The 115,047-nt window shown below is 66.7% G+C and carries 104 protein-coding genes and 1 pseudogene (1 of these 105 cut by a window edge); 59 read left to right on the plus strand and 46 right to left on the minus strand.

From position 1 onward, the window contains the following. Positions 1-227: 227 nt before the first annotated feature. Positions 228-563, plus strand: coding sequence for a helix-turn-helix domain-containing protein (locus MZV50_RS22410; RefSeq protein WP_252631543.1), 336 nt, complete (start codon positions 228-230; stop codon positions 561-563). A 92-nt stretch (positions 564-655) separates the two neighbouring features. Here the strand turns inward: MZV50_RS22410 and MZV50_RS22415 are convergent, their stop codons facing one another. Further along, a complete protein-coding gene (locus tag MZV50_RS22415; RefSeq protein WP_252631544.1) occupies positions 656-1,129 on the minus strand; it encodes a MarR family winged helix-turn-helix transcriptional regulator in 474 nt (157 codons plus the stop codon). 324 nt (positions 1,130-1,453) lie between these two features. Between MZV50_RS22415 and MZV50_RS22420 the strand changes: the two genes are divergently transcribed. The 11 genes from MZV50_RS22420 (at position 1,454) to MZV50_RS22470 (ending at position 10,843) form a co-directional block, all read left to right on the plus strand. Then, entirely contained in the window at positions 1,454-1,780 is a 327-nt protein-coding gene (locus tag MZV50_RS22420) for an STAS domain-containing protein (RefSeq protein ID WP_252631545.1), read from the plus strand. A 2-nt stretch (positions 1,781-1,782) separates the two neighbouring features. Further along, on the plus strand, positions 1,783-2,148 hold the full coding sequence (locus tag MZV50_RS22425; RefSeq protein WP_252631546.1) for a response regulator: 366 nt from the start codon (positions 1,783-1,785) through the stop codon (positions 2,146-2,148). Then, a complete protein-coding gene (locus tag MZV50_RS22430; RefSeq protein ID WP_252631547.1) occupies positions 2,145-4,139 on the plus strand; it encodes a chemotaxis protein CheA in 1,995 nt (664 codons plus the stop codon). The genes MZV50_RS22425 and MZV50_RS22430 overlap by 4 nt, the downstream gene beginning before the upstream one ends. 14 nt (positions 4,140-4,153) lie before the next feature. Then, positions 4,154-4,648 (plus strand): chemotaxis protein CheW, encoded by a 495-nt coding sequence (locus tag MZV50_RS22435; RefSeq protein WP_252631548.1) that lies wholly within the window; start codon positions 4,154-4,156, stop codon positions 4,646-4,648. 26 nt (positions 4,649-4,674) lie between these two features. Beyond that, the gene (locus MZV50_RS22440) at positions 4,675-6,720 is read left to right on the plus strand and encodes a HAMP domain-containing methyl-accepting chemotaxis protein (protein WP_252631549.1); all 2,046 of its coding nucleotides are present in this window, start codon (positions 4,675-4,677) and stop codon (positions 6,718-6,720) included. Between the two features lie 48 nt (positions 6,721-6,768). Next, complete coding sequence (locus MZV50_RS22445) at positions 6,769-6,966, plus strand: hypothetical protein (protein WP_252631550.1); 198 nt, start codon at positions 6,769-6,771, stop codon at positions 6,964-6,966. Continuing rightward, positions 6,966-7,454 carry a chemotaxis protein CheW gene (locus MZV50_RS22450; RefSeq protein ID WP_252631551.1) on the plus strand — a complete coding sequence of 163 codons (489 nt, stop codon included), beginning with the start codon at positions 6,966-6,968 and terminating at the stop codon, positions 7,452-7,454. Before MZV50_RS22445 ends, MZV50_RS22450 begins: the two co-directional genes overlap by 1 nt. 53 nt (positions 7,455-7,507) lie before the next feature. After that, positions 7,508-8,368 (plus strand): CheR family methyltransferase, encoded by an 861-nt coding sequence (locus MZV50_RS22455; protein WP_252631552.1) that lies wholly within the window; start codon positions 7,508-7,510, stop codon positions 8,366-8,368. Between the two features lie 8 nt (positions 8,369-8,376). After that, positions 8,377-9,477 carry a protein-glutamate methylesterase/protein-glutamine glutaminase gene (locus MZV50_RS22460; protein ID WP_252631553.1) on the plus strand — a complete coding sequence of 367 codons (1,101 nt, stop codon included), beginning with the start codon at positions 8,377-8,379 and terminating at the stop codon, positions 9,475-9,477. A gap of 478 nt (positions 9,478-9,955) precedes the next feature. Next, positions 9,956-10,219, plus strand: coding sequence for a tyrosine-type recombinase/integrase (locus tag MZV50_RS22465; RefSeq protein ID WP_252631554.1), 264 nt, complete (start codon positions 9,956-9,958; stop codon positions 10,217-10,219). 243 nt (positions 10,220-10,462) lie between these two features. Further along, the gene (locus MZV50_RS22470; protein ID WP_252631555.1) at positions 10,463-10,843 is read left to right on the plus strand and encodes a helix-turn-helix domain-containing protein; all 381 of its coding nucleotides are present in this window, start codon (positions 10,463-10,465) and stop codon (positions 10,841-10,843) included. Between the two features lie 64 nt (positions 10,844-10,907). Here the strand turns inward: MZV50_RS22470 and MZV50_RS22475 are convergent, their stop codons facing one another. Then, complete coding sequence (locus MZV50_RS22475) at positions 10,908-11,351, minus strand: helix-turn-helix domain-containing protein (RefSeq protein ID WP_252631556.1); 444 nt, start codon at positions 11,349-11,351, stop codon at positions 10,908-10,910. A gap of 302 nt (positions 11,352-11,653) precedes the next feature. On the opposite strand from MZV50_RS22475, the gene MZV50_RS22480 reads away from it, so the two are divergent. The 12 genes from MZV50_RS22480 to MZV50_RS22535 all read left to right on the plus strand — a co-directional run bounded on the left by MZV50_RS22480 (position 11,654) and on the right by MZV50_RS22535 (position 25,543). After that, on the plus strand, positions 11,654-12,052 hold the full coding sequence (locus MZV50_RS22480; protein ID WP_252631557.1) for a helix-turn-helix domain-containing protein: 399 nt from the start codon (positions 11,654-11,656) through the stop codon (positions 12,050-12,052). 79 nt (positions 12,053-12,131) lie between these two features. After that, on the plus strand, positions 12,132-12,959 hold the full coding sequence (locus MZV50_RS22485) for a phosphodiesterase (protein ID WP_252631558.1): 828 nt from the start codon (positions 12,132-12,134) through the stop codon (positions 12,957-12,959). Then, positions 12,956-13,738 carry an HAD-IIA family hydrolase gene (locus MZV50_RS22490; protein ID WP_252631559.1) on the plus strand — a complete coding sequence of 261 codons (783 nt, stop codon included), beginning with the start codon at positions 12,956-12,958 and terminating at the stop codon, positions 13,736-13,738. The genes MZV50_RS22485 and MZV50_RS22490 overlap by 4 nt, the downstream gene beginning before the upstream one ends. After that, positions 13,738-15,213, plus strand: a complete 1,476-nt coding sequence (locus tag MZV50_RS22495) for an alanine/glycine:cation symporter family protein (protein ID WP_252631560.1) — start codon at positions 13,738-13,740, stop codon at positions 15,211-15,213. The genes MZV50_RS22490 and MZV50_RS22495 overlap by 1 nt, the downstream gene beginning before the upstream one ends. A 306-nt stretch (positions 15,214-15,519) precedes the next feature. Next, positions 15,520-16,101: an adenylyl-sulfate kinase gene (locus MZV50_RS22500; protein ID WP_252631561.1), complete on the plus strand. Its 582-nt coding sequence runs from the start codon at positions 15,520-15,522 to the stop codon at positions 16,099-16,101. Continuing rightward, positions 16,101-16,844 (plus strand): class I SAM-dependent methyltransferase, encoded by a 744-nt coding sequence (locus tag MZV50_RS22505; protein WP_252631562.1) that lies wholly within the window; start codon positions 16,101-16,103, stop codon positions 16,842-16,844. Before MZV50_RS22500 ends, MZV50_RS22505 begins: the two co-directional genes overlap by 1 nt. 4 nt (positions 16,845-16,848) lie before the next feature. Beyond that, a complete protein-coding gene (locus tag MZV50_RS22510; protein WP_252631563.1) occupies positions 16,849-19,284 on the plus strand; it encodes a PEP/pyruvate-binding domain-containing protein in 2,436 nt (811 codons plus the stop codon). After that, the gene (locus MZV50_RS22515; protein WP_252631564.1) at positions 19,278-19,916 is read left to right on the plus strand and encodes a gamma-glutamyl-gamma-aminobutyrate hydrolase family protein; all 639 of its coding nucleotides are present in this window, start codon (positions 19,278-19,280) and stop codon (positions 19,914-19,916) included. Before MZV50_RS22510 ends, MZV50_RS22515 begins: the two co-directional genes overlap by 7 nt. Positions 19,917-19,980: 64 nt before the next feature. Then, complete coding sequence (locus MZV50_RS22520) at positions 19,981-22,416, plus strand: NTP transferase domain-containing protein (protein WP_252631565.1); 2,436 nt, start codon at positions 19,981-19,983, stop codon at positions 22,414-22,416. A 465-nt stretch (positions 22,417-22,881) separates the two neighbouring features. Beyond that, complete coding sequence (locus MZV50_RS22525; RefSeq protein ID WP_252631566.1) at positions 22,882-23,076, plus strand: hypothetical protein; 195 nt, start codon at positions 22,882-22,884, stop codon at positions 23,074-23,076. An 8-nt stretch (positions 23,077-23,084) separates the two neighbouring features. Next, positions 23,085-23,741, plus strand: coding sequence for a lasso peptide biosynthesis B2 protein (locus MZV50_RS22530; RefSeq protein WP_252631567.1), 657 nt, complete (start codon positions 23,085-23,087; stop codon positions 23,739-23,741). Next, a complete protein-coding gene (locus tag MZV50_RS22535) occupies positions 23,738-25,543 on the plus strand; it encodes an asparagine synthase-related protein (protein ID WP_252631568.1) in 1,806 nt (601 codons plus the stop codon). Before MZV50_RS22530 ends, MZV50_RS22535 begins: the two co-directional genes overlap by 4 nt. Here MZV50_RS22535 and MZV50_RS22540 read toward each other — a convergent pair. From MZV50_RS22540 to MZV50_RS22555, 4 genes are all read right to left on the minus strand, one after another. Next, positions 25,515-27,638: an Atxe2 family lasso peptide isopeptidase gene (locus MZV50_RS22540; RefSeq protein WP_252631569.1), complete on the minus strand. Its 2,124-nt coding sequence runs from the start codon at positions 27,636-27,638 to the stop codon at positions 25,515-25,517. The two genes, MZV50_RS22535 and MZV50_RS22540, sit on opposite strands and share 29 nt — an antisense overlap. A gap of 8 nt (positions 27,639-27,646) precedes the next feature. After that, positions 27,647-29,995, minus strand: coding sequence for a TonB-dependent receptor plug domain-containing protein (locus tag MZV50_RS22545; protein WP_252631570.1), 2,349 nt, complete (start codon positions 29,993-29,995; stop codon positions 27,647-27,649). 313 nt (positions 29,996-30,308) lie between these two features. Beyond that, positions 30,309-31,238, minus strand: a complete 930-nt coding sequence (locus tag MZV50_RS22550; RefSeq protein WP_252631571.1) for a MurR/RpiR family transcriptional regulator — start codon at positions 31,236-31,238, stop codon at positions 30,309-30,311. A gap of 45 nt (positions 31,239-31,283) precedes the next feature. After that, positions 31,284-32,030 (minus strand): aspartate/glutamate racemase family protein, encoded by a 747-nt coding sequence (locus MZV50_RS22555; RefSeq protein ID WP_252631572.1) that lies wholly within the window; start codon positions 32,028-32,030, stop codon positions 31,284-31,286. A gap of 150 nt (positions 32,031-32,180) precedes the next feature. Between MZV50_RS22555 and MZV50_RS22560 the strand changes: the two genes are divergently transcribed. Beyond that, entirely contained in the window at positions 32,181-34,013 is a 1,833-nt protein-coding gene (locus tag MZV50_RS22560; RefSeq protein ID WP_252631573.1) for an ATP-binding cassette domain-containing protein, read from the plus strand. A gap of 4 nt (positions 34,014-34,017) precedes the next feature. Here the strand turns inward: MZV50_RS22560 and MZV50_RS22565 are convergent, their stop codons facing one another. From MZV50_RS22565 to MZV50_RS22580, 4 genes are all read right to left on the minus strand, one after another. Further along, positions 34,018-34,746 carry a GntR family transcriptional regulator gene (locus tag MZV50_RS22565; protein WP_252631574.1) on the minus strand — a complete coding sequence of 243 codons (729 nt, stop codon included), beginning with the start codon at positions 34,744-34,746 and terminating at the stop codon, positions 34,018-34,020. Between the two features lie 272 nt (positions 34,747-35,018). Continuing rightward, positions 35,019-35,372, minus strand: a complete 354-nt coding sequence (locus MZV50_RS22570) for a hypothetical protein (protein WP_252631575.1) — start codon at positions 35,370-35,372, stop codon at positions 35,019-35,021. A gap of 67 nt (positions 35,373-35,439) precedes the next feature. Further along, the gene (locus MZV50_RS22575; RefSeq protein ID WP_252631576.1) at positions 35,440-36,117 is read right to left on the minus strand and encodes a helix-turn-helix domain-containing protein; all 678 of its coding nucleotides are present in this window, start codon (positions 36,115-36,117) and stop codon (positions 35,440-35,442) included. A gap of 123 nt (positions 36,118-36,240) precedes the next feature. Next, positions 36,241-36,504, minus strand: coding sequence for a hypothetical protein (locus MZV50_RS22580; RefSeq protein ID WP_252631577.1), 264 nt, complete (start codon positions 36,502-36,504; stop codon positions 36,241-36,243). Positions 36,505-36,754: 250 nt separating this feature from the next. On the opposite strand from MZV50_RS22580, the gene MZV50_RS22585 reads away from it, so the two are divergent. Beyond that, positions 36,755-37,192 carry a hypothetical protein gene (locus MZV50_RS22585; RefSeq protein WP_252631578.1) on the plus strand — a complete coding sequence of 146 codons (438 nt, stop codon included), beginning with the start codon at positions 36,755-36,757 and terminating at the stop codon, positions 37,190-37,192. Here MZV50_RS22585 and MZV50_RS22590 read toward each other — a convergent pair. From MZV50_RS22590 to MZV50_RS22605, 4 genes are all read right to left on the minus strand, one after another. Continuing rightward, the gene (locus MZV50_RS22590) at positions 37,168-37,656 is read right to left on the minus strand and encodes a helix-turn-helix domain-containing protein (RefSeq protein WP_252631579.1); all 489 of its coding nucleotides are present in this window, start codon (positions 37,654-37,656) and stop codon (positions 37,168-37,170) included. The genes MZV50_RS22585 and MZV50_RS22590 overlap by 25 nt on opposite strands. An 87-nt stretch (positions 37,657-37,743) precedes the next feature. Beyond that, on the minus strand, positions 37,744-38,739 hold the full coding sequence (locus MZV50_RS22595) for a HEPN domain-containing protein (protein WP_252631580.1): 996 nt from the start codon (positions 38,737-38,739) through the stop codon (positions 37,744-37,746). A 336-nt stretch (positions 38,740-39,075) separates the two neighbouring features. Beyond that, a complete protein-coding gene (locus MZV50_RS22600) occupies positions 39,076-40,449 on the minus strand; it encodes a hypothetical protein (RefSeq protein WP_252631581.1) in 1,374 nt (457 codons plus the stop codon). A 17-nt stretch (positions 40,450-40,466) separates the two neighbouring features. Then, positions 40,467-42,932: an N-6 DNA methylase gene (locus MZV50_RS22605; protein ID WP_252631582.1), complete on the minus strand. Its 2,466-nt coding sequence runs from the start codon at positions 42,930-42,932 to the stop codon at positions 40,467-40,469. Positions 42,933-43,411: 479 nt separating this feature from the next. On the opposite strand from MZV50_RS22605, the gene MZV50_RS22610 reads away from it, so the two are divergent. Next, positions 43,412-44,668 carry a hypothetical protein gene (locus MZV50_RS22610; RefSeq protein ID WP_252631583.1) on the plus strand — a complete coding sequence of 419 codons (1,257 nt, stop codon included), beginning with the start codon at positions 43,412-43,414 and terminating at the stop codon, positions 44,666-44,668. On the opposite strand, the pseudogene MZV50_RS26625 reads toward MZV50_RS22610, so the two are convergent. The 3 genes and pseudogenes from MZV50_RS26625 to MZV50_RS22630 form a co-directional block, all read right to left on the minus strand. Continuing rightward, positions 44,665-45,626, minus strand: a pseudogene (locus MZV50_RS26625) (glucokinase). The gene MZV50_RS22610 and the pseudogene MZV50_RS26625 sit on opposite strands and share 4 nt — an antisense overlap. A 363-nt stretch (positions 45,627-45,989) precedes the next feature. Further along, the gene (locus MZV50_RS22625; protein WP_252631586.1) at positions 45,990-48,320 is read right to left on the minus strand and encodes an acetamidase/formamidase family protein; all 2,331 of its coding nucleotides are present in this window, start codon (positions 48,318-48,320) and stop codon (positions 45,990-45,992) included. Continuing rightward, entirely contained in the window at positions 48,304-48,519 is a 216-nt protein-coding gene (locus tag MZV50_RS22630) for a hypothetical protein (RefSeq protein ID WP_252631587.1), read from the minus strand. The genes MZV50_RS22625 and MZV50_RS22630 overlap by 17 nt, the downstream gene beginning before the upstream one ends. A 263-nt stretch (positions 48,520-48,782) precedes the next feature. Here MZV50_RS22630 and MZV50_RS22635 point away from each other — a divergent pair, with 263 nt between their 5' ends. Beyond that, positions 48,783-51,131, plus strand: a complete 2,349-nt coding sequence (locus MZV50_RS22635) for a TonB-dependent receptor (protein WP_252631588.1) — start codon at positions 48,783-48,785, stop codon at positions 51,129-51,131. Positions 51,132-51,468: 337 nt separating this feature from the next. Continuing rightward, the gene (locus tag MZV50_RS22640; protein ID WP_252631589.1) at positions 51,469-52,737 is read left to right on the plus strand and encodes an MFS transporter; all 1,269 of its coding nucleotides are present in this window, start codon (positions 51,469-51,471) and stop codon (positions 52,735-52,737) included. A gap of 358 nt (positions 52,738-53,095) precedes the next feature. On the opposite strand, the gene MZV50_RS22645 is transcribed toward MZV50_RS22640, so the two are convergent. Both MZV50_RS22645 and MZV50_RS22650 read right to left on the minus strand, forming a co-directional pair. Beyond that, positions 53,096-55,042 (minus strand): hybrid sensor histidine kinase/response regulator, encoded by a 1,947-nt coding sequence (locus tag MZV50_RS22645; RefSeq protein ID WP_252631590.1) that lies wholly within the window; start codon positions 55,040-55,042, stop codon positions 53,096-53,098. Between the two features lie 503 nt (positions 55,043-55,545). Further along, positions 55,546-56,358 carry an AraC family transcriptional regulator gene (locus tag MZV50_RS22650; RefSeq protein ID WP_252631591.1) on the minus strand — a complete coding sequence of 271 codons (813 nt, stop codon included), beginning with the start codon at positions 56,356-56,358 and terminating at the stop codon, positions 55,546-55,548. 147 nt (positions 56,359-56,505) lie between these two features. Here MZV50_RS22650 and MZV50_RS22655 point away from each other — a divergent pair, with 147 nt between their 5' ends. Both MZV50_RS22655 and MZV50_RS22660 read left to right on the plus strand, forming a co-directional pair. Next, positions 56,506-57,201 carry an O-methyltransferase gene (locus MZV50_RS22655; RefSeq protein WP_252631592.1) on the plus strand — a complete coding sequence of 232 codons (696 nt, stop codon included), beginning with the start codon at positions 56,506-56,508 and terminating at the stop codon, positions 57,199-57,201. Beyond that, positions 57,201-57,947 (plus strand): siderophore-interacting protein, encoded by a 747-nt coding sequence (locus tag MZV50_RS22660; protein WP_252631593.1) that lies wholly within the window; start codon positions 57,201-57,203, stop codon positions 57,945-57,947. Before MZV50_RS22655 ends, MZV50_RS22660 begins: the two co-directional genes overlap by 1 nt. A gap of 315 nt (positions 57,948-58,262) precedes the next feature. Here the strand turns inward: MZV50_RS22660 and MZV50_RS22665 are convergent, their stop codons facing one another. Beyond that, positions 58,263-58,676: a winged helix-turn-helix transcriptional regulator gene (locus MZV50_RS22665; protein WP_252631594.1), complete on the minus strand. Its 414-nt coding sequence runs from the start codon at positions 58,674-58,676 to the stop codon at positions 58,263-58,265. Between the two features lie 83 nt (positions 58,677-58,759). Here MZV50_RS22665 and MZV50_RS22670 point away from each other — a divergent pair, with 83 nt between their 5' ends. After that, positions 58,760-59,494 (plus strand): SDR family NAD(P)-dependent oxidoreductase, encoded by a 735-nt coding sequence (locus MZV50_RS22670; protein ID WP_252631595.1) that lies wholly within the window; start codon positions 58,760-58,762, stop codon positions 59,492-59,494. 93 nt (positions 59,495-59,587) lie between these two features. Here the strand turns inward: MZV50_RS22670 and MZV50_RS22675 are convergent, their stop codons facing one another. Both MZV50_RS22675 and MZV50_RS22680 read right to left on the minus strand, forming a co-directional pair. Further along, positions 59,588-60,520: an NADP-dependent oxidoreductase gene (locus MZV50_RS22675; RefSeq protein ID WP_252631596.1), complete on the minus strand. Its 933-nt coding sequence runs from the start codon at positions 60,518-60,520 to the stop codon at positions 59,588-59,590. A gap of 51 nt (positions 60,521-60,571) precedes the next feature. Next, positions 60,572-61,027, minus strand: a complete 456-nt coding sequence (locus MZV50_RS22680; protein WP_252631597.1) for a DUF6640 family protein — start codon at positions 61,025-61,027, stop codon at positions 60,572-60,574. A 123-nt stretch (positions 61,028-61,150) separates the two neighbouring features. Here MZV50_RS22680 and MZV50_RS22685 point away from each other — a divergent pair, with 123 nt between their 5' ends. Further along, positions 61,151-62,056: an AraC family transcriptional regulator gene (locus MZV50_RS22685; protein ID WP_252631598.1), complete on the plus strand. Its 906-nt coding sequence runs from the start codon at positions 61,151-61,153 to the stop codon at positions 62,054-62,056. A gap of 30 nt (positions 62,057-62,086) precedes the next feature. On the opposite strand, the gene MZV50_RS22690 is transcribed toward MZV50_RS22685, so the two are convergent. After that, positions 62,087-62,656: a TetR/AcrR family transcriptional regulator gene (locus tag MZV50_RS22690; protein ID WP_252631599.1), complete on the minus strand. Its 570-nt coding sequence runs from the start codon at positions 62,654-62,656 to the stop codon at positions 62,087-62,089. Between the two features lie 94 nt (positions 62,657-62,750). On the opposite strand from MZV50_RS22690, the gene MZV50_RS22695 reads away from it, so the two are divergent. After that, complete coding sequence (locus MZV50_RS22695) at positions 62,751-63,131, plus strand: DUF4267 domain-containing protein (protein ID WP_252631600.1); 381 nt, start codon at positions 62,751-62,753, stop codon at positions 63,129-63,131. A 69-nt stretch (positions 63,132-63,200) separates the two neighbouring features. On the opposite strand, the gene MZV50_RS26535 is transcribed toward MZV50_RS22695, so the two are convergent. After that, complete coding sequence (locus MZV50_RS26535) at positions 63,201-63,332, minus strand: hypothetical protein (RefSeq protein ID WP_289781888.1); 132 nt, start codon at positions 63,330-63,332, stop codon at positions 63,201-63,203. A gap of 467 nt (positions 63,333-63,799) precedes the next feature. Here MZV50_RS26535 and MZV50_RS22700 point away from each other — a divergent pair, with 467 nt between their 5' ends. Continuing rightward, complete coding sequence (locus tag MZV50_RS22700; RefSeq protein ID WP_252631601.1) at positions 63,800-63,982, plus strand: hypothetical protein; 183 nt, start codon at positions 63,800-63,802, stop codon at positions 63,980-63,982. Between the two features lie 32 nt (positions 63,983-64,014). Here the strand turns inward: MZV50_RS22700 and MZV50_RS22705 are convergent, their stop codons facing one another. From MZV50_RS22705 to MZV50_RS22720, 4 genes are read right to left on the minus strand one after another with little or no spacing between them, the layout of a single operon-like run. Then, complete coding sequence (locus MZV50_RS22705) at positions 64,015-64,170, minus strand: hypothetical protein (protein ID WP_252631602.1); 156 nt, start codon at positions 64,168-64,170, stop codon at positions 64,015-64,017. Continuing rightward, positions 64,170-64,316 carry a hypothetical protein gene (locus MZV50_RS22710; protein ID WP_252631603.1) on the minus strand — a complete coding sequence of 49 codons (147 nt, stop codon included), beginning with the start codon at positions 64,314-64,316 and terminating at the stop codon, positions 64,170-64,172. The genes MZV50_RS22705 and MZV50_RS22710 overlap by 1 nt, the downstream gene beginning before the upstream one ends. Next, the gene (locus MZV50_RS22715; RefSeq protein WP_252631604.1) at positions 64,313-65,503 is read right to left on the minus strand and encodes a zinc-dependent alcohol dehydrogenase; all 1,191 of its coding nucleotides are present in this window, start codon (positions 65,501-65,503) and stop codon (positions 64,313-64,315) included. Before MZV50_RS22715 ends, MZV50_RS22710 begins: the two co-directional genes overlap by 4 nt. 28 nt (positions 65,504-65,531) lie before the next feature. Next, entirely contained in the window at positions 65,532-66,119 is a 588-nt protein-coding gene (locus tag MZV50_RS22720; protein ID WP_252631605.1) for an SRPBCC family protein, read from the minus strand. Positions 66,120-66,429: 310 nt separating this feature from the next. Between MZV50_RS22720 and MZV50_RS22725 the strand changes: the two genes are divergently transcribed. From MZV50_RS22725 to MZV50_RS22750, 6 genes are read left to right on the plus strand one after another with little or no spacing between them, the layout of a single operon-like run. Further along, complete coding sequence (locus MZV50_RS22725; protein ID WP_252631606.1) at positions 66,430-67,362, plus strand: iron-containing redox enzyme family protein; 933 nt, start codon at positions 66,430-66,432, stop codon at positions 67,360-67,362. 19 nt (positions 67,363-67,381) lie between these two features. Further along, entirely contained in the window at positions 67,382-67,618 is a 237-nt protein-coding gene (locus MZV50_RS22730) for a hypothetical protein (protein ID WP_252631607.1), read from the plus strand. Continuing rightward, the gene (locus MZV50_RS22735) at positions 67,615-67,884 is read left to right on the plus strand and encodes a hypothetical protein (RefSeq protein ID WP_252631608.1); all 270 of its coding nucleotides are present in this window, start codon (positions 67,615-67,617) and stop codon (positions 67,882-67,884) included. The genes MZV50_RS22730 and MZV50_RS22735 overlap by 4 nt, the downstream gene beginning before the upstream one ends. Before the next feature lie 3 nt (positions 67,885-67,887). Further along, entirely contained in the window at positions 67,888-70,626 is a 2,739-nt protein-coding gene (cphA, locus tag MZV50_RS22740; protein ID WP_252631609.1) for a cyanophycin synthetase, read from the plus strand. Beyond that, the gene (locus tag MZV50_RS22745) at positions 70,619-71,488 is read left to right on the plus strand and encodes an isoaspartyl peptidase/L-asparaginase family protein (RefSeq protein WP_252631610.1); all 870 of its coding nucleotides are present in this window, start codon (positions 70,619-70,621) and stop codon (positions 71,486-71,488) included. Before cphA ends, MZV50_RS22745 begins: the two co-directional genes overlap by 8 nt. Then, entirely contained in the window at positions 71,485-72,300 is an 816-nt protein-coding gene (locus MZV50_RS22750; protein WP_252631611.1) for a cyanophycinase, read from the plus strand. The genes MZV50_RS22745 and MZV50_RS22750 overlap by 4 nt, the downstream gene beginning before the upstream one ends. Here the strand turns inward: MZV50_RS22750 and MZV50_RS22755 are convergent. The 8 genes from MZV50_RS22755 to MZV50_RS22790 form a co-directional block, all read right to left on the minus strand. After that, positions 72,297-73,259, minus strand: a complete 963-nt coding sequence (locus tag MZV50_RS22755) for a methyltransferase (protein WP_252631612.1) — start codon at positions 73,257-73,259, stop codon at positions 72,297-72,299. The genes MZV50_RS22750 and MZV50_RS22755 overlap by 4 nt on opposite strands. A gap of 475 nt (positions 73,260-73,734) precedes the next feature. Continuing rightward, positions 73,735-75,261: an amidase gene (locus MZV50_RS22760; protein WP_252631613.1), complete on the minus strand. Its 1,527-nt coding sequence runs from the start codon at positions 75,259-75,261 to the stop codon at positions 73,735-73,737. Positions 75,262-75,281: 20 nt separating this feature from the next. Next, complete coding sequence (locus MZV50_RS22765; protein ID WP_252631614.1) at positions 75,282-77,249, minus strand: alpha/beta hydrolase family protein; 1,968 nt, start codon at positions 77,247-77,249, stop codon at positions 75,282-75,284. 68 nt (positions 77,250-77,317) lie between these two features. Continuing rightward, on the minus strand, positions 77,318-79,417 hold the full coding sequence (locus MZV50_RS22770) for a TonB-dependent receptor (RefSeq protein ID WP_354668953.1): 2,100 nt from the start codon (positions 79,415-79,417) through the stop codon (positions 77,318-77,320). Beyond that, positions 79,389-79,769 (minus strand): STN domain-containing protein, encoded by a 381-nt coding sequence (locus MZV50_RS22775; protein WP_252631615.1) that lies wholly within the window; start codon positions 79,767-79,769, stop codon positions 79,389-79,391. The genes MZV50_RS22770 and MZV50_RS22775 overlap by 29 nt, the downstream gene beginning before the upstream one ends. A 106-nt stretch (positions 79,770-79,875) precedes the next feature. Then, positions 79,876-80,931, minus strand: a complete 1,056-nt coding sequence (locus tag MZV50_RS22780; protein ID WP_252631616.1) for a FecR family protein — start codon at positions 80,929-80,931, stop codon at positions 79,876-79,878. Beyond that, the gene (locus MZV50_RS22785; RefSeq protein ID WP_252631617.1) at positions 80,924-81,451 is read right to left on the minus strand and encodes an RNA polymerase sigma factor; all 528 of its coding nucleotides are present in this window, start codon (positions 81,449-81,451) and stop codon (positions 80,924-80,926) included. Before MZV50_RS22785 ends, MZV50_RS22780 begins: the two co-directional genes overlap by 8 nt. A 249-nt stretch (positions 81,452-81,700) precedes the next feature. Further along, positions 81,701-82,732, minus strand: coding sequence for an ornithine cyclodeaminase (locus MZV50_RS22790; RefSeq protein WP_252635299.1), 1,032 nt, complete (start codon positions 82,730-82,732; stop codon positions 81,701-81,703). Positions 82,733-82,869: 137 nt separating this feature from the next. Between MZV50_RS22790 and MZV50_RS22795 the strand changes: the two genes are divergently transcribed. The 8 genes from MZV50_RS22795 (at position 82,870) to atzF (ending at position 92,232) form a co-directional block, all read left to right on the plus strand. Then, positions 82,870-83,295: an Lrp/AsnC family transcriptional regulator gene (locus MZV50_RS22795; protein WP_252631618.1), complete on the plus strand. Its 426-nt coding sequence runs from the start codon at positions 82,870-82,872 to the stop codon at positions 83,293-83,295. A 371-nt stretch (positions 83,296-83,666) separates the two neighbouring features. After that, positions 83,667-83,993 carry a PAS domain-containing protein gene (locus tag MZV50_RS22800; protein ID WP_252631619.1) on the plus strand — a complete coding sequence of 109 codons (327 nt, stop codon included), beginning with the start codon at positions 83,667-83,669 and terminating at the stop codon, positions 83,991-83,993. After that, entirely contained in the window at positions 83,978-84,526 is a 549-nt protein-coding gene (locus MZV50_RS22805) for a sensor histidine kinase (protein WP_252631620.1), read from the plus strand. Before MZV50_RS22800 ends, MZV50_RS22805 begins: the two co-directional genes overlap by 16 nt. Positions 84,527-84,870: 344 nt before the next feature. Beyond that, on the plus strand, positions 84,871-85,353 hold the full coding sequence (locus MZV50_RS22810) for a CopG family ribbon-helix-helix protein (protein ID WP_252631621.1): 483 nt from the start codon (positions 84,871-84,873) through the stop codon (positions 85,351-85,353). Beyond that, entirely contained in the window at positions 85,346-86,170 is an 825-nt protein-coding gene (locus MZV50_RS22815; RefSeq protein WP_436792189.1) for an urea amidolyase associated protein UAAP1, read from the plus strand. The genes MZV50_RS22810 and MZV50_RS22815 overlap by 8 nt, the downstream gene beginning before the upstream one ends. A gap of 9 nt (positions 86,171-86,179) precedes the next feature. Next, positions 86,180-86,806, plus strand: a complete 627-nt coding sequence (locus MZV50_RS22820; RefSeq protein ID WP_252631622.1) for an urea amidolyase associated protein UAAP2 — start codon at positions 86,180-86,182, stop codon at positions 86,804-86,806. Positions 86,807-86,815: 9 nt separating this feature from the next. Beyond that, entirely contained in the window at positions 86,816-90,439 is a 3,624-nt protein-coding gene (gene uca, locus MZV50_RS22825) for an urea carboxylase (RefSeq protein ID WP_252631623.1), read from the plus strand. Beyond that, positions 90,436-92,232, plus strand: a complete 1,797-nt coding sequence (gene atzF / locus MZV50_RS22830; protein ID WP_252631624.1) for an allophanate hydrolase — start codon at positions 90,436-90,438, stop codon at positions 92,230-92,232. Before uca ends, atzF begins: the two co-directional genes overlap by 4 nt. 252 nt (positions 92,233-92,484) lie before the next feature. Here atzF and MZV50_RS22835 read toward each other — a convergent pair whose 3' ends face one another. The 3 genes from MZV50_RS22835 to MZV50_RS22845 are packed head-to-tail and all read right to left on the minus strand — an operon-like array spanning position 92,485 to position 95,179. After that, on the minus strand, positions 92,485-93,249 hold the full coding sequence (locus MZV50_RS22835; protein WP_252631625.1) for an ABC transporter ATP-binding protein: 765 nt from the start codon (positions 93,247-93,249) through the stop codon (positions 92,485-92,487). Further along, complete coding sequence (locus tag MZV50_RS22840) at positions 93,249-94,064, minus strand: ABC transporter permease (RefSeq protein ID WP_252631626.1); 816 nt, start codon at positions 94,062-94,064, stop codon at positions 93,249-93,251. The genes MZV50_RS22835 and MZV50_RS22840 overlap by 1 nt, the downstream gene beginning before the upstream one ends. 5 nt (positions 94,065-94,069) lie before the next feature. Then, entirely contained in the window at positions 94,070-95,179 is a 1,110-nt protein-coding gene (locus MZV50_RS22845; protein ID WP_252631627.1) for a putative urea ABC transporter substrate-binding protein, read from the minus strand. 446 nt (positions 95,180-95,625) lie between these two features. Between MZV50_RS22845 and MZV50_RS22850 the strand changes: the two genes are divergently transcribed. Further along, positions 95,626-96,261: a cysteine hydrolase family protein gene (locus MZV50_RS22850; RefSeq protein WP_252631628.1), complete on the plus strand. Its 636-nt coding sequence runs from the start codon at positions 95,626-95,628 to the stop codon at positions 96,259-96,261. Between the two features lie 58 nt (positions 96,262-96,319). Here the strand turns inward: MZV50_RS22850 and MZV50_RS22855 are convergent, their stop codons facing one another. Further along, positions 96,320-97,576 (minus strand): alpha/beta hydrolase, encoded by a 1,257-nt coding sequence (locus tag MZV50_RS22855; RefSeq protein WP_252631629.1) that lies wholly within the window; start codon positions 97,574-97,576, stop codon positions 96,320-96,322. A gap of 335 nt (positions 97,577-97,911) precedes the next feature. On the opposite strand from MZV50_RS22855, the gene MZV50_RS22860 reads away from it, so the two are divergent. Next, the gene (locus MZV50_RS22860; protein ID WP_252631630.1) at positions 97,912-98,847 is read left to right on the plus strand and encodes a LysR family transcriptional regulator; all 936 of its coding nucleotides are present in this window, start codon (positions 97,912-97,914) and stop codon (positions 98,845-98,847) included. 42 nt (positions 98,848-98,889) lie between these two features. Here MZV50_RS22860 and MZV50_RS22865 read toward each other — a convergent pair whose 3' ends face one another. Next, positions 98,890-101,193, minus strand: a complete 2,304-nt coding sequence (locus MZV50_RS22865) for a TonB-dependent receptor (RefSeq protein WP_252631631.1) — start codon at positions 101,191-101,193, stop codon at positions 98,890-98,892. A 408-nt stretch (positions 101,194-101,601) separates the two neighbouring features. On the opposite strand from MZV50_RS22865, the gene MZV50_RS22870 reads away from it, so the two are divergent. Beyond that, complete coding sequence (locus MZV50_RS22870) at positions 101,602-102,825, plus strand: spinster family MFS transporter (RefSeq protein ID WP_252635301.1); 1,224 nt, start codon at positions 101,602-101,604, stop codon at positions 102,823-102,825. 116 nt (positions 102,826-102,941) lie between these two features. On the opposite strand, the gene MZV50_RS22875 is transcribed toward MZV50_RS22870, so the two are convergent. The 3 genes from MZV50_RS22875 to MZV50_RS22885 form a co-directional block, all read right to left on the minus strand. Continuing rightward, positions 102,942-103,547, minus strand: a complete 606-nt coding sequence (locus tag MZV50_RS22875; RefSeq protein ID WP_252631632.1) for an isochorismatase family cysteine hydrolase — start codon at positions 103,545-103,547, stop codon at positions 102,942-102,944. A gap of 69 nt (positions 103,548-103,616) precedes the next feature. Then, entirely contained in the window at positions 103,617-104,342 is a 726-nt protein-coding gene (locus MZV50_RS22880; RefSeq protein ID WP_252631633.1) for a glutathione S-transferase family protein, read from the minus strand. A gap of 2 nt (positions 104,343-104,344) precedes the next feature. Next, entirely contained in the window at positions 104,345-105,103 is a 759-nt protein-coding gene (locus MZV50_RS22885; protein ID WP_252631634.1) for an SDR family NAD(P)-dependent oxidoreductase, read from the minus strand. A 164-nt stretch (positions 105,104-105,267) separates the two neighbouring features. Here MZV50_RS22885 and MZV50_RS22890 point away from each other — a divergent pair, with 164 nt between their 5' ends. Further along, entirely contained in the window at positions 105,268-106,167 is a 900-nt protein-coding gene (locus MZV50_RS22890) for an AraC family transcriptional regulator (protein ID WP_252631635.1), read from the plus strand. 132 nt (positions 106,168-106,299) lie between these two features. Here the strand turns inward: MZV50_RS22890 and MZV50_RS22895 are convergent, their stop codons facing one another. Both MZV50_RS22895 and MZV50_RS22900 read right to left on the minus strand, forming a co-directional pair. Next, positions 106,300-107,202, minus strand: a complete 903-nt coding sequence (locus MZV50_RS22895) for an alpha/beta hydrolase (RefSeq protein ID WP_252631636.1) — start codon at positions 107,200-107,202, stop codon at positions 106,300-106,302. An 86-nt stretch (positions 107,203-107,288) separates the two neighbouring features. Then, positions 107,289-107,693, minus strand: a complete 405-nt coding sequence (locus MZV50_RS22900; protein ID WP_252631637.1) for a hypothetical protein — start codon at positions 107,691-107,693, stop codon at positions 107,289-107,291. Positions 107,694-107,848: 155 nt separating this feature from the next. Here MZV50_RS22900 and MZV50_RS22905 point away from each other — a divergent pair, with 155 nt between their 5' ends. The 6 genes from MZV50_RS22905 to tal all read left to right on the plus strand — a co-directional run. Next, entirely contained in the window at positions 107,849-108,568 is a 720-nt protein-coding gene (locus MZV50_RS22905) for a response regulator (RefSeq protein ID WP_252631638.1), read from the plus strand. Between the two features lie 13 nt (positions 108,569-108,581). Beyond that, a complete protein-coding gene (locus tag MZV50_RS22910) occupies positions 108,582-109,013 on the plus strand; it encodes a hypothetical protein (protein ID WP_252631639.1) in 432 nt (143 codons plus the stop codon). Beyond that, entirely contained in the window at positions 108,974-109,921 is a 948-nt protein-coding gene (locus tag MZV50_RS22915) for an ATP-binding protein (RefSeq protein WP_252631640.1), read from the plus strand. The genes MZV50_RS22910 and MZV50_RS22915 overlap by 40 nt, the downstream gene beginning before the upstream one ends. A gap of 412 nt (positions 109,922-110,333) precedes the next feature. After that, positions 110,334-112,145, plus strand: coding sequence for a glycoside hydrolase family 15 protein (locus MZV50_RS22920; RefSeq protein WP_252631641.1), 1,812 nt, complete (start codon positions 110,334-110,336; stop codon positions 112,143-112,145). Between the two features lie 114 nt (positions 112,146-112,259). After that, a complete protein-coding gene (tkt, locus tag MZV50_RS22925; RefSeq protein WP_252631642.1) occupies positions 112,260-114,347 on the plus strand; it encodes a transketolase in 2,088 nt (695 codons plus the stop codon). Then, on the plus strand, positions 114,344-115,047 hold the 5' portion of the coding sequence (gene tal, locus MZV50_RS22930; protein WP_252631643.1) for a transaldolase. It continues 421 nt past the right edge of the window; the window shows 704 of its 1,125 coding nt (coding positions 1-704); it begins with the start codon at positions 114,344-114,346; its stop codon lies off the right edge, out of view. Before tkt ends, tal begins: the two co-directional genes overlap by 4 nt.

The following is a 115,047-nucleotide window of genomic DNA, read 5'->3' on the forward strand; positions in this document are numbered from 1 at the left end:
ACGTGACGACGATCGGCCCTATCGAAATTCAAACCTGCTTGTCCGACGACCGAGCAGTCGGAAGCGGTGTTTATCCAATGCAAAGCATCCCGATGTCTGACGACAAGGACCCGTTCGCCGTTTCCCGGCCCTAGCGACCATCGGCGCGGCAGTCCCGGACGCGGCCATTGCCCGCTGCGCCGAAAAGACCGACGTGGAGATCGACAAGGAGCTAGAGGCCAAGGTGATTGTGGAGACCTGTCATAAGCAAGCGCAAGTTTAAGAGCGACACCTTCGAGGCGATCCATGACAACGTCGCCGGGATGTACCGGGCCGGCACGATAGACAAGGCCACGATGCGCGACTTCGACGCCGCATGCCTGACCGTGCCGCCGATGATCGAGCCCGCGCAGATCAAGCAGCTCCGCGAGAGCAATCACGTCAGCCAACCGATCTTTGCCCGCTATCTCAACACCAGCGAGAGCGCCGTGGAGAAGTGGGAGGCCGGCGCCAAGAAACCGAGCGGTGCCGCGCTCAAATTACTGGCGATTGCGCAGAAGCATGGGCTTCAGATCCTGATTTAAGGGGGGGGGGGGGGGCTTCCGGGACATGCTCTGCTTTTTAGGAACGTTCTATAATATTTATGTTCAAGGAAATGATTACTGTTCGCGCTGTATTATGGGGCGTGTTCAAGTCTAACGCGCGCCAAAAGCCCCTTCAACAGGCTGACTTCCTCACGAGAGAGCTTTCCCGTAAGCGCCTTGTCGTGTTCTTCGGCCCGAGCGATCAAGTCGGGAAGCGCGCGGCGTCCTGCTGCAGAGAGTTCCAACGCGAAGGCGCGCCCATCGGGTGAAGGCGCACGTTCAATCAAATGCTGCTCCTCCAGGGCGCTGATGATCGAGGTGGCGCCCGAGCGAGCGATGCCCATGGCCTTGGCGATGTCGATCTGCTTGAGGCCCGGATTCTCAGCGATGAGCACTAGGGCGGTGAACCGTTGCGTTGTGAGCCCCGTGCCGATCATCGCCTCCGCAAAGGCATCTCGGACCCTAAACTTGGCTTGTCGAATGGCGTGGCCGAGCAGGCGGTCGAGCACGCCCCCACTAAGGAGTGCGCCCTCGGGATCGGAGCGCGGTGGATTGCGAGCTTTCATCAGAGTTCCCATTGGCCGTTTGGCGCGGCTCTTAAGCGACTGCGACACCAGGTCGCAACTGCGCGTGGCGCAAACGCTCAAGGTCAAGATTTGAATGTGATGCCTTTCGGAAGACTAGAATCTTCCGAGATGCGTCAGATTTAAAAAAATACGCAATAATAACAAAATCTTATAATGTATATCCCCCGCTGAAGATAGAGAAAATGCGCTTCTGGTATGTGAAACATTGTCGCAACCAAGCTTAATATTGGATTCATTCCCGCATCGCATGATGCCAAAATGTAACGCAGCATAACAAAATTTTTGCGCGGGGCGGAGGGTTGTATGCGCACTCATCATGAGGGTGTTGATCTTGTCACTTGGGCTCCTCGCGGAGAGCTCACCCTGCCGTTCGTCGCCGCACAACATAGCGAACTTCGAGCGCTGCTCGCTTCGAGTTCAGGGGTCGAAATCGATCTCGAAGCGATCGACGACGTCGATCTCGCTGGTGTGCAGATTTTGCTGTCGGCACGCCTCAGCGCGGCTGCGCAAGGCAAATCTTTGGCCCTAACCAAGGCTCCAACCGCAGCATTTTCGGCCGTGCTTGAGCGAGGCGGCCTGCTGGAGTCTGGCGATCTTCGGAGCTTTTGGCGTTTGGGCAGGGAGGGCTGAGCATGGTCAGCATTCTCACGGTGGACGATTCCGCGAGCATCCGTCAGGCGATCAAGATCGCGCTGAGCGGCGAAGGCTACACCGTCACCGAGGCCGTCGATGGCCAGGACGGCCTGGACAAGGGCGCGGCGGGCGGCTTCGACCTGATCGTCACCGACCTGAACATGCCTGTCATGAATGGGCTGCAGATGATCCGCGAGCTGCGCAAGCGCCCGGCCGGCGCCGGCGTGCCGATCCTGTTCCTGACCACCGAATCCGACGCCGAGATCAAGGCGCAGGCCAAGGCGGCCGGGGCCACCGGCTGGCTGACCAAGCCCTTCGATCCCGAGCAACTAGTCCGGGTCGTCAAGAAGGTCCTCGCCAAGTGAGCGGTCAGGATCCCGTCGAGATCTTTCGCCAGGAAGCCCAGGAGCTGTTCGAGGTGATCGAGCAGGGCCTGCTGGACCTGGCGCACCGTCCGGGCGACCGGGATCTGGTCGATGCGGTGTTCCGCGGGCTCCACACCCTGAAGGGCTCGGGCGCGATGTTCGGCTTCGACGCCCTGGCCGCCTTCACCCATCACTGCGAAACCGCCTTCGACCGCGTCCGCAAGGGCGAGGTCGCCGCGACCTCCGAACTGGTCGGCGCCGTCCTGGCTTGTCAGGACCACATGCGCGCCCTGGCCGAGGGCCGTTCCGCCGAGCAGGCCGAGGGTGACGCCTTGCTGGCCGAGCTGCACCGCGTGGTCGCCAGCGCCGGTGGAGCGGAGGCTGCGCTTGCCGCCGCTCCCGCCGCTGCTTCTCCCATTTCTCCGGACCTCAACACCTGGCGCGTGAAGTTTAGCCTGCCAGCCGACGCCCTGGTCAACGGCGCCCGCCCCCTGCCGCTGCTGGACGAACTGCGCGAGCTGGGCGACTGCACGGTCGCGGCCATCACCGACAAGATCCCCGATCTGGACGCCCTGGTCGCGACCGAGTGCCACTTGGCCTGGGACGTGACCCTGGTCACCAAGCACGGCCGTGACGCGATCGAGGATGTCTTCATCTTCGTCATCGACGACATGACCCTGGAGATCCAGGATCTGACCGCCGCACCGGTGGAAGCGGTCGCCGAAGTGGTCGTCGAAGCCGCGCCGGTTGCTCAGACCACGCAAGCCGCGGCGCCCGTCGAGGCCGCCAACGAAGGCCGCGCCGCCAAGACCAGCGGCGACACCGTCCGCGTCCCGGCCGAGCGCCTGGACGAGATGATGGACCGCGTGGGCGAGCTGGTGATCGCCCAGTCGCGCCTCAAGCAACTGGCCGCCAGCAGCAGCGACATCGCGCTGCGCGCCGTCGCCGAGGAAATCGAGCGCCTGGCCGCGGAAATGCGCGACACGATGATGGTCGTGCGCATGGTGCCGATCGCTCAGCTGTTCGGCCGCTTCCGCCGCCTGATCCACGACCTGGCGCGCGACACCGGCAAGTCGATCACGCTCTCGACCGAGGGCGAGGCGACCGAGCTGGACAAGACCGTCATCGAACGCCTCGCCGACCCGCTGATCCATCTGATCCGCAACTCGGCCGACCACGGCCTTGAGACGCCCGAACAACGCCGCGCCGCCGGCAAGTCCGAGACCGGCCACATCGTCCTGGCGGCGCGCCAGTCGGGCGCCGAGGTGGTGATCACCATCACCGACGACGGCCGTGGCGTCGATCGCGCCCGGGTCCGCGCCAAGGCCGAGGAAAACGGCCTGATCCAGCCGGGTCAGGTGCTCAGCGACAACGAACTGCTGCAGCTGATCTTCGCCCCCGGCTTCTCGACGGCGGCGGCGATCACCAACCTGTCCGGTCGCGGCGTCGGCATGGACGTCGTCAAGAAGACCATCGAGGGCCTGCGGGGCGCGATCGAAATCACCAGCACCCCGGGCCACGGCTCGGTCGTCTCGCTGCGCATCCCGCTGACCCTGGCCATCATCGATGGCCTGCTGGTTCGCGTCGGAAGCGGCCGCTACGTCATCCCGCTGTCCTCGGTCGAGGAGTGCGTGGAGCTGTCGGTCGAGCAGGACGTACGCTCGGCGGGCCGCAGCCTGATCACCCTGCGCGACCAACTGGTGCCGTTCATCCGCCTGCGGCAGATGTTCAAGACCGGCCTGGCGCCCGATCCGCACCAGAAGATCGTCGTGGTCTCCACGGGCGGACATGAGCGCGTCGGGCTGGTCGTCGACCAGATCCTCGGCGACCACCAGACCGTCATCAAGCCGCTATCGTCGTTCCATGCCGACGTCGGCGCCTTCTCGGGCGCGACGATCCTGGGGGATGGCGGCGTGGCCCTGATCCTCGACATCGGCAGCCTGGTGGCCGCCGGTCAACGCCACGACGCGCAGATGCGCGCCGCCAGCTGAGAAGGGGCCCGGACATGACCACCGAACTTCCGACCGGCCCGATCGAGGCCCTGACCTTCGACCTGCGCGGCGAGACCTTCGCCCTCGAGGCCGGCCTCGTGCGCGAGGTGCTGGACCTGCTGCCCGAGACCGACGTGCCGGGCGCGCCGCCGTTCGTCGGCGCCGTGATTAATTTCCGCGGCCGGGTGATTCCGCTGGTCGACCTGCGCGTCGCCTTCGACATGGAGACCGCCGAGCCGACGATCGACAGCCGCATCGTCGTCATCGAACACGACCTGGACGGCGAGCCGACCCTGATCGGTCTGCGGGCCGACAAGGTCCACGAAGTCACTTCCATCGCCCACGACATCACCGAGGACGCGCCGCGCGTCGGCCTGAAATGGCGCGCGGACTTCATTCGCCTGCTCGCGCGCCGGGACGGCGACGTGATCGTCATCCCCGACCTCGACCAGATCTTCGCTACCCGGGGCCAGTCCTCGGCGTCCGTCACATCAATTTCTTCGCTCTAATGCTGAGCTGAAGTGGGAGCTTCGTCATGCGTGTCACGATAAAGATGAAACTGGGCGCGACCTTCGCCGTGCTCATCTTGATGATGCTGACAGTCGTCTTTGTCGGCGTCAGCCGTATGGGCGCGTTGAACACCGCCATAACCGACGTGATCAGCGGTCCCGCCAAGCGCCTTGCCATAGCCCAATCGATTGACGGGGAAATGGGGCGCAATCTTCGGTGGGAAAAGAACATGGCGCTGACCACTGACGAGGTCTTGACCAAGAAGTTCGATGCCTCGGCGACGGATAGCCGCGCCAAGATCGAACAGCTGATCGCCGAGGGCAACGCCAAGGCCAGCGAACAAGGCAAACCGCTGTGGGCGCAATTGCAACGGCAGTGGGAGGCTTACAAGCCGATCAGCGATCAACTGCGTCAGTTCGCCCTGGCCAACCGCAATGCCGAGGCGGCTGAGATCTCGCTGGGTAAGGCGCGCCTGGCGGCCAATGAGATGACGGCGACGATCGGGCAGCTTGTCGACGTGCAGACCGCCCAGATGAAGGCGGCTGATGAATCCACGAACCAGACCTATGCCACGGCCCGGACAACCCTGCTGGTGGTTGCCGGCTTGGCCGTCCTGATCGCTGCGGTCGGCGCGATCTGGATCTCGATGATGATCGGTGCGGGCCTGAAGAAGGTCGCCGCGGCCGTCGATGCGGTGTCGATTGGTGACCTGCACCAAAACGTGGCGGTCAGCACCAACGACGAAATCAAGGACTTGGTTGAAACGGTCAACCGTATGACCGAGAACCTGCGAGCCACCGCCGCCGTCGCCGATCAGGTCGCGGCCGGCGACCTGAGCGTCGACGTCAAGCCGTTGTCCGACAAGGACAGCCTCAGCCATTCGCTGCGTGACATGGTCGCCAATCTGCGCGCCACGGCGCGCATGGCCGATCAGGTCGCGGCGGGCGATCTCGCCGTCGAGGTCAAACCCCGCTCGGACAAGGATACGCTGAGCCTGTCGCTTCGTGACATGGTCACCAACCTGCGCGCGACCGCGGCTGTCGCCGACAAGGTGGCGGACGGCGACCTGACCGTCGAAGCCAAGCCACTGTCGGACAAAGACACGCTGGGCATCGCCCTGCAGCGCATGGTCGAGCGTCTGCGCGGCGTCGTCGCCGACGCGCTCTCGGCCTCGGATAATGTCTCGGCGGGCAGCCAAGAGCTCTCGGCGGCCTCCGAACAGGTCAGCCAAGGCGCCACCGAACAGGCCTCCTCGGCTGAAGAGGCCTCGGCCTCGATGGAAGAAATGGCCTCAAACATCAAGCAAAACGCCGACAACGCCGCCCAGACCGAGAAGATCGCTCGCCAGTCGGCGTCGGACGCTGAGGTTTCGGGCCAGGCCGTGACCAAAGCCGTCGAGGCGATGCAGACGATCGCCGAGAAGATCTCGATCGTGCAGGAAATCGCCCGCCAGACCGACCTGCTGGCCCTGAACGCCGCCGTCGAGGCCGCCCGCGCCGGCGAGCACGGCCGTGGCTTCGCCGTCGTCGCCTCGGAAGTGCGCAAGCTGGCCGAGCGCTCGCAGACCGCGGCCACCGAAATCAGCGCGGTCTCGTCGGAGACCGTCAAGGCCGCCCAATCGGCCGGCGACATGCTGTCCAGCCTGGTGCCAAATATTCGCAAGACCGCCGAGCTGGTCTCCGAGATCAGCGCCGCCTGCCGCGAGCAGGACATCGGCGCCAGCCAGATCAACGAGGCCATCCAACAGCTGGACAAGGTCACCCAACAGAACGCTTCGGCGTCCGAGCAGATGTCGGCCACCTCGGAAGAGCTCGCCGCTCAGGCCGAGGAGCTGCAGACCTCCATCGCCTATTTCCGCATCGAAGGCGGCCAGGCTCGCAGGCCGACGGCCGCCGCTGCTCCGGTGGCGCGCATGCCCGCTCACGCCGCCAAGCCGGCCGCGCCTAAGGCCGCCGGACGCAGGGCGACGCCGCGCGCGGTCGCCGTCCAGCAGGCCCGCGCCCAAGGTTTCGCCTTGGATCTCAGCCAGGGCGGTCCGGACGCAGATGACCGCGAATTCACCGAGTACTGAGCTCCCACGGGCGCCCCTAATCTCACGCGCACCTAAAGGACGCAGACCATGGACTTCACGATCAAACTAGGGCGCGATTTGGCCCATGGCCTGATCATGGCCCTTCTGCCGACAGCGCCGCTGGTCGGCGTCAGCAGAAGGGCCCCGGCCCACGACCACGCCGCAGCGGTCGCGGCCTCTATGGGATCGGGCGACAAGGCCGAAAAGCTTCGGACATTAATCGCCGACTTCCGCGAGTACGCCTGATGGCCGGCGCCGCTGATCAGCAGTTCGTCACCCTGGGCCTCGGCGCCGAGGTCTTCGCGGTTTCGGTCGCCCATGTCCGCGAGATCCTCGACTACCAGGCGCCGTTCGCGATCCCGGAAGGGCCTAGCTACCTGATGGGCCTGACCGACGTGCGCGGCCGGGGCACGCCGACCATCGACCTGCGCCTGAAGTTGGGCCTGCCAGCCATTCCGCCGACCGGCGCGACCCGCATCCTGGTGCTGGACGTGCCGCTGGAGGATCGCGTGTTGTCTCTGGGCCTGATCGCCGACCGCGTGATCGAGGTCGTGGCCTTCTCGGAAGATCAGGTCGAGGCCGCGCCGGACATCGGCGTGCCGTGGCGGTCGGAATACATCAGAGGCGTGGTGCGTCGTGACTCGGCCGCTGGGAAGGGGGGCTTCGTGGTCATCTTCGACCTCGCCCGCCTGCTGACCAGCCAGGACGCCGCCGCCCTCAGCCAAGCGGCCTAGAACAGGCCGTCGAAGAGACAACGGCGCGACAGACGCCGCGAACGGAGAAGCCCGTGTCGAGACATGCCGCCGTCGCCCTGCAGGCGCCCGAAGCCGAACAACTCAGCGCCCGCAATTTCCAGCGCCTGGCGACGTTCATCCAGGATTACAGCGGCATCAAGATGCCGGCCAACAAGCGCACCATGCTGGAAGGCCGTCTGCGCCGCCGCATGCGGGCCACGCGGATCCCCGACGTCAACGCGTACTGCCACTTCCTGTTCGAGGAAGACGGCCTGGCCGCCGAGACCATCCACCTGATCGACGCGGTCACCACCAACAAGACCGAGTTCTTCCGCGAGCCGGCCCATTTCGACTTTCTGGTCGCCAAGGGGCTGCCGGCCCTGGCGGCCAAGGGCAAGCGCGAGATCAAGATCTGGAGCTCGGCCTGTTCGACGGGCGCCGAGCCCTACACGATCGCCATGATCATGGACGAGTTCTGCGAGAAGCAGCGCGGTCTCGACTATTCGATCCTGTGCACCGACATCTGCACCGAGGTGCTGGACCAGGCGATCGCCGGCCGCTTCTCGGAACAGATGATCGAGCCGGTCTCGATGGCCCGCCGCCAGCGCTATCTGATGCGGGCCCGCGACGCCTCGCGCGCCGAGATCCGGATCAAGCCGGAACTGCGCGGCAAGCTGTCGTTCGCCCGCCTGAACCTGATGGATGACGCCTATCCGATCGAGACCGATCTCGACGTCGTCTTCTGCCGCAACATCCTGATCTATTTCGACAAGGTGACCCAGGCCAAGGTGCTCAAGCGCCTATGCAACCATCTGGCGCCTGGCGGGTATCTGTTCCTGGGACACTCGGAGTCGATCGTCGGCATCGACCTGCCGGTCGCGCAGATCGCCAACACCGTGTTCCAGAAGCGGTAGGGAACGCCATGATCGCGGGCAGGAAGATCCGTGTTCTGATCATCGACGACTCCGCCACCGTGCGGCAGACCCTGGCCTCGATCCTGTCGGAGGACCCGCAGATCGAGGTGCTGGGCGTCGCCTCCGACCCGTTCGTGGCCGCCAAGCGCATCGCGGAGGAGATACCCGACGTCATCACCCTGGACGTCGAGATGCCGCGCATGGACGGCATCACCTTCCTGCGCAAGCTGATGGCGCAGAAGCCGATCCCCGTGGTGATGTGCTCGTCCCTGACCGAGGCGGGGTCCGAGACCCTGCTGCAGGCGCTGGAGGCCGGCGCGGTCGACATCATCCTCAAGCCCAAGATGGGCGTCGCCGACCACCTGCTGGAATCGAAGATCCGTATCTGCGATGCGGTGAAGGCCGCGGCCGGTGCCCGGATTCCCGGCTCCAAGCGTCCGGTCCCGCAGTTCGTCCGTCCCGACCATGCGCCGGAGAAGAAACTCACCGCCGACGCCATGCTGCCGCCCCCGGGCGCGGCCAAGGCGATGGCCCGCACGACAGAATCGATCATCTGCATCGGCGCCTCGACGGGCGGGACCGAGGCCCTGCGCGTGCTGCTGGAAGCCCTGCCGCCGGACTCACCCGGCGTCGTCATCGTCCAGCACATGCCCGAGAAGTTCACCGCCTCGTTCGCCAAGCGGCTGGACAGCCTGTGCGCGGTGGAGGTGAAGGAAGCCGAGGACGGCGATACCGTGCGCCGTGGCCGGGTGCTGATCGCGCCGGGCAACAAGCACACCCTGCTGGAGCGCAGCGGCGCCCGCTATTACGTCTCGGTCAAGGACGGGCCGCTGGTTTCGCGCCACCGGCCCTCCGTGGATGTCCTTTTCCGCTCGGCGACCCGTTCGGCGGGTTCGAACGCGGTGGGCGTGATCATGACCGGCATGGGCGACGACGGCGCGCGGGGCATGGCCGAGATGAAGCAGGCGGGCGCCTTCACCCTGGCCCAGGACGAGGCCACTTCGGTGGTGTTCGGCATGCCCAAGGAAGCCATCGCGCGCGGATGTGTGGATCGCGTGGTCCCGCTGCAAACCCTGACAATGGAAGTGCTTAGCGCGGCGAACAGATAGGATCGGAGGGAAAGGACCGTGATCGATCTGGGCAGCGGATGAGTGCTCCGGTGTCTAATTGTCGCGCCCAGTCAGAACTTGCGTCTGACGAGATTGGAAATTTATTACGCGAAGTGCCTCTGGCGCCGTCGTGGCTTTGGTCCCGAACTTTCTTCGAAAAATGCCGACCTTGGACGGCGAGGTACCAAATGAGTGGGCGCGGTCGGTGAATGCCAAAGCCACTAGCCCGGCGTCAGCAAAGCCCACTCTAAACGTGGGGCGCTCAACAGCGAGCCTGGATGTATCGCTATAAAAACAACACCTTAGATAAGGTCTTTGGTGGAGCCGAGGGCTAGATAATTCCTGATTATGGGTCCGTTTCGACCGCGCGAGCGTCTGCATCTGGTTGCTCCGCTGTTCGACTGGATCCTCGAATTCCTGAAGCTCGTGCTGCTTCCGATCGCGATCCTCAGCCTCGGCCACCCTCTCCCATGCCGCGATGGGCGGTTGGACCACCCAATCCTATCGCCAGCGGTTGGCCACCTTCGCCAGAGGTTCGGGCGTCACCCAGCGCGTCACCCCGCACATGCTGCGCCACACCTGCGCGACGCCGCTGCTCGAGGACGGGGTGGATCTCCTCTTCCTGCAGCGTCTGCTGGATCACGAGAACATCGCCACGACCGCCATCGACGCCCACGTCGGCGACGCAAGCCTCAACCGCGCGCTCGAGCGCGCACGCCTGCTCGCGGCGTTGGCCGCGTGACCCTTCCGCGCCAGAAGCTGACTTTGGTTCGGCTCCGTGAAATCGACCTTGAGCGCCGCCACGCGTCCTTCCGTCAGTCTGAGGACCTGACCACCCTGGCGCGGTTCACGGTCGAGCCGGGACGTCCAAGGCTGCTGACCTAGGGGCCATCACGGTCCGCGACCTCGCGCGACACAGAAGGCGGCGCTTGCCCTGTTACACGCTAGAAATTGCATCCCGCGGCAGGCTCGTTAAGGTCGCCTCATGAGCGCCCCCGACTTAAATGCACCCGACCCGATCGACATTCACGTCGGCAGGCTGGTTCGCGCCCGACGGCTGGCCCTGGGTGTTTCGCAGCAGGATCTCGCCGAGGCGCTGGGCGTCAGTTTTCAGCAGGTCCAGAAGTACGAAAGCGGCACCAATCGCATCTCGGCCTCGAAACTCTACAAAGCCGCCCGAGCCCTGAACGCCTCGCCGAGCGCCTTCTTCGAGGGTCTGGAAACCGCTGGCGACGCCAGCGTCTTGACCCCGTTCGCCGACTTCATGGCCGCGCCGAGCTCCAACCGCCTGGCGGTGGTCTATCCTCAGCTGACGCCTGTCCAGCAACGTATCCTGACGGACCTGGCCGAAACCCTGGCTTCGTAACCACCTCGCCGGTGGCGATGCTCAAGCGCCAGAGCTTCTCTTTTGGCGCGGAAGCGACGCAGCGTCACCGACGCTCCGACAGCCGCGCCAAGTTGTCGACCAGCCCCAACACGCCAGCCTGAACCTCCGGCGAAAGCGACAAGTAGGCCACAACCAAACTGGTCGCGCCCTGATCAAGTCCGGCGTCCAGGCTCCGGGCCGAGGGCGCGCCGTCGTCCACCATCGGATCGAGCCCGGCGTAGAAATCCGCGATCCCGCACCCAAGCGCCCTGGCCAGGATAAAAAGCGTGGCTGCGCCAATGGCGTTCTGACCGTGTTCGTAGAAATGGATCTGCGAGGGCGTGACGCCGATGCTCTTGGCCAAGCGCGCTTGGCTCAGCCCGGCGCGATGGCGCAGGACCCGCAGACGACCGGCCAAATGAGCGCGCACGGCGTCCTGATCGGATCGCGCGCTCGGGCTGGCGCCGTCGTCGCCATCGACGTGCGCCTTATCCTTCACATCCAGCATGCGCTGCTCCGCCGCCCCTCGTTACGCCAGCGTCCCCGCGCGCGCCCTCTTCCATCGTCACAAGTTGGGCGGCCCATCCGGCCGACGCAACGCTCTCAAGGTTGCCCAGATCCCCTGCTACGAGAATCTCGCCACTTTTCCGCGAAAAGCGCCCTGCGATCAGGCGCCGGCTGCCGCGCCGAGACGGTTGGCTGGCCCTGGCGCGCGGCGTTCAGGCCCGCCCCTGGCGTCCGGCGCGCGGCCATGCGACGACAGGGCCGCGGCGTTCAAAGCCGCGAAGGCGACGCGACGAGGGCGGATCCTTGAGCAACGACAATCTTGATCCCGAGGCGCGGATCACCGCCCACGTGGCGCTCCGGCTTCGCATCCGCCGCCGCATGCAGGGCCTGACCCTCGATCAGCTGGCCGAAAAGGCTAGCGTCACACCTCAACAGATTCAGAAATACGAGCGCGGCCTCAACCGCGTCTCAGCCTCCAAGCTCCTTCAGCTGGCGCGAGCCCTCAACGCGCCAGTGAACTATTTCTATGATGGCCTACAGAACGGGGGCCAGATGTCCGCGGACGTCGAAGATGGGCTCGCTGACTTTCTACGCGCCGACGACGCGCCGGCCCTGGTCTCGGCCATCAACCGCATCCAGGTGCGATCGACCCGCCGACGGCTGCTGCAGCTGGTGCAGGCGATCGCCGACGAACAACCCTGACGCTTGAACGCTTCGCCATTCATATAAAAACACATACGAAAAATAGACAAATCTATTAGACTATTTTATATCGATCGTCGTGGCTTGGGCGGCGTCGATGGATATTGTTCAGATCTCGGACTTTCATTGCGTCGCCGACGGCGAGCGCGCCTATGGCCGCGTCGACACCCAGGCCATGCTTGGTCGCGCGGTCGCGGTTCTCAACGGCCTGACGCCGCGGCCGGACCTTGTCATCGCCACCGGAGACCTCGTCCAGGCCGGACGCGCCGACGAATACGCCGCCCTGCGATCCATCCTGGCGGCGCTGGAAATCCCGCTTCTGCCGTGCCTGGGCAATCACGACGCGCGCGGCCCGTTCAAGGCCGCTTTCGCTGACCTTGGCCTGTCGTTCGGGCCCGAACCCTTCGCGCAATACGCCGTCGACTTTCCGGCCTTGCGCATCGTAGTGCTCGACACGGTCACGGAAGGCTCGGACGCGGCGAGCTTTTGCGCCGCGCGGGCATCTTGGCTTGAGACCGCGCTCGCCCAAGACGACCGGCCGACGCTGATCGTCACCCACCATCCGCCGTTTTTGACCGGCGTGCCGTGGATGGACCCCGACACGCTGGATTGGACGGGCGGACTTGAACAGGCCCTGGCCGGGCGCGGAAGCCAGATCATCGGCGTGATCAGCGGCCACATCCATCGCGCGATCCACACCCGGTTCGCGCAGATTCCCGCTTCGAGCTGTCCTTCGACCGCGCATCAGGTGGCGTTCGATCTCACGGCCCGGCGCCCTGTCCTGTCGCTGGAGCCGCCCGGCTTTCAGCTGCATCGCTGGACAGGCGGCCAGCTCCTTACCCACACGGTCAGTTTCGATGGCCTGCAGACGACGTTCTCGCCGCCCGGCGCCGAGCCCCACCGATGATGGATCTTGGCGACGGCGCCGCGCGGCTGGCCAGGTCCAGGGCGGTGCTCTTTGACTGGGACGGGTGCCTTTCCAACGGCGGACGCCTGCTGCCCGGCGCGCGGGAACTGCTTCAGGCGCTCGGCGCGCGGGCCTTTATCCTGTCCAACAACTCCACCAGCCAGCCGCGCGACCTGGTGCGGTTGCTGGCCGACCAGCATGTTCGATTCGACATCGACCGCGTCTTCCTGGCGGGTCATCAGACACTTTGTCGCCAGGCGATCACGGCGATGGGACAGAGCATCCATCTGGTCGCCTCGCCGGCCATGACCGCCTTCGCCGCGGCGATGGGCATCGGCCTGAGCGGTGAGCCCAGGACGGTGGTCCTGCTGCGCGACACCAGCTTCACCTTCGACAAGCTCGAGGCCGCGGCCAACGCCCTGCGGCGCTGCGGCAAACTGGTGGTGGCCAATCCGGACCTCACCCATCCCGGCGTCGACGGGGCGGTGGTGCCCGAGACCGGGGCCTTGCAGGCGGCCATCGCCGCCTGCCTGGACGGCGCCCCGGTCGATATCGAGGTCATCGGCAAGCCGGGTCCCTTCCTCTTTGAAACCGCGCTCGCCCGCGCCGGGGTCGCGCCGCATGAGGCCGTCATGCTGGGCGACAACCCGACCACCGACGGCCTGGGCGCCCGCGCCGTGGGCGTGCCGTTCATCCAGATCGAGCCGGGCGGCGCGGTCGACATGGCCGGCTTGGCCGCGCGCCTTCTTGATCCCCCCATTCGATCTGGAACCGTATGATGACCCTCTCCCTCGCCGGCCTCGAGGCGGCGCTTAACCGGGTGCTCGGCCCGGCGGCCGACCTCGCCAACGCCGTGGTCTTCGCCGCCGCACCGATCGGCGGCTTCAAGCTGCCGGTGGTGGTCATCTGGCTGGTCGCCGTGTCTGTGGTGATGAGCCTCTACTTCGGCCTGATCAATATCCGGGGTCTGCCTCAGGCCGTCCGCTTGGCGCGCGGCGACTTCGCCAAGCCGGGCGATCGCGGCGAGGTCAGTCAGTTTGGCGCCTTGAGCGCGGCCTTGGCCGGCACGCTGGGCGTGGGCAGCGTGGCGGGTGTGGCCCTGGCCATCAGCATCGGCGGGGCTGGCGCGATGGTCTGGATGACCATCACGGGCTTTCTGGGCATGGCGCTGAAGTTCGCCGAATGCGCCCTAGCGGTGAAGTATCGCAAGATCGGCGCGGACGGCGTCGTCAACGGCGGCCCCATGCACTATCTGCCGATCGCCTTCGCCAAGATCGGCGCACGGCCAGTCGGCCAGGCGATCGCCGCGTTCTTCTGCGTGGCGACCATGCTGGCGGCGACCTCGGTGTTCCAGGTCAACCAGGCCTTCGTGCAGATCAAGGCGGTGACCGGCTTTGCCAGCCCGCTGCTCTTTGGCCTCGTCTTCGCTGTGCTCGTGGGCCTGGTCATCATAGGCGGCGTCAAGAGCATCGCGCGGCTGTGCACCCGGCTCGTCCCGGGCTTGGTGCTGGCCTATTTCGTCGCCGCGGCGATCATCCTGGTGGCGCGGGCGCCGGCCCTGCCCGGGGTGCTGGCCTCAGCTTTGCGCGGCGCGTTCGATCTCCACGCCGCGGCCGGCGGCGCGTTGGGGGCGCTCGTGGTCGGTGTTCAGCGGGCGGTCTATGCCGGCGAATCCGGCCTCGGCTCGGCGGCGATCGCCCATGCCGCGGCCAAGACCGACGAGCCGGTCTCCGAAGGCCTGGTGGCCCTGCTGGAGCCCTTCGTCACGGTTGTGGTGGTCTGCAATCTGACCGCCCTGGTCATTCTGGCCGCCGGCGCCCCGCTCACGGTCGGCGCGGTCGGCGGGGTGGAGATCGCCTCGGCCGCCTTCGAGCGCGTGCTGCCCTGGTTCGCGCCCGTGCTGGCGATCCTGGTGGCGCTCCTGGCCTACAAGACGGTGATCGGCTGGGCCTACTATGGCGAGCGGGCCTTTGGCTGGCTGTTTGGCGAAGGCCCACGCCGCCGGGCCGGCTTTCGCCTGGTTTTTCTCGGCGCCGTGACGCTCGCGCCGGTCCTTACCGCCGGTGAGGCGATCCGGTTTCTCGACGCCATGGTCTTCGCCATGGCGGCGCCCAACACCATCGCGCTTTGCCTCCTGGCCGGCGATCTGCGGCGTGACCTCGCCGACTACTATCGTCGCCTGTCAGGCCAGCAGGTCACCGCCGCGCTCACCCCGCTTTCGTCCCGACGAGACCCCGCGCCCGAGCATCCATGACCGATCTTGACGCTTTGATGAAAAGCTCGCATAGGATGTATATATAAAAATACCCGCACTTGCTGGGGCGGGTCGCTATGGGCGCGACCTCAAATCCAACTTCAGACAAATCCAAGCCATTTACAAACACTCGCGGAGACGCGCGCACGCCCCTGTCGACTTCTCGACAAGCAGCCAGAATGTATAAAATAATATATTCTAGGCAATATCTGACATTATATCATTTTACACGCCGATCGTGGCGGCGCTTCCTGCTCGACATCGGGCGCGACGGTCCGTCGCCCCGCCTTGTCCTGGCGGTTTTCAATGTCGCATCACGGCGTCCACGCGTCTCTTCGCGCCCCCGATTTTCGCGCCTGCGACCCCGGCGTCGCCTACTGGGTCACCGGCCTGCCCGGCGCGGGCAAGACCACCCTGGCCGCGGCGCTGGCCCAGCACCTGGAGGCGCGCGGTCGCCACGTCGTGCGGCTCGACGGCGATCGCATGCGCGCCCTCTTGGGCTCGGCGGAGCGATACGGCCGCGCCGACCGGATGGCCCTGGCCCAGACCTACGCCAACTTCTGCCTGGAGTTCTCGACCCAGGGCTTCGACGTCGTCTGCGCCACGGTCTCGATGTTCGAGACCGTGCGCGGCTGGAACCGCATCAACATCCCCCGCTATGTCGAGATCTATCTGCGCGTGCCGATCCCGGTGCTGGCCCAGCGCCACCCCAAGGGGCTCTACGCCCGGGCGCGCGCCGGCCACATCCGCAACGTGGTCGGCGTCGACCAGAGCTTCGAGGAACCGCAGGCGCCTGACCTCGTCATCACCGATGACGGTGACAAAACCCCTGGCGACGTCGCCCAGGCGCTGATCGCCTTTCTCGACGGGCGCAAGGAGGCGGCGTGATGCAGCAAGGCGATTTCACCCAACTGGCCCGGGCCTATGTCCATCGCCCCGCCTATTCGGCGCCGCTGATTGACGCCCTCGTCGCCCTGACGGGCGATGAGGTCGCCGATATCGGAGCCGGCACCGGCAAGCTAACCCAGATGCTGGCCGCGCGCGGGCGCCATGGCCATGCGGTCGAGCCCAACGCGGCCATGCGCGCCGAAGGCCAGGCGCTAAACCTCGAGCGCTTTGCCTGGCGCGCGGGCTCGGCCGAGGAGACGAGCCTGGCCGAGGCGAGCGTCGACTGGGTGACCATGGCCTCGGCCTTTCACTGGGCGGACGCCCCTCGGGCGCTGGCTGAGTTTCACCGCATCCTGAGGCCCTCGGGTCGCCTGACCCTGCTGTGGAACCCCCGCGATCTGGCGCGCGACACGCTGCAGGCCGACATCGAGCGCGACATCGCGACGATCGCGCCCGGCCTCAAGCGCCGCTCCTCCGGAGCGCCGGCCTATACCGAGGGCCTGGAGGACATACTGCTCGGCTCGGGCCTCTTCACCGATCTCGTCTTTCTCGAAGCGCCGCATGTCGAGCCGATGAGCGTCGAGCGGCACCTGGGGGCCTGGCGCTCGGTGAACGACATCCAGGCCCAGGCGGGACCACAAGCCTGGGCGAAGATTCTGGCGGCGATCGAACAGCGCCTGGAAGGCCTTGGCGAGATCGAGGTGCGCTACCGCACGCGCGCCTGGACGGTGCGGAAGGCCTGACACCATGAACGCGCCAGCCTTCTTCCGCGACAAGGCCTCTACTCTGGCCGAGCTCGAGGGACAGCTGCGGACCGCGCGAGTCCTGCCGCAGGTCACCCTGGCGCACGGCGACTGGCGGGCCGCCCCCGAGCACGCCCTGGCCGCGATCCTAGCCCGCTCCTGGGCGCGGACACGGCCAGGCGCAACAGGGCAAGAGCGCCCGGCGCTGATCGTGCGGTCGAGCGCGGCGGGCGAGGACGGCGCGACCTGGTCGCTGGCCGGACACTATGTCAGCGTTCCGGACGTGGTGGGTGAAGACGCCCTGGCCGTGGCGATCGACACGGTCTTCGCCTCCTACGCCGCGCCTATCGCCGACGATCAGAAGGTCCTCATCCAGCCCATGCTGCAGGACGTCGTGGCCAGCGGCGTGGCCACCAGCCGCGAGGTCGGGTCGGGGCGTCCCTACATCGTGGTCAACACCAGCCTCAGCCCCGACACCAGCGCCGTGACGGCCGGCCGCTCCAACGACACCGAGGTCTGCTACCACTTCCGTGGGGCGCTCACCGAACCGGCGGGGCGATGCGGCGCGATCGTGCGATTGCTGCGCGAGATCGAGGATCTCACCGGCCTGACGCGGATCGACATCGAGTTCGCCTTCGTCGCCGGCCAGCACGAGCCGGTGCTGCTGCAGGCGCGCCCTCTGGTCAACTCTCCGCCCACCGCTCTGCCGCGCGACCGCCACTGCCGAGACCTGAAGCTGGCCGAGGACAAGATCGGCGCCCTCTTGGGCGAGCGGTCGATGGCGCGCGGTCATCGCTCGGCGCTCGGCGTCATGCCCGACTGGAACCCAGCCGAGATGATCGGCGTGCGCCCCCGCCCCCTGGCCCTGTCGCTCTATCGCGATCTGGTCACCGACGACGTCTGGGCCCGTCAGCGCAACGCCTATGGCTACCGCGACCTACGCGGCACACCGCTGCTGATCGACCTTCTGGGCATCCCGTTCATCGACGTGCGCGCCTCGTTCGAGAGCTTCGTCCCCGCCGCGCTCGACGATGACGCGGCCGAACGGCTGGTCGACCACTACATGGCGCGGTTGCTGGCCGCGCCGAACCTGCACGACAAGATCGAGTTCGAGATCGTGCTGTCGTGCTACGCCTTCGACACCGACGCCAAGCTCGCCCAGCTGGCCCAGGCCGGGTTCGCGGCCGGCGAGATCGAACGCCTCGGCCGCGCGCTTCACACCTTGACCCGGCAGGTGATGGATCCACGGACCAGCCCGCGCCTGCTCGATCGCGGCAGTCTGGAGCGGCTGCAAGCGCGCCGCCGTCAGCTGGCGGCCGAACCCTCGCCGCTGGTCCGCGCCTACTGGCTGCTCGAGGATTGCCGACGGTTTGGCACCCGTCCGTTCGCGGGCCTGGCGCGGGTGGGGTTCATCGCCGTCCAACTGCTCAACTCGCTGGTCAGCGTCGGGGCGATCAGCGACGAGGATCGCCAGGCGTTCATGATGAGCGTGTCGACGGTCGCCAGCGAAATGCAGCGCGATCTGGCGCGGCTCTCCAGGAACGACTTCCTCGAGCGCTACGGGCACCTGCGCCCCGGCGCCTACGACATCCTCTCGCCCCGCTACGACGAGACCCCGGACTTCTACTTCGGCAAGGTTTGGACGCGCCGTCCCGATATTAATCCGCAATCGGACGATATCCCCCTGGAGGCCCGCAGCTTCGCCGCCGACACCTCGATCGACGAGCGCCACACCCGGGCCCGCGTCCGCCTGGAAGCCGCCGCCGCCCCTCTTTTGGCCGCGCATGGGTTCGAGCTTAGCGCGGGCGCCTTCTTCGACTTCCTGGCCGAAGGCGTGCGCGAGCGCGAGCACGCCAAGTTCCTGTTCACTCGCAACCTCTCCGATGCGTTGGTGGCCTTGGGCGAGTGGGGAGAGAGCGTCGGCCTCGACCGCGAGGCCCTGTCGTTCGCCGACATCGGCGCGATCCGGGTCGCACACGGCTCGGCCCGCGATCCGCTGACCTTGTTCTCCGAGACCATCCGTCAAGGGCGCGAGCGTCATCAGGTGACCCAGGCCACCTGCCTGCCGCCGCTGATCGTGGCCCCGCAGGACGTGTGGAATTTTCACCTGCCGATGGCCACCCCCAACTTCGTCACCGCCCGCGCCGCGCAAGGCCGCGTGGTGCGCGAGCTAGACGAAACGGACCTGACCGACGCCATCGTGTTGATCCCCAACGCCGATCCGGGATACGACTGGATCTTCAGCCGCCGGATCGCCGGGCTGATCACCGCCTATGGCGGGGCCAATTCGCACATGGCCATTCGCTCGGCCGAGCTTGATCTTCCCGCCGTCATCGGCGCGGGGGAGCATCTCTTCTCCGAATGGGCGCAGGCCGGCGGCTTGCGCATCGACTGCGCGGGCCGCCGCGTCGAAATCCTGCCGATGGGCGCGTCATGCTGAAGGTCGCCGTCAGCCAGCGCGTCGATGTCGTCACCCGACCTCACGGCCCGCCAGAGCGGCGCGACGCCCTCGACCAGACGTGGGTCCGCTTCCTGGCGGCTGCAGGCCTCTCACCGGTGCTGATGCCCAATCACGCGCCGACGGCTCTGACCCTATTCGACGACTTGCCGGTTCAGGGTCTCATTTTGACCGGCGGCAACGACCTCTTCGACCACGGCGGCGACGCGCCCGAACGCGACGTCACCGAAACCGCCCTGCTGGCCGCCGCCCGCAGCCTTGGCCTGCCGGTGATCGGCGTTTGCCGCGGCATGCAGGTGCTGCAGCGCGCGTTCGGCGTGGCCCTGGCGCCGGTCGAGGGGCACGTCGCCCCGCGTCAGACCATCACGGTCGGCGATCAGCCGCGCGTCGCCAACGCCTTCCACACCTGGGGCGCGCGCCAAACCGCGCCCGACCTCACCGTCTGGGCCCTGGCCCAGGATGGCGTGGTCAAGGCCGTGCGCCATGCCCGCGAGCCGCTGGTGGGGCTGATGTGGCATCCCGAGCGCCTCGATCCGTTCGACCCCGGGGACGTGGCGCTGTTTCGCCAGATGTTCTTCGGTCCGCGCGGGGCGCCGCGCGAGGCCGCGCCATGAACGCGCCATTCACGCCCCCCGCGCCGAGACCAGCCCCCTGCTGGGACCGCTGGCGGCTCGGCGCGTGGTCAAGAAGGCGGTGATCCTGGCGGCCGGCCGCGGCCGGCGCATGGGCAAGCTGACCAAGGACCGGCCCAAGGCCGCCCTTGTGGTTGGGGATCACGCCCTGATCGACTGGCAGATCGCCGCCCTGCAAGCGGCCGGCGTCGAGGAGATCGCCGTGGTCACGGGGCATGGCGCTCAGGCCCTAGCCGCCCGCGGCGTCAGCTACATCCACAATCCCGACTGGGACAAAGGCACCCAGGTCGAGACCCTGCTGCGGGCCGCGGACTGGATCGGCGACGAGCCGGCGGTCGTCTCCTATGGCGACATCCTCTATCACCCCTGCGCGGCTCTGGCCCTGCTCGAGCGCCCCGGCGACATCGTCGTGGGCTATGACGCCGACCATCGCTGGCTCTGGAAAGAGCGGTTCGGCAATTGGCTGAAGGACAGCGAAACCTTCAAGCTGGGCCCGGGCCAAGTACTCACCGAGATCGGCGGCAAGCCCACCGATATCGAAGAGCTCGACGGCCAGTTCATGGGGCTGATGCTGCTGACGCCCGAAGGCCTGACGAAGCTTGCCGAGCGCTACCGCGCCGCGCCCGCGCCGGAGCGCCAGCGCCTCGACTTCACCCGTCTGCTTTCGACGCTGATCGCCGAAGGCGCGCGCATTGACACGGCCGCCAACCTTCTGCCGTGGATGGAAGTAGACAGGGCCAAGGATCTGGCGGTCGCTCGGAAGATGGTCGAGCGCGATGATCTTCCAAGCGTCGCGCCTCGTCTGGTCTATGCTGGCCAAGCTGCAGCCGCCTGCGTCCAGTCCAGCACCGACGAATCCGAACTGGTCGACGAAAGCGAAATTACTAGCCGCGCCGATGATCCAGCGCTGCGAGATGACCACAGCCCGTCCCCTGAAGCCTACGCGCAGGTGGGCGAGCACCGGATTGTCGACGTCTTCGCAGTGCAGAACTGGGGCCGGTCAGGCTCGACCTTTCTGCAGAGCCTGTTGGATGACCATCCCCAGGTCTTGTCGACGCCCAACTTCTATTCGCGCCGCTACTATCTAGCTTGGGCGCGCAGCATCGCGCGCGTTCCCGACGGTCAGAAGATCGATGCTTTCCTGAAGATCTTTCGACAATGGTGGGACCCAGGACTGGTGGACGCGACCGCCGGTCTGCACCGTCTCGGTCCGCATCGAAACGCGCTTGCCGGCGTGTCTCGGCAAACCCTGGAGGGCTATCTGCGGGCCGCCTTCGCCACAGGGCGTTCGATCACCCGGCGCAGCCTCTTCGAAGCCGGGCATCTGGCCTATGCCCTGGCCCGGGGTCAGTCATTGGCGCCGGGCGATCTGCAGATCATGTTTCCCGTGCATGGCGAGCCACGCTCGGTCGCCGCCGCCTTGCTCGAGGACTTTCCCCACGCGCGCTTCATTCACACCATTCGGGAGCCGACCGCGAACGTCGCTTCGTCGATCGAGCATCTGTGCTTCAACGGCCTGGACGTCCGGGCCGATGCCTTGGAAAGCGTGCTTGCGTCGCTCTTTGATCGTCGATCTCGACGTTACGGACCGCCCCACACAAGCTTCGAGAGCGAGGCCTATTTTCCCTATCTCGCCGCCAACGGGCAGGCCAGACTTCTGCGGCTAGAGGACCTACATGGCGACGGCGCGGGCGTCCTGGCCAGCCTGTGCGCCTGGCTAAACTTGCAGCAAGCCTCCCAGCTCCTGATCAGCACCTATGATGGTAAGCTGTGGTGGAACCGGCCCGAGAGCGGCTCAGACAGCCGGATCGGCGGTCAGGCGCTGGACCGCAACGCCCCCCGCCTAGGGCCTGTGGATCGGTCGAAAGTGCGTGCGCTGCTTGACGCGGCGCCCAACATCGCCGCCGCCTATCCAGCCGCGCGCCAAGAAACGACGCGACCGGTCGAGGAAAAGCTGGCGGTGGCGATCGGTCGGTGGCGTCAGGAACACCAGGCGCGACGAAGTGAGGTTCGTTGCCTGACTTCACTGCTCACGATCGCTCCGATCCTGCCCAAGGCCTTCGTCAACCAGCTGAAGCAGGCCTTAGAGCGTGAGCGCTATCGCGCGCGGCTCCTGGAATTGAACGCCGGGGCGATCGGGGTTCGGCGCAGGTTGAGCGACGCGGACAAATCAGGGACGGTCCGGGCTGTATTGTTGATTTCGGCGTCCTCGACAGGTTGGCGCACGCGCGCCCTGTCGGACACGAGGCCTGATCAACGCGTAGAGGCAGATCGGCTAGGCGCCGGCTTCCTTGATGAACTGGTCGTTCCGAGATCGGTTCGACAGAGTCTGTTTTGGGCCGCGGCCTTAGGCCTGGGCTGGCCGCTCGCCAGGCTCCACACTTATCTGTCCATTCGCGGGCTCATGATCCGACGGATCATGCGCCCCTCCGCGGCGACCACACCTCTGACGCTGTGCGCCGCCCCCATTCGTCCACCATAGCGACCCATCCAGCACAGCCTCAATAAGTTGAAATCTTAATCCCTCGGGGCGAAATTAAAATTTCACCCTGCCGGTCAACATTACTTGAATTCAAGTTAGAATATATTCCAAAATATACAGTAATTTTAGGTTGATATATTCATAATTCGAGATCAGCATTCACCCATCGCCATTTGGCGCATCTTAAATCATCGGCTGGAGAGACTCCGATGACCATTCAAGACCTGAACGAACTGGAAGCCGCCGAACTGCTGGATCTCGGCGCCGCCTCGGAAAAGACCGAGGGCTCGAACGGCGACATCGGCGAAGTCGACCTGGAACGCGAATAAGCCTTCGCGTCCGGCAGCGATGCGCCTTCGCGGCGCATCGCTCTCGGGCGGGGGCGCCGAGACTAGAGAATGATGCGCTTGACGCGCCACGCCCGGTGATGGGCAGCGCGGCTCACGGGCGCCGTAGGAGGACGCTTTGACGATACTGCGACAAACCAGGCCCGTCTCTTGCGCCACCACCTTCGACGACCAGATCCATGACTTCGGTCGCGCCCTGGATCTCATCCGCGGCGTGGGCGGCCCGCTCTCCGAGATGCAGATGGGCATGCCCGACAGCCTGGACGACCAGCCGGCCAATCGAGATCGTCGGGAGCCAAACCCGTGCATCTAGCTCGAAACGTGCATCTGGCCGCGGTCGGTGGCCAATCGGTCGTTCTGGATGTCCAGAACGACCGCTACATCGGCCTTGGCGCCGACCTGACAAAGGCGGCTCTGCATCTTCTCGAACCGGGCGACACCCCGATCGGCGACAAAGCGCTCGACCATGCTCGCGACCGTCTCGTCGCCCGAGGCATTCTCACCGATCAAGGCCAGGCCTTAGCCGCCCCCGAGCGCGCCGCCCAGCCCCGTACGACACTGTGGCCGGCGCTGGCCGTCCCTGAACGCGCCGAACGTACGCGCTGGACCGGCGTCCCGTCGGCGCTGTGGGCGCTGACGGAGGCCCAGGCCGCCTTGTCGTCTCTGCCCTTCCACAAGATCATTCGCTGGCTTGAGCGCGAGAAGACGCGCGCCGCGCGCCGCGAGGGCGATCTGACGGCGCAACAGCTGATCGACGTGTTCGCGCTGGCCAGGCCCTGGTTTCCGGTAAAGCCGATCTGTCGCCTCGATGCGGTCGCACTATGCCTTCTGTTCTGGCGGCAAGGCCGCTCTGCTCAGTTGGTCTTCGGCGTTCGGTTAGAGCCGTTCTATGCCCATTGCTGGGCTCAGGAAGACGAAATCGCGCTGAACGAGTCCGACGACAGCCTTCGTCAATACGCCCCGATCTTGGTCATTTGAACACCGAGGGCCATCCGATGATGCACCGGTATGTCTCCATCATTTCGACCTCTCCGGCCTCCTCAAGCCATGACGAGATCTGGGCGCAACTCGGGCTCGGAACCGGCTGGGAACGGGCCTTACGGACGAGCCGCGCATCGGCCTGGGTTTGGTCGCGCGCGCCCAGCCGGCTGAACCATCGCATGCTGAACGCGATGACCTGCGTCATTGGCCTCGACTTCGCCGCACGCAGCGACGTGTGTGACGAAAAGGATGGCGCGCCCGTCGGACTGCTCAGTGCGCGCTGGGGCGCCTACGTCGCGCTCCGGGTTGATCCGGACAGCGGCGCGGTGTCGGTGTTGCGGGACCCGAGCGGACGGATCGAGTGCTGGCGCCTCAAGCGTCGCGACTACGATATTGTTTTCTCCCACTACGGCGACGTGATCGGGCAGAACCCGAATAGCGATCCGATCGACTGGCAATACATTGCCTACCACCTGAACAACACGTGGCTGCACGGAGACCGCACCGGGATTTCGAACGTGACCGAAATTCTCCCCGGCGAGGAGTTGGTTTTCGACGGCCAAGCGGTCCGCCGGATCGTCCACTGGTCGCCCGGTCAGATCGCCAAGGACAGCTATTCATCCCGCGAGGAAGCTGGCCGCGCCATCCGCGCCAGCGCCGAGCGGGCCGTATCGGCGTGGGCGGCGCGCTACGACCGTATCGTCCTCGACCTCTCCGGAGGCCTGGATTCGGCGATCGTCCTGGGCTTGCTCCGACGCCACGCCGGACATCCGAACGTCGTCGGCATCAACTACGTGACCAATCACTCCGAAAGCGACGAACGACACTTCGCCCGGGATGCGGCCGATCTCCACGGCGTCCGCCTTATCGAGCAGACGGTCTCTTCTCAGACCGTGGGCCGCCGCGCGAACTTCTCGATGCGCCTTCTGCGCCCAACGGTCCGGCTGATGTCGCTGGGCTATGACGAACTGGGCGGCGCAATCGCCGAAAAGCTCTCGGCGGAGGCGTTCTTCACCGGGAGCGGCGGCGATCACCTGTTCTTTGACAACATCTCGACACGTGCGATCGCCGACTATCGCCGCCAGAATGGCTTTGACTCGAAGTTCGTCGCGACCGCCCACGAACTGGCGCGCCTGTCGAAAAACACGATCTGGAACGCTTTCGGCGTCGCCATCAAGGACTGCCTTCGGGCGGCGCCTCAGCTTGCCGACCTGGTCAAGCTACAGAACCCCTTCTTGGCGGGTGACGCCGCCTCGTTCAGCGACTACGAGCGCTTTGCGCATCCCTGGGTCGTCGACGCCCGATCCCATATGCCGCCCGAGAAGCTGCGCCAGATCGTCAATCTGGTCGAACTGCAACGGCACTATTGGCGCTATGGTCGAGGCGACATCGCCCAGGAGGTCCACCCGCTGATCTCCCAGCCGCTGATCGAAGCGAGCCTGCGCACGCCGACCTACTGGTTTGCGTCGGGCGGCGTTCAGCGCGGCCTTGCGCGCGACGCTTTCGCGGACCTTCTCCCAGCGAGCATACGCGAGCGCCGCAACAAGGGCGCCAACACCAGCCACCGGGTGCAAATGATGCTTCGCGAGTTGCCGTGGATCCGCGCCATGCTGCTCGAGGGCCGATTGGCGGCCGAAGGACTAGTGGATCGGACGCGCCTGGAAGCGGCTCTCCAGCCCATGGTCCTATCGGCTGGCGCCGACATCTGGCGGCTGACAACCTGCCTGACCACGGAGATGTGGATACAGCAGATGGAGGCCGATCATCGCGTCACGGCGCCGGAACGTCTTGCCGGCTAGTCGCCGGCTCGGCGCGCAGCCGCAGCCGCATGCTCTTCCAACGCTCGTACTGCGCGCGGAACTCAGGGCGCGGGTCCTCCTTGTCGAGAAGCCAGAAGTTCAACCACATCAGATTGTTGTCATAGACACCGACATACGATCTCGGGTGATACTTGATGTGCATCTCGTCGGGAAACACGCGCATCTCGACCGGCCGCTTGGCTTGCTTGAGAGCCTCGATGCCCTCGAATCCCAACAGGGACTCGTACTCCCCCGCATTGATCAGCAGCGGCGTGTGAAGACGTTCTGGCATCCTTGACCAGGAAATCTTGGCGATTACGTTGTCGGCTGCGGGCGTTAGCGTCTTGCTCTGGAAAATCTCCATCAGTCGGGTTCGCCTAGCCCCCTCCGGCATTGTTGCGAAGAAGGTGCTGTCATGCGCGCCGCTGCTGACGATCGCCGCCGCGAAACGATTGGAGCGTTGCAGCGCGTAGTGGACAATCTCGGCGCCGGCGCTCAGGCCAGTGATCGCGATCTTCGTGTCGTCGACCAGACCTTGTCCGACCAGATCGTCGATGGCGCGGTCGATCGCACCGAACACGTTTCGGCGATAGCGGAGGTCATCCTCGTACTGCCACCGTTCATAGGAGACGATGTCCATCGTCTGCCGCGCCCCCCACGGCTCGGGAAAATCGATGCTGAGGACGAAGTAGCCGGCCGCCGAAAGGGGATATATCGGATACTCGTTTCCGACCTGCCCGCGCAGGTATCCCTTCGAGGAGTATTGAGTGACGACGAGCGGGTATTTTCGGCCCGCGACATATTGCGCAGGGTAGACGACATGGGCGAAGCCAGGATTACCCGCCGCGTCGCTAAGGGCGATCTTCGTGACGCGCGGATAGACTTTCGCGGCGAGGGTCGGATTCGGATCGGCAAGCACCTTGATCGCGCCGGTCGAGAGGTCGATCGCCGCGATGTGTCGGGGCCGCGTCGCCGTCTCGCGCAAGCAGATCACCGCCTGGCGCGCGATCTGGCAATCCTGGATCAGGTCGCTGGAGCGCAGTACGCGCCGCATGCGCCGCGCTGACGGCGACCAGACATAAAGCGCTGTCTCGTCCCTTGGCGCGCCATCCGCGCGCCCCACGCCGCTCTCGCCCTTCAGGAACCAAATCTCGTTGCTCGGCGCCCAGCCCAGGCCCTTGAAGAACTGACCGGTGCAGACCGGGTCATCGCAGGGGCGAAAACCCACCGCGTCCGTCACGATCCGCTGCAACGGCTGAAAGCCCTTCGTCGCAGGGTCGACCTTCTTCAACTCAACGGCGGCGCCATCGCCGCGAACGGCGCGAAGTTCGCTGGAGGCCTCCGCCAGAGCGGCGCGCTCTTCGTCGGTCGCCTCGCGAACGGGCTCGTCGCGCCGCGCCGCGTAGGTCCGAACTTCGCAGGCTGGATCGAGCGCTTCGCCGCCGCAGTCGGGCAGGTTGGGCCGGATGCGCGCCGCGCCAAGCTTCATGCGGCTATCCAGCAACCAGCCGTGCTCGGCCTCCGCCTCCAGGTTTTTCTGGTAGGCGCTAACATTGAGACCAGTCTTGAAGATCACCGTGTCTGCGCGCCACGCGAAGGTCATGACCTGAGGCTCGCCACTGGCCACGCGCGACGTCCGGAGAGTTTGAATGTCCGCGGTCCAAAGTTCGATGCGCCGATCGGTCAGCCGCCGAAAGGCGATGCTCCGACTATCCGGCGACCACCTGGCCCGCTCCCGGGGAATCGCCGCCTGCGGCAGCCCATAGGCGTAGGACGGAATCGGCTGGCCGCCGTCCTGGGCGATGGGCCGCGGGGGCGATGAGCCGTCGGCGGCCTGAACGAACCAGCGCAAGATGTAGTCGTTGCGTTCCGGCACGCCCTGATAGATCGAAAAAGCGATCCAGCGTCCGTCTGGCGAGACACTGACGCCGCCCAGGTCCCGCATCCTGACCAGATCATCCGTCGAAACGATGGGCGACGCCGAGGGGCCAACAATATCCGGACCAAACGCCGCGCCCGCCCAATCGGGTGCCTCGGCCGCGAAGGTGGTGAGCGACCAACTCATCGCCAGGCCGGCGAGACCCAACGGCCGCACCAAGCCCCTCACCACGTCTTCACCAATTCGATGCTGGTGAAGCGGCCGACGATCGATGCGTTGGTGGTGTCCCACGAGAGCAGGCTGGCTGTGTTCAACGGGGCGACGAGAGGAGGACCAGCATCGAACAGGTTCGTGACGCTGAGCACGATCCGGGCGCCGCGGCCGAGCGAGCCCAAGGCCTCGGGCTTGTAGGTGACGCTCGCGTCGATCGTGTCCCACGCCTTCACCGGCTGGGGCGCCGTAGCAACGCGGTTGTCGAGGTAGTCGTCCGTATGGTTCCAGAATACCGATGTCGACAGCGCCTCGCCCGACCATTGGGCGCCCGCCCGGCTGCGCAACTTGGGCGGTGAGAAGATAACGCCGGCCCGCTGCACTGGCGCGGTTCCGGCGCGAAGAACGTCGATGAAGCTGTCGACATAGGCGACGTCTAGCGACAGATCCATGTCCCCCCCGCCCAAGCGGGCGCGATAATCAGCCGAGGCCTGCCACCCCTTGATCTTGCTCTGAGCGATATTGGTATTGCGCATGTCGATGACGGTCTGCACCAGGGTCGGATCCAGAGGCAGCCCCCCACTGGCGGTTGCGCTCGTCGCGCCGTTGAACAGAGCGATGAGCTCGGCCTGGGTCGGCGACCGGTTGAGCAGTTCTTCAGGCGCGCCGGTCAGGTTTCGCGCATAGGCGCTGGCCGGATCCGGGTTGGCGATCCGATTGGCGTAGCGCACGCGATAGTAGCCCAGAGACAGCTTCAAGCCTGAAGCCCAGCCCGGCGCATAGGTCGCGTCGATATTGAAGCTGTTCGCCCGTTCAGGGCCGACCGGGGCGCCCGTGCCGGTAAGATAGAGGCCTCGCGTGGAGCCGCTCGGCGAGGTCGGATCAACGATCGTTCGGATGCTCGCCGAGTAAGCGGAAGCCTGGTCGAACCCGGAAGGCGCGCGGAAGGATTTCGAGTAGGAGCTCGTCACCGTGAAGTCGCGCGTCAGGCCCCACGCGCCTGCGACCTTGGGCACCGAAACCGCGCCAAAGTCGCTGTAGTCATCCCGTCGCCCGGCGACCGACAGCAGCAGGCTGTCGACCATCGGCAACTTGTTGGCTTCGCCGACAATCGGCGCCTCCAATTCGCCGTAGATCGACGTAACGTCTCGACTGTTGTTGATCTTTGAGACCCGCGAGAAATACTTTTCCTTCCTGTAGGCCAGACCGACTGCGGCCTTGACTTGCCCCCCCGGCAAGCTAAAGAGCGGCCCGTCGAACCGGGCCTCCGTCGAACGCAGGTCGTCGATACGGTCGTTGGGCACGAAGCGCACGATTCCGACCGCGTTCTGATTCAGGTTCGGATACTTGGAGACGTTTCGCGCGACCAAGCCAAAGACGTCTGCGTCCCAACCATGGCCCAAGGACGCCTTTGCCCCTGCCGAGATCTCGTACTGCGACGCCTTCTGAAACTGCGTAATGATCGTACGAGAGGTGTTGGTGTTGAGGGTCTCGCCAAGACTTTGAGTGTACAGAGCGTCGGCGTAGAGTTCGACATCCTTCGAGACCTCATAGGTCGCCGAGGCGAAATAAGACGCCCGCTCGACCTCGCCGACCACGGTGAAAGGGAGCGGTGCCGAACGAGAAGCGTAGCGCTTTTCAGCGCTCAGCTTCTCTCTCTGGAAATATTGCGCGCCGGCTATGGCGCTCAATCGGCCGCGATCCAGACCGCCCATAAGGCTCGCCGAATAGGTCGCCATGCCGCCGTCGGCCGCCCCGTATTGCGCGCGCGCCTCCATCCCGTCAAAGCGCCTGCGGGTGATGATGTTTACGACGCCGGCGACGGCGTCGGCGCCATAGATTGCCGAAGCCCCGTCGGCGAGCACTTCGACACGCTCGATGGCGGCGATCGGGATCAGGGAAAGGTCGACCGAAAGACCCTGACCAGCCGGCGGCAAGCGCTTTCCGTTGAGCAGAGTCAGGGTCGCGCCGGATCCAAGCCCTCGCAGGTTGGGGCTGGCGACCCCGATACGATTGTTGGTCGCGCCATCGGACGGCCCCGCTGTCAGGCTCGTCTCGGGATTGAGGCCGCCGGCGAAATTCACCGGCAGACTGCGCATCGCCTGGCCAATGTCGAGAAACCCGCTGCGCTCAAAGTCCTGCCGCGTGACCGTGGTCAACGATGTCGGCGCGATCATTGCGCCCCGGATGTTTGTCCCCGTGACGACCACCTCGTCCACGGTGTCGCCGTCCCTGACCACTCGCCCTGAGAGGCCGTCGGCTTCGCTGGCGTGAGCGCCGCCTGAACCGAACGCGGCCAACAAGCCAAACGCTGCCGAGGCCTTCAGGAGGCTCCTGAAGGTCGATCCAATCACCCTGCTCATCTGTCCCTCGCCGAACCGGCTACGCGATCCCCCCGCGCGCCTTCGAAAAATTCATACGAAACCGATATTCTATCTTTATGACATTTCATAACGGCGACAAGTGGAAATCCACACTTGGTCGCCCACCTGCGTGGTTTTTTGACAGATAAGGCTCAATTCTCACGCCAATTCGCTTGCTAACGCTAAGCGAGTTTTACTTTTATCCCCTACAGGTTGATAAGATTTCACCTCAAACGATTTCAAGGCGCACGACATCAACTCGCCAAGAGATAGTGAGTAATTATTGATTACTTTAACGAGAAGATGAGAGCTGTTATTGGCGCTTCAATTGAATCGCCGCCAAGGACGCCCGCAGAGCGGTAACGGACTCGTCGTGGCGCGAGAGCGCCAGGGCCGCGACCAGGGTGTCGATCACCGAGAGTTCGGCCACGCGCGAGCTCATCGCCTCGGTGCGGAACTTGGTTTCGCGCGCCACCGTCAGCAGCACGACGTCGGCGAACTTGGCCAAGGGCGACTGCTTGTAGCCGGTGATGACCACCACCTTGGCGCCGGCTTCCTTGGCGATGCGAGTCGCCGTCAGAGTTTCCTCAGTGCTGCCCGAGTGGGAGACGGTCAGCACCACCGTACCTGGCCGGGTCAGGGCCGCCGAGGCGACCATTAGGTGGCTGTCGATCTCCACGCGGGTGAGAAGACCGATGCGCAGCAGTCGATAGTGGGCGTCGGCGGCGACCGTGGCGGCCGAGCCGATGCCGTAGATCTGGATGAACTCGGCGCCGGCCAAGAGATCGACGGCCTCCTGCAGCACCCCGCTCTTCAGCGCCAGGCGCGTATCGGCCAGGGCTTGGGCGTTGGCGCTGAACACCTTGTCGGCGATGTCGCCGACGTCGTCCTCGCGCGCCAGATCCTCCTGGATAATGTCGGTGCCGTTGCCGACCGACTGGGCGATCGACAGACGTAGCGCCGAAAAGCCGTAGATTTCGATCTCGGTCAGGAACTTGGCCACATAGCTGTAGGCCACGCCGGCGGCCTGGGCGAACTCGTTGACCGACATGCCCACGACCTCGCGCGGATTGTCGAGGATGAGGTCGGCCATACGCTGGGGACCAGGCGCAAGCGTGGGGCGAAGCTTCAAGAGGGTGGTGCGGATCACCTCGAACGGCGGGGCCTCGCCGGTGCGGTACTTGCGCGGAACGGTCTCGCCGGCGCGAGCCTTCGGCGACGGCGCCCGAGGAGTCTTAGCCATTATGAAAATGCCCAATCCAAGATCGGCGCGTTTATAGCCGAGGAATCAGGCCCGCGCGCTAGCCCCGCTGGAGACGTGCGAACGCGTTCCGCTGGCGAGCGGCGCGTCGTCGAGCATGAACGCGACCCCCGCTTGGACATGAAGCTGGGCGGTATCGAGCAGCGGGACATCGACATCGCCCGACCGCAGCGCCAGACCAAGCTCTGTGCAGGCCAGGATCACCGCGTCCGCCCTGCGCGCTAAGCCCTCCTCGACGATCGCTTTCAGCGCCACGCGCGAGGCCGTCTCGACCCGGCCGTCCATCAGCTCCTCGTAGATGATGCGATGGACCAGGTCCTGGCCGGCGGCCAAGGGCAGGACGACATCGAGGCCGTGACGCTCGAGCCGCTCGCGATAGAAGGTCTCGCTCATCAGGTAGCGGGTGCCGAGAAGCAGCGGCCGGCGCACGCGCAGGTCCTGTGCTCGCTCGGCGGTGACATCGCCGATGTGCAGTAATGGCATGGTGATCATGCCAGCCAACCGATCGGCGATCTTGTGCATGGTGTTGGTGCAGATCAGCAGACCCTGCGCGCCCCCCTCTTCCAGCCAACGCGCCGCGACGGCGAAGTCCGCCAGCGCCGCGTCCCAGTCGCCGGTCCGGCAGTGGGCGTCGATCGCCTCGACGTCGAACGACCAGAGCAGGAGCTTGGCCCCATGGCCCGGGCGGCGCGCACGCACGCCGCGGTTCAGACCGGCGTAGTAGAGGCTGGTGGCCTCGGCGCTGCAACCGCCGATCAGGCCCAGGGTCCGCATGATGTCGCTCTCCCGCCGGAATGGCGTGCGAACTAGCGCAAGTTTATCACCCATGAAAAGTAGGAATTTTCATAATTCACACAAAGATCACCCTGGCGACGGGGCGAGCTGGCGCTGGACACAACCGTCGATTGGGTGTGTCGTGACAACATGCCGGAGGATGTTCGTCATCGCCGCTCACCCAGGCCCGCCGCCGCGCGAGCGATCGGCGTCCAGATCGCCCGCGCGTTGCGCGGCGGCGCCCGCGCCTGGCTGGTACTGGCGCTGGTCATCGTCAGCCTCGGCGGCCTGGCCGCCGGCCTGGCGCCTCTGACGCTGAAGATCCTGGTCGATCGCTTATCAGCGGGCGCGACGCCGAGCCTTGCCTTGCTCGCGCCGGGCGTCGGGGCCTATGTCGGGGCTCTCCTCGTCCAGCGGCTTTGCGAGCAGATCCAGAGCTACGCCTATTTCCGCGGCGAGCAGCGTCTGGTGCGGCGGTTCGGCGCGCAGACCTACGCCCACATACTGGCCCTGCCCCTGCCCTTCCATCTGGACAACAAGTCCGGCGCTCTGGCTCAGGCGTTGGCTGACGGAGTGCTGGGCCTACGGCTGCTTCTGACGCATGCGATCTTGTCGATCGCCCCCGTGCTCATCCAGGTGGTCGTCGCCTGCGTCGTTCTGGGCGCGGTGCTGGGGCCTGGCATGGCCCTGGTCCTGCTGGTTTCGCTGGCCAGCTATGCTGCGGTATTCGCCTGGAGCGCCTTTGGCGTGCATGGCGCGGTCAAGGGCATCTCGGCCGCGCAAGGCGACGTCGGAGGAGCCACGGCCGACGGCCTGCTCAACATCGAGGCCATCAAGGCCTTCACCGCCGAGCAGCGCTATGCGCGCCGGTACGACGCCCTGCTGGAGAAGACCGAGGCCCACTGGCGGCGCTATCTTGCTCGGCGGCTGGCGGGCGGATTGGCCGTGGCGGGCGTCTTCGCCCTGGCCATGACCGCGACCCACCTGCTCGCGAGCCTACAGGTCCTGCGCGCGGGCCTGACCCTCGGCGCCTTCGTGCTGATCAACACCTATCTCCTGCAGCTGATCCGCCCCCTGGAGATGCTCGGGTTCGCGGTGCGCGACATCGGCCAGGCCCTGGCCTATCTCGACCGGATCGGGGCGATCCTGACTGAGCCGGCCGAGGGCGAGACCGGCGCTCGGGAGAGCGCCCTCCCCGCGCCGTCGACGCCCGCCGAGCTCGTCTTCGACGAGGTCTCGTTCGCCTATCCCGGTCGCCAGACCCTGGACGCGGTCTCGTTCCGCGCCGCCCCTGGCCAGACGATCGGCATCGTCGGTCCTTCGGGCGCGGGCAAGTCGACCCTGCTGCGCCTGGCGTTGCGGTTCCTGGAGCCAAGCGCCGGCCAGATCCGGCTCGACGGCGCCCCCTTGGACGATCTCTCGCTCGCGGCGCTGCGCCGCCAGATCGCCCTGGTCTCCCAGGACACCATCCTCTTCAACGACACCATCGCCGCCAATATCGCGCTCGCCGCCGATGACGCCGATCCCAAGGCCATCGCCGAGGCCGCCGAGGCGGCGAGACTGGCGCCGCTGCTGGCGATCCTGCCCGACGGGCTGCAGACGCGGGTCGGCGAGCGCGGCCTCAAGCTCTCCGGCGGCGAAAAGCAGCGCGTCTCGATCGCCCGGGCGGCGCTGAAGAAGGCGCGACTGGTGATCTTCGACGAGGCGACCGCCGCGCTCGATCCGGGCACCGAGCGGGCGGTGTGGGAGGCGATGGCGGGCCTGTCACAAGGCGCCACCACCTTGGTGGTCACCCATCGCCTGGCCACCGTCGCCGGGGCCGACGAGATCCTGGTGCTGGAGGCCGGACGCGTCGTCGAGCGCGGGCGCCACGGCGCGCTGCTGGCGATGGGTGGCGTCTATGCCCGTCTCTGGCGGGCCCAGGCCTTTTCGGTCGCGCCGGTCGCGCTCGACGACCGCGCGTCCTTGGCCTCGTCTCTTTAGTCCTTTAGAGCCGCGCCGTGCGCCACGGGCGGCCGAAGCCGTCGTCGGGGAAGGTCGAAGTCGCGGCCTGGGCGTTGGCCTCCCCGACCAGATGGGACAGACGGTCCAAGCGTGATCGCACGGCTTGACGGCCGGCGCGCTCGGCCGCGTCGAGGTCGCGCGTCAGCAAGGCCTCGCCCATAGCGACGACCACATCGATCGTCGCGCGCGCCACAGTCACGGCGCGCAGATCCAGGACCCGCACCAGGTGGGTGCGCTCCATCATCTGGCGCACCATGTCCAGGCGCGTCGCGTTGCCCGCCGCCTCGGCGAGTCCGATATAGAGACCCTCGACTTGGGCGGCGATGAATTCGGCGCTGTCATCGCGCTCCAGCACCGTCGGCGACATGTCGGTGAGCGGGCGCGGAATCATCGCCTCCGGACGGCTGGGCAGCCCGGCGATGCTCGCCACCAAGAAATCTTGGCAAACCTCCAGCAGTTCGCGCTGCTCGGGCTCGGTAAAGACCTTGGAATAATAGCCCTGGCTGCGGCGCCATTCGACGAAGCCTTCGGCGTAGAGGCGCGCCAGGGCCTCACGGATGGGCGTATCGCTAAAGCCGAACCGGCGCGCGATATCTGCGGGGCGCAGCTGCAGGGCCGGCCGCAGCTCTCCGCGCACCGCCAATTCCTTGAGGCGGACGTAGGCCGCGGCGGACTTTCCGCCGGCCTCGCCCGACGTGGGCAATCTGGTCATACGCACCGCACCTCAACACTGGGAGGACTCGCCACGCTCTTGAAAAAACGGATGTGCAGATGATTTCGAGGCGCGAGTTCAACCCCAACGAAACTGTAACATACACACAACCTATAGAGAAATCTCCCTTTGCGATTGCGCCTCACGCGCGAACTCGGCCCGGCCGTCGCCCGAAGGGCGGCGCGCCGTTGAGGCGGCCGGCCGGCCTTGCCGGCCGCCGGCCCCTCGGGGTCAGGCGGGCCACGCCGGCGCGGTCAGACCGCCTGGGCGGTCTAGGCTTCGGCCACCGCGCGCGGCCGGGCGATCTGACCGGTCGGGGCGTCGACGTCGGGCTTGTCTGTGCCCGTGCCGTGCAGGGTGGCCGGGCGCACGCCGATCTGCGGCGCCGCGGCGGCCAGGGCCGCATGGGCGCTCATCATGTGCGAGCGGGTCTGGCCCAGCGTCTCGATCGAGCGAGCGACGGCGGCGACGCCCTCGTGGCCCAGCACGGCCGAGAAATTGTGATCGCGGCGCAGGCTGGAAGTATGGGTGATGAACAGGGCCGCCTTTTCGAGGGCCAGGTCGACGGCCTGCTCGGCCTCGAACAGGGCGTCGGCGACGGATTGGGCGATGTCTCGTCTTTGCATGAGGTCTCGATCCCGCCGGCGGGCGGGCTCCTTGCGATAAGGGTGAGCGTTGGAGGACGCCGGCGCGCTAGCGGCGCCTGAGCCAGGCGTCGTAGGCGTCCGACAGGTGGCCGACCTGGATCACCAGCGCCAGGACGACGAGCGCGAGCACGACGGACGCCAGCGCGGCCGCCAGGATCAGGATCAACCGCTCGGCTTTGGACCGGCCTTGCGGGGCAAATCGCGGCCGCTGGGCGAATGATCGCTCGCGGGCGTCAGAACGAAAGCGATGCAGATAATCTCGCGCATCAGATCGAGCGGAGACAGGTGGCAGCTCAAGAGCCGGGTGATTTTCAGCAAGTGCTGCACCGCCTCCTGCTCCGCCGGCGTGATCGCCAGGTCTTCGTAGATCGCTTCGAGGTCGCTCCAGCTGATCGCCGGAAAGGCTGGCACCATTTCCATCGGTTCGAACATGGAGATCTCCCTTGGCCATGGAATTGGCCGACGGCGAGGGTTCGAACGGAAGGGGGATCGGGCGCCCCTGGTACAAAATAGGTAGGCCCGCCTCACGCAGATGGACCACCAGCATCATGGCCGCCTGGCGGCGCGAGCCGGTCTGAAGCTTGCCCACGGCGCTGGCGATATGCTTGTCGACGGTGGCCTTTCGCAGGCTGAGATCGAAGGCGATCTCCTTGGACGACTTCAGCTGGGCCGCGCCCAGTAGGACGTCGTGCTCGCGCGGGGTCAGCTTGTCAAAGCGGCTCATCATAAGCGCACCCACGCAACGCGAGGCGGACCAACCTCCGCGTAGACGTTATTAGCTCACGACAGGACGGGACTTCGCAAGTCTTGGGCCCAGCCCTGCTCCCCTGGCCATCCTTGCCGCCCGCTAACGCAGCAGACGGCGGAAATCGGCTTCGGCGGCCGCCATCAGCGGCGCGGCCAGGGCTCGATCGCCAGGACCAAGGTTTCGTGAGAACGACGCTCCGTAGGTGGGCAAGGCCTGCTCGCCCTCCGGATAGGGCAGCCAGGCCAGAGCGCCGTCCAGATAGACGACCGCTTCGAGATGACCCGGATCGGTGTCCGAGATTTCGGCCCGGATCTCGAAGGTCCGGCCCGCATGCTCGAAGGTCTTGGAGGTCAGGAAAGGCATGGGGACGTAGCCATCACATCAGGAGCGAGACGACGTCATGCCGGGAAAACAGCACCTTGAAGGCCCGGACAAACGCCGGCGCGTCCGTTCTGGCACAATCCAAGGTTTGGCGCCATAGCGATGCACGCCGATGACGTGCGCTTGAACCCAAAGCCAGTTTTGCGCGAAGCCGAACTATACCCATCAGCCGCCGTACAGCGCGACTTGACCGCTCCGGCGCTTCGACGTCCCTTTCTTGCGGGAGGCGTTGATGTCCCATTCGCCTATACAGACCCTGGGGCTGGTGCTGACCCCGATCGTCACGATTGTGGTGGTCTGGCGCGGCGGCGTGCCCGAACGGATCGCCGCCTTGGCCTCGCTCGTCGCCTTCCTGATCACGCCCCTGGCCCAGAAACTCAGTCATGGACGCTGGCCGCTGCCCGGCGTGGCGCTCGTTGACCTCGGTGTCTGTGTCCTGCTGATCGGCCTGGCGCTGCGCTATGACCGCACGTGGCTGATCCTGACCGCCGGGGTCGAGCTGGCGACGGTGATGGCGCATCTGGGCATGATCCTGGACCCGACGTTGATGGCGCGGGGCTATGTGATCTCGCTGTGGATCTTCTACTTCATCTTCCTGGCCGCCCTGAGCTGGAGTGTGGTGGAGGCCCGCGCCTTGCGAGCCGCTCATCGCTCCGAACCCGGCCCATAGCCGGCTGCGACCGGCTCGGCGCGCTCGGCGGGAGGTTCCGACGTTGGCTCGACATCACCCAGCTTGACCAGGGCCTGGGCGACGTCGACCAACGGCGCGCGCAGGGCCGGCGGCAGGCGCAGGAACGCCTCGGCCAAGCCAAGCCCCCCGGTGGTGTTCACCAGCACGTCGACGCCCGGCGCCTGGGCCGGATCGGCGGGCCCCGGCAGGACGCCGCGTTGATCGTCGCTCGGCGCGCCGTCGAACAGCGCCCCAACCGGCACGTCGAACAGCGCGGCGATCCTGTGCAGCATCGAGGCGCTGATCCGGTTCGCGGCGGTCTCGTACTTCTGGATCTGCTGGAAGCTGACGCCCAGATGTCGAGACAGTTCCAGCTGGCTCAGGTCGCGCAGGCGCCGCAACGCCCGCACGCGGGCACCGACGAAAACGTCGACCGGGTCGCGCTCGTCCTGAATGTCAGCCATCGGAATCTCCCTGGTGTCCTCACGCCTCCCCGGTCAAAACCGGGCAGTCCGCAGGCGCTGACACAGCGGGATTCAGACGAGAAACAATTAGGTGCTCGCGGCCTCCTGAAGCGCTTTCAGGCGCGCCTGGCAAAGCTCCTGAACCAGAGCCTGGAGCCGTTCGACGCGCCCCTGGATCCACGCCAACTCCTCGGCGGTGATCTTGTAGTGCGGCGAATAGCGCGCCTTGACGTAAGCGGCCCGCAAGAGCTCGAAGCAGCGCTTGTGGAACTTCGTGTCGGTTGGCCAGACCTCGGCCAAGCGCGGATCAAGCGGTTCCGCCAAGCCGCGCAGGCGCACGAGGTTGTGGGACTTGGGCGCGTAAAGCGAAACGACCAGAAGCAGGCAATTGTAGAAATGTTCAGCCGCCTGGTGAAAGGAAAACGCCGCAAGCTTCGGGTGACCTTCGCCCAGGTAGAAACGCGCTCCAGCCACCGATGCGCTGGCGGGCCCGAACCATTCGTCGTAGTAGCCCTGAGCTTCAGCCAGAGCAGTTTCTGGGGCGAGAGCTTGAGGTTCGGCCAGCGGTCGACCTGGCTCTTCAAACAACACGACGCCATCGCGCACGATATCGGTGAAGAAGTACCGCCCCAGCCGTAGCTGCTCGTTCACGTCGTCGAGGTCATGGACGATGAAATTGACGGGGGTGCGCAAGCGCTGGCCGGCCGAGAGTTCGTCGAGCAGGCGCTTCTCGGCGCCCTCCCAAAACTCCAGGGTGTCGGCCAGCTTTTCCTGATCGACGACCACGAGCAGGTCGTAGTCCGAAAAATAGCGCCCGACCGGGTCCTCGACCCAATCGCCTCGCGCGTAGGATCCGAACAGAATGATCTTGAGGATCTTGCCCTGCCCCAGAGCGCCCGAGCGCTTGGCGACCTCCTCGGCAAAGCCCTCTTTGAGGATCTCCGCCACGAAGGCCAGCTCGCGCTGCTTTCCCGCCGGCAGATGGTCGAGGGTCGTTGCCATGCCCGCTGTCTCACCCGCCGCCCGCCGCATGGCAAGCGCTTCCTCGGCGCGCGCGGCGCGATGATGCTCGGGCTTGGTCATTCACTCGACTCGAGACGGCGGGAACAATACCGAAACAGAGTCTACACGTAGAGGTTGGAAGGCGCCAGCAACTTGCGCCATGCCGCCCAGGCCGCAAACGGAAAACTCCTATAGTTCAGCATCTAGGGTCAGCAAGTCCGTGGCCTCCGACATGACGTGAAACGAACCGAACTCTGCTGGCCTTCGGCGTTCGAGAAGGTCCATCCCAGCGGATCACGGATTGAGGCGCACGTCGGCGAGCGCGCTCGACGCTGGCAAAATCCCCTCGCCCCTGGACGCCAGCGTTCGGAGTGGTGAGGGGGCGAAGCCGCCGGAAACAGGCGGATCCGCCCGCCACTAGTCGGCGAGCGACTCGGTGACCTCATCTGGAAGGCCGAGATTGGTCGAGACGCTAGCGTCGCCATAAATGGCCGTCTCGAACACCCGCCACGCCTCGCGCCGGATTTCCAGGGCCTGCGCGCGGCAACCGGAGGCGGCCGATTGAGAGGCCGATAGGTCCCCGACCAACGCAGCTTGCACCTCAAGGTCAGTTGGCATCGGAAAGGTCAGTCCCAAAAGCGAGGGTTTGGAGATATTTTTCATGGTCGGCGAGGAGCCCGTCAGTTGGCCCTCGATCTGTTCGCGAACTAAAGGCGTCTTCAGCACCGCGGCCAGGAAGTCGAAGCGCGCCGGTGCGCCGGGAAGAGGAAGGGCGCGGAAGATCTTGTCGCACAGCATGAGGCGGCCGGGCGTATCGTCGACAAAGACTGTGGCCCCCACCAATCGCGCGATGTTTGCGCGGCCGATTAAAAGGTCGCCCTGCTGGATCTCGAGCGCCGGCCGAGGCTTCAGAGTGTCAGGCAGGGCCTTGTTCTGGCGCGGGTTATAGATCCCCGTTGAAACAGCCCCGACCTTCAGGACGCCCCATTCGCCTTCCGCCGCCGGCCGGGGATGGCACTTGGGGCTCCAGCCGTTCTCGAGATCGGCGATCACGTCTTCCAGCGCCACGATGGGATAGGGGCTGGGCGGCGGCTCGGCGCCGGCGACGCGACGCAGGACCGCTTCGTGGCTCCAACGGTCAAGATCCGAGAAGCGGGCGACGAACAATGGACGATCGGGCAGTGCGGGCGAGGCCACGATGCCAAGAGCCGTTTCGAACCGGCGCACCCCCTCCGCCTCCTTGGCGGCCGCTTCCTTCTCGAGCGCCTGGGCCTGGCCAAGCGCTTCGCGATACTTGCCAACAATCGCACGTTGCTCGCCAAGGCTGGGTCGTGGCACGCGCAGTGAGCGGAAGGCTTCCGGAGAGACCCGCTTTCGCCCACTGGTGCCGCTGGCCTTTTGGCGAAGATCCGAGATGAAGTGGCCCGTACGGAGGACCAGTTTCAGATACTCCGCGTCGAGCGCCTCCGGGTTCGGGGTGTGAACAGGGTATTCCGCGGTGACGACCGCTGCGCCGATGGTGTCTGGAATGACGCCGATCGCGCCCAGGCGAGCGTCGATCTTCGAGAACACGATGTCTCCGGGATATCCAACGAACATCGCACCCTGGAAGGGCTCATCGCGTTCGCGAACGGAGATCTCCCCTGTCAGGTGGACGGTGATCGGCGTTAGGTCCGAAAACTTTTCGGCGCTTGTCGATTGTAGACGCGGGGTGACCAGCGCCTCGATGGGCGCGAGCGGGAACACGCTTGCCTGGGCCGCCAATACCTCGTGCGCGGCCCAATTTTCCATCTCCCCCCACTGCCGGATCAGGCAGCGGGGGGCGCTTGAAAATCCGGCAGGTCCTCCGCTTTCGCACCCGCGCCTGTCCATGCCCGAAACGCACGCCACGCCTTGAGCACCTGCGGCAGGTCGTTGGCCACTCCCTGCCCGGTGTCGCCCGTCGAGCTAATCCCCACGCCCTTGGGCGCAGCAAGAAACACGGGATAGTCGAAGGCGGCGCGGACGTGCGCCCATAGCGCCGCGGTGTGCCCGGCGTCGATCCTGCGCAAGTCGCGGGCCAGGGCGCTCGAGGCGTCCGCGGCGGCCGCCTTGGCCGGGCCGATCCAAGCTGCCTGCAGCGCCGCCTTTGCCGCGCGAATCTTCTTGGCGTCGGCGCCGTCATTGCGCCAGCGGACAGGTTCGAGACGCGAAGGCGCGGCCATGCGAGGATAGGCCGGCACTGGCCCGGCCTTCCAGCTAGGTCCGATCGGCTCGACGCCGAGGGCCGCCAGCGTCGCGATCGCCTCGGCGACGTCTGGGTTCGAGCCGGTGATGATCGCCTGTCGCGCAGCCATGCAAGCCGCGTCGCGCTCGGCCGCGAAGGTCGCGTCCAAGGCGGCGTGGGCGGCGTCCCAGGCGGCCTGCCAGGCGGTCTCGTCTTCCGACGTGAAGCGGCGCAGCGTCACGACCGAGCACTTCACCGACGCCTTGCTGGACCGGAAGGTTTCCTCGGGGAGGCTGACCACGGCCAGAAGCTTGGCGCGCCCCTCACACCAGCGCCGCAGCCAGTTGAGCGATGGATTGTTCAGATTGCCATCGGGCAGGACGATGTTCAGGAGCCCACCCGGCTTCAGCAGGCTCAGGCAGCGCTCGACGAAAATGACCTCGGTGTCGCGGCTGGCCTTGTCTCGCCCGATCTCGAACAGGTCAAGCACAGGCGTTCGCGCTTCCTGTGCTGCGCTGAGCCGGGCGTGGTTTTCCGACCACGCCTCGCCGTAGCGTTCGCGATGCTGGGCAATTCGCCCCGCATCAGTGGTAATGGAGGTCTCGTCGCTGTCGCCAAGGCGCTGGTCGCGCCCTACCGCCGAGCCGAACGGCGGGTTTGTCACGATCAGATCGAAGCGGTCCGGGAAAATACCGTTCACGTCGACGAGGCCGTCGTGGTGATGAATCCCGCCATGCCCGTCACCGTGCATGATCATGTTCATCTTGGCCGTGCGCGCGGCGCGCGGCTCGGCGTCGGCGCCATAGATGCAGTTCCATGCAAGACGGCCAAGGCGCGTGTCGACCGGCCGGTTATCGTCAGTCGACGGCAGCAGTTCGCGGTTGATCTCGATAAAGGCCGCCTTGATGGCGTCCGCTTCGACCTCCGGGTCAAGGCCCTGCCCTTCGATTTGGGCGCGCCTTGCATCCTTCTGCGCCTGGAGATCGGCCTCTATGTCGGCGCGGACGTGCTCGAATGCGCGAATGAGGAAGCCGCCGGAGCCGGCTGCGGGATCGCAAACGAGCTGGCCTTCCTGCGGATCGACCATGTCCACCATGAAATCGACGACAGGGCGGGGCGTGAAGAACTGGCCCAGTTCACCGCGAAAGGTCGCGCCTAGGAATTTCTCGAAAGCGATGCCTTTGACGTCGTCGCCGGTCTTGGCGAGGTCGAAGGCTTGCAGCGTCTCGACGATGCGCCGGAATGTCGCCTCGGAAATGTCGAGCGTGTCCTTCTCCGTGAAGAGATTGTCGGCCCGATAGAAGTTCTTGGTCTGATCGAAGAGCTGTTGGTGCACCGGCAGATCACCGGGCAGGGCAAGCTTCTTACGGTTGTCGAGATAAGCTGTCGTGAAGGTGCCGTGAAGACCAGACCGCTCCACGAACATCTTAATGAACAGCACCTTGGAGATGGCGTCGAACGCCGCCGTTGGGTCCTTTTTGTGGACGTCGCGAATGATGTCGTGGCTGGTCTGCAACAAGCGCGTGAACTCGGCGCGGTTGAAGGCGCGCTGGGTTTCCTTGATCGCCTTGATGCGCTTTGCGTCGCCCCAGTCGGACGCCGAGGGGATGCGAACGACCGACTTGAACTTGCCAGGAGCGGCTGGAACGACTTCAAAAGGCTCGGTGAACCGGCGATTATGTGCGACGAAAAACTCAGCGCCCATCGAGCGGGCATAGCTTTCGCCCTGGTAGTAGTCCTTCAGATTGAGGCTGACGCTCTCGGCCTTACATTCGACGACGATCTTCGGCGAGGCGCCATGAATCTTGTCGGTCGCCGAGCCCCAGACGACGATGTCGGCGCGCACCGATTTCGTGCCGGATTGGGTGCGTAGCTCCTGGCCCATCTGCGCTAGATCATAACCCAGTACGACATGGAGATGCCGTACGAACTCTTGCCGAACCTCCTCTTCCGGCTTGCCCGTCAGGTCCCGCCACTCGTGCTTTAGCGGGGCCCAGACGAGTGCGCCGGAGCGGTGCAGGTCATCGCTTGGAAATGGAGTGGCAGGCGGCGCGGGCATCTTTGGCATATGCGTCTGTAGCTGACCCCAAATGCGATTTCAGCCCGAAAACGTCGCCAAGCAGCGCTTGCCGCTAACTAGCTTTTGGCTTCGTCGACGGGCTCTGCGCGTCGCACGTCCAGGAACGGCCATCGCACCGGTCCAGCGGCCTGAAGGCCAGGGGGCAGGCTTGGAGCGGCCGGATCAACGGCTGCCCCGAGCCGAGCAACAGAGCGCTGGGCTTGCCGACCACCTGCTCGCCGCCCGCGCCGTCGACGATGGCCTCGCCACCCAGGATCGTTAGATCGAGCAGGTCTTCCCGAAGCCGCGCATTGGAGGATCATTGTCGATGCCATCCCGTCGTGGGTCCCCAAGACGCGCCGGGCCGGAATTGCTGGGCTCTGAAGCTATCTTCACCATATCGGCAGCGATCCTAGGCCTGCACCTTGGCATGCGCCTTGCGACGCCTGGTCGCGCCGAAAGAGGCACAACTCGCAATAGATTTCGTGATGCAAAGCCGCCATCTTGCGCGCATGACAGCGATCGCCTGCCTGAAGATTTTCGTCGGTGAAGATCTACAGTTCGCCGATTCCGAAGCCTTGGCCGCGTTGGTGGCCAAGGTCGCCAACGCCTATCTCGAAACCGAGTGGGCCTGGCCTCGGCGCTATGGTCTCGTGGCGCCCTATTCGTTCGTGCTCGCCGACCCGCGCGCCACACGTCTGGACGCGCGCGAACTACAGCGGATGGCCCGCGACCTGCAGCACAAGATGTTCGGCGACAAGGGCGCCGGAGAAGTCGCTCTCCTGATGTTCGAGGGCGACCAGACCGATGTCATGCGGTTCGCCAGCACCCACGGCGAAGCGCTGAAAGCGCTGCTGGAGGGCAAGGATGATAGCGCGTTCGCCGGACGGGTCTGCAAGATCACCCCCGAGGCGGTCACCAGCATCAAACCCCCCGGCGGGCCCCTGGAAGGCGCGCCGCCGGCGGAGGAGCTGGCGGCGATCGAACCAGAACCGCCGCTTGGGGGGATCAGCGATCTTCTGGACGCGCCGCAGCAGAACACCGGCTGGTGGGGCATCTACTATTTGAACAAGGAGCGCTTCGTCGGCAGCGGCGTCGATTGGCGCGTGGCCTGGGACGCCTTCAGCGCCCTCGAGGATTCCGACGTCACCGCCCGCGACCTGGCGTGCCTGGAGACCGCCCAGGACCAGCTAAACCAGTCGCGACCCGGCTATATCTTCCTGCCGTTCAGCTTCTCGTCGCTCGTCAAGCCCTCGGTGCGCGAGACCTATCGGGCCGCGATCGTGAAGTTCCCGCGCGCGTTGCGCCCCCGCATGGCCGCCAGCGTCTACGATGTGCCGCGCGAGCCGTCCTACGGCGCGATTGGCCAGATCCGCAGCTTTCTTGCGCCCTATTTCTCGCTGATCGACCTGCATGTGAGCGATCCAGGCTTCCGGATCGAGAGCCTGCCGGTTGGCGTGGTCAACAGCGTGACCCTGGTGCTGGAGGGCGTAGACGAGCGCGCGCGGCTGGCGATGATCGCCCGCTTCATGAAGGATGCGGCGGTCTATCGCGCCAAGCGGGTCTGGCAGGGCGTGGCCATGGTCGACAGCCTCAAGGAATTGGACCTCTGCCGTCGCTTGAAGACGCCATTCCTGAGCGGTCCGATGGTCGCGCCATTGACCAACGCCCCGACGGGCGAGGTCGCCTGCCCAGCCTTGAACTTGCCTTATCGCAGCTGGACCGACGTGTCTGACGCCTCCTAGCCGAACAGCGTCGTCAGACCCAACAGGCCGCAGTTGTGCTCGTTGACCAGGTAGAGCGGCACGTCATGCAGGTAGGCGGCCATCCGACCTTTGGCTTCGAAGCGGTGGCGAACCACGGCGCGATCCAGCCCGTCGCCCCACGAAAGCACCGTGGCGCTGATGATATAGACGCCGCTGCGGGCGCCGGCGGTCAGCACCAGGTTGCCGCACGCCGCGCCCAGCCATCCCGAAACAAGGTCGAAAGTTTCGCGCGCCACTGGGTCGCCGCGCGCGGCCGCTTCGAGCAAAGCGGCCAGGTTGGCCGGACGCCCCGGGGCGCCGGCCAGGCTTGATAGGGCGAAGGCGACGTCGAACACGCCCTGTCCCGAGAGCACGTGCTCGACCGACACGTGGCCATGCAGGCCGCGCAGCACGCGGATCACCTCGGCTTCGCGGTCGTTGCCGGCGGCCAGATCCACGTGCCCGCCTTCCGCCGCCGCCGCGGTCCATCCGACGAAGCCGTCGGGATAGAGAATGGACACGCCAAGGCCGGTCTCGGACGGACCGATCGCGCCGACCGGCGCGTCGCGATGCGGGCGCCGCCGCCGATCGCTTCCAGCGCCTCAGGCTCCAGCAGCGGCACCGCCAGCGCCCGAGCCGTGAAATTGTTGACCAGGTGGAGCCGATGAACGCCGAGCCGCTCGGCCATCGTCTCAGCCTCGAGGCGCATGTCCGAGTGGGTCAGCTTGATGACGCCGTTCAGATTAGGGCCCGGCGCCGCGACGGCCACGCCGAGCACGGGTCCGTCGAACCCGGCCCGAGCGCGCGCCAAGAGTTCGATGAGCGCATCCTGGCTCGTGCAGTCCGCCACCATGACCTCGCGCGGCGCCCGGCCGCGCTCGGCCACACCGATGCGGGCCTGAGCGCCATTGACGTCGGCCACCAGGACGTGGGGGATGGGATCATGGGACCCGATCATTCATCGTCTCCTCGGCTTGGCGCAACGCCGGAAATCTCGCCTCGCGCATCCTATGAGCCTCGCCAAAGTCGCGCCATGCGCCAAGGGGCCTGAATGTCGCAAGCGGCGGCTTGGCGAGGCAAGACCTCCGGCGCCTTGCCGCCTAGGCGAGTAGCCTGCCTCTACCCTGGTTGCGTGCGCTCGGCGTTGGAATACCAATGTCATTCCGTTGGCGCCGCTCAAGGTAAGGGTCTTGGCCAAACACGCCCTGGCGAGACTGGCGGTATCGAAGCCCCGCCAGAGCGCGTAGACGGCCGCGGTGACGATCATGGCGGCGGAACCCAGTGGGGCCCGCGACACCCGGAGCGCGCCGGCCATTAGCCCCTAGCTGGCGAACATGGCCTTACGGATGATGGCGTGGACGCCCCAGTTTCCGTTCGCCACTTGGGTGACGCCGAAATCAACGCCTATCGACAGCAGCGAGATCGCCTCGTCCTCACTAAGGTTCCGGGTCGTCATCAGGAAACGCCGCGCTTTCCGGAAGGCGTCGCGCATGGCCAGATCGATCGAGGACTTCTTGTAGACCTCGCTTTGCGCCGCCGGGCCCATCTCCTTGAGGTACTCTGGATGGGTGAAGCCGAAGATCACCCATTCATCCTTGGTTTCGAGCAACGGATAGTCGAGATCCCTCAGCGGCTCGCGCGCGATCCTGGCGGGATGGAGGACGATCTGGATGAGCGCCGTCATCGAGCATTCGATGGCCGTGCCGCACAGTTCGGAATCGCCTTGTGAGGCATGCGGATCGCCCAATGAGAGCAGTCCCCCCGGCACGCCGACGGGCAGGAAAAGACTGGCGCCGGCTCCCAAGCGCCAATTGTCGATATTGCCGCCAAAGTTGGACGGCGGGACAGAATCGACGGGGTCGGCATGGTTTGGCGCCATGGCCACCACGCCGAAGTGCGGCCGCACGGGCACCTCGATGTTGCGTAGCACATCGAAGTTCCGCACGACGGTGTCGAGATTTACGGGCACGCCGGGATAGTCGATCCGATCGTGCGTCACGCCGAAGGGATCGGTCTGCGGCGTCCAGCGATAGTTGTAGACGGCGTGCGCGCACGCCCGGCCGTGTTGGTGCTCCACCTCGTAGATGGTCACCACCTCGCGCGGCTTGGGCTCGGTGAGCAGGTCGGTGTAGTGAAAACCCCAATAGGCGGCGGCGTTGCTGCCGAACGCGCGGCCCCGGAAGCGGCTGTTCTGGCTGGGGCGCGGCGTGATTTCGAGGATCTTGACCTCGACCACGTCGCCGGGCTTGGCGCCGGCGATCGCGATCGGTCCGGTGCAAATGTGCACCCCGAATCCCTCCCCCGCCCCGCGCCCCAGCGCCGAGCCGTCGATGGGCCCAGCCCCTCGCCGATCGACCGCCTTACCCTCCGCCGTCCAGCGAAAGACGCTTTCGGCGCCGGGATCGCCTTCGATCATCCGCTCGTAGTCGTCATAGGCGTGGTGGGTCAGCGTCTCGACCGTGACGTAGTCGCCGGACTCGACCTCGATCACGGGCTTCAGGGCGCGACTGAAATAGCCCCAATGGACGGTTTCGGGAGACGCCTTCAGGAGATGATGGCGAAAGCCCCGCCCGATCGGGGGCAGGGGGACGTCTTCGGACGGTGCGGCGTCCGCGACCTCGCCGTCCTCGTCCTCGATAGGCGGCAAACCTGGCGAGACTCGTTTGGGCTTGCGGATCGAGGCGGGCAGGCCTCGAAGCAGGACCCGTGCGTTTTCATCGTTGATCGCGGGCGCCTTGCGATATTCGCGCGGGCTCACGCCATACCGCTCTCGAAAGGCGCGGCTAAAGGAGGCGGAGTCGTTGAACCCCCACTGGAAGAGGATCTCGGAGATCGACCTCTGCGCATGCAGCGGGCTTCCCAGGTCCAACCGGCAGCGCTCCAACCGCCGCGCCTTCACGAAATGGCTGAAGCTCTCGTCGATGGAGGCGAGCAGCTTCTGCAGGTAGCGCGACGATATGCCGTGCTCCTTGGCGACCTGCTGCAGGCTCAGCTCGGGATCGCTGAGGCGCATTTCGATGGTCTGGAAGACGCGATCCAGTAGCGAGGCTCGCCCGCCGGCCGAACCGCCCCTGTCCTTGTCGGGGGCGGAGTCGAGCAGCAGAGCGGCGATGAACTCGGGTAAGGCGGCTTCAACAGGCCGCATGTGATCGGCCTCCACCTCATTGAGGGTTTCAGCGACCGAGCTCAGCAAACCTGAAAGCATGCCGTCCAGCCCGGAGGCGCCATCCAGGCAGTTGATCGCGGCGGGCGCCGGCGTTCGGGATTTCAGCGTCGGCAAGGCCTGAGGAACACGGACGATCAGGAGCCGGCCGTCACCGTGCAAGTCCAAGCGCGCGCCGACCAGGTCGCTTCCGCACACGATGGCGCCCCCGGCGAGGATCCGCACGGTCCGACCGCTGGTCACGGTCAGCTCGCCGTCAAGCAGTAGAACCAACCAGATGCAGGACGCGCTCTGGCTGAAGTCGACGGCGAGCGACTGCCGCGTACCGGCGATACGGACGAATTGCATTCCCAGGGCCGTGCGGAACGTGACCAGCTCGCCGTAGAGCTCGGCCTGGTTGTCCAGCAACTCGATCGACAGTCGCTGCAGCGCAAAGCGCCAAGCTTCCTGGCGCTGCTCCTTGGGAAAGGCGTTAGTCGTAAAACGCACCGTTGATCTCGAAGCAGACTTCTTTCCGGTGGCGGAACTCTCCGCCAGCCGATCCTGGATCGAATTGTCCTTGCAAATTCGAGCGGCGCGACGCCGCGCCGACTACAAATCCCGGTCCGGGGGCAATTGCTGGGGATTCGTGCGGAGAGGTCTTCGCCGACGCCGTTTCGAGGCAGAAGCTCAGATCGGTTTGCGCCATGGCGCCCGCGCGCTTGCACCAGCGCGCACGCCTTGCGTCTCGGACGTCGATCTTGGCGCGAGAAGCCGGCTTGACCCCATCTCGCAATCCCGGCTCAAGCGCCGCCCCAGGGTGGCGCAGCGCAAGAAATGGGACGCCGGACGACAAGATGGATCGCACGCCCAGCCTCAGTGTGGCCGCGCTAGAGCTCGTTCGTCGGCGCAGGTCGTACGGGTTCAGTCTGGACCACAGAGGGCATGCTGATGCGTTTGCAATATTGTGGAATGGCGACCACCAGGGTGGTGCTGCTGTTGTCGGTCTCGATGACCGCGCCCGCATTCCTGGCGACGTCGGCCTTCGCAGTGGAACCGACCGTCGACCAACAGGCCAGCCAGTTGGAAGAGGTGGTTGTGACGGCCGAACGGCGCCCCGTGGACCTGCAGAAAAGCGCTTTGTCGGTGTCGGCGGTGACGGCCGAGACCCTGACCCAGGGTAACATCACCGACATCACCGGCCTGAACGGCCTGGTGCCCGGCCTGGTCGTCGCCCGCAGCGGCGGCGGCGAGCGCGTGATCTCGATCCGCGGCGTCGGCTCGGAAACCCCGGAGAACACCAACACCCAGCCGGGCGTCTCGTACCACGTTGACGGCGTCTACATCTTCAACTCGATCGCCGCCAACGCCGCCTTCATCGACGTCGCCCAGGTCGAAGTGCTGCGTGGCCCTCAGGGCACGATGTTCGGCCAGGGTTCGACGGGCGGCACGATCAATGTGGTGACCAACAAGCCCGTGCTGGGCGATTACGTCGCGACGGTCAATCTAGGCAGCGGCAATCACGGGCTGTTCAAGGGCGACGCGGCGGTCAACGTTCCGCTGGGCGACAAGTTCGCGGTCCGTGGCGCGGTCCAGCGCTACGCGCACGACGGCTACGCCAAGGCCACCGGGGTCGCGGGCTATTCGGACTATGAACTGGACGAAGCCGACGAGACCGGCTGGAAGCTATCGAGCCTGTGGACGCCGACCGACGATCTCTCGGTGGTGCTCAGCACGATTCAGTACAAGAGCGACACCCACGGGCCGGCCCAGAAAAACATCCTGGACCCCAATCCCAACCCTCGCGAACTGACCCAGGACTATCCGAGCCAGTCGCTGGTGGACACAAAGCTCTATTCGGCGGTCGTTAAGTATAAGCTGCCTTGGGCGACCCTGACCTCGATCAGCAGCTATCAGAAGCTGCTCAGCAAGCAGGCCTGGGACGCAGACGCCCTGACGGCCAGCCTGTTCTACGCCGAGACCTACAGTCCGCTGACCTTCGGCGGGTATCGCTACGACCACGTCCCGCTGTGGCGCAGCCGGGGTAAGTCGTACACCCAGGAATTCAACCTCACCTCCACGGCTGAGGGACCGTTTCAGTGGATCGCCGGCGCCGTCTATCTGAAGTCGACCAATTCGCAGTACATCGTCGAGTACAACGCCGACGACAACAATCTGGTCACCCCGCCGCTGCCCGAAGACACCGCCTGGGACGATCCCCGCGTGGCGGCCCTGTCCTATGCCGAACTGTCGGCGATCACGCGCAAGTCCTGGGCGGCCTATTTCCAGGGCGCCTACCAGATTTCCGACAAGCTGAGCCTGACGGCGGGTCTACGCTACAACGACGACAAGTACAGCGGCGAAGCCGCCAGCAACGGCTCGGCCACGTCCGGCGCTTATCTCCAGCCACAGCCGACCCAAGGCCTGAACACCCAGGAGACGACCGGAAAGCTGGCCCTGAACTACCAGTACACCCCGGCCAACATGCTCTATGCCAGCTATACGCGCGGCTACAAACCGGGCGGGATCAATAGCTCGGCCGCCTCCGGAAATTCCTACTCAATCAAGCCGACCTTCAAGCCTGAAATCGTCGACTCCCTGGAGGTCGGTTCGAAGAACCGCTTTTTGGGTAACACGCTGCAGCTGAACCTTTCGGCCTTTGTCTACGACTACAAGAACATGCAGTTTCTGGAGGAAGACCCGATCCTCTATGGCGAGGGCGCCAGCAACGCGCCGAGCGCCCGGATCTATGGTCTGGAGGCCGAGACCTCATGGCTGGCGTCCCGGCATTTGCGCATCGAAGGCTCGGTATCGCTGCTGAAGGGCGAATTCGACAAGGACTACTACGCTCTTGACCAGGCCAAGGCCGAGGCCGCCCAGAACGCCGCCGGCTATCCCGGCTATCTGTTCTGGAGCAACTTCTTCCCCGCCGTCCTGGCGCGTGACGCCGCACGCCAGAACATCAACGGCAACGATGTGCCCAAACTGCCCGACCTGCAGGGCTCGCTGAGCGCCACTTACACCAACCAAATTGGGCCGGGGTTCCTGACGGCCAAGGCCGAGTATGCCTATCGTGGCCAGTACCAGTACCGGCTGTTCAATGAGGGCGCGATCGATCGCGTGCCCTCCTACGACGTCGTCAACCTGTTCTTCAAATACGAGCCAAACGACAGCAAGATCGCCTTGTCGCTGTCGGTGACCAACCTGTTCGACACCGCCGGCCTGAACTCGCGGTTCAGCGACCCCTATGGCAGCGCCCAGGTAACTGACACCTTCATCCCGCCAAGGCAGTGGATCGCCTCCGTCGGCTACAAGTTCTGATCAGTCGGCCTGACGGGAGCCGCCTTCACCGATCGCCCGCCAGGCGCGGCCCTCTGATCTTCCTTGGAGCTTCGGCATGCACGCCGTCGACCTTCCGCCATGGGCCGAAAGCCTAGCGCTGATCGGAGACGCGCGGGGTCGCTGTCCTGCCGCCTCATCATCGGCATCGCCGATCGTCAAGTCTTGAGGCGCGAAGCGTCAAGCCTGGGCGCCGGGGCCGGCGCACCCTGGGTTCGCCGGAAGAGGCGCGCCTTGTCGCGTCCGGCGCCCTCTCACGACGCCAGCGCGGCCAGGCGGAGGCGTCGGACCGGAGGCGGCGATGGCGAGGAGTCGAGGCATGTCGCGCAGCATCTTGATTATGGTCGTGGTGTCGCTGGGGTTCTTCTTCGTCACGGCGACCACGTTCACCTCTCTGGGCTACGTGCTCTATTCCATGGTGGCCGAGCTGGGCTGGTCGCAAGCCGCCGCGGGCATGAGCTTTTCGATCCTGGGCTTGGCCTGTGGGCTCAGCAGCCCGCTGCCCCCGATGCTGATGAAATGGGTTGGCACCCGCCTGACGATGTTTCTCGGCGGGCTCGCCCTGGCGGTCGGCTTCCTCCTGGCGGCCACGGTTCAGGGCATTGGGGTGTTCTTCGTCGCCACGGCGCTAATGGGGGTGGGGTTCTCGCTGGTCGCCCCCTCGCCGGCGGTCTACCTGCTGGCGAGTTGGTTCCCGAAGACCTCATCGCGCATGATCGGCTTCTATTTCATGGCGGGCGCCTTCGGCGGCGTGGTCGGGCCGCTGGTGGTCGGCGCTATCGTTTCGACGACAGGCAGTTGGCGGACGCATTGGATGGTGATGTCCGTCGCCGCCCTGGCGGTTGGATTGATGAGCCTGGCGGCGGTGAAGGACGCCGTCCCGGTCATCGACGTCTCCGATGTCAAGAACGCCGGCCTGACGGAGAAGACCGCCGACGCGCAGGCCAAGCCCGTGTCATGGTCGGTGCGCCAGGCGTTGACGAGCCGATCCTTCGTCCTGCTGGCCCTGGCGATGATGATCGTCCAGACCGTCGTGACCACCATGCACTCGTCGCTGGTGGCCCATGTCGCCAGCTTCGGCCACGGTCCAGCGGCCGGCGCCTTCGCCATGAGCCTGCTGGCCCTGACGGGCACGCTGGCCAAGGGCGTAACCGGCGCTCTGAGCGAGAAGGTCAACCCCAAGCTCCTGCTGGTTTGGGGTCTGGCTCTCCAGTGCGCGGCCATGCTGCTGCTTTGTGTCGCCGGTACGCCAGCCCTGGCCTATGTGTCCGCCCTGCTGTTCGGCGTCGGCTGGGGCTTGTCCTGGCTCAGCGCCCATGTGCTGCTGCTACGCTATTTTGGTGGCGCCATCGCCGGTGAGATGGTGGCGATGGCCACCATGGCCACCACCCTGGCGGTGATCGGCCCGCTGGTGGCTGGATGGAGCGCCGACACTACCAAGAGCTTCACGCCGGTGTTCCTGGCCTTCGCGGGCCTGCTGGCGATGGCGGTCGTGGTCACCGCCTTGTTCTTGCGGCCACCGGCGCCCGCGCGCCGCGCCGACGGACGAACGGCGCCGAACACCAGCCCGTCAGCGCGCCGTCCCTGACCGCTGCCGAATAACGGCGCCTGGCGCGACCTCGTGAGCCATCCAGAGGCTGGCTCTAGCTCGTCGCACTTGTAAGGCGCTGAAAGTCTCGCCGCTTCCGTCGTCCTTAGACGGATATGCACGAGGGATTTAGGTTTCCGAATTGATCATTCGCGCCAAGAGTAGGCTCAAGGAGCCTTCCAGTAAGCTGCCGTTCGGCGGCGAAATGACCGGCGGGTCGGACGTGGAGGCCTGGTTGGAGCCGCGCCACCGGTTTAACTCCGCCGTGATCGTCGAACCATCGCGATGCCTATCAGCGAATGCGCGTTTGACTGCCATGCTTACGGATGACGGTCATAGCGAAGACGACGCATCTGCGTCAGAATGTTTGCTCGGCCAGTATTTCGTCCATTGCTGACAAAAGGCGCGCGGCCTCGATCGGCTTGGCAAGGTGGCGATCGGCTCCCGCCTCAAAGGTAGCCCGCAAATGCTCCGGCAAGACATTGGCGGTCAGCATTATGATCGGGCAGCGGCGCTGGCCTAGCTGCTTCTGTCGCGCGCGGATTTCGCGCGTTGCGGACAGCCCGTCCATCACCGGCATTTGCATGTCCATCAGGACCAGATCGAAATCCGCCGCGTCGAAGGCCTCAACGGCCTCTCGCCCGTCGCACACCGAGGTAAGCTCCGCGCCGACCTCGCCTAGGATCAGTTCGATGACCTTGCGATTGACGGGGTGGTCCTCGGCCAGCAGCACCCGGACGGCCCGCTCCTGGCAAGCCAAGGGCTCCGCCGCCACGCTCGGCGGCGGCGCATCGGGTAGGGTGAGGCGAAAAGCGAAAGAGGAACCGATTCCCAGCGTCGAAACAGCCGACAGCTCCCCGCCCATGGCTCGGACGAGATCAGCGCTGATCGCCAGGCCAAGGCCCGATCCCCCGTAACGCCGCGTAATGGAATCGTCGGCCTGGACGAAGCGATCGAAGATGCGGTCCTTGGCCGCCGCGTCAAAGCCGATCCCGGTATCGTTGACCTGGAAGCGCCAGCCGTCTTTGTCCGCGACCTCCAAGCGCACGGAGCCCGCGTGCGTGAACTTGACGGCGTTGCTGAGGAGGTTGCCCAGCACTTGGCGGAGACGAACGGCGTCGCCGGTCACCCAGTGTTCCCCTGGTGGAGCTTCGACCTCATAGGTAAGACCTTTGGCCTCCGCCGTAGGCCGGTGAAGCTCGCCAACTTCGCGCGCTAGGCCATTAAGGTCGAACGGTTCATCGGCAATGCGCAACGCGCCCGCCTCCGAACGCGCTAGATCCAACAGATCGCTGAGCAGGGCTTCCAGAGTCCGCGCCGCGCCGGTCATAGCGCGGAGCAACTCGGCTTGTTCCGACGCCAGCGCCGTGCGCGACAGGACATCACCCAGACCAAGGATACCGTTCAAGGGCGTACGGATCTCATGGCTCATATTAGCCAGGAAGCGGGTCTTGGCCTCGCTGGCGACGCGGGCCTGGTGCAACGCCTCGCGATCGGAGATGTCCCGGACGATAGCCCCCACCATGGTGCGCTCGTTATCGCGCCACGTTGAAACCGACAGGCTGGCGGGAAATTCCGAACCGTCCCGGCGCAGCGCCGGCACCTCGACCGCTCCGGTCAGGGTCGGTCGCCCGCCGTTGCATAGCCGGGCGAAGCCGCGGTCATGGCCCACGCGAAGGTGCGGCGGGATGATCATCCTCAGGGGCTGGCCCAGCGCCTCCCGCGCAGAGTAGCCAAACAGTGCTTCGGCTCCAGCGTTCCAGTGCACGATAAGCTGCTGCTCGTCGACGATCAGCACCGCATCGGATGTCCCGTTGAAAAGCTGCGACAGGAAGAGCTTTTCCCGCCGCGTTTCCAGGCGTTCGCTGACCATGCGCGCCAAAAGGTCGAGCTGAACTATTTGCATCTCACCAAAAGACCGCGGCGCGCCGCTGGTGACGCAGACCGTTCCAACGACGTGGTCCTGGACGAAGACAGGGACGCCTGCATAGGCGGCGACGTCATCGATGTGAGCAAACTCCCGGTCTTGGCTGACGTTCTCGATGACGACGACGGCCTTCGTCCTAACCACGCGATCGCAGAAAGCGTGTGACCTTGGCAGCCGCTCGACCTCGACCCCCGACGCGGCCTTGAACCAGACGTGCTCAGCGCCCACGAACGTGACGAATCCGCCATCCGCCCCTACGGCCGCGCGCGCGGCTTCGGCGATCAGATCGAACGCCGGCTCGCGCTCGAAATCCAGCAACCCGAGGGACTGGAGAGCGGCCAGGCGCACGTCGATGTCAGCAGCTTGACCGATATCCACGGCGTTCCCCTTCATGGCCAGCGACAGTCGGCTCTCAACACTTGACGGGTTATTGATCGAGCCCGAGTTGAATGTCGCACTTCATCAGGTCGACCCGTGTGAAAGGGCCCGCCCGCTTCGGTGAAGGTGTCAGTGCTCCATAGGCAGCACGTTCTGCCACTGTTCCCATGCATGCGTGCCGCGGCTCCGCGCGCAAGGCGCCAACAAGCTGCGAAGAGAAGCTTGAGCGACGGCCATATGTCCGCGCTACGTTAAGTCAGCCCCGCCTCGTCTTACGCTCTCTGAGACTGGCGGGTAATCACTCTGCCCGGCCGGTTTGCGCGTTGGATCGCCGCGCTGTGCTTCTGGAACAGGGCCGCGCGGACCGACGCCGACGAGTCGTCCGCCCGCTGCTGGCCCGACGTCCCCAAGAGCGGCAGCTTGAACAGCCTGAAGGCCGCCAAGGCTCCGACCACGAGCCATAGTGGGCGAACGCCGATCCAGGAGCGCGGATCGCAAGGACGTCAACCTCGCGACGGATGCCGTTCGGCCATATAGCGTCCCGGCGACGCCCCAAGCGCCTTTCGAAACATGGTCACGAAGCTGGGCGTGCTCTCATAGCCCAGGTCCGTCGCGACCGCCTGGATCGAGACGCCGCCGGCCAGCCACTTCACGGCCAGCACGACGCCCAGTTGTTGGCGCCAGCGTCCAAAGCTCATGCCGGTTTCCCGGGCGATCAACCGCATCAGGCTGCGTTCGCTCAGTCCGGCCCGCCTGGCCCAGCTGGCCAGAGTTCCTCGCGCCGCCGGCGCGGCCATCATCTCGTCGACGATCCTGCGCAGGCGGGGGTCGGCCGGCATGGGTAGGTGCAGGTCCTCGACCTTCGCCGCGGCGAGCTCGTCGAGCAGCACGACCACCAGCCGCGAATGGGCGCCGCCTTCCTCGTACAGATAGGGCAGATGCGCCGCACGGATCAGGAGTTCGCGCAGCAGGGGCGTCACCGACACCGCGCAGCACGCCTTGGGCAGGGCTGCCCCGACCTTCGGATCTATGAAGGCGTTATAGCCCTCGAGCGCGCCGCTGGCCTTGACGGCGTGCAGCGCGTCCCCGGGGATCCAGAGAGCGCTGCGCGGCGGCACGATCCACAGGCCGCCCTCGACCTCGCAGCTGAGCGCACCCCGCTGCACCAGGATGATCTGGCCCTTCCTATGGCGATGAGGGTCGATCTCGATCCCGCCGACGTCCTCCATCGCCACGCCGAAGGCCACGATGGGGCGAGGCACCTCGTCGGGTTCGATCCAGGTCTCGCCCGCATCCGCGCTGGTCAGGATCGGCATGTCGGACGCCCGAGGCGGCTGGGAGCGATGGCAAGATTGGATAACATTCTGGCCATCCTTCGGAATGACGCCAAGTCCGCGCCCGTCTATCCGGGCTGCCGGAAGAAGTCGAGACCGCGCCGGCTTCGCGCATCGCAGGAGGATATCGTGACCACATTGGCCAGCGAACGAGTCGCCGAGCTGTTGACCCAGTTGCACCGCGACGCCGAGGCTTCGGATCGCGAGCATCTCGAAGCCATGGTCGAGACCTTCGGGGCGCAGGACGCATCGATGGAGACGCTGATCGTCGAGATGATGGCCGAAGAGCGCGCCGACTACCGCGCGATCTATCACCGCTATGCCGACAACTACCTGGCGGTGACCCCGACCTATGGACGGTTCCTCTACGCCATGGCGCGCGCCTGCAAGGCGAGCCGTATCGTCGAGTTCGGCACCTCGATGGGGATTTCGACGATCTATCTGGCCGCGGCTCTGCGCGACAATGGCGGCGGGCGGCTGATCGGCTCCGAGTTCGAACCCGGCAAAGTGGCGCGCGCCCGTGGCAACCTTGAGGCCGCGGGCCTGGGCGATCTGGTCGAGATCCGTGAAGGCGATGCGCGCGAGACGCTGAAGGACGTCGGCGGAGATGTCGATCTGCTGCTGGTGGACGGCGCCTTCTCGCTCTACCTAACGGTGCTCAAGCTGGTCGAACCCCATCTGCGGCCCGGCGCCGTGGTCCTGGGCGAGAACGCCTTCGATCCGGACTATCTCGACTATATCCGCGCGCCCGCCAATGGCTACCTCGCCCAGACGCTGCCGCTCGACGAAGGGCGCGGTAACGTGTTCGCCGTCAGGGTGGCGTGATGGCGAAGATGACCATCTCGCTGCGGCCGAAGCCCGGCCCGCTCGCTCGGCTGAGCAAGGCGCTTACAAGCCTGGTGATGAAGCGCGCGACCGTCGTCGTCGTCGAGCCGCTGGCCCCTGACTTCCGGCTGATCACGTTGGAGGGGCCCGCCCTGGCGGGCGCGACCTGGACGCCGGGACAGAAGATCCAGATCGCCATGGGTTCGGCGTTCGCAGCGCGCACCTACACCCCGATCGCCTGGGAAAGCTCGCAAGGCCGCACCCAGCTGCTGGGCTACGCCCATGGCGACGGGCCGGGAAGCGCTTGGCTCCGAACGCTCAAAGCCGGCGTCGAATGCGACCTGTTCGGCCCGCGTCCCTCGCTGGATGTGGCGGGCTTGGCAGGACCGGTGACCGTCTTCGGCGACGAAACGTCGATGGGCCTGGCCCATGCCCTGTCGGCGCAAGGCGGCGCCTGCACCGTCTCGTGTGTCCTTGAGGTCGGCGACGTCGACCACGCCAAGACGGTCGCAGCGCGCCTCGGCTTGAAGGAGGCCATGCTGTTCGAGAGGACGCCCGATGACGCGCACCTCAAGGCGGTGGCGGCCGAGTTCGCGTCACGGGCCGCCGCCGGCGCCGCTTTCGTCCTGACCGGAAGGGCGGGCGCGATCCAGAAGCTCCGCCAAGGCATGATGCATCAGGGCGTCCCGTCGGGGCGTGTCGCCGCCAAGGCCTATTGGGCGCCCGGCAAGGTCGGTCTGGATTGACGCAAATCCCGACGGTCGGTGGAAGTCCTTGCGGATGTAGAAAGGCGCAAATGAACCTTCTCGGTCTTGCCCAGCCGGCCTACACGTCCGAATGTTGGCGGCGTTGCGCCAAGAGCCATCGGCTTGGTTCGTTGGACCGGACGAACCACGCTAACATCTACGCGACCAACTGGGGAAAACCGTCAGATCGCCAAACAGTACGACTCGCGAAAAAACGCGAAGGTTGGCAGGTGCTGGTTATTGCTGCGCGTAGAGACGCCAGGAAAGCGATCGGATCGGCGACCCCGGCGGGTCCGTCGATGCTCTACGCGCGAACTAGGACCGACGGGCGTCCTTGTCCCGTCGCCAGCTGTCGCGCTCGGCGAAGATCTTCTGCATCTCCGCCATGTTTTCCGCGCCCCAGGCACATAACGGCTCGAGCGCCAGGGCAAGGCTCTCTCCCAGCGGCGTCAACGTGTAGTCGACGCGCGGCGGCACTTCCTTATAGTCGGTCCTGAGCACTACGCCGTCTGCGTCGAGCTCCTTCAGCTGCTGGATCAACACCTTGTCGCTGACGTCGCGCACGGCGCGCTTCAGTTCTCCGTAACGGGTCGGTCCGCGCAGCAGGAAGTACAGGATCAGCGGCTTCCACTTGCCCGCGATGATCCGCAGCGTGGCATCGAGCCCGCAGGTGAAACCGGGAGCGATGGGCGCTGGCTTAACGACGGCGGTTTCGAGCGTATCGGACATTTTTTGGTACTTACCAAAAGGTGCATACTTGTCGCTGGGTATGTGAAGGGCCAGCTGCGTGCAACCACGAATTGGAGGCGCGTATGAACAGACTTGAAGGCAAGACCGCCATCATCACCGGCGGCGGTACGGGCATTGGCCTCGCATCGGCGAAGCGCTTCATCGCGGAGGGCGCGTTCGTCTACATCTTTGGCCGGCGGCAGGAGAAACTAGACGCCGCGATCGCCGGCCTTGGCCCTAACGCCCGCGCCATTGCCGGATCGGTGAGCGACGCCACCGACCTGGATCGGCTGTTCGATGCCGTGAAGCAGGAACGCGGCGCGCTCGATATCCTGTTCGCCAATGCCGGAACCGGCGCGCTTGTCCCGCTGGGCCAGATCACGCCTGCCCATTATGACGAGACCTTCGACGTCAATGTGAAGGGCGCGATCTTCACGGTGCAGAAGGGCCTTGAGCTCATGCGCGAGGGCGGCTCGATCATTCTCACCGGCTCGACGACCGGCGTGATGGGCACGCCTGCGTTCAGCATCTACAGCGCCTCGAAAGCCGCTGTTCGCAATCTCGCGCGCAGCTGGGCGCAGGACCTGCGCGGCACGGGAATCCGTGTCAACGTGCTCTCGCCCGGACCAACCCTGACCGAACTCGCCGCCGAGGTCGTTGGCCGCGACGCCATGATCGAGATGGGGGCGACCACGCCGATCGGGCATGTCGGAGACCCATCGGAAGTCGCGGCGGCCGCTGCGTTCCTGGCGTCTCCCGACAGCAGCTTCATGACGGGCAGCGAGCTGTTCACCGACGGCGGCCTGGCTCAGATTTAAGGCTGCCTGCCAGCGGGGCGATAGGCGGCTGCCGGCCGGCCATCGCCCCGCTGGCGGCTGGCTTGTGTTTTGAACGAGGCGTCCGAGGGACGATCACTCTGGTGCGATGATCAACTTTCCCTTCGGCGATCCCGTCTTTGCAAATTCGGCGATCGCCGGGATAGCCTCGGATAGCGGCACGGTGCGGCCGATCACCGGAACGAGTATGCCGCGCTCGGCGGCTTCGGCAATGCCCGCGAAGCTCTCCGGCGTCGGGTTACCGAAAACCAGATGGTGGCGTGACGAGAAGAGGGAGCCGGCCCATTTGGCAAGGTTGGGTACGATGTGCAGCGACATGCCAGATGGCTTCAACATGACGCCGCACTGGCGCAGCGACAACGCACCGGCCGTGTCGAAGACGACGTCGAAGCGACGCGCGAATGCATGGACCTCGAGCGCGCGATAGTCGACCGTCTCACTGACGCCCAGCGTCCGAGCCGCCCCGAAGTCCGTTGGACTGCAGGCGCCGACAACGCTTGCGCCGCACATGCGCGCTATCTGCACCGCCGAACGGCCAACCGCGCCCAGGCATCCGTTGACGAACACCATCTGGCCCTCGCTCAGCTTCGCCTTCGCGACCAGCGCGGTCCAGGCCGTCAGGCCGACAATCGTCAAGGCGGCGGCTTCCTCGAACGGCATGCCGGCGGGCTTGATCCCTATATTCTGCGCGTCGGCGACGACATAATCGGCCATCGCGCCTGCTTTTGGAATGGATGTGACGCCGATGACCTCGTCGCTCGGCTTGAACCCGCTCCCCCCCGGTCCGACGGCTTCGACGACACCGGCGAAATCATGGCCCAGGCCGCGCGGGAAGCGAGACCCCGAGAGCATCTTCATCGCACCGCGCCGGATCTTCGCATCCATCGGGTTGAACGAAGCCGCCATGACCCGAACACGAACCTGCCCCTTCCCGGGCTCGGGCAGCGGCACGTCGTCGAGCCGCAATTCTTCGGTTCCGCCGTATCGCGAATACTGAATCTTCTTCATGAGCGCTGAAGTCCGTCATCCCAGGGTAGAGGCGAGAAGCTCGGAAGACCGTCACCCATGACGGGGCGATAGCTCCGGGTGTTGGTCTGTCCTTGACGGCCACGCCAGCCAGGAGGCCAGACCGACCACGAGGGTCCCCAGAACCTCGAAGTAGATCTGCGGTGGAAAGTCATCGAGACTCTGGCCGGCCTTGAGAAACTCCGGATCGGTCCAGGCGACACCCGGAGCGAAGAAGGCGCCCGCCTGCGCCCAATACAAGACGCCGCCGGTGATGGTCGCCGCCAGGATATTGGTCCGCCGATCACCCGATCGGCGCCAGGCGAAGAAGAGCGTGGCCGCGGCGAGTAGGACCCCGAACGCCAGGGTCTGTCCGTCGTGAAACTTCGCGTGCGGCGGCCAGCGAGGGTTGAAGATATGACTGCCGTTCCAGTCGGCGACAAAGCCGCCAACGGCGATCCCGACAGCGTTGATCGTGAAGAGGCATCGCGCGACGAGCGGTCTGTTCATGGGAGGCTTTTCCTTCCGGCGCCCGCCCCCCTGGACAGCGCCCTTTGGTTCGCCTTAGACGCTAGGCGCGCTCTTTCAGACGATCTATGCTCATTCGTCCGCAGTATGTTTGGGATCGTCCAAATGGACCCTTTGTCCGACGTGATCTCATTCCTGCAACTGCGGAGCTACCGCGTCGGGGGCTTCGAAGCCGGCGGGCGTTGGTCGGTCGGGTTCGAGGGGTACGCGGCTATCAAATGCTATGCCGTGACCGAGGGTAGCTGCTGGATCGCGGTCGAGGGCGCCGGTGAGCCTAAGCGTCTCCGCCAGGGTGATTGCGTGTTGCTGCCGCACGGGCGACCGTTCCGGATCGCGAGCGACCTTGCGTTGCCCCCAGACGATTGGCGAGGTCACTTCCTCGATGCCGGCGAAGGCGCGGTCGTCAAGTTGAACGAAGACGTCGGGGTGGCCATGCTCGGCAGTCATTTTCAGCTTGCGGGCTGGCAGGCCGAGCTGCTGCTCGACGTGCTGCCACCCATCCTCCATCTGCAGGCGCAAACCAGCCACGCGAAATTACGGTGGGCCTTTGATCGACTGCGCGAGGAACTGACCGAGTGTCAGCCTGGCGGCATCCTGATCGCCCAGCAGCTGGCGTGCATGATCTTCGTACAGGTGCTGCGCCTCTATCTCGGCGAGGGCGATGGCCGGGGCTGGTTGTTCGCGCTGTCCGACAAGCCTGTGGGGACGGCGATCGCCGCGATGCATCGCCAGCCCTCGAGACGCTGGACCGTGGCCGAGCTGGCGGATCTGGTCGGCATGTCACGATCGAGCTTCGCGGCCCGGTTTCGGGCCCTGGTTGGCGATGGGCCGATCGAGTACCTCACGCGCTGGCGAATGCTGCTCGCCGGACGGGGCCTCTCGCGCGGTGAACCTGTCAGCAAGATCGCCTGCTCCCTTGGCTATGAGTCCGAAAGCGCATTCCGGACGGCGTTCAAGCGCGTAACCGGACGAACGCCCCGCCATCACGCTCGCCTGGGTGCGTCGGCCTAGCAATCGCAAGGGGACGGTAATAGGCCCGCCTCAGCGCTCGCCCAGGGCCAGGACGACCAGTCTTAAGCGCTCATCGCGTGCGCTCTGCCGGATTCGGCCCGCATGCTCCAGCTGGGCCAGGCCATGAAGGGTCGCCCAGAAGGTTTCGGTCATAACCTCGGCGACATCCGGCGAGGAATCGATGACGGCCGCCAATGCCGCAAAGGCGTCTTTCAATTCCGGCCCGGCGTCCGCTTCGGCGAACCGCAGGCCCGTCGGCATCGTGAACATCGCTTCGTAGAGCGCAGGATGCTCGCGGGCGAAGACGAGATACGCCGAAGCGACGTTCGCGCGTGCAGTCCGACGACCGGTTGATCCTTGCGCGGCCTGCCGTAGGGCCGATGCCAGATCCCGAAAGCCCTCGGTGGCGACCGCCGTCACGATCGCATCCCGGTTCTCGAAGTGCGAGTAAAGTACGGGCTGACTATACTCGATCTCCTCCGCCAGGCGGCGGATCGTGACTGCGCTCCACCCCTCGCTTTCGGCGATCGCCCGCGCCGCCGCGGCGATGCGGCGCTCTCGATCCGCGCGGTCCCGTCCCTTTCTTTCGGCGATGCTCAATCTCACCTCCAACACCCAAATCGCGCACGAATTATATCGCCGCTTGAAAATATAGCAATGCTAGATTATCTGCATCTTCGACACGGAGGTGCTTATGTACTGGTTTTCAATGGGGGTCGCGCTGCTCGCGGCGCTCGGGATCATCGCGATCGGCGTTATGTATCTTTCCAATCCAAAGACGGCGATGCGGAGCTTCGGGCTGCCGCTGCCTGAGCAGGGCTCGAACATCGCCTGGTGGCTCCGCCTCAAGGGCGTGCGCGATGTGGCTGCGGGGCTGGTCGTGCTTGCATTGATGCTGTGGGGTGAGCCGCGAATGCTCGGCGTCATCCTGTTGATCGAAGCGATGATTCCGGTAGGCGACATGTCGCTCATTTTCGCCGCGAAGGGTTCGACTGGAAAGGCGCTCGGCGTCCATGGCCTTACGGCGGCTCTGATGATCCTGGCGGCGATTCCTTTGGTGACGGGGTGGGTCTAAGCTGTTCCTGTCGGACATGTCCTGGCGTCCCGGCAAAATAGCTGGCGACGATGCCCGCAAGTCATCGGCTCAAGGCCGTCGATCGACCCGGCGAAGCCAGAAGATCTTGCGAACCTGGGTCGGCATGTCCTGGGTCGCGGCCCGATCCGCGATCGTGCCGATGGGCGCGACCTTGGTGCGGCGCAGGCCCTGCAGGAACACCAGTCGGGCGACCTGGAAGGCGTAGGTCTTGGGGGCCCGGATCGCCTCGACGTCTCCAGCTTCGCCAGAATCGCATAGGCCTCCTGCACGACAACGGCATATGCATCTGCCAGGCTCGCGCTTCTACAGAGCGGATCTTGGCTCGGGGCCGGAAGGCAGACATCGTCTGAGCAAGTCGCATGCCCAGCTGCAGCGGTTGGCGGCGCACGCGCAGGCCGACGACCCGTTGTGACATAGGCGGGAAGATCCAGATCGCCCTGGCCCGAAACGGGTGGCGGGCTTATGGGCTTGGACATGGCGGGCCCTGCGCGGGGTTACGGCCTCATCAACTCCGGCTCGATCCAAAGGTTCGGCGCTGCTCGTTTGATCATCGCACCCGGGTATTGGCCGCCCTGCGGGAACATCTGGTCAGCCGCCGCCGTTGGCCTTCCTGCGCGGCGCGGCGCCGCCAACGAGGAACAGCGAAGATGGGCGAGACGGCAAACACCGAGGGCCGAAAGGACAATGCGGCGCTGCCACCGGGCGATCGCCCCGGACTGGTTTCCGCCAAGGACACGGTCAAGACGGGCAAGGCCGAGCAACGCTCCGCCGGGCCGGACGGACCCGACGCCGCTGAAGTCGGCGACACCTTCAAACAACCCAAGCCTTAGCGGGCCTAGGCCGAAGCCCGCCGGCCTTGGCCTCAGTCGGCCCCGTTGCCCGGGTCGTCGGCCGTCGGGTCGCTGGTGGCGTCGGTCTTCTTGTTCGGGTCGGCGGCCGGCGGCGGCGGCGCTTCGAGCCCTGCCTCCCGGACCGGCGCCGCTTCGCCAGGCTTGCGATCGCTCTGCGCGCCGGCCATCAACGTTGCCCCGAGCCGGGCTCGGCCATTTTACGGTGCTGCTGCGCCAGCACGCTCTGCGGCGTCACCGCCGCCATCAGCTCGTAGCCGATGCCGGACGAGGCGCCAGTCACCACGGCTAGGGGGCGAAGATCCTCGATCATCATGCGGCTTCCTTCCGCCAGTCGGGCTTGAGGACGACCTTGGTCACCTCGTTCTGGTTTTCCTTGAACATCTTGTAGCCGTCCGGCGCGCTCTCCAGCGGCAGGCGGTGGCTGATCAGGAAGGTGGTGTCGATGACGCCTTCGCCGATCAGGTCGAGCAGCGGGCGCAGGTACTTGTGGACGTGGGTCTGGCCCGTGCGGATCTGCAGGCCCTTCTCCATCAGCGCGCCGATCGGGATCTTGTCGCCCATGCCGCCATAGACGCCGGGGATCGAAACGCGGCCGCCGGTGCGGCAGGCCATCAGCACCTCGCGCAGGACGTGGGCGCGGTCGGTGCCAAGACGGGTGGCGACCTTGACCGCGTCGACGACGTTGTCGAACGAGAAGCCGTGGCTCTCCATGCCGACCGCGTCGATGCACGCGTCGGGCCCGATGCCGCCGGTCATGGCCATCAGGGCCTCACGGACCTTGACGTCGTGGTAGTTGATCACCTGCGCGCCCATCGACGCGGCCAGGTCCAGGCGGTGGGGATGATGGTCGATGGCGATCACCTTGTGTGCGCCCTGGATCAGGGCGCTCTGGATGGCGAAGAGCCCGACCGGGCCGCAGCCCCAGACCGCCACGGTGTCGCCCGGCTCGATTTGGCAGTTCTCGGCCGCCATCCAGCCGGTCGGCAGGATGTCGGACAGGAACAGCACCTTGTCGTCCTCAAGCCCGTCGGGAATGACGATCGGTCCGACGTCGCTATAGGGCACGCGCACATACTCGGCCTGGCCGCCGGCATAGCCGCCGGTCATGTGGGAATAGCCAAAGAGGCCGGTCATCGCCGTGCCGTAGGCGATCTCGCCCAGGTCCTGGGTCTCGGCCGGATTGGAGTTCTCGCAGCCGGAGAACTGCTGTTTCTCGCAATGGAAGCACTTGCCGCAGGCGATCACGAAGGGGACCACGACGCGCTGGCCCTTCTGCAGGGTCGAGCTCGGGCCGGTCTCGACGACCTCGCCCATGAACTCGTGGCCCAGGATGTCGCCCTTTTCCATCGAGGGGATCATGCTGTCGTAGAGGCGCAGGTCCGAGCCGCAGATGGCCGTCGAGGTGATCTTGATGATGGCGTCGCGGGGGTTGACGATCTTGGGATCGGGCACGGTGTCCATGCGAACGTCGTGTTTGCCGTGCCAGGTCAGGGCGCGCATGGGCGTCTCCTAGAAATAGGGTGAGGAATCAGCCTTGCGGCGCGGCGTCTTGGAACTTGGCGGTGGAGATCTCGCCGGTTTCCATCAGTTGCTTGAAGCGGCGTAGTTCGCGGCGGGCCTGGATCTTCGGCTCCTTCTGAAAGAGCTTGGCGATCAGCTTGCCCAGATCACCGCCAGGCGGCTCATAGGCGATGGTGGCGGTGACCTCCGTCCCGCGACCGGGCGGGGCATCCTTGAACGCGATCCGGCCGGCGTTCCTGATGTCGGCGCCCTCCACCGACTCCCAGGCCAGGACCTCGTTCTCGACCTCCTCGGTTAGCACGCTGTCCCATTCGACCGTCTTGCCGGCCGGCGCCTTGACCACCCAGTGCGAGCGGCGATCGTCGCCGGGCGTGACGCTTTCGACATTCTCCATGAAGAGCGCCAGATTGCGAAAATCGCGCCAGAACGCGTAGAGCTCCGCACGGGGACGATTGATGGTCACGGTGCGCCCGACCAGAGCCGCCTTATGCCAGCCGCGCTCCTCGGCGACCTCGTGGGCGATATCGCGCTGATGCACGGCGGCCGTCAAAGGGGCGTCGCTTTGCAGCGCGCGGGCGATCGTCTCATCGGACATCGTCGATCTCCTGGGGGTTTGGAAAGATCAAGTGGGCCGATGCGCCTGTTGTTCCGACGGCCAAGGTCCGTCGCGCCCCAACCCATCAAATGAAGGGCGTCGTGCTGCGCCCCCTCGATTCCTCAACGGTTTCAGCGGTTTTCCCGCCTGCGGCCGGCGCCGAGTCTCCGACATTGGAACGCACACTCGAACGCCTCCGTTTGTGCAGCTCACGGCCTCCCTGGCGAGGTTGACGCAATACGACGCTTGCAGGCGGACACCGCACTCAGCGCCCGGGCCCGCGCCTCGCAAACGGTTTGGAGTGACAGGCATGTTTGGTGGTGAGCGACTGTCCCGCCTGGGCGACTTCAGCCCGCAATTCCCCGACGCCGACGCCCTGCACAAGGGCCTGGCCCACTGGAACCACCACCGGCTCTCGCCGCGCGCGCCAGCCGTCGACTGGCGGGAAGAACTCATCGACGAGGGCAAGATGAGGCGCCTGGAAGGCGAGTTCATCGAAGCTTTCCGCGATCACGTCGCTCCCCTCGTCGACGAGGTCCCACAGGACGCCGAAGGCTTCGTGGCCTGGTTCGAAACCCTGAAGGACCACGGTCCTGGTCAATGGGATCCGCTGTTCGACTGGCTGGAGGGCGCGGCCTCGTTCGAGGATCTCAAATGGTTTCTGACCCAGGAGGCCGCCGGCGAGGCCGGCTTCGACGACCTGGTGGCCCTCACTCAGGTCAAGGTTTCCGACCGCGCCAAGCTTGAGCTGGCCCGCAACTACTGGGACGAGATGGGCCGAGGCAACGCCAAGGGCATGCACGGCCCGATGCTTTCGCGAACGACGGCGACCCTGGGCCTGACGCCGACCATCGACACCACCCTTTGGCAGTCGCTGTGCCTGGCCAACACCATGACCGCATTCGCGACCACCCGCCGATACGCTTGGCACTCGATCGGCGCCCTCGGCGTGGTCGAACTGACGGCCCCGACGCGCGTGGCCTGCGTCGACGCTGGTCTGAAGCGCGTCGGTGTCTCGCCCGAAGCCCGGAAGTATTTCGCGCTCCACGCCCAGCTCGACATCGAGCACTCCAAGGCCTGGAACGCCGAGGCGCTCATCCCGCTGGTGTCGGAAGATCCGTCGCGGGCCCGGTTCATCGCCGAGGGCGCGATCATGCGCCTGATCTGCGGCGAGCAGTGCTTCGACACCTATCGCGCCCACCTCTGGGCCCACACCCACCCGCTCGTCTACGCGGCCGAGTAGGGAGGCGTCGATGGCGTGCGTGTTCGAGGTTTCCCCCTTCGACGGAGGCTGGGCGGTCAAGCTGTGCGACACCGGCGAGGTCCTGTTCTTCGAGACTGGCGGTCAGGCCGAACGGGAAGCCAGACGCCTCGCGGCGGCGCATCCTGGCGACGCTCGCGTCCGTGTGCTGGATCTGCGGCGCGCTCTGGTCGGCGAGTGGCCCGCGCCGCCCGTGCTCCCGGCCAGCTTTCCCTACGCGCTCGGAGCTCCGGCATGAGCGGCCAGATCCTTGCCCAGCCCCTGCGCCCGGCAGGCCAGCGCACGATTGCCCAAGCCGCACCGCCCATGGTGCGCTTCTCGATCACGCCAACCCAGCAGGGGATCTGGCTCTGGCGGACCTTCGATCAGGCCGGCCAGCTTCGCGCCCAAGGCCTGGCCTCGACCCGCAAGCAGGCCGCCGCCCTCGTGATCCGCCAGATCCTATTGGTGAGCGCCCGCGGCGCCACGCCCCCCCTTCCTCATCTTTCCGCGAAGGCGGCCTGAAGTATGCGTGTTCTCGAAGTCGCGACCTATCGCGGCCCTCACCTCTACGCCTCCCGCCCGATGGTGCGGATTCAGTTGGATCTGGGCCAGCTCGAGACCTGGCCGACCCAGCGCATTCACGGCTTTACGGATCGGCTGCTCGTCACGCTTCCGGGTTTGGGAGCGCATGGATGCTCCTATAAGGCCCCCGGCGGCCTCGTCATGCGGATGCGCGAGGGCACCTGGCTTGGTCATGTCATCGAGCATGTCGCCCTGGAGCTGCAGAAGCTGGCGGGCGTCGAGGTCGGACGCGGAAAGACCCGGTCGGTCAAGGGCCGGCCCGGCGTCTACAACATCCTCTACGTCTACGAGGGCGAGGCCTTGGGCCGGGCCGCCGGCCGCGCGGCCATCGAACTGGTTCACAGCGTGTTGCCCCGCGAACTGCAGGGGGTGGAGGGCCTGGACCGGATCGCGCCGGCGATCGGCGGCCTGACACCGCCTCTGTTCGACCTGAAGGCCACGCTCGATGCGCTCAAGGCGATCGCACGGCGCGGGGCGCTGGGCCCGACCACCCGGTCCCTCGTCCAGGAGGCGCGTCGCCGCGGCATTCCCGTACAGCGGCTGGACGAGCAGAGCCTTATCCAGCTGGGTTGGGGCGCTCGTCGCAAGATGCTCCGCGCCAGCATCACCGGCCAGACGAGCCACATCGCCGTCGAGACCGCCGGCGACAAGGCCCTGACCAAGAGCCTCCTGGCGGGGGCCGGCGTGCCGGTCCCGCGCGGCGGCGTGGTGCGCACGCTCGAAGAGGCGCTGGTCGAAGCCGAACGCATCAAGGGGCCCGTCGTGCTCAAGCCGCTGAATGGCAACCATGGCCGCGGCGTCAGCTTGGCCCTGGAGACGCCGGATCAGGTCCGCTGGGGTTACGAGCAGGCGACCAAGCATGGCCGGCGGGTCATCGTCGAAGAGCAATATGTTGGGCGCGACTACCGGATCCTCGTGGTCGGCGGTCAGGTCGTCGCTGTCGCCGAACGCGTCCCGGCCCAGGTGATCGGCGATGGCCAAGGCGCCGTGGCTCAGCTCATCGAGGCCGTGAACGCCGATCCGCGACGCGGGATCGGGCACGAACGGGTCATGACCCGCATCGTCATCGACGACCAGGTCATGGACATGCTGGCCCGGGCCGGCCTGTCGCTCGAGTCGGTTCCCACCGCCGGGCAAGTGGTCGCCCTGCGGGCCACGGCCAATCTCTCGACCGGCGGGACGGCGATTGACCGCACCGACGTGATCCACCCCGACAACGCCGCCATCGCCCGGCGCGCCGCTCTCACGGTCGGACTGGACGTGGCCGGCATCGACTTCATGGCCCCCGACATCACCCGGTCGGTCCGCGAGACCGGCGGGGGCATCGTCGAGGTCAACGCCGCTCCGGGCTTTCGCATGCACCTGGAGCCTTCCGAAGGGCGGCCGCGCGACGTGGCCAAGGCCGTCATCGCCGAGCTTTTCCCCCCCGGGACGCGCAGCCGCATCCCGATCGTCGCGGTCACCGGAACCAACGGCAAATCCACGGTGGTGCGCATGGTCGCCCGGATCGCGCGCGAGATGGGCAAGACCGTGGGCCTGACCAACACCACCGGCGTCTATGTCAACGACGAGAAGGTGCTCGACGCCGACGCCAGCGGCCCCAAGAGCGCACGCATGGTGCTGCGGGACCCGACGGTCGAGGTCGCGGTGCTCGAGACCGCGCGTGGCGGCATGCTTCGCGAGGGCCTGGCCTTCGATCGCTGCGACGTCGGCATCGTGCTCAACGTCTCGGCCGACCATCTGGGCCTGAAGGGCATCGACACCCTGGACGATTTGGCGGCCGTAAAGTCGATCGTCACCGAGACGGTGTCGCGCCGGGGGATCAGCGTGCTCAACGCCGACGACCCGCTGACCTTGCGCATGGCGCGCCACGCCGGGGGCCGGATCGGCTACTTCACGCTGAACGGCGGCTTCGAGATGAGCCCGTTCCTGCAGAAGCATGTCGCCGAAGGCGGCCTTCTGGCGGCGCTCGAGCCCTCGGTCCGCGGCGGCGAACTGGTGCTATACGACAGGGGCGCGCGCTGGTCGCTGATGCACGCCGACGAACTCCCCTCGACCCTGCAGGGCTTGGCTCGGTTCAATGTCGCCAACGCTCTGGCCGCGGTCCTCGCCGGCCACGGCCTGGGCGCTAGCCCGGCGATCATGGCCGCGGCGCTCGGGGCCTTCACCTCTTCGCACGCCGAGAACCCTGGGCGGTTCAACGTGCACGATGCGCATGGCTTCCGCGTCATCGTCGACTACGCCCACAACCCCGGGGCCATGCGGGCCATGGGCGAGCTGGTCGCCCAGCTGCGCCCCAGGGTCGGGCGGGTGATCGGCGTGGTCAGCATCCCGGGCGATCGTCGCGACGAGGACATCCTGGAGATGGGCGCCATCGCCGCGGAGATGTTCGACGAGCTGATCTTCCGCGAACGCCCTGACGGCCGCGGTCGCCCCTCCGGCTCGGTCCTGTCCCTGCTGACCGACGGCGCCCTTGGAACAGGCTTCCCCGACGAGCGCATCCATCGCATCCTCAGCGAGGCGCGCTCGGTCGACGCGGCCCTTCGCATGGCTCGGCCCGGCGATCTCGTCTTGGTCTTCCCCACTGCTGTCGATGCGGTGTGGAAGCAGGTCACCTCCTTCCGGCCGGCCGAACCGGGCGCGGCGTCTCTCCAGGCAGAAGACGGCCTGGCCTATGTCTGAGTGGGCGATCATCGTCCATGGCGGCGCAAAGGACATTCCGCCCGGCCAGGAGCAGGCCCATCGGGACGGCTGCCTAGCGGCGCTGCGGGCCGGTCAGGCCATCCTCGAAGGGGGCGGCTCCGCCCTTGCCGCGGTGGAGGCAGCCACGCGCGCCCTGGAAGACGATCCGACCTTCAACGCCGGCTACGGCGCGGTCGTCAACGCCAAGGGCGAGGTGGAGCTCGACGCGGCGATTATGGACGGCAAGACCCTGGCGGTCGGCGGCGTCGCTGCGGTCACGACCCTACGCCATCCGGTCTCGGTCGCCGCGGCCATGCTGCCCGAAAGGCCCGTTCTGCTGGTCGGCGATGGGGCCGAGGCCTTCGCCCGCGACCATGGCGGCGAGTTCTGCGCGCCGTCGGACCTGCTGGTCGAACGCGTCGGCGACCCCGGCTGCGATACGGTTGGATGTGTGGCCCTCGACCGTTACGGCGACATCGCCGCCGCGACCTCGACCGGCGGCCTGAGCGGGTCCCACCCCGGACGGGTCGGCGACAGCCCCCTGCCCGGCTGTGGCCTCTATGCCGACAACGCCGTGGGCGGGGTTTCGCTGTCGGGGGAAGGCGAAAGCCTGATCCGCACAACCCTGGCCGCGCGCCTGATGCGTGCGCTGGAAGCCTTGCCGCCTGGCAAGGCGATTGACGCAGCCTTGACCTATCTCGCCCGCGTCGGCGGCGAGGCGGGGCTGATCGTCATCGACACCCACGGCCGCCTCGACTGGGGCCACAACAGCGCGCGGTTCGCCGTCGCCCATGCCAGCGCCGGCCAGCCGGCCCAGGCCTTCGTCAACCGGGCCGAGGACGCCCGAAAGGATCCCTCATGAGCAATACCGGCGCCGAGGGCCCGCTGATCATCATCGGCGGCCACGAGGACAAGGAGGGCGACAAGATCATTCTCAAAGCCGTGGCCGAACGCCTGAGGGGGGGGCGCCTCGTTCTGGCGACCATCGCCTCGCACGCGCCGGAGGGCTATTTCGAGACCTACCAGAAGGCTTTCGCCTCGCTGGGCGTCACCGATCTGGTCGAGCTCTACATCGAAGATCGCGCCGAAACCCACGCCGGCGAAAAGCTCGCCCTCCTTGACGGCGCGACGGGCGTGTTCTTCTCGGGCGGCGACCAGCTGCGTATCAGCAGCCAGATCGGCGACACGCCGATCGAGGCGCGCATCCGCGAGATCTGGCGCGGCGGCGGGGTGCTGGCGGGCACCTCGGCCGGGGCGTCGGTGATGAGCGACACCATGATGGTGCGCGGCGCCAGCGCCGAAACCCACCGGATCGGCGACCTGCAGATGGCTCCTGGCCTGGGCCTCGTCCGCGACGCCATCATCGACCAGCATTTCGCTGAACGTGGCCGGATCGGCCGGCTGCTGGGCGCCGTCGCCCAGAGCCCGCGCGTGCTGGGCGTCGGCATCGACGAAGACACCGCGATCATCCTGCAGAACGACGACTTCAAGGTGATCGGCAGCGGCGCGGTCTACGTCGTCGACGCCGAGGGCGTCAGCGCCTCCAACATCGCCGAGGCTCGCGCCGAGCGCGCCCTATCGATCTTCGACGTTCGCCTGCATGTCCTGGCCAGCGGCGACGGGCTCAACCTGAAAACACGACGTCCGCATGGCCAGTCGCAGGCCTTCGACTAGACGAGGCGCTGGATGACAGCGCCGACGGCGGCGATACGCTCGACATCGCCATAAGCCTCGCGCCGCAGCTCGCCCGAGAAGATGTCCGGGTCGAGCTCCTCGTAGCTCAGGTGATAAGCCTCGCCCGCAACCATCTCTTCCAACGCCAGGCGCAAGGCGTCGATACCGCCATCGAGGATGGCGCTGCCGGTGTAGAGCACGAACTTGCCGCCGATGGTCAGACGCTCAAGAGCCTGCCTTGCCCAGTCCAGCGCCAGGCGGGCGCCATGCATGCCGCCGCCGTCCTTGTAGGCGCGTCCCGAAGCGCCAGCGACATAGGGCGGATTGGCGACGATCAGGTCGTAAGGGCCGGGCAACGCGGCCATCCCGTCGCTTCGCCGGGTTTGCGCCACCACGCCGGCGTGGGCGCTGTTGACGGCCGCCAGGTCCAGGGCGGCGTTGTTGACGTCGCCCAGCTCGAGACGGGCTCCGGGATGCAGCCGCGCGGCCACGAGGCCGCCGACGCCGGCGCCGCAGCCGATCTCGGCGATCGAGCCGACGCTGTCGCCGTAGGTCGCCTGCCGGATCAGGCGTGCGAAGCGATAGGAGTCGGGCCCCAGGAAAACGGCGTCAGCCGTGTTCGCCGGGAAGGCCGAGTGGAAGAACAGCGTCCCCGCCAGGCGCGACACGCGCAGCCGGCTAAGACAGCGGCTATCGTCCCATGCCAGGAGATCAGCCTGCTCCAGCAGCGCCAACAGGTCCGGATCAAGATTGGCCGGCGCGACCGCAAGGCTCCAGCCCAGCAGCGCGCGAAGCGGCGCGCCCTGCGACAGCCGTCTTTCCAGCGCGCGCCGGGACACCGAAGGCGTCGGCGTGACGAAGTCGTAACCGTGGGCGTCAAGCCATCGCAGGACGGCCCGCCGCGCCATGCCAGGCGACGAAGCGCCCTGCGGCAAGGCTTCCGAAATCTCGGCTCTCATCCGTAGGGTCCCTCCGATAGGGGCTCGATCCGGAGCGGAAGGACGAGCCGAGCGCGCTCTCGGGGCCTGTTCCCGCGCGGCTTGCCAATAAATCGACGTCTCGCAAGAGGTTCCATCGCTGACCGTTTGAGCTTGTCACCGAACGCCCGGCTCACGACGCGATCGACCAAGCACGGGTCGTACGTCAGGCTTCAGACCGGCTCGCTATGGAGTCGGTCGGCCACGGTCATGCGCGAGGCCTTCAGGCATCTCAGGTGGCCGGGGGGTGTCGGGCGCGGTCGCCTGACCCATCGCGCGCCAGAGCCTTGGCCGCCGCCTTTTCGGCGGCTTTGGCCGCCTTGATGCATACGCTGCGCCTGAGCGTCGGAAATTCACTCTCCCGAGATTCGTAGAAGCGCCTAAGCCTCGCCGCAGACGCTGCTGGGAAAGCCAGTCTTAAGCGCGCGGTAAACCGGGTCTTTAATACGCCGTCTGGCTATTGCAACGCTGGAGGAAGCCTCGCCGGGATCCAGGGCGAGGCTTGTTCGTAGGCGTGGCCGAGCTTGAGCACGGTCAGGTCGGCATGGTTGGGGCCGATGATCTGCAGGCCCATGGGCAGACCGTGCGCGCCGCCGAAGCCGGCGGGGACGGCCAGAACTGGCAGGCCGGCCATGGTCGCCGGCAGGGTGACTTCCATCCAGCGGTGATAGCTGTCCATCTCGACGCCGGCGATGGCCTTGGGCCAACGCGTGGCGTTCTCGAACGGAAAGACCTGGGCCGTGGGCAGCACCAAAAAGTCGAAACGCTCGAACGCCGTGCGGAAGGCCTGATAGATCCGTGTGCGGCCGACCGTGGCCGAGGCTAGTTGAGGCGCGGTTAGCTTCATGCCGCCTTCCACCTCCCAGATCGCTTCGGGCTTCATCAGCGCGCGCTTGGCCGGGTCGTCGTAGAAATCTTGCAGGTCCATGCCCACCGACCAGTGGCGCAGCGCCACCGCCGTACGCCACATCTCGGCGGCCGGTTCGGAGAGGCTGGCCGCCTCCACCTGCATGCCAATCGTCTTGAAGGCCTCGAGCGCCTTGACGCAGGTGTCGAGGACCCCCGCCTCCATCGGCAAAGCCCCGCCCAGGTCGCCCAGCCAGCCGATCCGCTTACCCTTCCAGTCCTGGTCCAGCGCCCCCGCGAAGACGGCGGGATCGTCGGGCAAGGAGAAAGGTGAGCGCAGGTCCGGGCCGGCCTGGACCGAGAGCAGCAGCGCCAGGTCCTCGACGGTTCGCGCCATGGGACCGGACGTCGCGAAGTTCTGCCAGAATACGTCACTGTTGGGGACCGAAGGCACCCGCCCGAACGACGGGCGGAAACCGAAGACATTGTTCCAGCCCGCCGGATTGCGCAGCGAGCCGCCGAAGTCGCTGCCGTCAGCCAGAGGCGTCATCCGCAGCGCCAGAGCGACCGCGCCTCCGCCGGTGCTGCCGCCGGCCGAGCGCCCAGGGTCGTAGGCGTTGCCGGTGACCCCGAACAGCGGATTGAAGCTGTGCGAGCCGAGGGCGAACTCCGGGACATTGGTCTTGCCGACGAAGATCAGGCCGGCCTTGCGCATACGCTCGACCACCAGGCTGTCGGCGACAGGGATGTTGTCGCGCAGGATCGGCGAGCCCTGGGTGCTGCGGATCCCCTTGACCGGCGCGGTGTCCTTGACCGCGTGCGGCAGGCCGTGCAGCGGGCCATGGAACCGGCCGGCGGCCGCGTCCTCGTCCATCGCCGCGGCTTGCTTCAGCAGCGCCTCGGCGTCGACGCGCGAGACGATGGCGTTGAAGCGCGGGTTCAGCCGGTCGATCTGGGCCAGATGCGCCGTTATGACCTCGCGGGACGAGAGGTCGCGGCGACGGAGGGCGGCCGCCATCTCGCGCGCGCCCATCTCTACGATCCCAGCCCCGGCCCCGGCCCGGGCGAAGGCCGGCGCGGCCAGGGCGGCCGTCGCGGTCGCCAGCACCGCCCGGCGATTCATTCCAGTGCAGGACATGATCTCGTTCCTCGTTGGCGTCACAGGTGCGCGTCAAACCAGGCCAGCACCCGCTCTTGGATGTCGGTCTGGTGAGCCGGCTCGTAGGTCCAGTGCGGCTCGCGCGGATAGCTGACCATGGTCGCCTCCTTTCCCAGCAGGCGCAGGCCCCGGTAGAAGGACAGGCCCAGGGTCACCGGCACCCGCCGGTCCTGTTCGCCGTGCAGCACCAGCACCGGGACCTTCACTCGATCGACGAACCGCACGGGCGACGAGGCGTCCATCCGCGCCAGGTTCTCGGGGGTGCGCGAAAAGAAGCCGGCCACGAAGTCGGGCGTGTCGGTCGTCAGCAGCATGGTCGAGACGTCGACCGGCGCCGCCCCGACAATGGCGGTACGGAAGCGGTCGCTGTGGGTCACCGCCCAAGCCGACAGGAAGCCGCCATAACTCCAGCCGCCGATCCCAACCCGCGCCGGGTCGGTGACGCGCTCGGCCACCAGCATGTCCAGGCCGTCCAGAACGTCTTGGAAGTCGCCACCGCCCCAGTCGTTGATCGGACCGCGCGTGAAGCCGATATCCTGGCCGTCCGAGCCTCGCGGATTGGGCAGCAGCACCGCATAGCCATGCGTGGCCAATATCTGCGCCCACTCGTGCCAGCTGCCCAGCCAGCCCGACCACCAGAAGCCCTCGGGACCCCCGTGCCCCTGGATCACCGTCTTGATCGGCGTTCCGGCGACATAACCCGGCGGCGTCACCAGCGTCCCGTAAACCTTGCGGCCGTCCTTGCTGCTGGTCCAGCTAACCTCGCGCACCTTGCCCAGCGTCCATTGGCGCACCTGCGGATTGAGGTCGGTCAAGGGCTGGGCGGCGGCCAGGCCCGGCGTCCACAGCCAGACATCGTCGGGCCGGGTCGGCGTGTCGCCGGCCATGGCCACGCGGCCGCCCTCGGCGCTGAACCCGGTCAGCCGGCCATCGAACGCCAGCAGGGTCTTGATCTGTCCGTTCACCGCGTCGATCCGCACCAGCTTGGTGCGGGTGTTCTCGAACGACTGGGCCAGCAGCGAGCGGCCGTCGGCGGCCCACTCCAGGTGATTCACGTAACCATGGTGGTCCTCGCCGATCCGCAGGCGACGATCGCTGTCGACGTCGATGATCCAGGCGCGCAGGCCGATGTACTGCTCGCGCAGCTGGGTGAACGCCAAGCGCTTGCCGTCCGGCGACCACTCGCCGGGGCCCGAGGCCTCGCGGAACACGGTCCGGGCCGCGCCGCTCGCGGCATCGATGATCACGACGTCGGAATGGTAGAAATAGTCGTTCAGGCCCGTGCTGTCGGCGACGCGCGCGGACAGCCGCTTTCCGTCCGGCGACCAGCGCGCGTCGGCGATGTTGCGGCCCTCGATCGCGATGCGGCGAGGCTCGCCACCGTCGGCGTCCAGCAGCCACAGACGCCCCAGCTCGCCCTTGTCGTCGATGATCGCCTGGTCGCGCTTCTCGGCGGCGTCGGCCTTCTGCTGGTCGGTCCGGGGATCGCCCGCGACAAAGGCAAAGGCCTTGCCGTCGGCCGACCGCGAGAAGTTGCGCACCTCGGTCGGCGAGGCCGTCAGTCGCCGGGCCGGGCCGCCACCGGCCGGTGCGATCCAAACCTGCTTGGCGGCCATCTTGCCGGCCGACGGATCGGCCTGGTTGGACAGGAAAGCCACGTCGCGCCCGTCCGGCGACCAGCGTGGACTGCTCTCCAACTGCGCGCCCGAGATCAGGCGATGGGGAGGCGCGCTGCGATCGACGGGCGCGATCCATATCGCCGATCGGGATGGCCGCTGGGTCGATAGCGTCGGCGTGACCACATAGGCCACGCGCTTGCCGTCCGGCGACAGCTGCGGGTCCGACACATCCGTCAGGCCCATGATGTCCTTGGCGACGATCGGCGTCGTCGCCGCGACGGCGGCGGGTAGGCCGCCCAGCAGCGCCATCGCGGCCACCGCCAGTGCAAATCGAAGTCCGCCGGCCATGCGCCCGCCTCAGCTCCTGTTGGGGAAAGTCTCGGCGCGCCGTGAGACAGCGCGCCGAGGTCGGGTCGCTAGCGCAGCTTCCAGTTCACCGTGACGCCGACGGTGCGGGGGCGGATGATGAACTCGCTGAGACCGGTGCCGGTGCTGGACAGGCCATAGCCGAACGCCACCGCCCGCTTATCGGTGAGGTTGGTGGCGAAGAGCGCCACGTCGACCGTTTCGAGGCTGAGGTTCAGGCGCGCGTCGAACTGGTTATAGCCGGCGACCTTGACGTTTGGCCCCTGCAGGGTCTCCGGCGCCTTGGCCAGATAGCGGTGCGACACGGTCAGGACCGGCGTCAGCGGCGCGTCGAAGCGATAGTTGACCGTGTTGGCGATCTGCCAGGGCGACGCCCCCGGCAGGCGCGTGCCGTCCAGCAGCGGCGGCGAGGCCGTCGTCACCGTCTCGGTCAGCTTGGCGTCCAGATAGGTGACGTTCGACGACAGGGTCAGCGGCGGGATTGGCCGGGCCACGACGGCCAGCTCGACGCCTTGGATCCGGGCCGAGCCGGCGTTGGTGCCATAGGTCAGGTTGTCACCCGGGCGGACCAGGCGGACCTGGATGTCGCTCCACTCGATGTCGTAGACCGAGGCGTCGACCTGCAGCTTGCCGTCCAGCCAGGCGCTGTGCGCACCCAGCTCGTAGTTCCACAGCGAGTCCGAAGCCCAGGCGGCGGGCGTGTTGAAGCCGGCCAGATCGACGACCGTGTTGGGATTGCCGAACCGGAAGCCCTTGCTGGCCAGGGCGTAGACCGTCAGGTCACGGCTGGGCCGCCAGGCCAGCGAGAACTTCGGTACGAAGCCGTCGTCGCCGGCGTTGCGGCGCTGCACCGTCTGGCCGGTCGAGCCATAGCTGATGCCGTAGCGCTGGATCTCGACCCAATACTTGGTGTCGAACAGACGACCACCGACCGTGGCGGTGACCTTGGGCAGGAACTCGTAGCTGATCTCGCCGAACAGCGCCTTTTCCGAACCTTCGCGATGGCTGTAGGTGCGGTTGAAGAGCTCGCCCTGCAGCTGGGCGGCGGCGTAGCGCGCGGCCAGCACGGCCTCGCCCTGGGGCAGGCTGCTGAGCGTGGCGACGTCGGTCTTGGTCTCCGAGTACATGCCGCCGATCAGCCACTTGAACGGACCGTCGTCGTCCGAGGCCAGACGCGCCTCCAGGGTCTTCATGTTGGTGTGCATGAATTCCTGGGACAGCACGCCATGCGGGGCGAAGGTGCGCAGGGCGCTGGACCGTGTCACGTCGCTGTCCAGCACGTGGTCCTTGGTATTGGTCGAGGCCAGGATGGTCAGGTTGGCGAAGTCGAACTTGTGATCCAGCCGCAGCGCGTGGATCTCGAAGTCGTAGTCGGTGGGCCCGGGCAGGATCGTCGATCGCGCATAGGGACCGAACGCCGTCTGCACGGTGGCGATCTCGTCCGACTTGTTCTGCTGGTAGAGGCTGAGCAGCGATAGCGTGGTGCGGTCAGTCGGGGTGAACACCACCGAGCCGCGCACGCCGTTGACCTGCAGGTTGTTGGTCGTGCCGGCGCCGAGGTTGTCGATATAGCCGGCGTCCTCGCGGGAGAAGCCCACGACGCGCACCGCCAGCTTGTCGGCGATGATCGGCAGGTTGATCATGGCCTTCACGGCGTAGCCGGCCTTGCCCGAGTGCGAGATCTTGCGGGTCGTCATCTCGGTCGCGGCGTCGTAACCCGAGGCGTCGGCGGTGTTGACGATGTAGTTGATCGCCCCGCCCAGAGAGGCCGAGCCAAACAGCGAGCCCTGCGGGCCACGCAGCACCTCCACACGATTGAGGTCGAAGGTGTCGACGTCGGGAATGCCCGAAGCGTAGCTGGGTTCGGTCAGTGGGATTTCGTTGAGGAAATAGCCGGTCGGGCCCTGCCCCTGGTCAATGCCGGCCGTGGCCCCGACGCCGCGGATGGTGACGGCCGACTGGCCCGAGGTGCCCTCGTTGAACACCACGCCCGGGATGCGGCCCAGATAGTCGGCGTTGCTCTGGGCGCCGGCCGCCTTCAGCTGCTGGCCGGTGACGGCCGAGGCGCCGCCCGCCAGGTCCTGCAGTCGCTCGGCGCGCTTGCCGGCGGTGACGATGATCTCATCGACGATGGCCGCCGGGCTCGAGATCCCCGGCGGACATGGTCTGGGGGCGGTCGGCCTCGCCTCCGGGCACGATGCTCAAGCCGCCGGAAGGCGTCCGCCGAACGCCGAGCCCGTTCCCGGCCAGCACCGCCTCCAGCGCCGCCTCGTCGGTCAGCCGCCCGCTGACGCCCGGCGAGGTCCGTCCGCGCACCAGGCTGGGGTCGTAGATCACGTCCTGGCCGCTCTTCAGAGAATAGGCGCGCAGGGCCGACGCCAGATCCTGCCGCTGAATGGCGTACGCCCGCACGGCCTGGGCCTGGGCCGCCGTCGCGGCGCCCGCCATGGTCACGGCCGCGCAACCGGCCAGCAGCAAGCCGCGTAGATCGATGGTCTTCATCCTTGCCCCCTCGAACTCAAGCGTTCAGTGACAGGGATGCAGCCGAGGGAATTCACCCCCATCGCGCCTCGAACTTTTGTGACAAAAAAGTTTAGCCCGCCCGCCTCTAGCGATGCGCCAGCACGATCCGGCCGTCGCCAGCCGTGGTGGCTCGAACCGGGAACGAGGTTGCGACGGCCTCGGCGAAGGCCTGCGGGCGATCGGTATGGAACACCCCGCTGACCGGCAAGTCGGCCAAGCCGGGATCGGCCAGCACCAAACGTGGACCGCCATAGCGATTGAACTCCGCGACCGCCTCGCCCAGCGGCGTGGATTCCAGGATGACCCGCTCCGTGCGCCAGGCCTGGACATGCGCCAAGTCGACGGCCGCGACGGTCGGCGCGACGGCGGGAACCAACCGCGCCTCGTCGCCGGGCGACAGGATGACGGCCGGCGCGACCGGTCCGGCCACGAGCTTCGAGGACGCACCGCCAGAGGCCGGCGACACCGGAAGCGGCTGGCCGGAGACGTCGCGGAAGATCGCCACCCGGCCCTCCTCCAAGGTCACCGTCGCCCGCTCGCCCTCGCGGCGCACGTCGAAGGCGGTGCCCAGCGCCCGGACCTCGTCCTTGCCGACGAACACCCGGAACGGCCGCTGGGCGTCCTTGGCCACCTGGAACCAGGCCTGGCCGTAGTCCAGGAAGAGACGCCGCTCGGCGCCGTCAAAGCGCACGCGCAGCTTGGAGCGGGTGTTGAGCATCACCGTCGAGCCGTCGGCCAGACGTAGCCGCCGCTGCTCGCCCGGCTCGGTGCGATAGGTCTTGCCCGCCAGCAGGTTCGGACCGATGACCGCCGCCGCCGCGCCGGCCGCCGCCACCGCGAGCCCGCCGCCAAGCAAAGCGCGGCGATCAAGCCGCGCGGGCTTCTCGACCTTAGCGCCCATCAGGATGGCGCGCGCTTCCGGATCGTCCGCCAGCGCCCCGACGCCGTTAAAGATGCGCGCATGCGCGTCGAACGTCGCCGCATTGGCCCCGTTGGCCGCCAGCCAGCCTTGCAGCCCCTGCTCGTCTTCACGCGTGCGCTGGTCGGAAGCCAGGCGCGCGACCCAGTCGGCGGCCGCATCCGGGCCGGCCGTCTCCGGCCCTTTTGGCCCGCCGGCGAACATCGAACTACGCTTACGCATCCTGATCCATTCGCGCCCGGACGTGACCAAGCGCCCTGCTCATCTGCTTTTCGATCGTGCCCACAGAGACCCCGAACCGCGTCGCGAGTTGAGTGTAGGTCAGGCCGTCCATTCGGTTGAGCAGAAAAACCTCCTTTGTGCGCGCCGGCAGCTCCTCGAGGACCTTGGCCAGCCGCACGAGAGCCTCCCGCCCCTCGAAAATGCGGGCTGGCGACTGCTCGCTGTCGACCAGCTCGACGGTGTCGATGTGGACATGCCGGTCTTCGCGCCGGGTCCGGGCTCGGCGGCCGCGTTCGAGATAGACGTTCGAGGCGATGGTGAAGAGATAGGCCTCGGGGCTGGCTAGGTCACCGGGATCGACCCGGCTGATGCGGATGAAAGTCTCCTGGGCCCCGTCCTCGGCCGCAGCCGGGTCCAGGCCCTTGCGCCGGAAATAGCGGACGAGCGTCTCGCGATGGCGCGTGACGAGATCCGACAGCCGCGCTCGACGATCGTCCCCTACCCTAATGTCCGTCTTCATCGGCGCTCCCCGACAAGGGCCTAACCGGACGCACCGCCCCCGCGTGCGCCGCGGCGGTCGGGCCGTGTCGATTTCGACACTCGCTTTTCCGCCGCCTCGGCCGATCCTCTTTTTCTGATCGTTGCGTCCAGTCCTCGGGCGCCCGCGTTCCTCTGGCAACCACAGTTTTTGACTTCGCGGGCGCCCATTGCCCGTCTGCTGCGCATCCCCGTGAGCCGTCTTCGCCCGTAGGTTGGGTTACAACCGGATCTAGACGGCGACGGGCGCCGCCAGACGTTCGCGCGCCGTCAGCAGGCCGAAGAGGTCCCGCGGATCCTCGGGCGAAGCCAGCAAGTTCAGCCGCGCCCCGTCCCCGGCCTCCAGCATCCGGTCGCGCAGATAGCGCAGGGCCGAGAAGTCCTCGATCGCGAAGCCCACCGAATCGAAGATCGTGATCTGGTCCGCGCCGCGACGGCCAGGCGCCTGGCCGGACACCACCCGCCACAGCTCGGTGACGGGGAAGTCGGGCTCCAGTTGCTGGATCTCGCCCTCGATGCGGGTCTGCGGCGCGAATTCCACGAACACCTCACCCCGGCGCAGGATGTCGGCCTGCAGCTCGGTCTTGCCGGGGCAGTCACCGCCCACGGCGTTCAGGTGCACGCCGGCGCCGACCATGTTGTCGGACAGGATGTGGTTCTGAGCCTTGTCGGCAGTGACCGTGGTGATGATGTCGGCGCCCATGACCGCCTCGGAGGCCGACGCCGCCACGAAGATCTCGAAGCCACGCCCCTGCATATTGGTGATGAACTTGCGCGTAGCGGCGGGATCGACGTCGTAGACGCGCAGACGACGCACGCCCAGCACGGCGCGGAAGGCGTGGGCCTGGAACTCCGATTGCGCGCCCAGGCCGATGATCGCCATCGTGGCGGCGTCGTCCCGCGCCAGATGGCGCGCGGCCATGGCCGAAGTCGCTGCGGTGCGCAGGGCCGTCGTGATCGTCATCTCCGCGATCAGCTCCGGATAGCCGGTGCGCACCGAGGCCAGCACCCCGAATCCCACAACCGTCTGCAGTCCCAGGGCGACATTGGTCGGATGGCCGTTGACGTACTTGAAGGCGAAGGCCTCGCCGTCGCTGGTCGGCATCAGCTCGATCACCCCGTCCGCGGAATGACTGGCCAGGCGCGGCGACTTCTCGAACGCGCCCCAGCGCTGGTAGTCCTCTTCGACATAGCCCGCCATCTCGGTCAGCACGGTCTCGAGGCCGATGCGCTCGACCAGGTTCACGACGGCGTCGACATCCATGAAAAGCACTGGCAGTTCTCCGGTTTCGAATGACGCGAACACTCTAGTTGCGCGCCATGACCGGCGGGATGTGCATTCTCCTTGTCATTTCGACGAGATTTTTGGCAAAATTGCCATTGTGATCATGAGTTTTTCCGATGCACCTGTTTGATGATCTCGACCGCCGCCTCATCAGCGCGCTGCGCGAAGACGGACGTGCGCCGATCTCGAAGCTGGCCGTGATGCTGGGCGTATCCCGCCAGACGGTCGAGAGCCGCCTGAGCCGTCTGCTCGACAGCGGCGCGGTCCTCGGCTTTACGATCCGGGTCCGCCAGGACGCCGAGGACGACGCCGTCCGCGCGATCATGATGATTGAGGTGGTCGGCAAATCGACGACCGCCGTTATCCGCGGCCTGAGAGGCCTGCCCGAGCTGCACTCGCTGCACTCGACCAACGGGTCCTGGGATCTGGTGGCGGAAATCCGCGCCGCCAGTCTGACTGATTTCGACCGGGTGCTGCGCCACGTGCGCGAGACCCCTGGCGTCCAGAACAGCGAGACCAGCCTGCTGCTCAGCAGCGTTTGAGGAAAGGTCGCGCCCACTGCCGCCGTTGGCATTCCGTCCGATTCCAGACATCCAAGCCCCACGCTTCTTTGATCCACTCCTGCGTCACGGGCAGCAAGGGGGGCTTGAGGAAGTCAGCTTGGAAATGTCCGTTGAAACCTGGATGAAGGTGTCGATACGCCTCAAGGATGGCGCTTAGCGCTCTAGGCGACTGTCGACGGCGGAGATAATGGATCGATCATTTCGTGATGGATGTTTGCAGTGAACCAACCGAGTTCCGCCGTGTGGGATGAAGAACATTTGAGATTGGGTGTGAAGGCTGCAGGTGTTGCCCTGTGGGCCTGGAACGTTGAAACCGACCGTCTGACCATGGACGAGATCGGCTACGAGCTTTGGGCCATTCCGACGAACGTCGAATCACCTTTGAGGATCTTTCAGCCCATATCCACCCGGCCGACAGGGACCGAGTTCGAGCAGCTTTCCACGCCACCCGTGGCATTATCGGTCCGTATGAAACCGACTTCCGTATCCTCGTCGGGGACGAGGTTCGTTGGATTTCCGCGCGGGGCCGCGGCGACGACGAGGGTATCGTCGGCAATGTGATGTTCGGCGTCTTTCTCGATGTGACGGGGCGCAAGCAGGCCGAAGAAGGGAACGAACTTCTGGCCGGAGAAATGAGCATCGGGTCAAGAACCTCATCACCGTGGCCAGCGCCCTGACCGCCATGACCTCGCGCTCGGCCGAGACGAAGGAGGAGATGGCGCAGGACCTCACGCAGCGCCTGGCGGCGCTCGGACGGGCGCATGATCTTGTCCGGCCCGTGCCTGGCCAGACGGAGAACGCCACGCTGCTTGGCGACCTCTCGGTGCTGCTGCGCCCCTATGACGATATCGGCGCATTCAGTGGGCGGGTTCGAGTGGGGGTGCCGAGGCTGGGGGTCGGCGCGGCCGCCGCGACCAGCTTGGCGCTGGTGCTGCACGAACTGGCCACGAACTCGGTCAAGCATGGCGCCCTGTCGACGCCGACGGGACTTCTCGACATCGGCTGTCTCGCCGAAGGCGATGACACCGTGATCGCCTGGACCGAACGCGGCGGACCTGCGGTGACCGCCCCGGCCGACGCCAAGGGCTTTGGCTCCAAGCTGCTGAACCGCGTCGTCGAAACCCAGTTCCACGGCAGGATCACCTATGACTGGCGCCAAGATGGCTTGGTGGCGCGTTTGTATCTGCCGACAGCGCGCCTGACCGCCTGACCGCTGTCAGCTGCGCCATGGGCGAGGTCGGCTCTAGCCCAGCCGAAGGGGCGACCGAGCGCATAGCGCTGGAAAGCCTTCGTCCCACGGATGGAAGCCCGAAGGGCGCCAAGACAGGTGCTCACGCGGTCGGCCTCTAGTGCGCCAGTTCCTGACATTGGCTCGCCTCCAGGAAGCTGACCTTCGACATCGGCGAATGGACCTTCGCCATTGGCTCGAACGTCACGGTTTCCCAGCTCGACCGTGTGCGCAAGGATCGTACGCCCGCCGCACAAATCTGAGGCGCCACGTGTCGGAGACACGACCCACAAGTATTACTTATTGCGTCCTTCGTAATATCACCGATGGATGCCGACATGGACACGTCCTCCTCCCCCCTGGCGCGCCTGAGCATTAGCCTGCCGGCCGAGCTGATGAGCCAGCTCGACGCCATGGTCGCCGAGCGCGGCCTGCCCAGCCGCTCGCAGATGATCGCCGAGCTGATCCGCCACGAACTGGCCGAGCACAGCGGCGAGCGGCCCGACGCGATGCTGGCCGGCACGATCACCCTGATCTATCGCGCCGAAAGCGGGCGCGTACGCCATGCCTTGGCCCAGACCCAGCTGGGCTATGTGAAAGAGGTGATCTCGGCCCAGAACGTCTTCCTCGAGGACGACCAGGCCATGGAGGTCCTGCTGGTCCAGGGGCCCGCCGAGCGCCTCCAGCAGCTGTGCGACGACCTGCGCAAGGTGCGCGGGGTCCAGCAGATCAAGCTTGTCACCACCACCGCCCTGCTGCCGCCGCTGCACTTTCACGGCGACGGGCCCGACGGAGAGTCCCTTGAGTAGCACCGCCACCCCCTACGCCGCCCAGGCCCACGCCCGCGCTCAGGCCGGGACCCGCGTCGAGGCTATGCCCACGGTGCCGGCCAGCGCCGCCATCGACCTGCCGCCGGGCGTCGCGGCCGCCGACGTGGTCTGGGACGAGACGATCGCGCCGGGCGGTTACGCCAGCCGCCAGATCGCGCGGGGCGCTCGCCTGCGCCTGACCGATCTAGCCGGCGACGCGTCGGTCTCGCTGCTGATCTTCAACGCCGAGCGCCCGATCGAGCGCCTCAACATCGCTGATACGCTGAAGGTCCAGTGGAACGGCTATCTGGGCCAAGGCCGCCTGCTATTGTCCGACATGGGCCGGGTGCTGGCCAGCATCGTCGCGGATGAGGCCGGGACGCACGACGCCTTCTGCGGCGCCTCAAACCAGGCCAGCAACGCGCGCAAGTATGGCGACGGCTTCAATCACGGGGCCCACCCCAACGCCCGCGATCGCTTCTCGCTGGGCGTCGCCAAGTTCGGCCTGGGCCGCAAGGACATCCACCCCTGCCTGAATCTCTTCAAGGAGATCCGGGTCGGCCAGGGCGGCGAGACGGTGATCGACGTCGGTCCCTACGCCCCCGGGCGCGCCCTGACCCTGCGCGCGGAGATGGACCTGATCGTGGCGCTGGCCAACTGCCCCCACGTGCTGGACCCGCGGGAGGCTTATGCCGTGACCCCGGTGCGCGCCACCGCCTGGTGCGGCCCGGTCACGCCGGCCAACGACCCGATCCGCAACGCGACGCCCGAAGGCCTACGCGCCTTCCAAAACGTCGAAGACTATTTCTCGCGCTGAGGCCCCGTCATGGCGTTCGATCCCCCGCCCCTGAACACCATCGTCCACGACGAGGTGGTCCCCGCCCGCGCGCCTTGGCTGCATGAGGTCAAGGCTGGCCAGACCCTGCGGATCATCGATCTGGAGGGCAACCAGGCCGTCGACTTCCTGGTCTACAGCGCCGCGGACGACGCCGAGCGCTATAGCGCGCAGGACACCATCGCCGCCCAGAAGAACATCTTCCTGCGCGAGGGTTCGGTGCTGCTATCCAACGAGGGGTCGCCGATGATGACGGTGACCGCGACGGCCGTGGCCTATCACGACACCATCGGCGGGGCCTGCTCGTGCGAGAGCAACACCCTGCGCTACGGCCACCACACCAAGAGCCAGCACGCCTGCGTCGAGAACTTCCTGGTCGCCAACGCCGCCCAGGGTCGCGGCAAGCGCGACATGGTCAGCAACGTCAACTGGTTCATGAACGTGCCGGTGGAGGCGGACGGCGCCTTGGGCATCGTCGACGGCATCTCCGCGCCCGGACTCTATGTCGACCTGCGCGCCGAGATGGACGTGGTCGTGGTGGTCTCCAACTGTCCGCAGATCAACAATCCCTGCAACGGCTTCGATCCGACGCCGGTGCGCATGATCATCGCCCAATAGGACCTCGCCATGTTCGACAAGGTCCTGATCGCCAATCGCGGCGCCATCGCCTGCCGCATCATCCGCACCCTGAAGGCCATGGGCGTGAAGTCGGTGGCGGTGTTCAGCGACGCCGACGCCGGCTCGCTGCATGTCTCGATGGCCGACGAAGCCGTGCGCCTGGGTCCGGCTCCGGCGGCCGAGAGCTATCTGCGCGGCGACCTCGTCTTGGCCGCCGCCAAGGCCACGGGCGCCCAGGCGATCCATCCGGGCTATGGCTTCCTCAGCGAGAACGCCGGGTTCGCGGAAGCCTGTGAGCACGCGGGCGTCGCCTTCATCGGTCCGACGGCGGACAATATCCGCGCCTTTGGCCTCAAGCACACGGCGCGCGACCTGGCCCAGGCGCACGGCGTACCCCTGGCGCCAGGCACCGACCTATTGGTCGATCCGGCGGCGGCCTTGGACGCGGCGGAACGGATCGGCTTTCCGGTGATCCTGAAGGCCACGGCCGGCGGCGGCGGCATCGGCATGCGGGTCTGCGAGAACGCGCAAGGCGTCGAGGAGGCCTTCGCGGCCGTCCAGCGCCTGGCGACCGGCAATTTCAGCGACGGCGGCGTCTTCCTGGAGCGCTACGTCCGCAAGGCCCGCCACGTCGAGGTGCAGGTGTTCGGCGACGGCGCGGGCAAGGTCGTGGCCCTGGGCGAGCGCGACTGCTCCCTGCAGCGCCGCAACCAGAAGGTCGTCGAGGAGACCCCCGCCCCCGGCCTGCCCGCCGCCACCCGCGCAGCCCTGCTGGACGCCGCCGTGCGCCTGGCCAAGGCGGCGAACTACAGGTCGGCCGGAACGGTCGAGTTCCTGTACGACGCCGGCCGCGACGACTTCTTCTTCCTGGAGGTCAACACCCGGCTGCAAGTCGAGCATGGCGTCACTGAACAGGTCACTGGCGTCGACCTCGTGGAATGGATGGTGCGCGGCGCGGCCGGCGACTTCGCCTTCCTGGACGCCCCGGTCCCCGAGGCCAAGGGCGCATCGATCCAGGTGCGCCTCTATGCTGAGGACCCGGCCCAGGACTATCGCCCCAGTTCCGGCGTGCTGACGCAGGTCGCGTTTCCAAGCGGCGTCCGCGCCGACGGCTGGGTCGTCGATGGGACCGAGGTCAGCGCCTTCTACGACCCGATGCTGGCCAAGCTGATCGTCACCGCGCCCGATCGCGAGACAGCGGTCACGGCGCTTCAAAAGGCCCTCGACGACACGCGCCTCTCCGGTATCGAGACCAATCTGGATTGGCTGCGCGCCGTGGTTCGCAGCCCGCCATTCGTCACCGGCGAGGTCTCCACCCGCGCCCTGGAGACCGTGTCCTGGACGCCCGACACCATCCAGGTGCTGAGCGGCGGCCCCGCCACCACCGTGCAGGACTGGCCGGGTCGGCAAGGCTACTGGGACGTCGGCGTGCCACCGTCCGGTCCGATGGACGCCTTCGCCTTCCGGCTGGGCAACCGCCTGCTCGGCAATGGCGAGGATGCGGCCGGGCTGGAGATCACCGCGCTCGGTCCGACCCTGAAGTTCAACCACGCCGCCACGGTGTGCCTGACCGGCGCGCGCTTCGACGCCCGCCTGGATGGCGCTCCGGTCGAACCCTACGCGCCGTTCGCGGTCGCCCCGGGCCAAGTGCTGAAAATCGGCCGCGCGATCGAGGCGGGCCTGCGGGGCTACCTGCTGTTCCGGGGCGGCCTGGATGTCCCGGCCTATCTGGGCAGCCGCTCCACCTTCACCCTGGGCGGCTTCGGCGGCCATGCGGGGCGCAACCTAACGGCCGGCGACGTGCTGCGGCTGCTTGGGCCCGTCGCGAACAGCGCGGCCCCAGCCCTCGCCGCCGAGCTCCGGCCGGCCATGACCAAGGCCTGGACCATCCGCGTCCTGCCCGGCCCGCACGGCGCGCCGGACTTTTTCACCACGGCCGACGTCGCCATGATCGGCGGCACGGACTGGAAGGTGCACTACAACTCCAACCGCACGGGCGTGCGGCTGGTCGGGCCCAAGCCCGAATGGGCGCGGCGCGACGGCGGCGAGGCCGGGTTGCACCCGTCCAACATCCACGACAACGCCTACGCCATCGGGGCCGTCGACTTCACCGGCGACATGCCGATCATCCTGGGACCGGACGGCCCGTCGCTGGGCGGCTTCGTCTGCCCGTTCGTGATCATCCAGGCTGACCTCTGGAAAGCCGGCCAGCTGGCGCCGGGCGACACGGTCCGCTTCGCCGTGGTCGACGACGCCACGGCCGCCGCTGCGCTGGACGCCCAAGAGGCGCTGATCGCCGACCTCGTGGCTTCGCCCCTGCCCGCTTCGCCGCCGGTGGACGAGCAGGCCAGCCCGATCCTGCGCGAGCTGCCGCAGGACGGTCATCGCCCCCGCGTGCTCTACCGCCGCCAAGGCGATCAGCACCTACTCGTCGAGTACGGTCCGATCGTGCTGGACCTTGAGCTGCGCCTGCGCATCCATGCCCTGCTGCTGGACCTGCAAGCCCAGGCCCCGGAAGGCGTCATCGACCTGACGCCGGGTATCCGCTCGTTGCAGGTGCACTACGACAGCCGCCGCCTGACCCAAGCCCGGCTTCTGGAGCTCCTGGTCGCCGCCGAGGACCGGCTGGGCGGCCTGGACGACTTCGAGATTCCATCTCGCGTCGTCCACCTGCCGCTGAGCTGGAAGGATCCGGCGATCTACCAGACGATCGACAAGTACATGCAGGCCGTCCGCGATGACGCGCCCTGGTGCCCGGACAACATCGAGTTCATCCGCCGGGTCAACGGCCTGGACAGCATCGACGATGTCCAGCGCATCGTCTTCGACGCCCGATATCTGGTGATGGGGCTGGGCGACGTCTATCTGGGCGCGCCGGTCGCCACGCCGGTCGATCCGCGCCACCGCCTGGTGACGACCAAGTACAACCCCGCCCGCACCTGGACCCCGCCGAACGTGGTCGGCATCGGCGGTGCCTATATGTGCATCTACGGCATGGAGGGTCCGGGCGGCTATCAGCTGTTCGGGCGCACCATTCAGGTCTGGAACACCTGGCGGCAGACCGACGCCTTCACCGACGGCAAGCCCTGGCTGCTGCGGTTCTTCGACCAGATCCGCTTCTTCCCGGTCAGCGCCGAGGAACTGACCGAGTGGCGGCGCGACTTCCCGCTGGGCCGTCGCCAGATCCGCATCGAGGAGGAGACCTTCCGCCTCTCGGACTATCGCCGGATGCTGGCCGACAACGCCGAGAGCATCGCCGCCTTCCAGGCCACGCGCCAGGCCGCCTTCGACGCCGAGCGCGCCGACTGGGAAGCCAAGGGCGAGTTCGCGCGGGTCGAGGCGCTGTCCGGCGTCGCGGATGCCGAAGAAGAAGCGGCGGCCGTCGAGGTTCCGCCAGGCGCTGACCTGGTCGAGGCGCCGCTGGGCGGCAATGTCTGGAAGGTGCTGGTCGAGCCGGGCCAAAGGGTCGAGGCCGGCGCGGTCATCGCCATCATCGAGGCCATGAAGGCCGAGTGCGACGTCAACACGCCGGTCGCGGGCGTGGTCAGCGCCGTCTACGCCCAGCCGTCGCAATCCATCGCCGCCGGCGCGCCGGTCATCGCCGTCACACCGGATCTGGAGGCCGCCGCGTGAGTTTCGAGCGCCTTTCCGTCGAGGCCATCGCCCGGTCCGTCCATGGCGGGGCCAGCGCCGTCGACGTTGCCCAGGCGGCGCTGGACGCCGTCGCTGAATACGACCTGATCCAGCCCCAGGTCTGGACCCTGCGCCTGCCGGCCGAGGCCGTCCTGGCCCAGGCCCGGGCGGTCGAGGCGCGCATCGCCGCCGGCGAGGTCCTCGCCCTAGCGGGCGTCCCGTTCGCCGTGAAGGACAATATCGATGTCGGCGACCTGCCGACCACAGCCGCTTGCCCAGCCTTCGCTTATGAGGCCGAACGATCGGCCACGGTGGTCGAGCGGCTGATCGCGGCCGGCGCGGTGCTGATCGGCAAGACCAATCTCGACCAGTTCGCCACCGGCCTGGTCGGCGCGCGCAGCCCCTACGGCGCGCCGCGCTGCGTGTTCAACCAGGCTTTCGTCAGCGGCGGCTCCAGCTCCGGCTCGGCCGTGGCGGTCGCGGCGGGCCTGGTCGCCTTTTCGCTGGGCACCGACACGGCCGGTTCGGGCCGGGTGCCGGCGGCGTTCAACCACCTGGTGGGCCTGAAACCCAGCAAGGGTCGCTGGAGCACGCGGGGCCTGGTGCCCGCCTGCCGCTCGCTGGACTGCATCAGCGTTTTCGCCGCCGACCTCGCCGGCGCGGCCCTGGTCGACGACGTCCTGGCCGCCTTCGACCCGGAGGACGACTACTCCCGCCGCGCGCCCGCGACGCCCCCTGCTCTTTCCATGGACGGCCTGCGCTTCGCGATCCCACTGCCGGACCAGCGGATCTTCTTCGGCGACGGCGAAGCCGAGGCGCTCTACGCGGCCGCGATCAAGCGGATGGAAGCGGCGGGCGGCCGCGCCGTCGAGGTCGACATCGCCCCGCTGCTGGACGCGGCCAAGCTGCTCTACAGCGGACCCTGGGTGGCCGAGCGCACCGCCGCCGTCGAGCCCCTGCTGCGCGCGACGCCCGGCGCCATCGAGCCCACCGTAAGGGCCATCGTCCAAGGCGGTCTGGCGACCACCGGCGTCGAGACGTTCCGGGGCCTTTACGCCCTGGAAGGCTATCGCCGCGCGGCCGAAGCCATTTGGGACGTCGCCGACGTCCTGTTCCTACCCACGACGCCGACCATCTATCGGCTCAAGCATCTGAAGGCCGAGCCGCTGGCGCTGAACGCCAATCTGGGCCTCTACACCAACTTCGTGAACCTGCTGGACCTGTCCGCCCTGGCGGTTCCGGCCGGCTTCCGCGCCGATGGGACGGGCTTTGGCGTGACCTTGGTCGGCCCTGCCTTCGCCGACCGCGCGCTGCTGGATTTGGCGGCCCATTATCTGGAGACCTTCCCCATGGCCAACACGCCCCCGCTGGACCTGACGCCCCACAAGCCCGGCATCAAGCTGGCCGTGGTCGGCGCGCACCTGGGCGGCATGCCCCTGCACTGGCAGCTAACCTCGCGCGAGGCCCGGCTGGTCCAGGCCACCAAGACCGCGCCAGCCTATAAGCTCTACGCCATCGCCAACTCGACCCCACCCAAGCCGGCGCTGGTCCATGTCGGGGCCGATGAAGAGGGGGGCGGATCGTCGATCCTGGTCGAGGTCTACGAGCTGGACGTCGAGGCCTTCGGCAGCTTCACCGCCGAGGTCCCCGCCCCGCTGGCGATCGGCACGGTCACCCTGGAGGATGGGACCTCGGTGAAGGGCTTCGTCGCCGAGCCTCGCGCGCTGGACGGCGCGACCGACATCACCGCCCTGGGCGGCTGGCGGGCCTATATCGCTTCGCTACAAGCCTAGCCCTTCGGCGCCGCACAACGAAAAAGCCCGCGAACTGCGTTCGCGGGCTTTTCAGCATCGTCAGGGACGAAGAGCGCCTTAAGCGGTGGCGCGTGCGGCTTTCAGGGCCGAAATCGTGTAGTAGATCAGGCTGAACATCGGACTTTCCGGGCTTCGATCCAGCGAGGACGGTTCCTCGCCATGGAGCACATGTAGTGTGACAACGTTGTCATCTCAAGCAATAATGGTGCGACGCAACATCGCACCGGCCGGTTATTTGCCCAGACCCGCTAGCGCCTCCGGCCCGACCGCCCCCGGCTTGTCGAGCGGGAAGTCGTAAACCGCCGTCGCGCCGTAGCGGTGCGGGGCCTGCGGATCGCGGCGACGCTTGTCGAACGCCAGGACCCGGGTGCCCAGCTTGAAGGCCTCCTTGATGTCGTGCGTGACCATCATGATGGTTAGGCCGTTGTCGCGCCAAAGGCCGGTGATCAGCTCGTGCATGTCGAGTCGCACCCCAGGATCAAGGGCGCCGAACGGCTCGTCCAGCAAGAGGATGCGGGGCTTCTTGATCAGGGCCTGGGCGATGGCCAGGCGCTGCTGCATGCCGCCCGACATCTTGGCCGGATAGAGGTCGCCGCTGTCGGCCAAACCCACGGCGGCCAGCATCGCGTCAGCCTCGTCCAGCGCCTTGCGGCGGCGGGCGCCCGTCAGTCGGCCCAGGAGTGGCGAGCCGGCGCAGTCCAGGCCGAACACGACGTTGTCGCGGGCCGACAGGTGCGGAAACACCGAGTACTTCTGGAACACCACGCCGCGATCGGGCCCCGGCTCGGCGCGCAGCTTGTCGCCGTCGAGGTCGATGGCGCCGCGCGTCGGCTTCTCCTGTCCGATGATCAGCCGCAGGAAGGTGCTCTTGCCTGCGCCGGACGGGCCGACGATCGAGACGAAACTGCCCGGCTTGATCGTGAGGTCCACGTTCTCGAGCACGACCTTGTCGCCGTACTCCACCCAGACATTGCGAAAGTTCAGCAGGTCGCCCATCAGCGCGCCCTCTCCGGATAGGCCCACGGATAGGCGCTTCGGCTGATCAGGCGCAGCGTTACATCCATCGCCACCGCCAGCAGCGAGATCCAGAAGACGTAGGGCAGGATGATGTCCATAGACAGGTAACGGCGGACCAGGAAGATGCGGTAACCGAGCCCCGTATCGGCGGCGATCGCCTCAGCCGAGATCAGGTAGACCCAGGCGGGGCACAGCGAGAGGCGCAGGCTGTCGATCAGGCGCGGCATGGCCTGGGGCAAGGCCACGCGCAAGGCCAGCTGCCAGGTGCTGGAGCCCAGGGTCTGGGCCTTGACCAGCTGCTCCTCCGGAATGGCCGCGACATGAGCAGCCAGATCGCGGACCATGACGGGTGTTACGCCAATGACGATCAGCGCGATCTTGGCCGTCTCGCCAAGGCCGAAGACGATGAACAGGATCGGCAGGACGGCGATGGGCGGGATCACCGCGATCGCCGCCACTAGCGGTCCCAGCTTGACCCGCAGCAGCGGCAGCAAGCCCAGCGCCAGTCCCAGCAGCAGGCTGATCGCGGTCGCCAGGAGCAGCGCGATACCAATGCGCTCGAGGCTGGCCAGGGTATCGACCACCAACGGCGCGTGGCCGGTCAGGGGATCGACCTTGGCCATAAGCTGGACGGCCTCGATCATGGCCTGCGGCGTTGGCAGCAGCTTGTCGCGCGGGTTTTCAGCGTGACGGGCCTGCGAGGCCATCAGGTACAGCAGCGCCGCCGCCAGCAGCGGGAGGGTTCCGAGCAGGACCGCGAGCCCTCCCCTCGGTCTGACGTTCAGCAGGCGCATGAGGACTAGAGCTTTCCGTCAGCCGCCATCTGCACATAGCTGGGATCGAAGCGCAGCTTGACGTTCTTCGGGTCACCCAGGGTCTTGCCGCCCGGGAAGCTGATGCCGATGTCGTCGACAGACTTCGCCCCCTGGCCGAACAGGCCCATGCTGAAGCTGAACTTGCGTACCCGATCATTGGCCGTGACCAGGTCAGGGCTGACCGTGGCGGCCAGGGCCGACTTCGGATCGGCGTAGAGGTGCGTCGTCTTCAACTGGCTTTCGAAGCTGGCCAGATCCGCGCCCGACAGTTTGGCCATCTGCTCGCGTGCGGCCTTGCCTTCTGGGGTCTGGGCCACGGTCAGGGCCATGGTCTCGTACCAAATGCCGACCAACGCCTTGCCCAGGTTCGGATTGGCTTTCAGCGCCTCGGTGCTGACCGACAGACCATCCAGGATCTCGCCCGGGATCTTGGAGCTGTCGAAGACCTCGGTGGCGCCGGGCATCTTCTTCACTTCCGACAGCTGAGGGTTCCAAGTCACCAGGGCCTTGGTGTCGGCGGCGCTGTAGGCGGCGACGATATCGGCGTCGGAGGTATTGACCGTTTTGATGTCGGCCATCTTCAGGCCCGCCGTCTCCAAGGCGCGGGCCAGCAGATAGTGCGACACCGACAGCTCTACCAGGTTGACCGGACGGCCCTTGATGTCGGCCAGCTTGGTGCCGTTCTTCAGGATGACGCCGTCATTGCCGTTGGAATAGTCGCCGATCATCAGGACCGTCGTGTCCTTGCCGGCGGCAGCCGGCACGGTCAGGGAGTCCATGTTCGTGGCGGTGACGCCGTCCAGCTTGCCGGCCGAGTATTGGTTCAGCGACTCGACGTAGTCGTTGATCTGCACCAATTGGATATTCACGCCGTACTTGTCGGCCCACTTCTTCACGATGCCCGACTGCTGGGCGTAGGCCCACGGCATCCACCCGGCATAGATGGTCCAGCCAATCTTGTACTCGGTTTTGGCCGCCTCGGCGGAAGTCGCGGGCGCGCCCTTGTCGGCGGTCTTGGGACCACACGACGCCAGGGCCAGGGCCGACACGGCCAAGGCCGCCATGAAACGCTTACGGGTGAACTCAATGGTCATGATCGGCTCCCTCGAAATTCGCTGAGGAGAGCGTTTTTCATATTACGACTTGTCGCAATCGTAATACCGCCAACGCCCTCTCGAGGCGTTTCCACCCGGCCTATTCTGCCGAAAAAGCAGGCCGCCCCCGAGCAAAGGCGCCGCATCCCGCGCCGTTCTCGCGCCGCGGACGGCCATGAGCCCGCGCCATGGTTTGCCAACATCGCCCGCACAGCCAGCCTCCGACCTCGGGATGGAGGATACGAGCATGCTGTCCAAACTGATGGCGTACGCTTGGTCTTTTCTGTGCGCGGGCCTTACGGCCCGCGGCGGGCGATACTGGCTCACCTGAGCAACCTTGCGCGGCGCTCAGTTGCCGCGATCCGCAACCAACTTTTCCAGCGTCGACATTTCTCCGCCGGCCGCTCGCTGCTCTTGATGATCCGACAGACATCAGGAAGACAGCCTTGACCTACAAACCCGACAACGCCCGACCGATGATCGTCGGCCAGCCCGTCCTCGTGGTGATCGATGTCCAGAAGGGCTCATTCATGGACTGGCCCTCTTCCGAGCGCCTGCCGATGCTGCCGGACCGCGTCGAGCGCATGCATCGCGTCCGCCCGCTAGTCGACGCGGCCCGCGCCGCCGACGTGCCGGTCGTCTTCTTCAAGGAAGTGCACCGTCCCAACATGATCGACTTCGGGCGCGAGCTGGACGGCCGCGAGGACGTGCATTGCATCGAGACCTCTCCAGGCACGGAGTTCGCGATCGAGGAGTTGGGGATCGTCGAAGGCGATTACCTCTTGGCCAAGCGCCGCTACTCCTGCTTCTACGGCACCGAGCTGGAGATCCTGCTGAAGGGCCTGAAGGCGCAGACGCTGATCCTGGTCGGCGGCTTCACCGACGTCTGCGTCCACTACACCTTCGTCGACGGTCACCAGGGCGACTATTACTGCCGCGTGGTCGAGGACTGCGTGACGGGCTCTTCGCCCGAGGCTCATGACGCGGCGCTCAACGCCATGGAATACATGCAGACCGGCGCGCGCCGCATCTCGACCGAGATCTTGGAGGCCTTCGCCGCTCGGAAGAGCAAGGCGGCCTGATCCCACGCCGCGCAAGAGAAAGGCCCTCCCCCGCGTCGCGAGGGAGGGCCTTTGCGTATCAGCCTTCCGGCTCTTGCAGCGGCCCTGGCGGGACCAGGCTGGGACAGAGATTGGTCACCGTCCTGTCGCTCAGCACCTTCTCGACGAAGGCCGGCGAGTCGGCGCGTGAGCGCATGACCGCGCTCATGTGCGTGGCGCCTGGATAGTAGCGCCACTCGACCGTCGTCCCGGCGGCGCACATGGCCGAGACGAAGTTGTACTGGCTGACGGCCTGGGCGTCTGAATCGGCCAGGCCCGTGCCCACGAAGACCGGAGTCTTTATGTCGACGTCCGGGAAGTCGCTCAGGCCGTCAGCCCGAGCCTCCAACGCGGCGATCGCCTGGCTGTAGAGCTTCTCAACCGGCAGGGCGATTTCGCGGGCGAAAGTCCGCAAGCCGCCCATGCAAGTCGTCTGGGCCTTCTCCAGCAGCGGTCGTCCGGCAGGCGATATATAGTCCTCGGCGCGGATGCCCTTCGGATCGATCGAGCGCACGGTCCCCAGGAAGTAGAGGATCTCGTAGGCCGCGTTTCCGCCGGCGTCGCGGTCGGTATAGAGGCTTGGGACTGGCTCCTGCGGCGCGCCGCGCGTGTTGTTGGTGTGAGCGACGAGCCCCGTCGCCACCGTGCCCTTGATCCTCAAGTCGGGCGCATAGGTCGGGGCGAGCCACGCCGCCGCGATCGCCGCGCCCGAGCCCTGCGATTGCCCCATGGTCACGACCTTGTTGGCCAATAGGCCAGGATAGGCCTTCAGCGCCGCCCGCGCGCTGTCCAGCACCGCCAGGCCTTCCGAGCGTGACTGCAGGTAAGGATGCGGTCCGGGCGTACCCAGCCCCGCGTAGTCTGTGGCGACAATGGCGTAGCCCGCCGCCAGCCAGGCCGACAGATACTGCTGGTCTCGCTCCGAGCGCGGCATGAACGATGGGGCGCAGACGTCGGCGACGCCTGTGGTGCCGTGGGCCCAGGCGATCAGCGGCCAGCCGCCCGCCGGCGGCGTCCCCTTCGGGAAGAACACCGCGCCCGAGACCGTAACCATCGTCTTGGCGTCCAGCCAGTCGGTCGAGCTGTAGAGGATGCGCTCGGCGCGCCCCGCCCCGGCCAGCGACTGTCCCGCCGGGATCGCTTCAGTCCGCAGCATCCGCCCCGGCCCGGCGGGGGTCGCGCCCGTCCAGCGGTAGAACGGCGTCACCCCGCCATCGCCCGCCCAGGGATCAGGCGCCTGAGCATAGGCGGACCCGGCGATCGCGGCGGCGGCGAGTAGGCATAAAAGTCGGCGCAAGGGACCCTCATCGGCAAAGGCGCATTCACGCGACGTCCGACCGCCCCTTAGTTGCGGAATGCGAAACCATCGCCGTCTCGACGAGCCAAGCCGTCGCGCATCGAACGATGGATTTTCGCCGCCCCGGCCAACCGTGCATTTTTCAGGCGCCGGCCATCAGCTTTTCAGCAAAACCTCGGGATTTCCGGTCTCTGGTCGCCGGCAACCATGGTCCGCGCCCGGCCGGTGCTATGCCGGAAGGGCGTCGTCGCCTGATCGCGGTCGCCAGAGTGCGCCCCGCCCCGGCACGTCGGGAATGTTGCCATGGGCAATGATGGTTGCCGGACAAGCCAAGTATGGAACTGGGTCTGAAGCGTTTTACGGGCAAGGTCAGCGACAACGACCTGCGCCTGCTGCGCACCTTCGCCACGGTGGTCAAGCATGGGGGCTTCGTGGCCGCCGAGTCCGAACTCCAGATCGGCCTGCCTTCGATCAGCCGCTACATCAAGGACTTGGAGATCCGGCTCGGAGCCAGGCTCTGCGAGCGCGGCCGCCGCGGCTTCACCCTGACCGCTGAAGGCGCACGGGTGCATGAGGCCTGCGAGAAGCTGTTCGGCGAACTGGATCTGTTCGAGGCGCGTGTCCGCGACATCCACGCCAGTCCAGCGGGCGCCATCCGCATCGGCATGGTCGACGCCCTGGTCGGCGACCCCAACTTCCGCCTCCCAGAAGTTTTCGACGGCTACAAGGCCGCCTATCCGAATGTCCATTTCAACATTGAGACGACCACCTCGAACCTGATCGAGCAGGCGGTCATCGAAAACAATCTCGACGTCGGGGTGGTCTTCGAGCGTCGACCGATGGACCAACTGCGCTACCATTTCCTCTACGAGGAGGTCAGCTACCTCTACTGCACCGAAGACCACCCGGCCTGGCGTCAGCGTCGCCACGAAGATCAGGTCTGCGTCGAGGACATCGGCGCCTATGACTTCGTTGGCTATCCATTCGAGCACGAGATGGAGCGTCTGGGCGTCAGCGGACTGCTCAAGCGCACGGCGACCGTCACCCATATGGAGGCGATCGCGATGATGGTGGCTTCGGGCCGCTATCTCGGTTTCCTGACCGAGCACCAGGTCGCGGCGATGGGGGGCGGAAAGCGCTTCCACAAGATCGCGCCGGAGACCTTCTCCTACGCCAGCAACATCTCGGTGATCACGCGCCAGGGCCACACCCCGCCCCTGGTCGCCGCCTTCATCGAACAGGTCGAGGCCGCCCGAACCCGGGTGAACTAGAAGCAAGCGGCGCCCATCGCAGAGCGCCGCTTTCCGTCTTTCTCAGAACTTGGCGCGGACGTTCAGACCGATCGTGCGCGGCTGCAGGACCAGCCCCTGCGTGATGAACAGCACCGAGGGCTTCTGGATGACCTTGTCCTCGTTCAGCAGGTTCTTGGCGAACAGCGAGACCTCGACCTTGTCGATATCGACGCCCAGGCTGGCGTCCACCAGGTCATAGGATGGCCGGCGGTAGTCCTGGCTGGTCGTGGCGTAGGCGCCGGAACTCTCGCCGGTGTGCGACCAGTTCACGCTGAAGAAGCCATCGACGCGGTTGGTCAGCGGTCGATTGTAGTCCAGGCCGATCGAGGCCGTGTTCTCGGGCACGCCAAGCAGATGCGAGCCATCGACCGCGCCTGTCCCAGCCGAGGCCTTGGTGATCTTGGCGTCGGTGATCGCGCCCGACAGGTTCAGGGTCAGGTGGTCGGTCAGCATGGCGCGCAGTTCAAGCTCACCGCCCTGACTGCGGGCGTCGCCCGCGTTGCCGGTGATCACCGAGCCACACTTGGCCAGGCGCACCGACTGCTGAACGTTCTTCCAGTCAATGTAGAAGGCCGAGGCGTTGAAGGTCACGCGGCCGCCGAACAGGCGGGTCTTGGCGCCGCCCTCATAGCTCCACAACGAGTCCGACTGATAGCTCTTGGCGTCCGCCAGACCCAGCGACTTGACGTCGGCGGCGCAGAACGAGGTCAGGGCGTTGTTCTGACCGCCCAGGCGGAAGCCCTTGGCGGCGTTGGCGTAAAGCGAGACCGAATCCGAGGCCTCGTATGTCAGGGCGAACTTCGGGGTCAGCGGTGTCGAGCGCGTGCTGGCGTCGTCGCGGGCCGGCGCCCCGTCGGCCAGCCAGCCGCCCTCGTCCAGCGCGTACTGGCTAGTGGCGCGAACCTGACGCAAGCCCACGGTGGCCTTCAGCTTATCGGTGACCTTGAACGATCCCTCGGCGAAGAGCGCCACCTGGTTGTTGCGGCGCACCGAGTTGAAATAGCCGATCAGGCCGCCGGGCGTTGCATAGCCGATGGCGTCCTGGGTCGTGGTCCCCAGCAGCCTCGCCACCGTCGCATCCAGGCCGACGACATACTCATGGTCCAGGCTGGTGATCTTCTGCTTGGCGAAATAGGCGCCGACCTGCCACTCGTAGCGCTTGCCGCTCTCGGCCAGAGACGGCGAGGCCAGCCGGAACTCCTGGCTGTAGGTCGCGACCGCGTCGGTATTGCGCATGATCCCTGGCAGAGCCGCTATCGTCTCGTAGGTCGGGCCATAGCTGTCGTCGATGACGCTGGCGACGTAGTCGCTGTCATAGATCGTGCCGTCGAACTGGCGGTCGAAGCGGCGATAGGCGTAGCCGCTGATCGCGGTGAAGGTCAGGTCGCCAAAGCGCTTCTCGACCGTCACGCTGGGCGCGAACAGGGTGTCCTCGCTGGGCTCGCGGACGGGCCGGTTCTCCTGGAACTTGCCCAGGGAGAGCTTGGTGATGCCCGTGTCGTCCGAGGCGGTCTGCTGCCACTGCAGGGTCGAGGTCACCTTCAGGTCATCGGAAGGGTTCCACAGGAAGCTGGCCCGAACGGCCGTGGTGCGTTCGGCGTCGACGTTCTTGTTATCGACCACGCCCTGGCTGTTCACGTGGTCGATGAAGCCGCTCAGATATTCGCGTTGCACGGCCAGACGGAAGGCGGCGTTGTCGCCGACCGGCGCATTGACCACGCCCTCCAGCTTGTAGTTCGCGCCGCCCGCGTCGGTCTTGGAACCCTCGGCCGAGGCCTCGCCGGCGAAAACGCCTAGCAGCGGCCCCTTGGTGATGAATCGCAGCGTGCCGCCTAGCGAACTGTCGCCGTAAAGGGTGCCCTGCGGCCCGCGCAGCACCTCGACGTGATCGAGATCGAACAGGCGCGGTAGGGTCACGCCCGTGAAGAACTGGTTCGGGATCGTCAGCGATATGTCGTTTAGATAGATACCCACCGTCGCCGAGCCCTGGGCTGAGCTGATACCGCGAAGGCTGATCCGCGAGAGGCCGCTGCTACCGGTGTTGCTGAACGACAGGCCCGGCGTGCTGCGGGCGAGGTCCGCGTAGTTGGCGACATGCTGCTTGGCCAACTGATCGCCGGTGAGGACGCTGATGCTGACCGGAACGTCGCGAATGTTCTCGGAACGCTTCTGGGCGGTTACGACCAGTTCGGGAACCATGGTGTCGTCCGTGGCCTGGGCAAAGGCCGCGACAGGCGCAGCGACGCCCATCAGGCCCAGGGCGGCGGCCGCCAGCAATCGCGTCTTCAGGGCGCGCTGGCGCGCCGTCACGAAATTCATATGCATCCCGAGTATCCCCTAAGCGTCGCGCTGTCGGGCCTGGCCTCGTGGTCGAGGTCACGACGGATGCGGGTTCTGCCGCCCCTCCTCCCGAAGGGGCCGCCCGCGTCTCGCTCAGGCCGGTCTCATGCGAGGATTTGGCGGGATCGCGCCAGCGAGAATGTCGCGTTGCACAACGATGGTTGCGCCAAACTGGAAGTGAACGGCGACGCTTGCCCCATGGGCGGGATCTTCCTTACGCAGCCCGCCAAGCATGGTTGCCGATAACGCCATCTACCGTGCGCCCGCGCCGTGCTTGGTCAGAGGTCCGAGACTCCAGACGGACCGCCGATGACTGACGCCGCCCTCTCCGCTGTCCCTGCCGCCGCAGCGCCGGCGCCCAAGGTGTCAACGCGGGCTTGGGTGGTGCTGGCTATGCTCACGCTGGTCTACACCTTCAGTTGGATCGACCGCTTCCTGTTGATCATTCTAGTGGACCCGATCAGCCGCGACCTGAAGGTCTCCAATACCGCGATCGGCCTGCTGACCGGCTTTGGCTCGTCCCTGCTCTATTCGCTGGCCGGCTTTCCGATCGCGCGTCTGGCCGACAAGGGCTCGCGCCGGGCGATCATAGCCGCCGCCATCGGCGCCTGGAGCACCCTGACGGTGATCAGCGGCTTCGTGACCAACTTCACGGCGCTGGCCTTCGCCCGTTTCGGCATCGCCGTGTCGTCCGCCGGATGCTCGCCGGCGGCCTATTCGCTGATCTCGGACTATTTTCCGCAGGCCCGGCGCGCGGCGGCGATCGCCGTCTACAGCCTGGGCATATCGATCGGCATGTGGGCGGGCCTGACCTTCGGCGGCCTCCTGGAAGACCGGTTCGGCTGGCGTAGCGCCTTCCTGATCGTCGGCGCGCCCGGCATGGTCGTGGCGGCGCTGTTCTTCTTGATCGTGCGCGAGCCACCACGCGGAACCTTTGACGCTCAGACCGAGGAGAACGCCCGTCAGTACACGCTGAAAGAAGCCGCCGGCCACATCCTTACCCATCCCAGCTTCCTGCCCATCGCGCTGGGCTTCGCCCTCGTCTCAGCCTCGGCCAGCGCCTTCGAGAACTGGGTGCCAACCTACATGATCCGGGTGCAGCACCTCAGCTCGACCGAGGTCGGATCGCTGAGCGGCCTGCTGCAAGGCGTAACCGGCTTCGTCGGCACCCTGATCTTCGGCTTCGCCGCCGACCGCCTCGGCGGCCGCGACGCCCGCTGGTACCTGTGGCTCCCCATGATCGGCATCGCGATCATGGGCCCGGCGATCTTGCTCTTTTTCCACACCAGCGGCGCGGCGGCCTATGGCTGTTATTTCGTCGCCGAGCTGGCGGGCTCGGCCTTCTCAGCCCCGCTGTTCGCCGCCGGTCAGATGTTGTTGCCGCCCCGCCTGCGCGCGGTCGGCATGGCCAGCATGCTGTTCGTGCTGAACGTCATCGGCATGGGCGTCGGTCCGTTCCTGACCGGCTGGCTCAGCGATCTCTTCGTGGCTCGAGGCGCGGTCGAGGGCCTGGCCCCGTCCATCTCGCTGATGCAGCTCAGCGCGGTCGCCGGCGGAGCCTGCCTGATCTATGCCGCCGCCAAGCTCGGCGCCCCCCGCTCCGCAACGCCGAAATAGGCGAGTAAGCGCCAGCTTCCGACATTCGAATCCTAGCCGTTTCCGGACATTGGCTCGATCACGCCGCCGCCAAAGCTAGAGGCCGGCCCGATATTGCAAGGCCGGCCCAACGCCATCTAGCGACCGGCGTCCAGGAATTCCTGGGTGGTGACCGCATTGCCGTAGAAGGGCAAGATCTCGGCCACAAAAGAGGTCTGCTGCTCCTTGGTGAAGGCCGCCGAGGCGTCGTGGATCACGTTGGTGTGGTAGCCTAGGTCGTGGGCGTTGCGAACGGTCGACTCCACGCACTGGCGCAGAGCGAAGCCCATCACATAGAGGTCGAAGACGCCGTTGTTGCGCAGATAGCTGTCGAGCGTGGTGGCCGCGAAGGCGCTGCTGCCACCGGTGCGCTCGCGGATGACATGCTCGCCCGGCGCGGGCTCGAAGCCCGTGAAGAACGCCGTCTGCTCGCCGAGGAACGAGCGGTACTGCGGAACCATCGCCCGTAGGCCATACTTGCCCTGGCCCATGACGCGGTAGTTGGGCTCCAGCACCATGGCGACGTGGATGATTTCCAAGCCGCGATGGCGCGCCTCGGCCAGGACCTTCGCCGAGTTGGCGACAGCGGCGTCGATCTGCTCGCGATCCTGGAACTGCGGATTGATGCCGCCGGTCGGAGCCAGCCAGTCGTTCTGATACTCGATCAGGATCAGCGCGCTCTTGGGTTCGATGTGGTGGGTCATGGAGTTGCTCTTTCAGAAGCTGGATGGATTTGAAGGGGCGCGTCAGGCGCGAAAGCTCGTCGGCGGCCCCTAGGCCGCCAGCAGCGCCCCGTGATGATGCAGGTGAGCCCGGAACCGATCGGCGTAGTCGCCCCCGACTGCGGCGATGACGCTGGGCCGGATCGCCAGGCCCGCTCGCCATGCCGAGACGCGCGGAAGGCCTTCGAAGATCGGCGCTGACGCCTGAGGGTCGAGGATGTCGAAGTACCGGAAGAGCGGCGCGAACACCGCGTCGACCATGGAGAAGGCCACGCCCTGGAAATAGGGGCCCGCGCCCAGCTGCGGCTCCAGGCGCTGGAGCTTGCTCCGGAACGCCGTTTGCTTGGTTTCAGCTGTCGCCTTGTCTGCGGCGTTGAGGAACTGCCAGGCGTCGGCCATGGCCTGGGTGGCGAACTCGATCCAAGCCCGTTGCCGGGCCCGGACCAGTGCGTCTTGCGGGTACATCGGCGCGCCGCCCTGCGTCTCCTCGAGATACTCGCAAATCACCATGCTCTCGAAGAGGACAGCCTCTTCCCCGCTGGCCTGGCGGACCTGGAGAAGCGGAACCTTGCCGGTCGGAGACAGAGCCAGGAACCAGTCGGGCTTGGCCGAGAGGTCGACATTGACGCGTTCGAAAGGAACGTCCTTTTCGAGGAGGACGATCGCCGCGCGTTGGACGAACGGGCAAAGCGGGTGACTGACGAGCGTGAGGCTGGTCTTTTGCATGATGATCTTTCGATGAGACGGCAGGACGGCGACGGCGAACGGGTGATGCAAGATCAGATCGCCTGACCGCCCGACACGTCGAAGGTCGTGCCGTTGGCCCAGCCCATCTCGTCGGACAGAATGGCCGCCACCGCGCCGCCGATGTCGTCGGCCTCGCCCACGCGGCCCAGCGCGATGGTCTGGGCGACATAGGCGTTGATGTTCTGGTCGTCGCGGACCGCGCCGCCGCCGAAGTCCGTCGCGATGGCGCCGGGCGAGATGGTGTTGACGCGGATCTGCCGCGCGCCCAGCTCGACCGCCATGAACTTGGTCATCGTCTGGATGGCGGCCTTGGCGGCGGCATAGATGCCGTAGCCGGCCATGGTCACGCGCACGAAGCCCGACGAGACATTCAGGATGCGCCCGCCGTCCTCGATCAGCGGCAGCAGCTTCTGGGTCAGGAAGATGGGACCACGCAGATGGGTGTCGATGATCCCGTCGAACTGCTCTTCGGTCGCATCGGTCAGCGGCGCATAGAGGCCATGGCCGGCGTTGTTGACCAGATAGTCGAACCGCTCGCGGCCAAACTCGGTCTTCAGGGCGGCGGCGACCGCCTCGGCGAAGGCCCCAAAGCTCTTGGAGTCGCTGACATCGAGCGCGATCATCACGCTCTTGCCGCCCAGGGCCGCGATGTCCTGGCGCACTGCCTCTGCCTCGGCCGAACCGCTGCGATAGGTCCCAATGACGCCGACGCCGCGCTTGGCCAGGTGAAGCGCCATGCTGCGACCCAGGCCGCGGCTGGCGCCGGTGATGATTGCGATCTTTTTGGTCATGTCATTCTCGCGGGATAGCTTGAGGTGAAGGCGCGCCGCCTTGGCGACTTCCGATGAAACCCAAGTAGGTCGCGCCCGCGCCGCGCACCCGCCCGATCGGCTCAGCTTATTGCCCGATTGTCTCAACCCGTTTGGACCGGCGCGGAAACGTGCGATACGGAGGAATGACCAATCCGCTCTCGCCTCACCTGGAGGTCGTTCGACGTCACGCCGCGATCGGCCTGACCGACACGCCCATCCCGAGGCTGGACATCACCGTCGGGCGCGGGAATACCGATCGAGCGCCGTGCCTCTATCGCTCGATGGTCTGCTTCATCCTGCAGGGTTCAAAGCACGTCGCGATCAACGACCAGCTCCTCAGCTACGACTCCTCGCAGTACCTGATCAGCGCCCTTGATCTGCCGGGCACGGGCCAGATCCTCGACGAGGATGACGGTCGCCCCTACATCGCCGTGTCGCTGGTCCTGGATCCCGCCCTGATGGCGGATGTGGCGTCGACCCTGCCGCCGATGCGGGATCCGGAACCGCAGGGTGTTGGCGTCGCGATCAACCCCATGACGACGACGCTGCGCGACACGCTCTTGCGATTGCTGTCCTTGCTCGATAGTCCCGGGGACATTCCAGCGCTCGCGCCTATGGCGGAGCGCGAATTGCTCTATCGTCTTCTACAGGGACCGCAGGGTCGGCTGCTGCGCCAGATCGCGCGCCCAGAAGGGCCCTTGGCCCAGATCCGCAAGGCCGTGGCGTGGATCCGGGACAACTGCAACAAGCGCCTGCGGATCGAGGCGCTGTGCGACGCCAGCGGCATGAGCCGCGCGAGTCTGCATCGGCATTTTCAAGCGCTGACCGGTCTCAGCCCCATCCAGTATCAGAAGCAGCTGCGTCTGCAGGAGGCGCGACAGTTGCTACTGGCCGGCGATCACAACGCCTCCAACGTCGCCTTCGCCGTCGGCTATGAAAGCGCCTCCCAGTTCAGCCGCGAATACACGCGCCAGTTCGGCGCGCCGCCGATGCGCGATATTCGAAACATCTGGCGGGCTCTCGATGGCGCCGCTCCGGGCTGAGGCGCCGACTACATATGAAAGTTGTCGTTCAGGCGGTGGGTCAAGCGCAAGGAGGCGCCAGGAGCTGCCATTGGGGCGACTTCATTTCTGCCGTGCGTCTGAGCAACCGCTTCCCTCCCCGCCTGTCCGCCCTCACCCCGCCAGCCGCTCCCCAATGAACCGATCCACCGCCTCGGTATAGTCGCCGGGCAGGCCCAGGGTGCGGTTGACGTCGGCGTGGGTCAGGGGCTGGGGCAAGACCGGCATCGGGACGTTCGCGCGCTTAGCCAGGGCCTGGAACGCGCGGGCGTCTTCGCAGGGCTTGTCGGGGCGCTTGGTCGAGCAGACCAGGAACATCGGCACGGCCGAGGGCGTCCACTGGTCCATCGGCGAAGCCTGGGTCCAGCCGGCGGGATCGCTCCCGAACGCCTCGTCGTAGAACTTCGGATGGCGGCCGGCCATGGTCGTGGAGACCTTCATGACCGCCGAGTCCAACACCACCGTCCCGGCCCAGGGCTTGCCGACCATCGACGGCTTCGACGACAGCAGAGCGACCAAGTGCGCCCCGGCCGAGTGGCCCATCAGGACGATCCGGCGATCGCTGGCGCCCCAGTCGGCGGCGTGGGCCTGTGTCCAGCGCACGGCGGCGGCCACGTCCTGGGCCTGGGCGTAGGCCATGGTCTGGGGCAGCATGCGGTAGTTGACGCTGACGAATACGTAGCCCTTAGGCAACCAGTGGCGCAGCTTGTTCTCGACCGAGCCGGTATTGGCCTTATCGCCGATCTTCCAGGCGCCGCCGTGGACCATGACGATCACCGGCGCGTCGCGCAAAACGCCTGGCGGGACATAGACGTCCACAGCCTGGGCGGGATCGGCGCCGTAGGCGGCCGTCAGCTTGCGGGCGCCAGGCAGGATCGCCTGAAGGTCAATCGGGCGCTCCTCCTCGGCCTTCTTCTCCTGCAGGCGCTGTATCATCCGCTCGCGCATCTTGCCGCGAAGGCCGATCTGGGCGTCCGCGGCGCTGGCCGCCAGGGACGCCGCAAGGGTCAAGCTCACGAGCTGGGTCAGAGGCTTCTTCAAGACGGGATCCTCTCCGAGGGACGGGCCGGCGCAGGGGGCTCGCGCGCCGGCCCTGGTTGCGGTCAGGGGCGGCTCACGACGCCGCTGACCGAACGGGTGTCGCCGTCATAGCCAGTGCGGCTGGCGTTGTAGCTGTAGGTTCCGTCGCCATTGTTGACGACGCTCGTCGCCCGGCTGGCCGAGGCGCCGTTGTTGAAGGTGCGCGATGCGCTCCCGGCATAGGCGCCGCCACCCCAGTTCGCGCTGCGCTGGCTGGCGACGCCGTAGCCGCCGGTGGTCTGGGTCCCGCGCGAGACCGAGACGGCGCCTGGCTGCCGACTGACGTGGCGATCGTGAACGTAGCCGCGACCATAGGCGCCCTGCACGCGGGTGGTATGGCCGTGCTGACCGGCCTCGGCGGCGGGAGCGAGCGCGGTGAACAGGGCCGTGGCGGCCAGGACGGCAGCGGTGAGAACGGTTTTACGCATGGTGTTTCCATCGGTTCGGTGACGTCCCTCGTCGCCGCACACAGAACATGCTGGGCCGCTCGTCTTGATGTTTCGCCGTCGACGAAATGTGTCGAAATGTAATCGTGGACGCCTCCGCCTTTTCCGCGCCGCGCCCGTGAGGCAAGGCTTTGGCCATGATCGACAACACCCTGATCGCGGTCGTCGAGGACGACGCCGAGATTCGCGACCTGACGCTGGGCCTGCTGCGCCGCGAGGGCTGGGAGGCCGTCGGCTGCGAGGACGCCGCCGCCTTCGACCGCCTGGCCGCCCGCCGCCGCGTCGATCTGGTGCTGCTGGACATCATGATGCCCGGTGAGGACGGCCTGTCGCTGTGCCGCCGCTTACGGACGACGGGCGAGACGGCGATCCTGATGGTCACCGCCAAGGGCGACGATATCGATCGGGTGATCGGTCTGGAGATCGGAGCCGACGATTACCTGGCCAAGCCCTACAATCCGCGCGAGCTCCTGGCCCGTGTCCGCGCCATCCTGCGCCGCACGCGCGAGGCGCACCGCGTGACCGCCGTCCCGCCGGGCGAGGTCTACGGCTTCGCTGGCTGGCGCCTGGACTCGGCAAGCCGCGACCTGATCGACGCGGAAGGCCGGCCGGTGACCCTGACCGGCGGCGAGCACGACCTGCTGATGGCCTTCCTGCGCCATGCCCAAAGGGTCCTGAGCCGCGACCAGTTGCTAGACTGGACGCGCGGCCGCAGCGCCAGCCCCTACGACCGCGCGATCGATGTCCTGCTGGGCCGGCTGCGGCGCAAGCTGGCCGGCGGCGCGGGCGGCGAAGGGCTGATCAAAACCGTGCGCGGCGGCGGCTACCTGTTCAGCGCGCCCGTCGAGCGGCTCTGAAGCGACGGTCATCATGGTTCTGGTCGACAATCTCTCCTCGCGCATCGCCGCCATCCTGCTGGCGGGCCTGGCCGTGCTGCTGGCGCTGGGCGCGGCCCTGATGATCTGGCCGACGGGCAGCGGCGCCGGCGGCGGCGTGCGCTTCTACCAGCTGCCCCAGCCCGACGAGGCGGTGGCGATGGTCGAGGCGCTGGAGGCCTCGCCCAGCTCGGCCCGGCCGGCGGTGCTGAAGGCGCTGGACACCGGGGTGATCCGCGCCAGCCTCGACGACGCCTTCCCAGCGCTCCTGCGCCGCGCCCGACCGGCCGACGCGCGCGACCCGGCTACGCCGCCTATGGTCGGGTGCTGGCGGGCCGCGACTGGCGGATCGAGGTGCGGCGCGGCGGGCGGCTGCGGGACGGCCCCATGCCCGGCCGAGCAGCCCTGCGCCTGTCGGTGCGACTGAAGGATGGAGCGGTGCTGACCCTGCGCCGGCGCGCCCCGGAATCGGCCCGCCGCTATCTGGGCCGCGTCACCCTGGCCTGCGCGGCGTTGCTGATGGTCACCTTGCTCATGCTGCTGGTCGCGGTGCGCCAGACCGCCCGACCGGTGGCCAGCCTGGCCCAGGCCGTGACTCGCTTCGGCGACGACCTGGACGCCGCCCCGCTGCCGCCCGGCGGCCCGCGCGAGATCCGCGACTTGTCGGCCGCCTTCAACACCATGCGCGAACGAATCCGGGGGCTGATGGACGAGCGCACCCGCATGTTGGCGGCCATCGCCCACGACCTGCGCACCTACCTGACCCGCCTGACCCTGCGCGCCGAGTTCATCGCCGACCCCGAACAACGGGCCAAGGCCGGCGCCGACCTGACCGAGATGGCCCAACTCCTGGAGGACACCCTGCTGTTCGCCCGCCAGGAGGCCGGGCGTGGCGACCGCGCGCGGCCGGTAGCGATCCAGCGCGAGCTGGAGACCCTGGTCGCGCTGCGCGCCGAGATGGGCCAGGCCGTAACCCTGGCGCCGGGCTCGACGGTCAACGCCCTGGTCTCGCCGGTGGCGCTGCGGCGGATGCTGAACAATCTGGTCGACAATGCCGTGATTTACGGCGGCGTGGTGTCACTGGAAGTCGAGGCCGTCGGCGAGGAGGTCCGCATCGCGGTGCTGGATCGCGGCCCCGGTCTGCCGGACGACGTGCTGGCCAGGATCACCGCCCCCTTCGAACGTGGCGAGACCTCGCGTAGTCGTCGCACCGGCGGCGCGGGCCTGGGGCTGTCGATCGTTCAGGCCCTGGCCCAGGCGCACGGGGGACGGCTGGTGCTGGCCAACCGCGAGGCCGGCGGCCTGGCGGCGATCGTGGTGCTGCCAGCGGGCTAGGCCAGATGCGGGGCCATGATTGGTGTGTCAGCGCTAGAATCTGGAAGGAGTGGAGGAATGGCTTAAGCAGCGTCGTCGAGCATCCGAGGCCGGCCTGCTGGAGATAGCTCCGCCTCCTGATGTTCGCTTGAGGCGCACGTGACTGGTAAAAGGTCACTGAGCGCCAATAGCTGCCGTCGACCCAGCTCCATAGACGCGACTTTGTCGACGTCTTTGAAAGAGAGCAGAGCCGAGACGACATGCTCTTTTCAACGAGCCGCTGTGTTCTGCCGAAGGCGTTAGGTCAAGATCGCCGGGGACGTTTACGAGCGCGGTGCGTTGGAGTCGCGCAAGCGCGGAGTTGGATCGCCTAACGGTCCGCACCGAAACGCTGGCTCCTTTCTCTCTGACTTGCGCGTTTCAGGATCCGGCCGTGATCGACCACAACAAGGCCGCCGAGCGGGAAATCGCCGATCATGGCGTCATCGGCAACCTGTCCACCACGGCCCTCGTGGCCACGGACGGCGCCATCGACTTCCTATGCTGGCCCCATTTCGACAGCCCAACCATCTTCGCCGCCTTGCTCGATGTCGACCAGGGCGGGGTCTTCGTGCTGTCGCCGCGGATCGACGATGCGCGCACAATGCAGATGTACCTGCCCGACACCAACGTGCTGCTGACCCGCTGGATAGGCGAAACCACCAGCGTCGAGATCATCGACCTGATGCCCATCCCCGACGCGAACGGCGACTGTGTCTGCCGCCTGATCCGTAGCGTGCGCGTGACGCGCGGAACCGTGACCATCGACCTGCGCTGCACGCCGCGCCCGGACTATGCCCGCCAGCGCCCCAAGGTGACGGTGATCGAAGACGCCGCCATGTTCTCGAGCCCTGACGGTCTGAGCCTGCGCCTGACCGGCCCCGTCGCCTTCGCGGCGGAAGACGACGGCGCCACCGCCCGCTTCACGCTCAACGCCGGCGAGCGCGCCGACTTCGTGCTCGACGACGAGGCCTCGCCCCGGCTCGAAGGCCACGCGCTGGAGGCCGCCATCCAACGCACCACCCGCGACTGGCGGGACTGGGCCAAGCGCTCGACCTACAAGGGCCGCTGGCGCGAGGCGGTCACCCGATCGGCCCTGGTGCTCAAGCTCCTGACCTCGAAGCGTCATGGCTCGATCGCCGCCGCCGCGACCTTCGGTCTGCCCGAGGCCCGGGGCGGCTCGCGCAACTGGGACTACCGGGCGACCTGGATCCGCGACGCCTCGTTCACCGTCTACAGCCTGATGCGCCTGGGCTACCTGGATGAGGCCACGGCTTTCACCCGCTGGGTCGCCGACCGCGCGGTCGAGTCCGGCGGCCGCCTCGACATCATGTACGCCATGGACGGCTCGCCCGAACCGCCGGAAACCGCCCTGGATCACCTGGCCGGCTACGGCGGGGCCAAGCCCGTCGTGATCGGCAACGCCGCGGCGGGCCAACTGCAGTTGGATATCTACGGCGAGCTGCTGGATTCCATCTATCTGAGCAACAAGTACGGCGAGGCGATCTCCCACGCCGACTGGCTGGGCGTGCGCCACGTCGTCGACCATGTCTGCAAGACCTGGCAAACGCCGGACGCGGGGATCTGGGAGGTTCGGCGCGAGCCGCGCGAGCACCTGCACTCACGGCTGATGTGCTGGGTGGCGGTCGACCGCGCCATCCGCCTGGCCAGCAAACGTTCGCTGGCCGCCCCGTTCGAGACCTGGATCCAGGCCCGCAACGCCATCAACGACGACATCTGGGAGAACTTCTGGAACCCGGAGCTGGGCCATTTCGTGCAGAGCAAGGGCAGTCGCGAGCTGGACGGCGCGATCCTGATGATGCCGCTGGTGCGCTTCATCGGGGCCAAGGATCCGGCCTGGCTGGCGACGCTGGACGCCATTGGCGAGCAGCTGACCGACGATGGCCTGGTGCGCCGCTACGCCGGCGAGGACGGATTGACCGGCCGGGAGGGCAGCTTCGCGGCCTGTTCGTTCTGGTACGTCGAGTGCCTAGCGCGCGCGGGCCGTCTCGAGCAGGCGCGGGCCAATTTCGAGAAGCTACTGCGGTACGGCAACCATCTGCACCTCTATGCTGAGGAGTTCGACGCCCGGGCCCAGCTGATCGGCAACTTCCCCCAGGCGTTCACCCACCTGGCCCTGATCAGCGCGGCCTTCTACCTGAACCGGGCGCTCGACGACGACAAAAGTCAGCAGTGGCGCGCCTAGAGTCCGCCATTCGACAGAACGCTGTGTTTCGGCGGAACTGCGTCTTGGAGGCGGGGTTTTCCTAACGATCGCGCGTTCCTACATCGACGGGCTGACGCTCTTCAGGAGATCCAGATGGCGGCTCAAACGGTCGATCCGCGGGAGCAGGATTTGGACGCGCTGGCGATCACCACCCTGCGCACCCTGGCGATCGACGCGGTCGAGAAGGCCAATTCCGGCCATCCCGGAACGCCCATGGCCATGGCCCCGGTTGGCTATACCCTGTGGAGCCGGTTCCTGCGCTATGACCCGGACAAGCCGGACTGGCCCAACCGCGACCGTTTCGTGCTGTCGGCCGGCCATGCCTCAATGTTGCTCTACGGCCTGCTGCACCTGACCGGCGTGCGTGAGATCGACGCCGAGGGCCGCCCGACCGGCCAGCCCGCCGTCAGCCTCGAGGACATCCGCCAGTTCCGGCAGCTGTCGTCCAAGACTCCGGGCCACCCCGAATACCGCATGACCACTGGGGTCGAGACCACCACCGGCCCGCTGGGCCAGGGCTGCGGCAATTCGGTGGGCATGGCCCTGGCCGAGCGCTGGCTGGCCGCGCGCTTCAATCGCGACGACGCCCAGCTGTTCGACCACGACGTCTACGTGCTGTGCGGCGACGGCGACATGATGGAGGGCGTCTCCAGCGAAGCCGCCTCGCTGGCGGGCCACTACAAACTGTCGAACCTGTGCTGGATCTACGACAGCAACACGATCAGCATCGAGGGCCACACATCCCTCGCCTTCACCGAGGACGTGGCCGCGCGCTTCCGGGCCTATGGCTGGAAGACCCTGCATGTCGACGACGCCAACGACACCGCCGCCCTCGCCCGCGCGATCGAGACCTTCAAGGCCACCGAGGACGCCCCGACCCTGATCGTCGTCAACAGCGTCATCGGATATGGCGCGCCGACCAAGGCCAATACCGAGAAGGCGCACGGCGAGCCGCTGGGCGCGGACGAGAGCAAGGCCGCCAAGCGGTCCTACGGCTGGCCGGAAGACGCCCAGTTCCTGGTGCCCAACGGCGTCGCCGACCATGCCCACGCCGCCGTCGCCGACCGCGGCCGCCCGCTGCGCGAAGCCTGGGACGCGACCTTCGCCCGCTATCGCGAGCGCTATCCGGACCTGGCCGAAACCTTCGAGCGCCTGCGGTCGGGCAAGCTGCCCGACGGCTGGGACAAGGACATCCCGACCTTCGCGACGGACGCCAAGGGGATCGCCTCGCGCGACGCTGGCGGCAAGGCGCTCAACGCTATCGCCCAGCACGTCCTGGGCCTGGTCGGCGGCGCGGCGGACCTGTCACCCTCGACCAAGACCGACCTGACCTTCGAAGGCGCGAGACAGCTGCAGGCCGACGACTACGGCGGTCGCACCATGCACTTCGGCGTCCGCGAGCACGCCATGGGGTCGATCGCCAACGGCATGGCGCTGTCTTACCTGCGATCGTTCACCGCCACCTTCCTGGTGTTCAGCGACTATATGCGGCCGCCGATCCGGCTGGCGGCGATCATGGAGATCCCGACGGTCTTCGTGTTCACCCACGATTCCATCGGAGTCGGCGAGGACGGCCCCACCCACCAGCCGATCGAGCATCTGGCCGCCTTGCGCGCCATTCCCGGGCTCAATGTCATCCGCCCGGCCGACGCCAACGAGACCGCCCAGGCGTGGAAGATGGCCATGGCCCAGTCGAACGAGCCCAGTTGCCTGATCCTCAGCCGCCAGGCCCTGCCGACCATCGACCGCACGCGCTACGCCGCGGCCGACGGCCTGGCCAAGGGGGCCTATGTCCTGGCCGACTCCGACGGGACGCCGCAGATCATCCTGCTGGCCACCGGCAGCGAGGTCCCCCTCGCCGTGGCGGCACACGAAACCCTCGCGGCCGCCAGCATCCGCTCGCGCGTGGTGTCGATGCCGTCCTGGTCGGTGTTTGAAAAGCAGGACGCCACCTATCGCGAGCAGGTCCTGCCGCGCGCCGTCCGGGCGCGCCTGGCCATCGAGCAGGCCGGTCCGATCGGCTGGGACCGCTATGTCGGCTTCGATGGCGAGACCATCACCATGAACACCTTCGGCGCCTCGGCCCCGCTAGCCAAGCTGCAGGACAAGTACGGCTTCACGCCGGACAAGGTGGTCGCGCGGGCCAAGGCGCTGATCGCCAAGCTGGAAGAACAGTCATGAGCAACCGCCTGAAGACCCTCGCCGCCGCCGGACAGGGCGTTTGGCTGGATTTCGTCGATCGCGAGTTCCTGGCCGATGGCGGACTGGACAAGCTGATCGCCGAGGACGGCCTGACCGGCGTCACCTCCAACCCCTCGATCTTCGAGAAGGCCATTGGCCACAGCGACGCCTATGACGAGGCGGTGAAGACCTTCGTGAAGGCCCACCCCGACGCCGACGCGACGGCAGTTTATGAGAGCCTGGCCATCGCCGACATCCAGACGGCGGCCGACGCCCTGCTGCCGACCTACGATCGCCTGGACGGCAAGGATGGCTATGTCAGCCTCGAGGTCTCGCCCTACCTGGCCAACGACACCGACGGCACGATCGCCGAGGCGCGGCGGCTGTGGAAGGCGGTCGACCGGCGCAACCTGATGATCAAGGTCCCCGGCACGGACGCCGGCGTCCCGGCCGTCCGCGCGCTGATCGAGGACGGGCTGAACATCAACATCACCCTGCTGTTCTCGATCGAGGCCTACCAGGCCGTGGCCGAGGCCTATCTGGCTGGGCTAGAAGCCCGCGTCGCCAAGGGCCGGCCCATCGACAGGATCGCCAGCGTCGCCAGCTTCTTCGTCAGCCGCATCGACACCCAGATGGACAAGAAGATCGCGGCGCTGGACACGGCTGACGCCAAGGCGCTGGCCGGTAAGATCGCCATCGC

The sequence above is a fragment of the Caulobacter segnis genome, assembly GCF_023935105.1.
GTDB lineage: Bacteria > Pseudomonadota > Alphaproteobacteria > Caulobacterales > Caulobacteraceae > Caulobacter > Caulobacter segnis_B.

Bases quoted from the DNA above. Each gene is read 5' to 3' on its own strand.
- MZV50_RS22575 (WP_252631576.1), bottom strand. From the start codon at position 36,117: ATGAGCCGCTTTGACAAGCTGACCCCGCGCGAGCACGACGTCCTACTG.
- MZV50_RS22415 (WP_252631544.1), bottom strand. From the start codon at position 1,129: ATGAAAGCTCGCAATCCACCGCGCTCCGATCCCGAGGGCGCACTCCTT.
- MZV50_RS22425 (WP_252631546.1), top strand. From the start codon at position 1,783: ATGGTCAGCATTCTCACGGTGGACGATTCCGCGAGCATCCGTCAGGCG.
- MZV50_RS22780 (WP_252631616.1), bottom strand. From the start codon at position 80,931: ATGCGTAAGCGTAGTTCGATGTTCGCCGGCGGGCCAAAAGGGCCGGAG.
- MZV50_RS22875 (WP_252631632.1), bottom strand. From the start codon at position 103,547: ATGACCCACCACATCGAACCCAAGAGCGCGCTGATCCTGATCGAGTAT.
- MZV50_RS22775 (WP_252631615.1), bottom strand. From the start codon at position 79,769: ATGAAGACCATCGATCTACGCGGCTTGCTGCTGGCCGGTTGCGCGGCC.
- MZV50_RS22840 (WP_252631626.1), bottom strand. From the start codon at position 94,064: ATGCGCCTGCTGAACGTCAGACCGAGGGGAGGGCTCGCGGTCCTGCTC.
- MZV50_RS22685 (WP_252631598.1), top strand. From the start codon at position 61,151: ATGGACCCTTTGTCCGACGTGATCTCATTCCTGCAACTGCGGAGCTAC.
- MZV50_RS22450 (WP_252631551.1), top strand. From the start codon at position 6,966: ATGGCCGGCGCCGCTGATCAGCAGTTCGTCACCCTGGGCCTCGGCGCC.
- MZV50_RS22715 (WP_252631604.1), bottom strand. From the start codon at position 65,503: ATGCGCGCCCTGACCTGGCACGGCAAACACGACGTTCGCATGGACACC.
- cphA (WP_252631609.1), top strand. From the start codon at position 67,888: ATGCGTGTTCTCGAAGTCGCGACCTATCGCGGCCCTCACCTCTACGCC.
- MZV50_RS22835 (WP_252631625.1), bottom strand. From the start codon at position 93,249: ATGGGCGACCTGCTGAACTTTCGCAATGTCTGGGTGGAGTACGGCGAC.
- MZV50_RS22495 (WP_252631560.1), top strand. From the start codon at position 13,738: ATGACCCTCTCCCTCGCCGGCCTCGAGGCGGCGCTTAACCGGGTGCTC.
- MZV50_RS22845 (WP_252631627.1), bottom strand. From the start codon at position 95,179: ATGACCATTGAGTTCACCCGTAAGCGTTTCATGGCGGCCTTGGCCGTG.
- MZV50_RS22890 (WP_252631635.1), top strand. From the start codon at position 105,268: ATGACCAATCCGCTCTCGCCTCACCTGGAGGTCGTTCGACGTCACGCC.
- MZV50_RS22865 (WP_252631631.1), bottom strand. From the start codon at position 101,193: ATGCATATGAATTTCGTGACGGCGCGCCAGCGCGCCCTGAAGACGCGA.
- MZV50_RS22515 (WP_252631564.1), top strand. From the start codon at position 19,278: ATGCTGAAGGTCGCCGTCAGCCAGCGCGTCGATGTCGTCACCCGACCT.
- MZV50_RS22900 (WP_252631637.1), bottom strand. From the start codon at position 107,693: ATGCGTAAAACCGTTCTCACCGCTGCCGTCCTGGCCGCCACGGCCCTG.
- MZV50_RS22590 (WP_252631579.1), bottom strand. From the start codon at position 37,656: ATGGCTGACATTCAGGACGAGCGCGACCCGGTCGACGTTTTCGTCGGT.
- MZV50_RS22635 (WP_252631588.1), top strand. From the start codon at position 48,783: ATGGCGACCACCAGGGTGGTGCTGCTGTTGTCGGTCTCGATGACCGCG.
- MZV50_RS22720 (WP_252631605.1), bottom strand. From the start codon at position 66,119: ATGTCCGATGAGACGATCGCCCGCGCGCTGCAAAGCGACGCCCCTTTG.
- MZV50_RS22710 (WP_252631603.1), bottom strand. From the start codon at position 64,316: ATGATGATCGAGGATCTTCGCCCCCTAGCCGTGGTGACTGGCGCCTCG.
- MZV50_RS22440 (WP_252631549.1), top strand. From the start codon at position 4,675: ATGCGTGTCACGATAAAGATGAAACTGGGCGCGACCTTCGCCGTGCTC.
- MZV50_RS22555 (WP_252631572.1), bottom strand. From the start codon at position 32,030: ATGCGGACCCTGGGCCTGATCGGCGGTTGCAGCGCCGAGGCCACCAGC.
- MZV50_RS22820 (WP_252631622.1), top strand. From the start codon at position 86,180: ATGGCGTTCGATCCCCCGCCCCTGAACACCATCGTCCACGACGAGGTG.
- MZV50_RS22580 (WP_252631577.1), bottom strand. From the start codon at position 36,504: ATGCCTTTCCTGACCTCCAAGACCTTCGAGCATGCGGGCCGGACCTTC.
- MZV50_RS22660 (WP_252631593.1), top strand. From the start codon at position 57,201: ATGGCGAAGATGACCATCTCGCTGCGGCCGAAGCCCGGCCCGCTCGCT.
- MZV50_RS22700 (WP_252631601.1), top strand. From the start codon at position 63,800: ATGGGCGAGACGGCAAACACCGAGGGCCGAAAGGACAATGCGGCGCTG.
- MZV50_RS22765 (WP_252631614.1), bottom strand. From the start codon at position 77,249: ATGGCCGGCGGACTTCGATTTGCACTGGCGGTGGCCGCGATGGCGCTG.
- MZV50_RS22510 (WP_252631563.1), top strand. From the start codon at position 16,849: ATGAACGCGCCAGCCTTCTTCCGCGACAAGGCCTCTACTCTGGCCGAG.
- MZV50_RS22915 (WP_252631640.1), top strand. From the start codon at position 108,974: ATGCCCGGCCGAGCAGCCCTGCGCCTGTCGGTGCGACTGAAGGATGGA.
- MZV50_RS22505 (WP_252631562.1), top strand. From the start codon at position 16,101: ATGCAGCAAGGCGATTTCACCCAACTGGCCCGGGCCTATGTCCATCGC.
- MZV50_RS22905 (WP_252631638.1), top strand. From the start codon at position 107,849: ATGATCGACAACACCCTGATCGCGGTCGTCGAGGACGACGCCGAGATT.
- MZV50_RS22680 (WP_252631597.1), bottom strand. From the start codon at position 61,027: ATGAACAGACCGCTCGTCGCGCGATGCCTCTTCACGATCAACGCTGTC.
- MZV50_RS22650 (WP_252631591.1), bottom strand. From the start codon at position 56,358: ATGCCGATCCTGACCAGCGCGGATGCGGGCGAGACCTGGATCGAACCC.
- MZV50_RS22725 (WP_252631606.1), top strand. From the start codon at position 66,430: ATGTTTGGTGGTGAGCGACTGTCCCGCCTGGGCGACTTCAGCCCGCAA.
- MZV50_RS22860 (WP_252631630.1), top strand. From the start codon at position 97,912: ATGGAACTGGGTCTGAAGCGTTTTACGGGCAAGGTCAGCGACAACGAC.
- MZV50_RS22910 (WP_252631639.1), top strand. From the start codon at position 108,582: ATGGTTCTGGTCGACAATCTCTCCTCGCGCATCGCCGCCATCCTGCTG.
- MZV50_RS22470 (WP_252631555.1), top strand. From the start codon at position 10,463: ATGAGCGCCCCCGACTTAAATGCACCCGACCCGATCGACATTCACGTC.
- MZV50_RS22810 (WP_252631621.1), top strand. From the start codon at position 84,871: ATGGATGCCGACATGGACACGTCCTCCTCCCCCCTGGCGCGCCTGAGC.
- MZV50_RS22585 (WP_252631578.1), top strand. From the start codon at position 36,755: ATGTCCCATTCGCCTATACAGACCCTGGGGCTGGTGCTGACCCCGATC.
- MZV50_RS22445 (WP_252631550.1), top strand. From the start codon at position 6,769: ATGGACTTCACGATCAAACTAGGGCGCGATTTGGCCCATGGCCTGATC.
- MZV50_RS22630 (WP_252631587.1), bottom strand. From the start codon at position 48,519: ATGGCGCAAACCGATCTGAGCTTCTGCCTCGAAACGGCGTCGGCGAAG.
- MZV50_RS22570 (WP_252631575.1), bottom strand. From the start codon at position 35,372: ATGCAAAGACGAGACATCGCCCAATCCGTCGCCGACGCCCTGTTCGAG.
- MZV50_RS22465 (WP_252631554.1), top strand. From the start codon at position 9,956: ATGGGCGGTTGGACCACCCAATCCTATCGCCAGCGGTTGGCCACCTTC.
- tkt (WP_252631642.1), top strand. From the start codon at position 112,260: ATGGCGGCTCAAACGGTCGATCCGCGGGAGCAGGATTTGGACGCGCTG.
- MZV50_RS22745 (WP_252631610.1), top strand. From the start codon at position 70,619: ATGTCTGAGTGGGCGATCATCGTCCATGGCGGCGCAAAGGACATTCCG.
- MZV50_RS22490 (WP_252631559.1), top strand. From the start codon at position 12,956: ATGATGGATCTTGGCGACGGCGCCGCGCGGCTGGCCAGGTCCAGGGCG.
- MZV50_RS22565 (WP_252631574.1), bottom strand. From the start codon at position 34,746: ATGACCAGATTGCCCACGTCGGGCGAGGCCGGCGGAAAGTCCGCCGCG.
- uca (WP_252631623.1), top strand. From the start codon at position 86,816: ATGTTCGACAAGGTCCTGATCGCCAATCGCGGCGCCATCGCCTGCCGC.
- MZV50_RS22435 (WP_252631548.1), top strand. From the start codon at position 4,154: ATGACCACCGAACTTCCGACCGGCCCGATCGAGGCCCTGACCTTCGAC.
- MZV50_RS22870 (WP_252635301.1), top strand. From the start codon at position 101,602: ATGCTCACGCTGGTCTACACCTTCAGTTGGATCGACCGCTTCCTGTTG.
- MZV50_RS22755 (WP_252631612.1), bottom strand. From the start codon at position 73,259: ATGAGAGCCGAGATTTCGGAAGCCTTGCCGCAGGGCGCTTCGTCGCCT.
- MZV50_RS22500 (WP_252631561.1), top strand. From the start codon at position 15,520: ATGTCGCATCACGGCGTCCACGCGTCTCTTCGCGCCCCCGATTTTCGC.
- MZV50_RS22760 (WP_252631613.1), bottom strand. From the start codon at position 75,261: ATGTCCTGCACTGGAATGAATCGCCGGGCGGTGCTGGCGACCGCGACG.
- MZV50_RS22600 (WP_252631581.1), bottom strand. From the start codon at position 40,449: ATGGAAAATTGGGCCGCGCACGAGGTATTGGCGGCCCAGGCAAGCGTG.
- MZV50_RS22675 (WP_252631596.1), bottom strand. From the start codon at position 60,520: ATGAAGAAGATTCAGTATTCGCGATACGGCGGAACCGAAGAATTGCGG.
- MZV50_RS22605 (WP_252631582.1), bottom strand. From the start codon at position 42,932: ATGCCAAAGATGCCCGCGCCGCCTGCCACTCCATTTCCAAGCGATGAC.
- MZV50_RS22610 (WP_252631583.1), top strand. From the start codon at position 43,412: ATGCAAAGCCGCCATCTTGCGCGCATGACAGCGATCGCCTGCCTGAAG.
- MZV50_RS22695 (WP_252631600.1), top strand. From the start codon at position 62,751: ATGTACTGGTTTTCAATGGGGGTCGCGCTGCTCGCGGCGCTCGGGATC.
- MZV50_RS22595 (WP_252631580.1), bottom strand. From the start codon at position 38,739: ATGACCAAGCCCGAGCATCATCGCGCCGCGCGCGCCGAGGAAGCGCTT.
- MZV50_RS22560 (WP_252631573.1), top strand. From the start codon at position 32,181: ATGCCGGAGGATGTTCGTCATCGCCGCTCACCCAGGCCCGCCGCCGCG.
- MZV50_RS22420 (WP_252631545.1), top strand. From the start codon at position 1,454: ATGCGCACTCATCATGAGGGTGTTGATCTTGTCACTTGGGCTCCTCGC.
- MZV50_RS22785 (WP_252631617.1), bottom strand. From the start codon at position 81,451: ATGAAGACGGACATTAGGGTAGGGGACGATCGTCGAGCGCGGCTGTCG.
- MZV50_RS22735 (WP_252631608.1), top strand. From the start codon at position 67,615: ATGAGCGGCCAGATCCTTGCCCAGCCCCTGCGCCCGGCAGGCCAGCGC.
- MZV50_RS22545 (WP_252631570.1), bottom strand. From the start codon at position 29,995: ATGAGCAGGGTGATTGGATCGACCTTCAGGAGCCTCCTGAAGGCCTCG.
- MZV50_RS22665 (WP_252631594.1), bottom strand. From the start codon at position 58,676: ATGTCCGATACGCTCGAAACCGCCGTCGTTAAGCCAGCGCCCATCGCT.
- MZV50_RS22705 (WP_252631602.1), bottom strand. From the start codon at position 64,170: ATGGCCGGCGCGCAGAGCGATCGCAAGCCTGGCGAAGCGGCGCCGGTC.
- MZV50_RS22790 (WP_252635299.1), bottom strand. From the start codon at position 82,732: ATGGATGTCGACGCCGTCGTGAACCTGGTCGAGCGCATCGGCCTCGAG.
- MZV50_RS22885 (WP_252631634.1), bottom strand. From the start codon at position 105,103: ATGACCAAAAAGATCGCAATCATCACCGGCGCCAGCCGCGGCCTGGGT.
- MZV50_RS22475 (WP_252631556.1), bottom strand. From the start codon at position 11,351: ATGCTGGATGTGAAGGATAAGGCGCACGTCGATGGCGACGACGGCGCC.
- MZV50_RS22750 (WP_252631611.1), top strand. From the start codon at position 71,485: ATGAGCAATACCGGCGCCGAGGGCCCGCTGATCATCATCGGCGGCCAC.
- MZV50_RS22460 (WP_252631553.1), top strand. From the start codon at position 8,377: ATGATCGCGGGCAGGAAGATCCGTGTTCTGATCATCGACGACTCCGCC.
- MZV50_RS22640 (WP_252631589.1), top strand. From the start codon at position 51,469: ATGTCGCGCAGCATCTTGATTATGGTCGTGGTGTCGCTGGGGTTCTTC.
- MZV50_RS22795 (WP_252631618.1), top strand. From the start codon at position 82,870: ATGCACCTGTTTGATGATCTCGACCGCCGCCTCATCAGCGCGCTGCGC.
- MZV50_RS22670 (WP_252631595.1), top strand. From the start codon at position 58,760: ATGAACAGACTTGAAGGCAAGACCGCCATCATCACCGGCGGCGGTACG.
- MZV50_RS22550 (WP_252631571.1), bottom strand. From the start codon at position 31,238: ATGGCTAAGACTCCTCGGGCGCCGTCGCCGAAGGCTCGCGCCGGCGAG.